This window comes from Gallalistipes aquisgranensis, assembly GCF_014982715.1.
In the GTDB taxonomy this organism is placed as follows: Bacteria; Bacteroidota; Bacteroidia; order Bacteroidales; family Rikenellaceae; genus Gallalistipes; species Gallalistipes aquisgranensis.
Genome location: NZ_JADCJY010000001.1, coordinates 1,211,102 through 1,326,444 on the forward strand (window position 1 = coordinate 1,211,102; position 115,343 = coordinate 1,326,444).

The following is a 115,343-nucleotide window of genomic DNA, read 5'->3' on the forward strand; positions in this document are numbered from 1 at the left end:
TGTTGCGTATGGCCATCGACAGGACAAACGGCTCGGACAGTCCCATCGTCAAGGCCCGGTAATCTTCCGACTCGGAGAAACCGGAAGCCAGCGACATATTGGTCAGTATAACGTAATCGCCAGCCACGATATTATAATGCACATTCTGGAAGCGGAAGCTCATGCTCCCTTTCGTACAAAGGATATGAATCACACATTGGGGATACCGCCTGGCATCGTAGGCCTGAATCGAATCCATGAAGAAAATCCTATTCCATATCGGTTGCTCCATACGCTTTCTGTGATTGCGGAGTGATGAGCCGAATTTAGGTAAAAACCACGAAAAGTGAAAATTTCCCCACCGATTTTGCATCAAGGCTCTCCCCGATAGTCTGTAATTTTGTCACATGATTCAAAAATACGGAAGCAGTATGAAACAAGTAAGATTGAACAACGGAGTGATGATGCCGTCCATCGGTTTCGGCGTCTTCCAGATTCCCGTAAACGAAACGGAGCGTATCGTGACCGATGCATTTGAAGTGGGCTACCGGATGATAGACACAGCCGCCTCTTATTTCAACGAGGAACAGGTGGGCAATGCCTTGCGGCACAGTGGGCTGAAACGAGAGGACGTGTTCATAACCACCAAGTTGTGGGTGCAGGACTACGAGTACGACGACGCCTTGAGAGCCTTCGACCTCTCGATGAAGAAGCTCGGACTGGATTATCTCGACCTTTATCTGCTGCATAAGCCGTATGGCAACTATTATGCAGCGTGGCGGGCAGCGGAACGACTCTATAAGGAAGGATGCATCCGTGCCATCGGGGTGACGAGCTTCAGCAGCGAACGCCTGCAAGACCTCTTCCTGCACAACGAAGTGAAACCTGCCGTCAATCAGCTGGAGACGCATCCCTTCTTTCAGCAACAGGCAGCCAACCACTTCCTCAGCCAAGAGGGCATACAGCACGAAGCGTGGGCACCTTTTGCCGAAGGGCAGAACGACATCTGGAACACCCCACCTTAAAAGCCATTGCTGCCAGACACGGCAAGACGGTGGGCAACGTCATCCTGCGCTGGCTGAACCAGCGGAATGTGGTGGTTATCCCCAAGACCGTGCGCCGTGAACGCATGGCGGAGAATCTTGCCATCTTCGATTTTACCCTTACGGACGAGGAGATGCAAGCCATTGCCGGGCTGGATACCGGACACAGTCCCATCTACGACGATATGGATTTACAGACAGTAAAAGGAATAGGAACTCATAAAATACATGAATAATGAAAACCATTACACTGAATAACGGCATTGAAATGCCCATCATAGGTTACGGCGTATTTCAGATTTCACCCGATGAATGCGAACGTTGCGTGATGGATGCCATCGACACGGGCTACCGCTCTATCGACACGGCACAGGCATATTACAACGAAGAAGGCGTAGGCAATGCTATCCGCCGGAGCGGCATTCCACGCACAGAACTGTTCCTGACCACCAAAGTGTGGATTTCTAATGCAGGCGAAGAGCGGGCGGCACGGAGCATCGACGAATCGCTCCGCAAGCTCCGGACCGATTATATCGACCTGCTACTCGTCCATCAGCCTTTTGGCGACTATTATGGTACCTACCGCGCTATGCAGAAGGCTTGCAAAACAGGGAAAGTCCGTGCCATCGGATTGAGCAACTTCTACGATGCCCGTTTTATCGACCTGGCCGAGAATATGGAAGTAAAACCTGCCGTTGTACAATTGGAAACACACGTGTTCTGCCAGCAGGCAAAGATGCGCAAACTGGTGAATCCCTACGGTACGCGCATCATGGCATGGGGGCCTTTGGCTCAGGGAGCAAACGGATTCTTTACCAATGAAACGCTGCGTGCCGTCGGTGCAAAACACGGTAAAGACAATGCGCAGGTTGCCTTGAAGTACCTGACGGACGAAGGCATCATCGCCATCCCCAAGACCACGCATAAGGAGCGTATGGCCAGCAACCTCGCCCTCGACGACTTTGAACTGACGGACGAAGAACGTGATGCCATTCGCAAGTTGGACGACGGCAAACCGCTGACGGCAGATTTTAACGACCCTGCATTAGCGAAGTATTTGCTGGGCTACGACCGGCAGTTCAATCCCGATAAACAGTAAGGCTTGTGTGATTTCTTAAAACCAACTATACACTACTTGTATTTTCAAGATTCCCGTAACGATGTTTCCCTCGTTGCGGGAATTTTCCTATCCTTACGACAATATACCCTACAAACAAATCGACCTTTTCAACAATGATATTTGAGCCTCACAGAATCATGCTATGGGGCTTTTCGTTTACCTTTGTATTTATAAACAAAAACAAGTCGAATGTTCATTCAAGAGGCAAATAATGAATAACGTATTGATTATCACCTCCAGTCTGCGCCATGTCAGTAATTCGGACGCACTTGCCGAAGCCTTTACAAAAGGAGCGGCCGAGAACGAATCCTACGTTCCGGAGCGTACCATAGCCGGATTAGGTGGCTGGATAGACGGCCATGAGCTCGCACGTCTGCCGGTTCGGTCTTTGCAGGAGGAGTGAATGACCCCGAAGAAATCAAGGGACACACGGCATTGGTCCGCGCATACGAGATGGGAAAAACTGTTTGATAACATTTCAAAAACGATCCGTATGGAAAGAAAGTTATTGTTCCTTACGATGCTGTGCTGCATGGCATTTTCGGCGAACGCCTGCGGCACGGACAGAGCACATCAGCCAACGGCAGGAAACGGGACTACCGGCGGCAACGATGAAAACAAGGACGCTACGGTCACAGTCAATGACGGTATGTTCGACCTGAGTAAAGGCGAAAGCGGGAAGCCGCCCGTCATCACGCTCAGCAGCGGATATACCATGCCCGTACTCGGATTGGGAACGTACAGCCTGCACGGCAACGAATGCATCGACGCCATCCTCTCTGCCATAAAGTTAGGTTACCGCAAGTTCGACACCGCCACTTTCTACGGTAACGAGAAAGAAGTGGGTGAAGCCATCCGCCGCTCGGGCGTGCCCCGCGAGGAGTTTTTCATCTGCACCAAACTCTATCCCAACGAGTTCGGTCGTGCTGAAGAAGCCATCGAAGCATCCCTCTCAAGGCTCAATATCGGCTATGTGGACCTGATGTTGCTGCACCATCCGGGCGACAACGATGTGGAAGCCTACAAGGCGATGGAGCGTGCCGTGGCCGAAGGCAAGATTCGCTCGCTCGGCGTGTCCAACTATTATATAAAGGAGATGACGGAGTTCCTGCCGAAAGTGAGCATCAAGCCCGTAATGACGCAGAACGAAATTCATCCTTATTATCAGGAGAAAGAGGTCCGGGAATATATGCACCGCAACGGCATCGTCATCGAGGGATGGTATCCATTCGGCGGACGCGGCTATACGAAAGCGATATTCAGCAACAAGACTATCAAGGAAATAGCCGAGGCGCACGGCAAATCCCCTGCACAGATCATTTTGCGCTGGGACTTGCAGCACGGCGTGGCGGTCATCCCCGGGTCAAGCAATCCTGCTCATCAGAAAGAGAACATCTCCGTGTTCGACTTCGAGCTGACCCCGGAAGAAATGGCACGTATCGACGCGCTCGACCGAAATGAGAAACATGACTGGTATTAAATAAAGAATAACGATGAAAGTATTACTGATTAACGGAAGTCCGAGGGGCAAAGGAAACACTTACATTGCCCTGTCGGAAGTGGCGAAAGCCCTTGAAGCGAATAGCATAGAAACAGAGATCGTCTCCATCGGCACCAAAGCGGTACAGGGATGCATCGCCTGCTACCGTTGTGCGGAATCGGGCAGATGCGTGTTCGGCGATGTGCTGTACACCACGGTCCGTGAGAAACTGGAAACGGCAGACGGCATCGTCATCGGTTCGCCCGTCTATTATGCGGGCCCCAACGGCTCACTCTGCGCCCTGCTCGACAGGCTGTTCTATTCCGCGTCGTCGCTGCTGCGCTACAAACCGGCTGCTGCCGTAGCCGTCTGCCGGCGCGGAGGGGCAAGCGCCACGTTCGACCGGCTGAACAAGTATTTCACGATAAACGACATGCCCGTCGTAAGTTCCCAGTACTGGAACAGCGTGCATGGCCGTCTGCCGGGCGAAGCCTCGCAGGACGCCGAGGGATTGCAGACGATGCGCACCTTGGGCAATAACATGGCATGGGTGCTGAAAAGCCTGAAAAACGGCGGAGAGCCGATACCCGAAAGGGAACCGGGAATCATGACGAACTTTATCCGGTAACTTCCAACATTTGGAAATAGTATGAGACATTCATTCAAGACATCGGCCGTGGCCTTGTTCGCCTGCCTTTGCGGCATGGGCAGCCTCACGGCACAGGAAAATCGCCTTAATACAAACAGCATCATGGAAGAAAAACTGAATCTTACGCAGGAATGGGACAAGACGTTCCCCCAGAGCGACAAAGTGAACCACAGCAAAATCACGTTCCATAACCGCTACGGCATCACGCTTGCCGCCGACCTCTATATGCCCAAGAATGCCACGGGCAAGCTACCCGCTATCGCCGTCAGCGGCCCGTTCGGGGCTGTCAAGGAACAGGCATCGGGACTGTATGCGCAGGAATTGGCAAAACGCGGTTTCCTCACCATTGCCTTCGACCCCTCGTTTACCGGCGAGAGCGGTGGTCAGCCCCGCTATGTAGCTTCACCCGACATCAATACCGAGGACTTCTCGGCGGCGGTGGACTACCTTTCCACCCGTGACGATGTGAACCCGGAACAGATCGGCATCCTCGGCATCTGCGGCTGGGGCGGTTTGGCAATCAATGCGGCGGCCATCGACACCCGTATCAAGGCGACGGTAGCCGCTACGATGTACGACATCAGCCGTTGCACCGCCAACGGATACTTCGATGCGGCGGACAATGCGGACACCCGTTACGGGATGCGCCAGATGCTCAATGCACAGCGCACGGAAGATTACAAGAACGGGACGTATGCCCTTGCCGGAGGAGTGGTCGATCCGTTGCCTGCCGACGCGCCGCAGTTCGTGAAAGATTATCACGCCTATTACAAGACGAAGCGCGGCTACCACAAGCGTTCGCTCAACTCCAACGGCGGCTGGAACAAGACCTCGAATCTGGCTTTTCTCAATGCGCCCATCCTGGCATACAGCGATGAGATCCGTTCGGCAGTGCTGGTGGTTCACGGCGAGAAAGCCCACTCGCGCTATATGGGCGAGGACGCATTCAAGAAGCTGAAAGGCGGCAACAAGGAGTTGCTGATCGTTCCCGGTGCCTGCCATACCGACCTTTACGACAACTTCGACAAGATTCCGTTCGACCGCATCGAAGCATTCTACAAGGAATATCTGAAGTGACAGGCAGGATGGACAGACACATCACTTTCCCCGACGGGCGGCAGGTCTGCCCGCTCGGACAGGGGACGTACCAAATGGGGCGCCGGCGCAGCGAGGAGATACAAGCTCTGCGCCGGGGTATCGACTTAGGTTTGACATTGATAGACACTGCCGAGATGTACGGCACGGAGGAGCTCGTAGGCGAAGCCGTAAGGGAGTGCCGTAACAAGGCTTTCATAGTCAGCAAAGTTCTTCCGGGCAATGCCAGCTACGAGGGCACGAAACGGGCCTGCGAACGGAGTCTGCAACGGCTCGGCACGGAATACATCGACCTTTACCTGCTGCATTGGATCGGGCATTACCCGTTCTCCGAGACCGTCCGTGCTTTGGCGGAGTTGCAGCAGGAAGGGAAAATCCGGCAATGGGGCATGAGCAACCTCGACGTGGCGGACATGGAGCATATCCTTTCCCTGCCGCACGGCAAGGAGTGTGCCGCCGATCAGGTACTCTACAACCTGCGCGAGAGGGGCATCGAGTACGACCTTATCCCGTGGTGCGGACGGCACGGCATACCCGTGATGGCCTATACGCCGCTCGGTGAAGGACGGTTGCGCAACCACAAGACGCTGGTGGAGATAGCCCGCAGGCACGATGCCACGCCCACACAGATCATGTTGGCATGGGTGATGCGCACACAGAACGTCATCGCCATCCCCAAGGCAAGCAGCATCGCCCATGTGGAGGAGAACGCCCGCAGCCTCGCTATAATCCTGACGGAAGAGGACCTGTGCGATATCGACAAGGCGTTTCCCGCACCGACGCGGAAAATAGCGTTGGCCGGATGGTAAACAAGATTACACCATGCACATCGCCATTACCACCTTGCCGGGATATACGCCGGAGGAAAAGAAACGGCTGGCAAGAGCATTGAAGGAAATGGCTGCATCGGTGGGTGTCGCTTCCTTCACGGTCTCTGTTTCCGTGAAAGATTTGCCTATGGAAAAATGGACCGAGTTTATCCACGAATTACCGGACGAGAAAATTATTATTCCGGAAGCCGACAAAAGCAGTAAAAGGTGTTGACAGGAAAAGAGTTGATTCGGTACGATGAGTTCCCCAAAAAAACGTTACGAGTACACTTCGTTGAGAATATCTTGATGTGGCGAATAGAAAAATATTTATTGTTTCGAAGGATAGTTATGCGGATCGAAAAACTCTGCAAGGGTAATACCGTAGAATTTGCAAATAATCGCAATAGTCGTGACCGAAGGGAAATTTCTACCGGATTCGAGATTAGCCACGTCAACACCTGTGCTCTCTTTCAATTTCTCCTGCGAGTGCCCGTAAATATTACACAGTTCCTTAGCCCGCAGTATAATTTTATCCTTTAAGAATACGTCGCATCTTTGTTTTTTTCTCTCCATTGCCACAAATGAAAGACAGACACGGAATTTTTGCGCTTATACTCGTCCAAATAGAAAGAGGATTACTGTTTCGGCGGGTAATTTATCCCGTCGAAAAAATCTTCAAGAGTGATGTTATATAGTTTGCACATTAATTTTATCTTTGCTTATAGAAATTATCCGGCCAAACTAAAACCATGCAACGCTTCCGAGACATAAATTGCAAGCAACCGGAGCGGCAGTCAGCCACTCGGAACGGAGTGTGCGGTTATCGGAAAAAGAAGATGCAATTGCCATTCTTTCTCTCGTTCTCCGTCAAATATTCCCCCACTTCCGCAGATCATTCCATACCGCGGACCTTTCGCACATTCCCCGGACAGACGCTGTTATTCCGGTGGATTTGTTTACCTTTGGCGTAGTTCCCAATCCGAAATTATATCTATGCGCAAAACCTCCGAGAAACCTGCTTCCGGAAATCCGAGAGAATACACCGTAAAAAACCCGTCTACCCTGCTACCCTTTCTTCTTTCGATCCTGCCGGACAGAAGCCGCACCACGGTCAAATCCTTCCTGACCCACCGCCAGGTATCGGTCAACGATCGGGTCTCCACCCGTCACGACACCCTGCTACGGCCCGGCGACCGAGTCAATATCCTTTCCGGCCGGGGGTTTGCCCCTCTCTCCCACCCGATGCTGCGTATCGTCTTCGAAGACGAGCACCTGATCGTCATCGACAAACGCCAGGGCCTCCTGTCAATGGGCACCGACAGGGAAAAGGAACGGACGGCCTACCATATCCTCAGTTGCCATGTGAAACGGAACGATCCCGGCGCCATGGTCTTCATCGTCCACCGCCTCGACCGCGAGACTTCCGGACTGATGCTCTTCGCCAAAAGCGAAGCGGTTCAGGAAACGCTTCAGAAAAACTGGAAGCGCATCGTCCGCAAACGCACCTACATGGCCGTTGCGGAGGGCCGAATGCCCGGACAGGAAGGATGTATCGAAGCTCCGCTCAGGGAAAACAGCCGGTTCAAGGTGTACGTGCCGTCCGACGGCGAAGGCACCGCGGCGGTCACCCGCTACCGGGTCGTGAAGCAGGGGCCCCGCTACTCTCTCGTGGAACTCGAACTGGAAACCGGACGTAAAAACCAGATCCGCGCCCACATGGAACACATCGGACATCCGATCGCCGGCGACAGGAAATACGGAGCTCCGTCCTCTGAGGCCGGACGGGTCTGTCTCCACGCCAGCTCGCTCTGTTTCGAACATCCCGTCACGGGCCGTATGTTGAACTTCTCCACCGGCACACCACGTCTTTTCGAAGCACTGGTCGGGGAAAACGGACAAAAGATTTCCATTTCCCCGAAAAAACATTAGGTGAATGAATTTTTTTTACTTATCTTTGCACCCGAAAATCCGAAAGGGACAACGATTCGGGGTGTAGCGCAGCCCGGTTAGCGCGCCAGCTTCGGGAGTTGGAGGTCCCGGGTTCGAATCCCGGTACCCCGACGAATGAAAGTTCATTCGGACAGAAAACCACCCTTTATCAGGGTGGTTTCTTTTATTTCCGCAATCGCCTCCGAAGTCTCCGGCATCCGTTCGCCCGCCTTGCCGAATTTTCCTTCGCCCCACGGACAGCTCGGCCGATCCACCAGCTGTATACAAAGCCCACATGCAGAATCAACCGTCCCTATTCCGTCCCGATACAAGCACCCGGCAGAAAAGGCATGGGTCCAACTGTTCCGTCCGATTCGGGGTATCCGCAGCCGTTCCCGGTCCGTGTCAGAGTTTCAGCAAATAGACATTGGTCTCCCTCTGCACGAAACCCATCGACCGGTACAGCCGGTTGGCGGCCACCCGTACGGGAGCGGAAGAGAGCGAAATGCTCTGTACCCCGAGCCGCCGTGCGAATCCGATCGCGAATGTCACCAGCTCTTTTCCGTATCCCTTTCCCCGGCAGGCTTCATCCACCACCACATCCTCGATCCACGCCTTCAACCCGCCCGAGAGCGTGGGATAGAGGGCCACGACCAACATACCGGCCACCCGGCCGTCATCTTCCCTCAACACCAGCAAATGAGAGCGGTCGGAGGCCAGCAACTCACCGAATTCTTCACGGCCGAACCCGGCCTCCCGTCCCGTCAACTGGGGTAACATGCGTTTCACAGCCTGGAAAACCTCTTCCTCGTATACCGTCAGTTCCTCTACTTTCATCTTTTTTTCTACAAAGATAACGATTTGCCCCTCTTCTCCTCACATGCATCCAGAATCCGCAAGGCATTGCCGTGATAAAGCTTTCGCAATACGTCGTCCGGCAGGGATATACCATAGATAGCCCAGCGCCCCTGCATGTGATGTCCGGCTCCCGGATCTATGTACTCATCGTCCGTTTCCAGAAATCTGTAATAGACTCTGTATGCCTCCGCATTGGGTTCCGTGTCGGTGCCGAACAGAATACGGTCCTGATAACGGATAAGGAACTTCCGGGCTGTATAAGGCTGTCGTCCCAACTCGCTGATGCGGGCGCTGATGTCCACCACGATATTCGAATAGGTGTCGAGCCACATGCCTACCCGACCGAGATCTTCGGGCAGATTGGCCATGTGGGGACAGATATAGGTTGTCTCCGGATGACGGGCGATCATCCTGTTGCGCTGACCGAGCAATGCCTCCTTCGAAGGGAAACGTCTGCGGTCGGCAAAACTCCACTCCGGATGGGCGGCCAGTTCGTCGTAACGTTCATTGTAGCGATCTACCGGTGTGAAAAAAGCCTCCGGATCACCCGTATGAATCAATACGGGGATTCCCAACTCCCCGCACTTGGTCCAGATAGGATCGAGACGCGGATCGTCGATGGCGATCAAAGCCCCCGATGCATCCCGATATTCGAGCCCCAGTTGCTTGAACACTTTTACCCCTCTGCATCCTGAACCGACAGCTTCCTCCAGCCGGGCCGCCTCCCTATGGCCGAAGTCGGGTTCGTCAATCCGAAGAAAGTCCGGATGAAAGAAAACCGTAAACCGCTCCGGCGAACAGCCCCGGGATACCTCCAGATGTTTCCTGTAAAAATCATCCTTCGAATGACCGTCCAGACTGACACAACGCCATACTCCGGCTTCATCCATCTCATCCAGATATTTTCCCATATCAACGAGCCGTCCCAGATGATTGTGCATGTCGATCACAGGGAAACGGGGTTTCATCACCTTCGTCTCCTTCACTTTCAGCTGGCTCACCGGACGCCAGTCCACCAATTTCAAATCGGCTCCGCCCGCCCCTTCGGGCGCGGACAGACCGCACGAAACATTATCGTCCATATATTTTCTCATTTTATTCGGATTCACTTTTCAGATCAGTCGCACGCCGACACCGTCACAACGGCTCTTTGCCCGGATTCCAACACGATGTCGATCCCGTCGATCAGTTCTTCGCCGCGGCAATGTTTTCTCACGCCGTCCACACAGAGCGCATACTCCCGGTCCCGCTCTACCGTAAACCATTGAGGAAACTGATTGATACGAGGCCAGTCGGCCGGCAGATGCAGATTCTCCCGGTATCGGGGTGCATCGAAAAACAGCTTTCCTCTCCACGGCATCCCTGCCGTCAGCACAAGCACAGTCTTTCCCTCCTCATCGGCCGCTCCCCACTGCACATCCTCCCGCCAAGGTGCCAGACGTGTTCCCCGGGTTTTCCACAAGGCATACATCACGGCTGTCCGGGCGAAATTCCCATCGCCGTGCCACCCTTCCAATATTCCGTCCGGACGCTGGAAAGAGTACATGACATTAATTTCGCTGTCGATCCAGTCGGCGGCCTCCTGCGAACGTTCCCGGTTGTAAAGATTCAGGGCGCTTTCGATCGCATCGGCATATCCGTCCATGTTGTTCTCCCAATTATGGCTGCGATAGTGGGCGTTCAGATTGGAAAATACTTTCAGCACGGCATCCCGATAGGCCTCGACTCCGTCCAGCTGGTAGACGATGTAATAGCCGTCCAGCGTATAGCCCCAAGTATCGGCCAGCCGTGTTTCCAAAATCTCCCCGGTCGAAGGGTTCACCTCATCGTAAAAGAGCCCGTGCCCGTTACGGCCCACCTCCAACACCCTGTCGAGCAGACGGTGCAGCGGCCCGCGGTACTGCTCCTGTTTCTGCGGCCGGGCATAATGCACCGTCGCATACAGTTCACACAGCCCCAGCATGATCTCGCAACCGTGGTCACGCAGTCTCAACCGCTCGGAATCGGCTGGATGACGATCCCCCAACAGATAATAGTCCCCTATACGGATCGCCCATTCGAGATACTCTTCCCGACCCGTCATCCAATAGAGCCGGGAAAGTACCTGCAACAAGTCACCGTTCACCTCGATCACCTGCGAATTGCCGAAATAGTCACCTCGTATCTCCGTCACGATCTCCACCAACCCGTGCAGGCTGTCCAGAATGGAGATCATCCGTTCCGACCAGGGTGAAACTCCCAGCAATTCGGTGATCGGCAGCAGTCCGTCCTTCATGTACTCCGCTGAACCGAAAATCACATTTCCCGTATCGACCGGATTGTTTTGCAGACGGTGGGTCCGCAGGTCATAGGTTGCAGGACAGGCGCCCAAGCAGGAAGTCAGTTCCGTCTCCGTCCGCAGCATATCGAGCATCCTGCCCCGGAAAAGCCCTTCGTCCGTAAAAAAAGAGGTAATCACCATGAAAGGATAGTTGTCTGCCGCAGCATCCTGTGCATTCCAGAAATAGTCTCCCTGCAAATTTTTCGGTATCAGCCCCGTTACCGTATCGGCCACCGCCAGCCACCCCTCCACGAAACGGTGGCTGCGAGCGAATGCCTCGCCGGCAAGCCGTCCGTTGACGATGGCCCGTTCGATCGTCTCCCGCCGGGGCGCATCTCCGCATGCCGCAAGCAGAATCACAGGCAGGAGCAACCATCCGCCGCTTATCGTCCGTATCCGATTCATTTTCATCTTGCCGGTCATTTTTGCGAGAACTGAGCCACATAAGGATATCCGGCATTCTTGCCGTGCCCCCACACATTCTGATTTTTTGCGAAGTCGGAACCGTAAGCCCGATCCACGAACTCCAGAATCCAGAGATCGTCGCCGGCAAACGCCCAAGAGGGGCCGCAACGTTCCGTCAGGTAGACCTGTAAGGCGTAGACCGCACGATAGAGCGCCCGGTCGCCCTCCTCCCAGATCGGCATCCCCTGACGTTCCAGAATACGGGCCGCCATGATCCACCCCTGGAGAGCCTCGAACGGATATCCCGTGGCGGCAATATCCCGGGCGGAGAAAGGAGCCCCCCGACGCATCTCCTCGGGTTGCAGTCCGTCGAGCGAAAGGCCCTCCTTAGCGGTCCCCGCCGGATTGATAATCATCGGGCGGGAGGGATCGGCCTGCCAGGAGAGATCGTCCCCGTATTTGAATCCCTCCGCACTGGGCCCGTTGAGCGTCGTCATCCAGATGTCGCGGATAGTGCGCAAAGCATTCCGATCTCCCAAATAGGCATAAATAGCACACATCGTTCCCAACCCCATCGATCCCCAGTTGTTGGGACGCGTAAGGGTCATCTCGTGCAGGGTCTGGTGACGGGCCGAACATATCCATCCGTCGGCAACCTCTTTCAGATAACGTTCGAAAGCCTCCGTCCGGTATCCGACCAGATCGGCAGCCATGGCATACGCACCGATCTCGCGCCCCCAGGCCAACGTACGTGACCCCTCGGGCTGTCCGTCCCGCACGATCCTCTCGACGGCATCCACCACCTTTTTCCGGTATGCCGCAGCCTCGTCCGAACTACCGGCAGCGGCCAGGCGCTCCGAAACGATGGCGGCTGCCAGAACGTAGCAGTTCGTATTGTCGTCCTGATTGCCCACGTCCGGATGCGAAGTATCTTTCGATGCATCCATCAACACTTCGCGCCACCCGGGACCGGTCATCGGCAAGAGGGCGAGTTCGGCACGGGAGCTCCATATTCCGGAGATTTCCGCCGGAGGATCGGGCAACGGCCAGCGTCCGTTTCCCGTCTCGCCGTCCGCGGCGGTACGGTTCCCGCATGCGAACAGCAGAAATATTCCGACCCATACGGGCCACATTTTTCTTTCCATCATTTTCTTCATTTTACAATTTGGATCGAATCGAACAAATAGGGAGCTACCACGTAGCGCTCCGGATCGTTCCCATCGCACCGGAATGACCACGTTTCGAGCGTAAGCGCCCGCGGGGTGACATCTACCAGCGTAAAACTCTGTTCGCGCAACGAGCGGTCGTAACCGGCCGAAGTCTTGTCCGCGAATTCATAACCGGATGAAACGCGCGTCAGCGCCGAAGCATCGTACAGGATCTTATGGTACCATTTCGAAATGCCTCCCGTACCGTTCACGACATAGAGAGGAGCGGAAGGCGACCGGAATACCTGGCGGCCATTCTCCCCCAAAAAGGGAACCCGGGCATTACGCCCGTTCCGCACGAAACTGCGGGTAAAGCTGTGATCATGCCCCATCAGCACGGCATCAATTCCCCACTCTTCGAACCGGGGAGCCAGTTTTCCACGCAAAAAGTCGATATCCTCGTCATCCACGTGATCTGTGGCCGCATAGAGCGCTTTATGCAGCAGAACGATGTTCCATCTCCTGCGTTTTTCCGCCAAATCGCGCTCCATCCATGCAATCTGACGGTCAAGGCACGTCCCCTCCCAATATTGCGTGTTGAGTACGATGAAATGGACACAACCGTAATCGAACGAATAGACGAACGGCATGCCCTCTACGGACGAAACCGCAGGAAAATGGTTGGCCAGGTCACCGTCGCTGTCATGGTTTCCCTGCACGGGCACCACAAAACAATTCCTCAGCAAGGTATCCCCCGCCTCGAAAAAACGGTCCCACTGGGTGTAGTTGTATCCGTTTTCCGTCATATCGCCGGCCAGATAGAGAAACGCAGGCTCCGGCATCCGTTCCAGAATGTTTCCGTACGTACGACGGACCGCCTGTACAGACAACGGATTATCCACCTGCAGATCGGCTACGTAAACGAACCCGAATCCCTCCTCCCGGGAGGCCGGAGCCGTCGTAACACTGTGAACCGGACTCACGATCCCACTCTCGGCATCACCCACCCGATACAGATAACGGGTACCGGGGACCAATCCTCCGACCGTCGCCCGGTGAAAGGTCCGGGCACCGTCGTACAACCGTTTGTTGACCGTTCCCCTGACGGCTTCCGTACGACCCGTTCCCCGCCGTTGAAGACAATCCGGCAAACGGACGGAATCCCGCTCCGGAACGATCCATACAGTACTCGCTGTAAGCGTTGTATCGTACGTCGTCCAACCGAACGAAAGCGACACGGAAGGGTCGGAAGTGGTTACAGCCGCCACGTTTCGGGGTGTCTTGTCGGTCGATACCCGGTAACGGGTATTGACCGTAATCCGATACCAACGGCTCTCACGTCCGGTCCGGTCCTTCACCTTATAGCAGAACGGATAGGCCGTAGCCGGTTCCAGTCCGTCGAAACGCGCTTCCGGTTCCGCACTCCACACCGCCAGGGCAGGAAGCCCCCGGTCGGCCCGCATCACGCAATAGGCGATACCCGACTCCTCAGAACCGGATTCCAGCCGCAAGGTAACGCAGGAAGTATCCGATCGTGTCCGTACATGCACGGGAATCTGCGGCTCGCCCCATGAAAAATCGTAACCAAAGGGAAACCGGGCAAACCCGGCCAGTACCGGATACCCCTTCCCGAAAGCGGTTTCCCGCCAACTCCACAGACCGCCGAAATGCCAACCGAAATTTTCATAAAATCCCCGTTCGGCAAAAGAGGCGGACGAAACGGCCGTCGCTCCGTCGGACACCGTTTTTCCACGGGGTCCGGAAGCCTCCCAAACGGCCGTCCGACAAATTTCCGCACCGGGTTCGGCCTGTCCCACGGCTCCGCCGACCGACCGGCTGTCCGGAGCGGCCTCCAAAGAACGGTTGACGGCCATACAACAGCGCACATGTCCCGTCCGGGACACCTGCCCCACCAAACCTCCCGTTTTGTTCCGCCCGACCACCTCGCCCGAACTTATGCAGCGCTCGATCACTCCGTTGTCTGAGAGCAACCGACCGCTCAGTCCGCCCTGACTGTCGGCCTCCCCCTCACAGATCACGGCGGCCGAAGAGAAACAGTCTCGCATCAGAGGCGTCACACGCTGTCCGGCGATCTCGGGAAGGCGCCCCACGATTCCGCCCGCGCAATGCATCAAGGCATGCACCTCCCCGCTGACGTAACAATTCCGAACCGTGCCGTAAAGCGCTCCGGCGATCGCCCCTACCGTATTGCGGCCCAACACGTAAACATCCACAAGCGCCAGATTCTCCACCACAGCCTGCGTGACGGCATTCCCCACATTGCCGAACAGTCCCACTGTCGCCATATCCGGCTGCAGGATCGTCAGATTACGGATCGCATGAAACCGTCCGTCGAACCGACCGAGAAAATTGCCCCGTATCGGGGTGAAATTCTCAGTTCCGGAAAGGTCGATGTCGGCCGTCAGCGCATAATGTCCGTCGGCAGGACACTCCGCCGAGCCGAAATGCCGGCTCAGATAGACCAGCTGCCTGCCGTCCGCGATCTCATAAACTCCTGCGGCATTACGCACCGGAGCCTCGTTTCCGGATGCATGTGCGAGGAGACCCGACAGGAAAAGCACACACGTAAACATGCATGCCAGCCCTGTCTTATGCTCCCTTTTTCCCATCGCGCAGTTTCTATTTCCAGTCCGAAAGCGGAACGATATCGGCCGCCGTCACTTCGCCCTCCTCCCACGCAGGAGAGAAAAGGACACAAATCCGCTGCTCCGTTTGTCCTTCCAGACGAATCGCCAAACGGTTGATTCCGATATTTTCGGCCTGGGGCGGCTCCTGACGGGCCGACTCCACGACGAACGCCGCCCCCGCAGGCGAAAGTATCCGGGCGGTCATCTTCCTGCCGCCGAGCGAAAATCGGGCCGTAGCTCCTTCCACTTCCAGCCCGGCATCCGTCATCACTCCCCAATTCACCCGTCCGGGAGCCTTCATTGCGAATTCGTCCTGTACGAGTACGGCCTTTCTTCCCCCGACCATACGGATACCCCGCGAAACGAAGGAACACTGATCCCGATAAGCATCGCTCAGATTCATCACCACGAAAGGCGCATCCGTGTCGAGAGACACCCTGCTGAAATTCGCCTTCGAATCCAGACATTGCTCCTTGCCGTTGAACACAGGGAGGTTATGGCTGCGCGTCACGCAGCGGTAGTAATCCCAGCGCTGTTTTTTGAAATCGAAAAATCCGGGCAGTTCGTATTTGTCGGACCCCAGGTCGAGCAACCACCGCTCACCCAGCGCATCCAGTTCGAAATTACCCATATCCAGATGCACATGGCTCACACCGGTCGTCCCGGCCTTCATTCCCACGAACAGGGCATCCCGGTTCCAACCGCTGCGCATACAGGCCACCTCCACCTTGCTCCGCAGGTATCTGTCCAGCGGAGATTTCACCCGCCAGCCCTCCACCCGGGGCGTATAATACATCACATGGAACACCTGCGCCGGCATATTCTGCAACAGGTCGTGTTCCGACTCCGAAAAATCGGGATTTCCATACCGCTCGGCCAGCCAGAACATAGGCGGCAGATAGGAACGCCGCACCTTCATGTGACAGTCGCTGAACGCAAGCATGTATCCGGCGGGCCCGGTCATCGTGATCGGAAAATAACCGGTCTTACGAAACCCCTCGAACCGTTCGCTCATACCGAAATCGGTCCCCAAAGCCGAGCGCATGGAGGCAAAGCCGTAAGCGCAATAGCGTACGGCATAATGCCAGTAGGAAGGTCCCTCCACGCAGACCCCGTCCGGATCGAACGCCACCATCGCCCGGGGCATCGACTCCAGCGCCAGCGGAATAATCTGACGGGCATAGTCAGGATCTGTGTCTGCCACGGACAACGCACCGATAATCAATCCGTTGTTGCACACCTGATTCCAGTTATTGACCCGTTTGTCGAATCCGCCCTTCGAATGATAAACCTTAAGACCCTCTTCCAACCCTTTTTCAATGATGGAAGTACGCAGCACCTCTTTCGTGCCGTCATCCAGCCAGTCATAAAGCCAGTCGTAACCGATGGCTACGGCATGGGTCATTTCGGCCACATCGAGAAAGTGATGCGGGTCCCAATCGACGAAACCGCATACGGCCAACAGATTCGTTTTGGCCGCTTCGGCATACTTTTCATCGCCCGTCCAACGCCATGCAAAAGCCAGATTATAGACCCGGGTCAAGGCATTCCGGCTCACGCGAAGCATGTCGCGCGTAGTCATGATACGCTCGAGAGGCTTCTTTCCCAGAATCGTATCGTCCGTCGCTTTCAGCACGTCCCTCACGTAACGCTGCAACAGGGTGTCGGTTTCATACCGGTGACGCAGCTCCTCCATACGGCCGTCGGTCAGAATCAGACGCGGATGTCCCTCCGCCAACGTTCCCTTTTCGCCGCCGATCGTCAGAGTCAAAGGACGACGCTCCGCCCGGCAGGCTGACAGCGACAATACGACCGCAAACAAAAATATCAATACTTTTTTCATACATCGGGCTTTTACCAAACCGGGGGAACGGACCCGCCGAATACGAATCGGGCCCCTTCCCCCGGCAGAATTGAATTACTTATAGCTGGGATGCTGGCTCAGTTTCGGATTATCGTCGCAGATGGACTGAGGAATCGGATAGAGTTCCGTCTTGTTCGCCTGAAAATCGCGGGCATAGGTGGTCATAATATCGGCATTGCTGCTCATTTTGTTGGTGTAATTGGTCTGCACCCAACCTTCCGCCGTGGGATAAGCGGGGTCTTTGTCGATATTGCTGTACGCCTTCTCCGGATACCCTTTCGTGGGATCGTCGCACGGTTTGTAATAACAGAACTTGGGATAGTCGGCCGTGTTGGACGCAATCGCAATCTGGGCATCCTTCGTTTTCTGAATCATTTCGCCGAGTTTGTTCCAGCGAATCAGGTCGAACTTGCGGAGCGCTTCGGCCCCCAGTTCCCAGGCCCGCTCCTGAATCAGTACATCAAGGAATTGTTCTTCGCTCATATCGCCGTACTCCTCGTTCTCTATCTCCTCCTCGTTTCCCTTATAGGCGCGTTTGCGCACCTCCTTCAACGCCTTGATCGCCGCATCCGTGGGGCCGTGATGGATATAGTTCTCCGCTTCGGCGAACATCAGCAGCACATCGGCATAACGCATGTAGATCCAGTTGATGTTGGTATAGTCGTTCATGTAGGTCGGACACCACCACGCCCGCCACTTGCCGGGATTGTACTCCCAGAGTCGGTTCGTGATGATTCCCTTGCTGTTCTTGTCCACTTCCATATCCGCCACGACCGTTTCAAACCGCGTGTCGTGCTCCTTGAAGGAAAGGATATACGGAGCGGTCAGACGCACCTCCGTACCGGTCATCCCGTATTTCGACTCCTTGTTGCAGTTAGCACCGATCTTATTGCCTATCTGACCGTTGTAGGAACTTTCCCCCACTTCGGGATTGTACATTCCGATCTCGAACATGCTCTCACCGAACTCCGTGTCGAACTTCTGTGCACACACGTTTTTCCAGATATTCTGGTAGACGGGATTCAGCCGGTGATTCGCATTGGGGTCGTCGATGACGTCGGCGCACTGCTGGCGGGCCAGTTCGTAATATTCCTCTATCTTCGCCGCATCGGGACGTTTGCGCATTCCCATGTTGCCTCCGGTAGCCAGATCCCAGCGCAGCGAGTACCCGGCCGCATGCAGGCACACCCGAGCCAGCAGACCCTTCACAGCCCCTTTGGTGAAACGCGCCTGGGCAGCGACCTCCTTACGCCAGGGAGTCAGTTCGACCGCCGTTTTCAGATCGCTGATAATTTGGTCGTAAATCACATCCCGGGAAGTGCGGTCCACGTAGAACACCTCACCGGCCTTCGAGGGAGTGAACCGGGCGGGAACATCCCCCCAGCGGACGATCAGATCGAGATAACACAAAGCACGCAGTGCCAGCATCTCTCCATGGATACGTTTGAGTTCGGCCTGTTCCTGTGCCGTGCCTCCGGAGTAAAGAGCCATCTGAGGAACCCGTTCGATGCAGATATTGCACCGCTCGATACAGGAATACCATTTGTTCCACAGACTGTTCAACTCGGTGTCGACGCTGGCGGGCGTCGAGGAATAACGGGAAAAATTCCGCCGTCCGACAGTCTCCCAGCCCCCCGAAGTCCTCATGATGTCGCAGTCCGTCGTGGTCATCGTCACCACTTTGCGGCCATACATGGGATGCGCCATTACCACATAGGCTCCGTAGGCGGCCATACGGGCTTGAACCACCGTCTGGAAAAGGTTCTCCGAATCGTAATTCGATTCCGAAGGTACCGTCAGGAAATCGTCGCAGGAAGTCAACGAAGCGACAAGGAGGACGGAAAACAATCCGGCTTTTATCTTAACAAACAAATTTCGAGTTTTCATGGGTCGTTCCGATTAGAAAGTGATATTGATACCGAAAATCATGGAGAAACTCTTCGGATAGGCCGAGTAGTCCACTCCGGGAGTCAGCGGGTTACTGCGCAGGGAACTTACTTCCGGATCGAAACCCGAGTAATTGGTCCAGGTATAGATGTTATAAGCGGTCGCATAGATACGCAGATTTTGCAGCCGGCATTTCTTGGCGATCTTCTGAGGTACCGTATAACCCAAAGTAATGTTGTTGATCCGCAGGAACGAAGCGTCTTCCACAGCCCAGGAGTGGGCGAAACGCGGCAGTTCGCCCGATTTCACCCGCCATATCTTCGCATCCTTGTTGAGTTCGGCCAGTTCGTTGAGATCGGTCACGAACACACCCTCGTCGTTGATCAGACGGAAACGGTCGCGCATCACACCCAGGAAATTCCGATAGGAGCTGTACGTATTGGTATAGGCCAGCTTATTGGCATTGAGCACTTTGTTTCCATAGCTGAAGTTCAGGAATATACCCAGGTCGAAGTTATGGAACGAGAAGGTGTTGTTCAGGCCGCCGATGAATTTCGGATTGGTATTACCGATAATCGTACGGTCATTGTCGGGAGTGATAACCGGGTTTCCCCGCTCATCCTTCTGTCCGCCGATCCACTTGAACTTGATGTCGCCCGGAGTGATTTTCGTATCGCCCTTGATATAGGGGACTCCGTCTTTGAGTTTCCATGTATTGGTCGAAGCGTCGTAACTTTCGAAATCGGCTGCCGTATAGAATCCGTCCGTGATATAACCGTAAATCATGCCCACAGGCTGCCCCACCTGCACGATATAATCGTAGATGGTTTTGGCCCAACCGGAATTCTCCAGATACGATTGCTGGGCTCCCAGTTCGTCCCGGTTCAGCCCCAGGATTTTTCCACGGTTGAACGAGATGTTGAAATCGGTCGTCCACTGGAACTTCTTATGATTGATGTTCATCGAATTGATCGTGATTTCATATCCTTTGTTGCGCGTGCTTCCCACATTCTTGTACTGGGTCGTATAGCCTGAAGTTCCAGGAATTCTTGCCTTGAGCAACAGATCTTCGGTCTTATTGTAATAGTAGTCGAACACCACATTGATCTTTCCGCCGAGGAAACCCAGATCGGCTCCTATATCGAACGCTTTGGTCGTCTCCCATTTCAGAGAGGGAGACGCGATGGTCGTAGGCTGCACGCCCGTGCTGACGGAACCGGCATCGGCCGCATATCCGGTGGTCGAGAAGGTGGAAGCAAACAGGTTGTTGCCGATCCGGTTATTCCCCGAGAGACCGTAGCTGGCCCTCAGTTTCAGATTCGAGAAGACATTCAGCCGTTTCACCCACGGCTCCTCCATGATGCGCCATGCAGCGGAAACCGAAGGGAAATATCCCCAATGGTTCTCTTTGGCGAACTTCGACGAACCGTCCGCACGGAGATTGGCGGTAAACAGATACTTATCCCGGAAACCGTACATAACCCGGCCGAAGAAAGAGGACAGCCGCTCCTCGCTGATTTTGGAACTGGGCTTCGACGCGATAGCGCCCTGTCCCAGATCGGCCAAACCGATATCCGAATTCGGGAACTGCATGGCTCCGGCCAGCAGGTATTTGCTTTTATAGGTGACGATCTCCTGTCCGACCATCATCGAAAAACTGTGTATCTTGTTGAATGTCGTCGCATAGGTCAGATAAGCCGATTCGGTCAGTTTCATCGTCTCGGTCGGTTCGATGGTGCCGTACGGGCCGCCTTTCTCCACACGTACATCGTGCAGCCTCTCGTCGAAGAACTCTTCCACCCGGTTGTTTCCCGCAGACATACCTCCCGTGACGGAAAACGTGAGGTCTTTCAGAATCTTATACTCCAGACTTCCGTTGAAAAATGCAGTCCGGTAGGTCTTTTTCTTGTACTGGGCCTCCGCTCTCACGATGGGATTGGTAAGGAAATCCCCGCCCGAATCATCCTCCGTCTCGCTGATGAGCGCGTCATCGTTATCGTTGGGACCGAGCACGGGCCGGTAGCTGATCGTGTTGCCGAGCATGGCATTGTCGAGCGAACCGGACACGGAACTGCCCAGCACCTCCCGCGAGGTATAGTTTCCGTTAACGGAAAGCCTCAACCGGTCGGAAACCTTTTGGTCGAAGCTGATCTTGATATAATCCCTCTTGGCACTCGACGCGATCATCACGCCCTCTTCCGAATAATGTCCGTATTTGACCATGTACTTCGAATTCTGCGTACCGCCGCTGATCGAGATGTTATGATTGTGCGTCAAGGCATTGCGTCCGAACACCTCTCGCTGCCAATCGACACCCGACCGGTTCTTGTAGATTCCGAGCTCCTCGAAAGGTCCGTAGCGTTTCGTGAAATTTTCCGCAGCGGAAGCGGCTGCATCGGGCATATTCGCTATTTCGTACTGGGCCATGACATATTCGTAGGGGCTCAGCACATCCAGAAAACGGTTCAGTTTCTTGAACCCCACATAACCGTCGTACGAAACTTTCGATTTGCCGACAGACCCTTTCTTGGTCGTGATCACGATGACGCCGTTGGCACCCCGTGCCCCGTATATAGCCGTCGAGGAAGCGTCCTTCAGGACGTCGATCGACTCGATGTCCGCGGGATTTACGGAAGTAAGGCCGTCATCGCTCGGGAAGCCGTCCACGATATAGAGCGGTGAATTGTCCTGTGAGATGGAACCGCCGCCCCGGACCCGTATCTGGATATCGGCATCGGGATTTCCCTCGGTCGTCGTAACCTGCACGCCGGCCAGCCGGCCGGCAATGGCCTCGGCAGCCGTAGCCACGGGCACCTTCACCAATTCTTTGCCGCTGATGGAGGAAACCGAGCCGGTGAGGTCTTTCTTTTTCACCGTTCCGTAACCGATCACCACCACATCCTCCATTTTCTGTACGTCACCCTGCATCGAAACATTGACCGAAGTTCCTCCGGCCACCTGTTTCTCGACAGGTATACATCCGATAAAGGAGAACACAAGCACAGGGCTTTTCACCAAAGAGACCCTGATCGAATAGTGACCGCCGGCATCCGTCGTGGTTCCCGACTGGGTCCCTTTCACCACGACGGTCACACCCGCCAGCGGTTTTCCCGCCTCGTCCGTCACCGTACCGCTCACCGAAGAGGCATCCTTCACGTTGAAAGGAGTGATAACGATGGCATCATTCTCCATCACCTTATAGGTGAGATTACTGCCTTTGAGCAGTTTTTCCAGAATCGTCTTCACGGAGGCGTCCGCATATTCGGCACTCACCCTCGTGTTGAAGAAAGAGAGATCGTCGCTGTAAAAGAAACGATAGGAGGAGGCGGACTCGATCTTTTTGAGGACCTCTTTGACTGTGCCGTTCCTGACGGACAGGGAGACTTTCGCATCCTGTGCACCGGCTCCCAACGGCAAAAGGAGCAGCAACAGTCCCGCCAACGGCATCAGATGCCGGGACAGGATGGCCGAATGACCAAATTTTTTCATAAGCAAGGTTTTTAAATCAGGAATTAAGTATTGTGGTTAGGTTCTATCTCGTTTCCGCCCGAAACGCAGGAAGGTTGTAGCCTGAGACACAGACCGCCGGCAGGCGCCCCCCCGCATCCGACGAGTCGCAGTCGATCAGCACGGTTTTCCGTTCGCCCGGCAACATCCAGAAATAGTTGTCGGTATAGAGTGCGGGTAAAATACGTTCGTCCGTACCGGCGTCCCGCAGGGAGAGACGGATCATCGCTCCGACGACACGTCCCCGGTTGGTCAGCTCCACCCGCCAATAACTCCGGCCGTCGCGTTCGTACCGGTCGGCCACGGCCTCGATACGCGCATCGCCGATCTCGTTGAGCAGACGCATGTCTTCCGGTTTGTCGTACCGCCAGTAGAAATTTTCCGAAAGAAGCTCCCCGCGCCGCCCGCGCATCTCGAGACGGACGAAGTGCAGAGGAGGCAGCCCGGGAGCGAAATCGACCGCAAAAGCGGGGACCATATCCGACGCGGGTATATCCAGCGTCATACGCTGCGTTTTTCCGTATTGTTTCCCGCTCACGTCATAGACCGCAGCGGTTACGGTCACCCCTTTCAGAGGTCTCGCCGTGTGATTGACGGCATCCACCTTCCAGTCGGGGAGCGAAGCCTGTACATGGTGGCTTTCACATCCCTTCTTGGCTCCGGCCCAGGTCCCGTTCACCTCGAAATCGTAATCGTAAGTCTGCCACACGGTCGAATACCATGCCGGGTGGGTCATCCACAGCAATACGCCGGAACAGTCCTTCCAGAGTTTATGGTTCCACGCCTCGAACATGGCCCGGATATTGTCGTAGTTGATGAACTGGGCCTTGAGGCAATAATCCTCCATCGAGGCGACAGGCCCCAGTCTCGAAGTGAACGCATCGATGTAACGGCTGATCGCCTGTCCGCTTTTGGCACTGTAATCATGATAGTACCAGGTCTCGCCGATAGGCCACGCCTGATCCTGTCCGCACATACGGAGCATCGTCTCGTAGACGGGCACCGTAGGCAAACCGATCTCCGACTTGAAACCGTGCGCCATTCTGTAATACTCCTCGGGTGGCAGCCAGAAATAAGGTCCTTCCCCGCCCCATACGATATCGTCCGCCGAATGGGACATATACAGCCTCGTGCTGTCGCATTCCCGCACGGCCTTCCGGATACTCCGGTCGATCACGATCGCCGGATAGGTCTCGTTACTGGCGCACCACAGGGCGATCGAAGGATGGTTGCGGAAACGAAGGATATTCTCACGGACGATCTCACAATAGCGCACCTTGTCGTCGGGATGTCCGCCCCACAGATCGGAAAAGACCAGCACTCCGTATTCATCGCAGCAGTCGAAAAAATCGGGATTCAGAAAATTACCCATCCATGCACGGATCATATTCATCTTCGAATCGCGGTGAAAACGCAGAGCCGTCTCCATCCGTTCGCGCGGCATCCGCAAGGCCAGCTCCTCCAGTCCCCAGTTACCTCCCTTGCAGAAAATCCGCACGCCGTTGACCGACACCACCAGATGGGGTGTCGGAGACTCCGTACACTCCCTGACGGTCCGCCACGAACGCTTGTCGTCCGAAACCTGTATTTTGTACCGGGCCGCCAGGCCGTCCGAATCCCAACCGGCAATCACCCAGTCGAAACTTCTCCGCTCGCCCAGATCGACCAAAGCCCATTCGTCACGGTCTCCCGCAGAGAACCATTTCGAGACACCCCGCACATCAGTCAGATTCGAAGCAGGATATTTCGGGGCACGGACGGAGGAGACCTCCGTTTTTTTCCATGCGGCCAAATCGTTTTCCACATCCCGGCTGTCATAAACCGAAAGGTCGAACATCCCGAACCGGTCAACGCACGACTCCTCCATCAGAATCCGGACATACCGGGCTTCGGTACGTTCGATCCGGTAAGAGCCCCGCCGTTCCTTGCTCAGGGGGGTATTATAGGTAATCTTCCGCACGCCGAAACGGCATCGGTAGGTGTCGCTGGTCTTTCCGTCCACCGATGCGGTCACAGTCAGATCATAAAGGTTCTGGGGTCCGTAGCCGTTCGGCCACCACAGCTTCGGCCGACTCATCTTCAGCTGCTTATGGGTATCCGGACCGAATTTTACCTCGAGCGTCTCTCCCGGAGCGACCGTCACCGTCCGCTCGACCGCCACCCGGTCGAAAGCGGCCCGTACGGTCACCTGCCGGCCGCTGCCGGACCCGTTCCTCACGGGTACGTTCAACCATACGAAAGCACGGGTGGTGTCGGGCAGATCCAGATCGGTCTGCACATGGGGGTGCTCGATCGTAACGTCACCCACGGTTCTCAACCTGACTTCCTCGAGAATGCCGATCCCCCTGTCCCGCATGGCTGGCATCCAATCCCAGCCTGAAGAACAGATATAGGTAGGCGAAGAACGGCTGATCACACGGGAATTGACCCAGGCATTGCCGGCGGCACCTTTGTCGCCCGGGACACCGACCTTCTCCATCGGGCATATCCGCACGGCAACCACGTTCTCTCCTTCCGGGTCGAGATAACGGGTCACGTCGAACGCTCCCTGCACGAAACAACGGTCGATCTCTCCCACCCGGTGTCCGTTCACCCAGAAATCGGCATGGTGATTTACCTTGTCGGCTTCGAGCAGTACACGGCGCCCACGTACATCGAAGCCTTCAGGCAAACGGAACGCCCTGCGGTACCACCAGTTCCGACGACAGAGTACCTCGGGTATCTTCAGATTGTTGAGCCCCGCCACAGGATCGGGAAACACCTCCTGTTCCACCAGAGTGGCCACCACCGTTCCCGGCACCGTGGCGTCGTACCACGAAGCGGTCGGAAATCCCGGCCGGGATATTTTCTCCCCTTCATCGGCCCCGTTCCATCCCTCGCAGGTCATCTCCCATCCCTCCGTAACGGGCAGCACCGAGGACGACCGGAGGCGTAATTCCCTGGCAAACGCCGTTTTGGGTTTGCGGCGTTCTTTCCACCCGTTCGTAGATGGCCGTTGTACTCCGCATGTGCCGTATATCTCGAGCTCATTGATCCCCACGGGCAGATTCGAAGAGACTTCCTCGATCAGCACACGGACGAACCGCCAGCTTCCCGCAGGAAGCGCCGTCTCCATCCATCCGCCCCTGCCATCGGAAACCCGGGCCAGCACGGTCCACTTCTCCCCCGTATCCGATCCTTCGATCCGGTAACGGACAGGATAACTCGAATAAACTTCATGTCCCAACGTAAAACGCCGGTCCTCCACGTAAACGGGTGTAGACGCATCCGCCTCGCAGAAAATCCGTACCGAAGAGAGAGAGCATTTCGCCTGCAAATCGACCGCAATCCACTGGGGCAATGTTCGGACAGGCATCGTACCTTTGTCATAATCGACGAAAAAACGGGCCCGCCAGCCTGTCTGCGTCTCTCCGTCCACGGCAAACTCTCCCTGTGCGGGAGCATGATCGGTGGAGGAGACGGAAACGGGACGGTTCAACGCCAGATTTTCCACGGCCGGCCGGGCCGTTCCGCAGAGCATCGTGCAGAAAATCAAAACAGGGACAGAAATTCGGTAAAAGTTCGGAATCATCGCCTATCGGGTTTGGGGTTCATTCGCAGGTTTCATCGCAGGAGTCAGGGCCGGCCGTTTCGTATCGCCGCACTGTTAAAGGTTTTCTGAAGATTCTTGTCGGAAAAGAGCAGTACGGTGCCCTTGTCTATCTTATAGTCGACGGGCATGGCCCGGTGTATGATCTTCATCACTTCGTCGATCGTTTCCCCCTCGAAAGAGCCGTTGAAACGGTAGTCTTTGATCTCCTCCCCCGTAAAATAGACGGAAACGTTGTAGCGACGTTCGATCTTGTGCATCAGCGACTCCAACCGCTCTCCCTCGATCACCCAACGGTCCTCTTTCCACGAAGTGTATATCTCGGGATTGTTCTCCACCTTCACGGCAGGCACGCGTGCGATCACCGATATATTCCGTGCAACCGGAGTCAGGCTCGACTCCTCCAGCGACCGGGCCATCTTGGCCCGGGCATCTTCCCCGCTGAAGTACTCGACCGTCTGGTTCGGAGCGACCCGTATCGGTTCCGGAATATGATCGCCGTTGATCGTGACGGAACCGTGCACGAGCGTCGTCGTAACGGAATTATCCTCCTCATAGGCCGAAACGTTGAAAGCCGTTCCGGTCGCTACGATCGAAATATCCCGGACCTTCACGACGAAAGGTTTGCGGGGATCGGTCGTCACATCGAAATAGGCCTCACCCTCCAACCGTATCTCCCGCTCCTTTTCATTGTAATCGGGAGCGTAGCTGATCCGGCTGCCGGCATTGACCCATATCCGGCTGCCGTCCGGCAACGAAGTCGAAGCCCGCGAACCGAACGACACGGAAAATTCGATCCGGTCCGCCCTTCCTCCGGCGGAGGAAACCGATTCAGGAAAAGTTCCCCGGAACTTATAAAGCAATACCCCGCAACCGAAAGCCGCAACGACGATCACGGCGGCATAACGCAACAGAGAAACCGAAAACCGGCGTTTATGAAGCACCCCGGATCGGGGAACCACCCGCCGCCGCAGGAACAGACTCCACTGCATCTCCGCAGACAGACGTGTATCCCGGCAAAGGGTAAGCGAAGCCAGATGGACGTTCCTCAGACCGATAAAATAAGTACGGTTCTCATCCGAACGCCGTATCCATTCCAGCAGAAAACGGTTCTCGTCCGGCACGGTTTCCCGACAGAAAAAGCGTACGATCAGATCGTCTATATCAATAGGTATGGAAAAAGTTCCGGACATAGGTTTGCGGAAAAGAATTGTCGTTTTTTACGTTCGTTCGATAGTATGACGCAGGAAGCGGAGTAGCGGTCTAAAGGAGAGTGAAATTTTCATTAAGAAGGAAAGAAATATGATATTTGTACTATTTTATTATTTATATTTGTGTAGGCGAATCCCACGACAGGACCGCTTCTCAACCCGAACCGATGAACGAAACCTCTGCCGTACCGTTTTCCATAGCTATATGCGACGACTCGTTCGATGCGATCTTTCATTCGCATTACAGATTGCTGTATGCCTATGCGCTGGGAATCGTACACCATAGGGAAATGGCCCGGGACATCGTACAGGAAGTGTTTCTCAAATTATGGAGAAACCGGCAGCGGATCGAGATCAACACGAGCCTGAAGGCCTACCTGATCCGCATGACACGCAACCAGTGTCTGGACACGCTGCGCGAGGGAAAATACGCCGACCGAAACATCAATATAGAAGATACGCTCTGCCGTATCGAAATCATGGGGCTCGACGAAGCCGACCCCGTGTTCGACCGGCTCTACTCCGAAGAGTTGCAGGCCCGCTTCAGGGAAGCTGTGGAATCGCTTCCCGAACAGTGCAGAAAAATATTCCTACTGAACCGGCAGAACGGGCTTTCCTACCTGGAGATCGCCGCGGCGCTCGGGATTTCTCACAGCACCGTAAAAAACCAAATGGTGATCGCCATGCGTAAACTGCACGATGCATTAAAACCGTTTTTTTAACTACCTTTGTGGTACTCATGCAGAGCGAATTCGACATAGACGATCTCCTGTTCCGTTTCTTCCGGGGAGAGACCTCTCCGGAAGAGAATCGTTTCCTTCTGGCCTGGAAACGGGAAAACGAAGAAAACCGTATCCGGTTCGAGGCTCTGCGCGATCTGTGGATGGTCTCTGCGACCGCTTCCTGCGAAGGCTTCCCCGACCCGGCCGAAGAACTGTCCCGGCTAAGGAAAACGATTGCCCGCGAGGAAAATCCCCCCGCCACGTCGGGTTCACGCTCCGGCCGTACGGACCACCGGGGACCGCGGTCCGCAACACTCCGGAATATCGTGCTGAAAGGTGTAGCAGCGGCTGTCCTGTTCATCGCGGCGATGGGATGCGGAGCCCTGCTCTACCGCCAGGTCCTCCCTCCCCGTCAGGCCGCCATTCCCTCAGCCGAAATTCCGATTCCCGATACGATGCTTTTCACAGCCAGCCGGGGATCGCTGGCATCGGCTACGCTGCCCGACGGCACCGTCGTCCGCCTCAACGCAGGCAGTTCTCTCACCTATACGACCGACTACGGCCGCACGGAACGTCCCGTCACCCTGGTCGGAGAAGCGTTTTTCCAGGTATGCACCGATCCGGGGAAACCATTCGTCGTACACGCAGGGAATCTTTCCATCGTCGCCACAGGCACGACATTCAACGTAAAAGCGTATCCCGAGGAACGTTTCGTGACCACCACGTTGGAAACGGGTGCCGTGCATGTCCGGGGTCTCTCCCGCCGGAGCGATCCCTTCTCCATCGAACTGAAACCCCGGCAAACTTTCATGTATTACAACGAATGCGACACCGTCCTCCGCAGCGAAGTGTTCAATCCAGAGGAATCGGCGCTCGCCGAACAGGTACGGACGAGGGACATTCCGGCCGTCCGCATGTCGAACGTGAAAACCCAGCTCTATACCTCGTGGAAAGACCCGCGCTGGATCGTCGAACACGAAACGCTGGCCTCCCTGGCCGAGAAACTCGGGCGCCGCTACAACGTCTCGATCCGTTTCCGCCAACCGGAAGCCGGAGAGTACAGGTTTTCCGGGTCGTTCGAAAACGAGACCATCGAAGAGATCATGCAGCTGCTGCGCCATGCCACACCGATCCGCTATACGATCGACCGGGGAAAAATCACCGTATCGGTCGACTCCTCCCGACGCAAGGCTTTCGAAAACGCGGCGGGCTGACCCGACTTTCTCCTGAATTTAGACCGTAACGGCAAAAAAACGTCATATCCATAAAGTGCGCTCTATGCGAGCGTACGAACATGAACCTTTAAATGCTTTAAGAGATGAAAAAAACAGGTACCGCCTGCCTAGTCGCATGCCTTACGCTGATCCTGCACCTGCCGTCGCTTCCGCAGCCGTTCATGACCAACGTGGAGGGACGGAACGCCCGGCCGCTCGACGGACGCTGGGAAGCCATCGTAGACATGTTCTCCTGCGGAGAACAGATGGAAGTTTACAAAAACCAGACGGCCGAAGAGAAAGGCCGTTTCGTGGAATACTGTTTCGATGCCGGCATCCGGCTCGACGTGCCGGGCGACTGGAACTCCCAGCGCCCAGAACTGAAATATTACGAAAGTACCGTATGGTACAAACGGGATTTCGACTGCACGCCCTCGCCCGACAAACGACTGTTCCTCTATTTCGGAGCTTCTAACTACCGGACCGATGTCTACCTAAACGGGGAAAAACTCGGTTCGCACGAAGGAGGATTCACGCCGTTCCAGTTCGAAATCAGCGACAAGGTACGTCCCGGACGCAATTTCATCGTGGTCGGCGTAGATAACCGCCGCAGCTCTCTGACGATCCCGGCCCTCAAATACGACTGGTGGAACTACGGAGGCATCACCCGCAGCGTCTTTCTGATCGAAACCCCGCGCAAATTCATCGAAGATTATACGGTACGGCTCGACCGGAACATTCCCGACAGGCTGTACGCCCACGTCAAAATCCAGGGAGCCGCTCCGGACGAAAAGGTGAACCTTTCCATTCCGGAAGCGGGATTCTCCGCCACACTCCATACAGGGAAAAACGGAGAGGCGGAACTGTCCGCCCCTGTCCGCCTCACACTTTGGTCGCCCGAAAACCCGAAACTCTATACAGTGGAGATTCGCAGTCCCTACGACACGATCCGCGAACAGATCGGTTTCCGTACCGTCACCACAGAAGACGGTAAAATCCTGCTCAACGGGAAACAGATTTTCCTCAAAGGGATCAACTGCCACGACGAGATTCCCCAGCGGATGGGCCGGGCCTTCTCCGAAGCCGATGCCCGAATGCTGCTGGGCGAGGTGAAGGCACTTGGATGCAATTTCTTGCGTCTGACCCACTATCCCGCCAGCGAAGAGATGGTACGGATGGCCGAACGAATGGGAATCATGCTTTGGGAGGAGGTTCCTTTGTGGCAGAAGATCGCCTTTTCCGACCCGGGCACACTGCCCAAGGCCAACCGCATGGTCACGGAGATGATCGCCAGAGACAAAAACCGCTGTGCAGTCATCATGTGGAGCGTATCGAACGAGACAGCCCCCGGCCCCGACCGCAACCGAGTACTGGAAGAGATGATCCGCCACTGCCGCACGCTCGATCCCTCGCGCCTGATAACCACAGCTTTCTCACACACGACCGATACCCCCACCTCGCTTACCGTGGACGATCCGGTAGCCGGACTGGTCGATGTGATCGGCATCAACAAATATTACGGCTGGTATATCCCGTGGCGGTGCGAACCGAAGGACTTCGTCTGGAACGTCCGGTTCGCCAAACCGGTGATCTTCTCCGAATTCGGATCGGAAGCCCTTTACGGAAAACACGGCGATCCGAACGACCCCACCCAGTGGAACGAAGAGTACCAGGCCCACAACTATCGGGACAATATCGCCATGCTGCCCAACATTCCTAATCTGGCCGGTACCACCCCCTGGGTACTGTTCGATTTCCGCTCCCCCTACCGCATGAACGGCAAGTATCAGGAGGAGTGGAACCGAAAAGGGCTCATCTCCGACAAGGGACACCGCAAAATGGCATGGTACGTACTGAAAGCGTATTACGATTCGATTCCATAAAACCCAATAAACAAAAAAACGCATGAAAAACAGCATTCCGGCCCTGTGCCTCGCCCTTCTTCTCGGTTCCTGCTGCGGAGAGAAAAAAGCGGACATCGTCCGACAGAACTTCGACTCGGCCGCTCCTCAGCTCCGGCTGGCAATCCGCACCGCAGACAGTATCACCGCCGCCCGTCCCGATTCGCTCGTGACCGCCCAGGGCGACTATCCCCGAGTCTTTCCCCGCAGTATCCGCAAGGACGGTTCGCTCTTCCTGATCCCGTCGAAAGACTGGACCAGCGGATTTTTCCCCGGATCGCTCTGGTATATGTACGAATATACGGGAGACACGCTCTGGAAAAAACAGGCCGAACGATTCACTGACTTGCTCCAACGCGAACAGTTCAACCGAAATACCCACGACATCGGCTTCATCATCAACGACAGTTACGGCAACGGATACCGCCTGACGGGAAATCCCGCCTACAAGAATGTGATCGTGCAGGCGGCCCGTACGCTCTCGACCCGTTTCAACCCGAACGTAGGCTGTATTCTCTCGTGGAATCCCCGTAAAGGATGGCAGTTTCCCGTCATCATCGACAACATGATGAACCTTGAACTGCTGATGAACGCCACACGGATCACGGGCGACAGCACCTTCTACCGTATTGCCGTCTCCCATGCCGACACCACCATGAAGAACCATTACCGTCCAGATTACAGCTCCTACCACGTGATCGACTACGACTCCCTCAGCGGCAAGGTTCTCCACCGCAACACCCACCAGGGTTACGCCGATGCCTCCTCCTGGGCTCGGGGACAGGCATGGGGACTTTACGGATACACGGCCATGTACCGGGAAACGGGTGATCCCCGCTACCTGGAACAGGCGGAAAAGATCGCCGGTCGCATCTACACCTTCCCCAACATGCCCGAGGACATGATTCCCTATTGGGATTTCGACGCCCCGGACATTCCCGACGCACCACGCGACGTGTCGGCCGCCACGATCATGGCCTCGGCCCTGTACGAACTTTCCACCCTGGCGACGGAACAGGGACCGCGCTACAAAGCATGGGCAGACCGTATCATCGACAACCTTTCCGCCTCCTACCTTGCCCCGCAAGGTTCCAACCACGGATTCCTCCTGCTGCACAGCGTCGGAAACCTGCCCGGAGGATCGGAAATAGACACTCCGCTCAACTATGCGGACTATTACTTTCTCGAAGCACTTCTCCGGAAACGGAAATGCGAAATAAACGACTAACCCATCATCGAATCCTGCGATGAAAACGATTTGCAAATTTCTGCTGCTCGTTCTGCTGGCGTCCGTCACGGGCCAGCGGACCGAAGCCCGTAAACCGGCCGAACCCCGGGTAAAAAATGTGATCTTCATGATCGGCGACGGCATGGGACTGGCCGATATCACCGCAACAGCCATCAACCGGGGTTGCGTACCGCTCCAGATCGAACGGGCCCACTACGTAGGGCTGGCCCGTACCTATTCGGCCAACAACCGGGTGACCGATTCGGCCGCCGCAGGCACGGCACTCGCCACCGGGCACAAGACCAACAACGGTCATATCGGCGTCGATCCCGACAAAAAACCGCTGAAGTCGATCCTCGAAAAGGCGGAGGAGAACGGATTGGCCACGGGGCTCGTGGCGACCCATTCGGTCACCAATGCCACACCGGCCGCCTTCATCGCCCATCAGCCCAGCCGCAAAATGGAGGAAGAGATCGCCGCAGACTATCTGAAGACGGACATAGACCTTTTCATCGGCGGCGGCAGGAAGATGTTCACCCGACGTGAGGACGGGCGGGACCTGACCAGAGAACTGCAGGAAAAAGGTTACACGATCGCCTACACGATGGATGAAGTGAAGGCTTTCGAAAGAGGCAAACTGGGCGGACTGCTTTACGACACCTCCGTACCCACCATGGCACAGGGGCGTGGCGACTACCTGCCCCAGGCGACGGCCAAAGCACTGGAAATCCTCGGAAGGAACTCTCCGAAAGGTTTTTTCATCATGGTCGAAGGCTCCCAGATCGACAAAGGCGGTCACGGGAACGACATCCGGACGATCATCGACGAGACCACAGACTTCGACAACGCCGTGAAAGTAGCTTACGACTATGCCGACCGGCATCCAGGAACGCTGGTGGTGGTGACCGCCGACCATGAAACGGGCGGTGTGACCCTTCCCTCCGGCAAGCCCGACTTCACCCTGCCGGACCAAGGTGTGAAATACACTTTCTCCACCAAAAGTCACACGGCGACCTACGTCCCCGTGTATGCTTACGGAACAGGAGCCATGCATTTCAGCCGCGTACTCGAAAATACGGAGATCCCGCAAATCATGGAGCAACTGCTCCGACTCAGAAAATAACCTCATTCCGACGAACGGGCCCGCGTACCGAAGGGCCGCTAAAATCAAGGGCTGACTAACGCATGAGTTAGTCAGCCCTTTTGTCTCTCAGGTAATTCACTGCGTATCTATGGCTAAATCTTTAAATTCCATGAATGTCATCGAACGCAAAAAAGGACTTTGTCTGTTCTCCTCCCGGATCGTAAAGGTTACGTACTGTTTTAGTTTTTGTTCCAGGAGATATAACTTTTCCGGTTTGATCGCAAGTAATTTGGGATGTTTCAGCATCCTGATTGTCACCTCGTATGCTTTCCCGGAGGGATTTACTGTATAATATATCCTAATTTTTTCCTCCGACGATTTAAAGTCATTGATCTCCGCTTCCGTAAATGTCTCCCGAAAAGCCCTTTCCACACTTCCGTCCTTGACGGGCCAAACCAGGTAATAGGCCTGGAAGGCATTGGGATTCATCGGATTTCCCTGTGAATCCAATACGGGGACAAACACATCCCTCGTATTTTTGCTGTTGTAGATCAGCAAAATATAATCCTTATTTATAATGCGATAAGTTTGTCCGTTCACTGCGAACGTTTGCCTGCCTGTATAATAGTCGGTTTGAGCGACTGCAAGGCCCGCCATAATAGACATGCAAATTGCAAATAACGTTTTCATGGAATATCGTCTTCGATCATGTCAATAGATTGCAATACTGTTCTTTTTGTTGTCTAAATCAATGGACCAACGATTTTTTACTCGTTTAAAATGATAACTAATACTAATATACCCTTTCTTGGACGGAGGGGCATAAGACTGAATATTTATTACAGCTTTCCTTCGACTTAAAAAACAAACATTCCGAATGATAAAAACGAATTCATTCCAATTTACAGACAAGGAATCAATAACACACAAACTATCGAATGCAACATCTTTCACATATGCATTGTCAACGACATAAATCTTATTACCCTGTGAAAGCGTTTGTAAACAAACACGTACCACTTCACTCGTATTCAAAACCGGCTCTCTGGCATACACTCCTGCCGCGAAATGTACGAGTCCCATACTCAGCAATAACAGTATTTTTATTCTCATGACTAATATCACGCGCATGGATATCAAGAGAGAAGACCCCTCAGCCCACAAATGTAAAAAACGCGATAAAAACAATCACACAAAATCATACTCACCGCATTATCAGCAAAAACTATCTATTTGTAAACATACGAAATAATGTCTTTCCGTGCAAGACTTCGACGCCTTTTTGCCATTCCCCGAAGGAGTAACGATATTTTTCCTACCTTTGATTCCATGAAATGTGCCGTGCTCATACAGGCCCACCGCGGACCGGAACAGGTGGCCCGCCTCTGCCGGGCGCTCAGCCATCCGGTATTCGACCTCTACATCGGCGTCGACCGGAAGACGGAGATCGCACCGTTCCGACTGGCCGTCCCTTCCGGCGTACGCTTCATCCGTCGGCGTATCGACGTCCGCTGGGGAGCCTTTTCCCAAGTGGAAGCTACCTTATACGGACTGGAAGAGATACTGAAGGAATCCCCCCTCTACGATTTCATCCTGTTCATCAGCGGCCAGGACTATCCGCTCCTGCCTCCGGCCCGGATCGCCGAAGAACTCGCCCGTCATCCGGGTGCCCAGTTCATGTGCCGCACCCGGGTGGAAGAGGGCACCCCCGCCTGTGACCGCTACCGCTATCCGCACGTGCATTTCGGAAACAGAACGCTCACCCGGGGCGTCAACCGTCTGCTGCGTCTGGTCTCACCGGGCCGTCGGAAATTTCCGCTGCCCGCCGCCTACAAAGGCTCTTCGTGGTGGACGTTGAGCGGCTCCTGCGCCGAATACATCACCCGGTACGCCCGCACCCATCCCCGGGTAGTGCGCTTTTTCCGCCGGGCCCACTGTCCGGACGAGTTCTTTTTCCAGAGCATCGTACTCGATTCGCCTTTCGCCGCGAGCGTCATTCCCGATAACTTCCGGTATGTGGACTGGTCGGACGGCCGGCCCAACCCGCGCACACTGACCGAAGCGGATTACGACCGTCTCGCGGCTTCCGGATGCTGGTTCGCCCGAAAGTTCGATGCCGAGCAGGACAGCCGTATTCTCGACCGTCTGGACAGACGCCTCGCCCTGCTGTCGGAAGAGGCTACACGTACCGAATGAATACCTGCTTCCCGTAGCGGGATTCCATCAGTGCCGCCAGCCGCCGGAGCATGTTGCGCCGCAGTTCGAATTCGTCGGGCAGACCGCCCGCATTCACGTTCCGTTTGGTACCGATCAGGAAGGTGATTTCGTCATGCCGCAGCAACAGACGGCAAAAGCGGTGCACCGCATCATTCCCCTCGGAAAGAGTTCCCGGCCGCTCCAACAGCTCCAACATGCGGTTCAACGTCACGATCCCCTCGGTCACCAGTTCGAACGAAGGAATCCTCCACACGGGGGGAACCGACGGATCGGACGAAAATTCGTCCCGTTCCACAGGCAGCCCGAGCTGGGCGGCGAGCACCTCGGCCACGGGATAACCGCACACGGCCTTCGTTCCCCGGAACTCCGACACCAACGTCGCCAATGCCGGATACTCCTCAGGAAAGGCCGGAGGGCAGGAGGCCATCAACAACCGGCGCGGTTCCCGAAAATGGATCACCACGGCACTCATGTCGTCGCTCGGCCGGCCGTCGTCGTTCAGACTCGCCTTCGAAAGAATCTGGGCCGCCAGGTCGGCCGACGTGATATCGCGGTTGAAAACGGTCAGGTAGCAGACGGTCTGGCAGAGATTGTCCGCTCCCCACCCGAACCGGTACCGCCCGGCCCGCTGACCGCTCTGGGTGACCCCGTCGCTCACGAGCACCAACCGGTCGCCCCGCCGGGCCGTGAACCGGCTGCGCAGGAATTTCTGCGTGCGTCCCTCCCCGTTACGGAAGACGATCTCCTCTCCCTCGAGCGCCACCGGCCCGTCGTCCCGTAGCAGCATCATCCGGGGATTGTCGTACTCCACGGCCTGCACCTCACCCGTACGATTGTCTATGTCGAGCATCGTGAACGTGGAATAACTGATCTTACGCACGCTGCACACGGGCAGCGTCTTCAGAATCAATTCCGCGATCCGCGTAATGTCTTCGTACCGGGATACGAATCCCGCCAGCATGGTCGAAGTCAGCGTCGAAAGGATATTGGCCTTCACTCCGTGCCCCATGCCGTCCGAGAGCACCACGATCGTCCGCGCACCGCCCGACACCCGCCGGCACAGGAAACTGTCGCCGCATATACGCTCACCCGCACAGTCGATCTGCCGGCAGGCCACCTCCACGAAGAAACTATTTTCCATCGCAGCCTTCTTTCTCGTCCGTCACAGGAAGGTCCGCCGCCTCGAGAGCACGGATCACCGCCGAAAGGTCGTTCACCACCGCGGACACCTCTTCGCCCAGCAGGAAACCGATCTTCTGCACCACGGACAACTGCCGGTCGATCGTTCCGCGCAAACGCTGTACGACCTCTTCGCCCAGTACGACCGGATCGCGCAAATCACGCAGGATACCCAGCCAGGCACCCTGTCCCAGGGAGGTGTAACTGAACGACAGCTCCCGTTTCCCGATCCTGGCCGCATACCCCGGCTCCCCCCCGTCCCCTGCCGCCGTCTTCAGCAGGCGCACCACTTCGTCCGGAAAAACCTCCTTCAGCGAACTTCCGACCAAGGTTTCCCGTCTCTCCCCCGTTCCGGGGAGTGCTTCGGCAGCCAGTTCGCACAACGCAGCATTGGCCGCCACGATCCGCTCCTCCTTGTCCGCCACGAAAGCGGCTACCGGCAGACGGGCAATCACCCGCCGCAGCACCTCCTCGAGCGAACGGACGTGCTGTTTAAGGGCGGTCAGCTCGTTTTCCAACCGCTGGATGCGGGCCTTGTACAACTCCGTATTCTCGATCTCCCGGGCCATACGCTCGACCGTCTCCACGGTGACGGCCCCGGCACTGCACACACGGATACAACTACCGCAGGAGGTGCATTTGTCATAATTTATGTACCTCGCCTCGCCCGCCACGTAGACCGCTCCCGTAGGACACGAATCGGAACAGCGGCCGCAGTCGGTACACAAACGGTTGTTTATATAAAAAAACTTCATCCGATGCCTGATTAGGAAAATGAGCGATAAAAATAGAAAATATTTTCCATTTCGTATTGTTTTACAAAAACTTTTGCTTTTCTTTGCTGATACCAATTTTTTAATTCAAATTTCTATGAAAGGTTCAGTAAAGTGGTTTGATTCTGCCAAAGGTTATGGCTTTATCACAACCGAAGCCGGAAGTGACATCTTCGTTCACTACACGGGCATCAACAAAGAAGGTTTCCGCGGTCTGGAAGAGGGCCAGAACGTCGAGTTCGAGGTCAGCGAAGGCAAGAAGGGGGAACAGGCCGTCAACGTAAACGTAATAGGATAATTTTGGTATAATCCAATATACTGAGTTTCTCTATTAAAAGCAAAAGGGAGGGGTTTCGGTTCCTCCTTTTTGCTTTTTCCTTTTTTCCTGCCGGCACCGTCCGGATTCCAGATCCCCGTTTTGAAAACGCCTTATAGGATTAATCGGATATTCCGCGGCAATGGTGCGGCATGAAACGAAATAGGCTTACCTTTCGGTAAGCCTATCCTTTACTCAGAGCCTGATTCTCAGGTGAGCCGCAACCCGGACTTGAACCGGGGACCCTTTCATTACGAATGAAATGCTCTACCAACTGAGCCATTGCGGCATTGCTCTCTAAGCGAGTGCAAATATCGTAATTTAAATTTATTTCGCAAAAAAATCACGTAAAAAAGCGCATCATTTCTTTCTGCGGACATGAAAAACCCCTTCAGAAAGCGTTCCGAAGGGGTTCTTCGTTCGGCAAGTAGAATGCGGTCCTACTCCACGAGGGGCAGCTCCGCGGCTACCTGCAATCCGGTATCGGCCGCACACTGTTGCTGGAAAGCGGCAATCTGCTGCGAAGTCACCGTCGAATCGGCCACGATGGCATTCAGCACGAACTCGTCCAGCGAACCGTAGGCACGGTTGATCTTCTTGGCCATGCACGAGTAGAAGACATCCTGCTGCGCTTCGGTCAACCCGTCGGGCAGGATGCTTTGCGCCACCAGTTCCCGGTAGGGAAACATGTACCGCATGTTCCGGTAGTTGGCTGCCAGGTCGTCCGTAATCACTGAAACCACCACCCAGGTCACCGTATCCTGCACGGCGGGCATCGCCACGAACGCCTGATAATCCGGGTAATCCTCCTCCACTTCGCCCACGACCACCTCGCTGAAGCGGTCGAAAGCCGGATCGTCCATATTCTTCAGATAATTGCGGTCACGGAACTGACGCAGTTCCTTGCGCATCTCACGGCGCTGTTCGTCGCTCCAGCGGCGTTCCTGCGAACAGGAGGCAACGATCCCGGCCAGCAGGCCCAACAGTAGAATTTTCCTCACCATAACAAACTGTTTTTAATTGAACATCTTTTGCCCGGACCTCTGCAAGGAACGTACCACGAGCGGAAGTTTTCGTATCTTTGTTGAGCAAAGTTACTACAAAAAAGTGAAATGCGGAAAGATATAGTGATAGAATTGAGTTACAAGGGTTTTGGTTGAAGTGGCGATAATCCGTGAAGCCATTACAATCCCTGCCGAAGCCAAATCCTGACGCCGCTACGTTACTTGTTCGTAACCATGCCCGAAAATGCGACAAACGGGTACGAATAGCGAAACAAGGCTCTAAGGAATAGTGAGTTATCCATAACTCATGCGAAAAATCAGGTTACGGAAAAAGATTGCGCCGTTCCTCCCCGTTTTGCGTACCAACACCGGACTCTTCACCAACTAATTTTGAAACCCAAAAATTAAGGACAATGAAGAGTACATTTTCAGTAATCTACTACCTCAAGCGTCAGGTAGTGAAAAAGGACGGGACAGTTCCCGTCATGGGACGCATCACGGTGGACGGCAGCCAGACACAGTTCAGCTGCAAACTGACTGTCGATCCGAAACTGTGGGACACCAAAGGTGGACGTGTCACGGGCAGAAGCACGGCGGCACTCGAAACGAACCGTATGCTTGACAAGATGCGGGTACGCATCAACAGGCATTATCAGGAAATCATGGAGCGTGACAACTTCGTCACGGCGGAGAAGGTGAAGAACGCCTTTCTCGGACTGGAACACCGCTACCACACGCTGATGCAGGTGTTCCGCCAGCACAACGAGGACTACGAGAAGCAGGTGGAGGCAGGCATGAAAGCCAAAGGCACGCTGCTGAAGTACCGCACCGTTTACAAGCACATGCAAGAGTTCCTCGACATCCGCTACCATGTGAAGGACATCGCCCTAAAAGAGCTTACCCCGGCTTTCATTTCCGACTTCGAGATGTTCCTGCGCACGGACAAGCACTGCTGCACCAATACCGTGTGGCTGTACGTCTGCCCGTTACGGACGATGGTATTCATCGCCATCAACAACGAGTGGCTGACGCGCGACCCGTTCCGCGAGTATGAAATCAAGAAGGAGGAAACAACACGCAGTTTCCTGACCAAAGATGAGATCCGCCTGCTGATGGAGGGGAAACTGAAAAACGCCAAACAGGAATTGTACCGCGACCTCTACCTGTTCTGCGCCTTCACGGGGCTGTCGTTCGCGGATATGCGCAACCTTACGGAAGAGAATATCCGCACCTACTTCGACGAACACGAGTGGATAAACATCAACCGCCAGAAAACGGGCGTGGTGTCCAACATCCGCCTGCTCGACATCGCCAACCGCATAATCGGCAAATACCGGGGACTGTGCGGGGACGGCAGGATATTTCCCGTTCCGCATTATAACACGTGCCTTGCCGGTATCCGTGCCGTCGCCAAGCGTTGCGGCATCACCAAGCATATCACGTGGCATCAGAGCCGCCACACGGCAGCCACGACGATATTCCTCTCCAACGGTGTTCCCATCGAAACGGTCAGCTCCATGCTCGGACACAAGAGCATAAAGACGACGCAGATTTACGCAAAGATAACCAAAGAGAAGCTCAATCAGGACATGGAGAACCTTGCCGCAAGATTGAACGGCGTCGAGGAATTTGCAGGTTGCACCATCTAAAAAGAAAAGCCATGAAACGTGACACAATCATCATCGAGGACAAGGCAGTCAGCGTAACCGGTAACGACGTGTGGATGACCGCCACCGAAATAGCCGGATTGTTCCATACGACCGTCCCGGCAGTGAACGCCGCCATCAGAGCCGTCCGCAAGTCGGACGTGCTGAACGACTACGAGGTGTGCCGCTACATGCAGCTTGAAAACGGGCTGCACGCGGACGTGTACGCCCTTGAAATCATCATCCCGGTCGCTTTCAGGGTGAATACCTACAACACCCACCTGTTCCGCACATGGCTGGTGGGAAAGGCACTCTCACAAGAGAAACGGCAGACATACGTGATGTTCATACAGAACGGAAAAGCCGGGTATTGCTGATTGCACATACCCCATAAGACAAGTAAACGGGTAGCACCACAAAAGGTGTCACCCGTTTACTTTTTCATGAAACCGCCTCACTCCAGCGGCTTGCGGTAGTTCGCTTCCAGTACCCCGCGCAGCCCCGTTTCCGGGTAAAGCACCTTCCCTCCCAAAAGTATGAAGGGCAACACGCGGTTGTTGCGGTATTCCTGCAAGGTGCGCCGGCTCACACGGAGCAGTTCCGACACCTCGCCGTCCGTCAGGTAACGTTCCCCGTCCAGCGGAGGACGGTAGCTTTCCAGAAATGCGGACAGCCATTTCGAGCCTTTGCGCATATCCTGCACCACAGAGGCTATCGGCTCGTCTTCCATCGTAAAAACATCGTTGTTCTCGTTCATCATAACTTCGGATTCAGTGGGTGAATAAATCAAATCATCTGCCGTGCGGATAGAGCGTGCCGACAAGCGGTATCAGCCGCTTCACCTCCTCTGGCTTGTAATAGAACCTGCGGTTTATCTGCGAGTAGCCGATAAGCCGCCTGTCACGCAGCGTCTGCAACGTGCGCGGGCTTATTCTCAACTGCCCGCAGACCTCCTCGCCCGTGAGCCATCTTTCCATGCGCCCCGTGTCGCTTTTGCGCCTCAGGGCGGCGACCTTCTCCGAGAGTGCGCCGAATGCCGCCACCATCATCTCGAAAGTCTTTTTCTCGATAGATACTATTTCCATATTCATGTCATTTAGAGTTTGCCGCAAAGGTAACGAAACGGCATACAAGACGTATCGTTTTCCGCTGAAAGGCTGCCTGTTGCGCCGTTTGACCGGGTTACGGAGCCATCTTCCGCAAAAATCTTACGTGAGTCACGTAGTGAGTTGTTAAAGCCCCTTTTGTTTATTGCCGAATTTTGTCGCAGAAACAAAAAGAAAGGACTGAACATGAAAGTGATAACAATGGAAAGTTCCGCCTACAAGGAGATGATGGCGCAGATTGCGAACATCGCAGGGTACATCCGCGAGGCAAGGGACGAGAAGAAACGGAAGCGGGAAACCGAAGACAAGCTGCTTGACACGGCACAGGCGGCGAAGATGCTCAACGTGAGCAAGCGCACCATGCAGCGTATGCGCACCGACCACCGTATCGAGTATGTGGTGGTACGCGGAAGCTGCCGCTACCGCCTTTCCGAGATACTGCGGCTATTGGAGGACAACACAGTAAGGAACGAGGAAGGGACAATAGACACCCTGTTCCACAACCACACGCTGCGCACGGGCGGCAAACCAAAAGGAAGGAGGACATAGGTCATGGAACTGCTCACACGAAACAACTTCGAGGGCTGGATGCAGAAGCTGATGGAACGGCTCGACCGTCAGGACGAACTGCTGCTGGCGATGAAGGCTGAGGGGAAACAGCCCACTATCACGGAAAGCATCCGCCTTTTCGACAATCAGGATTTGTGCATGTTGCTCCAGATAAGCAAACGCACCCTCCAACGCTACCGCAGCGTAGGCGCATTGCCCTACAAGACGCTGGGCAAGAAGACCTATTACAGCGAGGAGGACGTGCTGACATTCCTTTCCAACCATATCAAGGACTTCAAAAAGGAAGATATAGCCTTCTACAAGGCTCGTATCCATAATTTCTTTCATAAATAACCCATTAAAACATTTTTCAGATGGCAAAGAAAAAAGACGAAAAGGACGTGCTGGTAGTCCGTGACGAGAAGACAGGCGAGATCAGCGTGGTAGCCGGGCTGAACGCGGACGGCACACCCAAGCGCACCCCCGCAAAAGCGGAGAACGCGCAGAGTTTCCTGCAATTCGACCGACATGGCGACGTGCTGGACAACTTCTTCAAGAACTTCTTCCGGCAGTGCAAGGAACCCAGCCGCTTCGGTTTCTACCGCATTGCGGCAGACCAAGCTGAAAATCTCTTAGAGGTGATGAAGCAACTGCTGAAAGACCCCGAAGCGAACAAGGAGCTGCTCGCCCCTCACAAGGTGGACACCTCCGACTATGAGAAGAAGGTGCAGGAAGAGATGGCAGCACAACAGACAGAGAAACAAGAACCTCAAAAACAGGAGAACATGGAACAACGGAAAGAACAGCAACAGGACAAATCCGAACAGATGCAGGGCAAACGTGGCTACCAGCCCATCGACGAGAGTAAAATCAACTGGCAGGAGCTGGAGGACAGATGGGGCGTAAAGCGGGACAACCTTGAAAAGTCCGGCGACCTTACGAAGATGCTCAACTATGGCAAGTCCGACTTGGTAAAGGTCAAACCGACCTTCGGCGGCGAATCATTCGAGCTGGACGCCCGCCTCTCCTTCAAGAAGGACGGTGAGGGAAACATCAGCCTCGTGCCGCACTTCATCCGCAAGGAGCAGAAGCTGGATGAGTACAAGGAACACAAATTCTCCGACAATGACCGGAAGAACCTCCGCGAAACGGGCAATCTCGGTAGGGTCGTGGACATTGTGGACAGGGAAACGGGCGAGATCATCCCCTCCTACATCAGCATCGACCGCAAGACGAATGAAATCACGGACATTCCGGCAAGCAGGGTGCGCATCCCGGAGCGCATCGGCAAGACGGAAATCACCACGCAGGAGCGGGACATGCTCCGCGCCGGACTGCCCGTACGCGACAAGCTCATCGAGCGCAACGACGGCAGAAAGTTCGTCACCACCCTGCAAGTGAACGTGGAGCAGCGCGGCGTGGAGTTCGTGCCGGGAACCGGCAAGTCGCCCCGTACCGCACAGACACAGGAAACCAAAGGCGACACATCGAAAAGTCAGGCGCAGGGCGGGGAAAATGCCGCACAGACCAAGAAGGAGCAACGCCGCAACACGTGGACGAACGAGGACGGCAGCATCCGCCCCATCAGCAAATGGAGCGGCGTGAGCTTCACCGACCAGCAGAAAGCCGACTATGTGGCGGGTAAAGCCGTGAAGCTGGAGAACGTGACCGACAAGCAGGGCTTCCATGCCACGATGTATATCAAGTTCAACCCGGAGAAGGGACGCCCGTACCGCTACGACACGAACCCTGACAATGCACAGCAGGTTGCTCCGTCCAACGAGAGCCGCACGCAGGTGGCGGTGAACAACGATGGCAAGACCAACGAGGCTACAAAGAATCTGAGAGAGCCGTTGCAGAAAGGTCAGACCAACCCGAAGGACGCCCGCCAGCAACAGCAGCAGGAGAAGCCGCAGAAGAAAACGGGCAAGGGCATGAAAATGTAATCCCGTGTCCGCCACTGAATCCAAAATAAAATCCAAAGTATCAACAAAAAAGAAGAAGACATGAAGACAATCATTGCAGAAAAGCCCTCCGTGGCACGTGAAATCGCCCGCATCGTGGGCGCGACAAAGAGAGAGGAAGGATATTTCGAGGGAGGCGGTTATGCCGTGACATGGGCATTCGGACACCTCGTTCAGCTTGCCATGCCCGACGGCTACGGCGTGCGCGGATTTGTCCGTGACAACCTCCCGATTATTCCCGACACATTCACGCTCGTCCCCCGTCAGGTCAGGACGGAGAAAGGTTACAAGCCCGACAGCGGCGTGGTGTCGCAGATAAAAGTCATCAAAAGACTGTTCGACACAAGCGAACATATCATCGTGGCGACCGATGCCGGACGCGAGGGAGAGCTTATCTTCCGCTACCTCTACCACTATACGGGTTGCACCACTCCTTTCGTGCGCCTGTGGATCAGCTCTCTCACCGACAAAGCTATCCGCGAGGGACTGCGGAAACTCGAAGACGGCAGCAAATACGACAACCTCTACCTCGCCGCCAAAGCGCGGAGCGAATCCGACTGGCTCGTGGGCATCAACGGCACACAGGCGTTATCCATCGCCGCCGGACACGGCACGTATTCCGTGGGGCGGGTGCAGACACCAACGTTGGCTATGGTATGTGAACGCTACTGGGAGAACCGCCGCTTTACGTCCGAAGCATTCTGGCAGCTCCATATCGCAACGGACGGTTGCGACGGCGAAGTCGTGAAATTCTCATCCTCCGAGAAATGGAAAGAGAAAGAACCGGCGATGGAACTATATAATAAGGTAAAGGCGGCAGGTTGCGCCACTGTCACGAAAGCCGAGCGCAAGGAGAAGACGGAGGAAACTCCCTTGCTCTACGACCTGACCACGCTCCAGAAAGAAGCCAACGCCAAGCACGGCTTCACGGCGGAACAGACGCTTGAAATCGCGCAGAAACTCTACGAAAAGAAGTTGATAACCTATCCGAGAACGGGAAGCCGCTACATCCCCGAAGACGTGTTTGCCGAAATTCCCAAACTGCTCGCTTTCATCGGCACACAGCCCGAATGGAAAGACAAGGTGCGGGCAAAAGCCGCCCCGACACGCCGCAGCGTGGACGACGGCAAGGTGACAGACCACCATGCCCTGCTCGTCACGGGTGAGAAACCGCTCTTCCTCTCCAAAGAGGACAATACCATCTATCAGATGATTGCCGGGCGCATGGTCGAGGCATTCTCTGAGAAATGCGTCAAGGATGTGACCACTGTCACGGCGGAATGTGCCGGAGTGGAGTTTACCGTAAAAGGCAGCGTCGTGAAGCAAACCGGATGGCGTGCCGTCTATGGCGAGGAAAAAGAGGAAATTACCATCCCCGGCTGGCAGGAAGGCGACACGCTGACACCGAAAGGCTCGTCCATTACCGAAGGAAAGACCAAACCCAAGCCGCTGCATACCGAAGCCACCCTGCTCTCGGCAATGGAAACGGCGGGCAAGGAAATTGAGGACGACGCACTGCGGCAGGCGATGAAGGACTGTGGCATCGGTACTCCCGCCACACGCGCCTCCATCATCGAAACGCTTTTCAAGCGCGGTTACATGGAACGCTGCAAGAAGTCGCTTGTTCCCACCGAAAAAGGACTTGCCCTCAATTCCGTCGTCAAGACGATGCGCATCGCCGATGTTGCCATGACGGGCGAATGGGAAAAGGAGCTGGCGCGTATCGAGCGCGGGGAACTGTCCGACGACACCTTCCGCAAGGAGATAGAGGCGTACACACGTGAGATAACCTCCGAACTGATCTCGTGCGACAAGCTCTTCGGCAGCCGTGACTCCGGCTGCGCGTGTCCCAAGTGTGGCACGGGCAGGATGCGGTTCTACGGCAAGGTGGTACGCTGCGACAACACGGAGTGCGGACTGCCCGTGTTCCGGCTGAAAGCGGGACGCACCCTGTCCGACGATGAAATCAAAGACCTGCTCACCGAAGGGCATACCAAGCTGCTCAAAGGGTTCAAGAGCAAACAGGGCAAGAGTTTCGATGCTGTTGTCGCCTTTGACGGGGAATATAACACGACTTTTGTGTTCCCGGAGGCTAAAAAGGACAAGAAATTTTCAGGACGGAAGAAATAGTATTAACTTTGCCACTTGTTCAGAGTAATGAATTGTTCTTCGATACCGGATTACACTCATACTTTGGATTTAGTGGTGGCACTCGGAGGGATACCGAGTGCCTTTTTCTTCCTTTTTCCAACCGATTATCCCGTTAATTATCAATCCGCTAAATCCAAAGTAATGAACAACAAGAAGAAAAACGAGGGTCAGACCGACTTTTCCTATTACGGTCTGTACCTGCTGGACTATCTCCGCACGAACAAGTTTGAACAGGCTGACGACACCGCTTTCATACGGGAACGGGCCGACCGTGCCGCCGAAACGTATGAGAGGGCACGGCTTGAAGGCTATCCCGCCGATGGTGCGCAGGAACTGGCGATGGACACGCTGCTGCGCGGGCTGCATTATTCCCGTTACGCCATCCTCCGCGAAGTCGTGGAAAACGAGTTTGCCGATGAAGTGCCGGAAGAGAAGCGTGAAGCCTTTGTCCTGAAACTGCTGCCGCTTGTCGGCAACGTGTTCTCCGTCTATGACCTCTCGGATGACAATTTCGCCCTGTCTTCCGATTACGACCTGCTCTACACGGAGCTGACGGGAGCAACCGTCCTTTACTTAGACGAATATGGCGTTTAACCGCAAACAGAAACTGCGGGACAACATCGAGGCGATACGGACGGCATTCATCCTTGACAGGGAAAATAGGACAGCGACAACCGAAGAGCGTGCCATACTTCAAAGGTACTGCGGTTTCGGCGGTCTGAAATGTATCCTCAACCCTGCAAAGGAACTGACGGATGCCGTCCGGTGGGCGAAATCCGACCTCGAACTGTTCGCCCCGACGGTGGAGCTGCACAGGCTTATCCGTGAGAACAGCAAGGACGAAACAGAGTACAAGCGGTTTGTGGATTCGCTGAAAGCGTCCGTGCTGACCGCTTTCTACACCCCCAAAGAGATAACCGACACCATCGCGGACGTGCTGGCAGATTACAGCGTCCGCCCCGCCCGTATGCTCGAACCGTCGGCAGGTGTCGGCGTGTTCGTGGATTCCATGCTGCGGCACAGCCCCAATGCGGATGTGATGGCTTTCGAGAAGGATCTGCTCACGGGTACAATCTTGAGGCATCTCTATCCCGACCAGAAAATGCGCACCTGCGGTTTTGAGAAAATCGAAAGACCGTTCAACAATTATTTCGACTTGGCGGTGTCCAACATTCCGTTCGGTGACATTGCCGTGTTCGACGCGGAGTTTCAGCGGAGCGACTCTTTCGGCAGACGCTCCGCCCAGAAAACCATCCACAACTATTTCTTTCTCAAAGGACTGGATGCCGTGCGTGACGGCGGTATCGTGGCGTTCATCACCTCGCAAGGGGTATTGAATAGCACCAAGACCTCCGTGCGTAACGAGCTGTTCAGTCAGGCCAATCTGGTATCCGCGATACGCCTGCCCAACAACCTGTTCACGGACAACGCGGGCACGGAGGTGGGCAGTGACCTGATTGTCCTGCAAAAGAACCTCAGCAAGAAGGAAATGTCGCAGGACGAGCGGCTGATGACCGTGATACAGACGGACACGAAAACCGCCCTGACCGACAACGCCTATTTCATCCACCACCCGGAACGCATCGTGCATACGATGGCGAAACTTGACACAGACCCCTACGGGAAGCCCGCTATGGTTTATCTGCACGAGGGCAAGGCAGCAGGCATCGCCGGGGATTTGCGCCGTATGCTCGACGAGGATTTCCATTACAGGCTTGCCATGCGCTTGTATTCGGGTTCAATCCGGCAGGCAGGAACGGAAGAAAAAGTTGCCGTTCAAAATAAAGTAGAGCGTCCTGCCATAAAATTGGAAACAGTATCCTCGGCGCAGACGGTGGAAACTCCGACAGAAAAGCCGCAACCCGCAGATGAAAAGCCGGAGATAGAACCGCGCCCGCAATATTCCGCAGGCGTGCAGCTCACCCTGCTTGACCTCTGGGGGATGACGGAAGAGGTCAGCCAACCGAAAACCTCCAAAAAGAAAAAGACGGTGAAAAAGGCAGTTACGGCAAAGTCCACTCCGCCCAAACCGAAAGTCACGGTTACACCGACAGCTCCAACTGCAAAACCCGCAATGGAGAATAAGGAGGTGAAAGCGGAGAACACCGCCAAGCCTGCCGACCCGGACGACATCTATGCCACACTGGACTGGGATACCAATCCTCCCATCAACGGTTTCTATGAAATGATGATGGGTTTGACGCCGGAGCGTAGGAAAGAACTTCGGGAACTGGCAAGGCAGCATAACGAGAAACAAGTGGCGGAAAAGACGGAAGTGAAAGCCGTGCCGGAAACTTCCCGTGAGCAGCCACGACAGGAGGAAACACAGCCGGAGGCAGTCGCCGCACCTGCCGTTACAGATACCCCATCGGAAGCGGTGGGGACTTTCCTTTTCCCCGACATCGAAGCGGAAAAGCCGAAGGAGGAAGTCGTGGACCTTTCTCCGCGTGCCTACCACCGCACGCCGGAGATGCACCTGCGCGAAGGGTCGCTGGTGGCTGACCGGGGGCGTCATAACATCGGCTACCTGAAAGACATCACGCCATACGGGGCGACATTCCAGCCGCTCGACCTGAAAGGATACCAGAAGGAAAAGGCGTTGTTGTATGTGTCGCTGCGTGACGCCTACGAGCGTCTGTACCGTTATGAATCGCTCCGGCGCGAGGCAAATGTTCCGTGGCGAGAGCATCTGAATACCTGTTACGATGAGTTTGTCATGCGCTACGGCAACCTCAACGCCAAGCAGAACGTGAAGTTAGTGATGATGGATGCGGGCGGGCGCGACATCCTTTCGCTGGAACGGATGGAAAACGGAAAGTTCGTCAAGGCGGACATCTTCGAGCATCCTGTTTCCTTCGCGGTGGAGAGCCATGCCAACGTAGGCTCTCCCGAAGAAGCCCTGTCTGCGTCGCTCAACAAATATGGTACGGTCAATCTCGACTATATGCGGGAGATAACCGACAGCACGGCGGAGGATTTGCTCACTGCCCTGCAAGGGCGCATCTACTACAATCCGCTCGTGACCGGTTACGAAATCAAAGACCGTTTCATCGCCGGAAATGTCATAGAGAAAGCGGAACGCATAGAGGCATGGATGGGTGACAATCCCGAAAATGAGCGTATGCCGGAGGTGAAGCAGGCGTTGGAGGCTCTGAAAGATGCCGAGCCGCAGCGCATCGCCTTCGAGGATCTGGACTTCAATTTCGGGGAACGCTGGATTCCGACGGGTGTCTATGCCGCCTACATGAGCCGGCTGTTCGACACGGAGGTGAAAATCGCCTATTCCGCAAGCATGGACGAGTTTTCGGTGGTGTGCGGCTACCGCACCATGAAAATCACGGACGAGTTTCTGGTGAAGGGGTATTACCGGAACTATGACGGTATGCACCTCCTAAAACACGCCCTGCACAACACCTGCCCTGACATGATGAAGTCCATCGGCAAGGACGAGCATGGCAACGACATCAAGATGCGCGACAGCGAGGGAATACAACTCGCCAACGCCAAGATTGACGAGATACGAAACGGCTTCTCCGAATGGCTCGAAGAGCAGTCGCCGCAGTTCAAGGAGCGGCTTGTGACGATGTATAACCGCAAGTTCAACTGTTTCGTGCGCCCGCGCTACGACGGCTCCCATCAGACCTTTCCCGACCTCAACCTGAAAGGGCTGGCAAGCCGGGGTATCAAGAGCGTCTATCCCTCACAGATGGATTGCGTCTGGATGTTGAAACAGAACGGCGGCGGAATTTGCGACCACGAGGTGGGAACCGGTAAGACGCTGATAATGTGCATCGCCGCGCATGAGATGAAGCGTCTGAATTTGGCACACAAGCCGATGATTATCGGGCTGAAAGCCAACGTTGCGGAGATTGCAGCCACCTATCAGGCGGCATATCCCAACGCACGTATTCTGTACGCTTCGGAGAAGGACTTTTCGACCGCCAACCGTGTGCGCTTCTTCAATAATATAAAGAACAACGACTACGATTGCGTCATCATGTCGCACGACCAGTTCGGCAAGATACCGCAGTCGCCGGAATTGCAGCAGCGCATCCTGCAAGCAGAGCTTGACACGGTGGAGGAAAACCTCGAAGTGCTACGGCAGCAGGGAAAGAACGTGTCGCGGGCGATGCTGAAAGGATTGGAGAAGCGCAAGCACAACCTTGAAGCGAAGCTGGAGAAGGTGGAACACGCCATAAAGTCACGCACGGACGACGTGGTGGATTTCAAGCAGATGGGCATCGACCACATCTTCATAGATGAGAGCCACCAGTTCAAGAATCTGACTTTCAACACGCGCCACGACCGTGTGGCGGGATTGGGAAACAGCGAGGGAAGCCAGAAGGCACTTAACATGCTCTTTGCCATACGCACCATACAGGAGCGCACAGGAAAAGACTTGGGTGCGACCTTCCTCTCCGGCACGACTATCAGCAACTCACTGACTGAATTGTACCTGCTGTTCAAGTACCTGCGCCCGAAGGAGCTGGAACGGCAGGACATAAGGTGTTTCGACGCTTGGGCGGCGATATTTGCCAAGAAGACGACGGATTTTGAATTTAACGTGACGAACAATGTGGTCCAGAAGGAGCGTTTCCGCTACTTCATCAAAGTGCCGGAGCTTGCCGCCTTCTATAATGAAATCACGGACTACCGCACGGCGGAGGATGTGGGCGTTGACCGTCCTGCCAAGAACGAGATACTGCACCATATACCGCCCACGCCGGAACAGGAGGACTTCATACAGAAACTGATGCAGTTCGCCAAGACGGGCGATGCCACCTTGTTGGGCAGGCTGCCGCTTTCGGAAACGGAAGAAAAGGCGAAGATGCTCATCGCCACGGACTATGCCCGGAAAATGGCACTCGACATGCGCATGATAGACCCGAATTACGAAGATCATCCCGACAACAAAGCGAGTCACTGTGCCAAGATGATCGCGGAGTATTATCAAAAATACGACGCCCAGAAAGGCACGCAGTTCGTTTTCTCTGATTTGGGGACATACCAGCCGGGCGACGGGTGGAACGTCTATTCGGAAATCAAGCGCAAACTGACGGAGGACTACGGTATACCGCCAAGCGAGGTGCGCTTCATTCAGGAGTGCAAGACCGACAAGGCGCGGAAGGCGGTGATAGACGCCATGAACGCCGGGACGGTGCGTGTGCTGTTCGGCTCTACCTCTATGCTCGGAACGGGTGTGAACGCCCAGAAACGGTGTGTGGCTATCCATCATCTCGATACGCCGTGGCGACCGTCCGACTTGCAACAGCGTGACGGACGCGGAGTTAGGGCAGGTAATGAGATTGCCAAACATTTCGCCGGGAACAACGTGGATGTAATCATCTACGCGGTGGAGAAGTCACTGGACAGCTACAAGTTCAACCTCCTGCACTGCAAGCAGACTTTCATAAGCCAGCTCAAAAGCGGTGCGATGGGTGCGCGTACCATCGACGAGGGGGCAATGGACGAAAAATCGGGCATGAATTTCTCGGAATACATGGCGTTGCTCTCCGGCAATACCGACCTGTTGGACAAGGCGAAACTGGAAAAGCGGATCGCATCGCTCGAAGGGGAACGCAAGTCGTTCAACAAGGGCAAGCGTGATTCGGAGTTCAAGCTGGAGTCAAAGACCGGCGAGTTGCGCAACAACACGGCTTTCATAGATGCCATGACGGAGGACTGGAACCGCTTCCTGTCGGTGGTGCAGACCGACAAGGAGGGCAACCGCCTTAATATAATAAAGGTGGACGGAGTGGATTCCGCCGATGAGAAGGTCATCGGAAAGCGTTTGCAGGAGATAGCCAAGAATGCCACGACCGGAGGGTTGTACACGCAGGTCGGTGAACTTTACGGTTTTCCGATAAAGGTGGTGAGCGAAAGGATACTCAAAGAGGGATTGGAGTTCACCGACAACCGCTTCGTGGTCGAGGGGAACTACAAGTACACCTACAACAACGGGCATCTGGCGATGGCTGACCCGTTGGCCGCCGCCCGCAACTTCCTCAACGCGATGGAGAGGATACCCTCCATCATCGACCAGTACAAGGCGAAGAACGAGGTGCTGGAGATGGAGATACCGCAGTTACAGGAGATAGCGGGTAAGGTGTGGAAGAAGGAGGACGAGCTGAAGCAGTTGAAGTCCGAACTTGCCGCCCTTGACCGAAAAATTCAGCTGGAGCTTGCGCCACCCACGCCCGAAGTCGCAGAAAAGGAGAATGAAGGGCAACAGCTCAAGCCGGAAGCGGAAGATGTGAGGAACAGGCAGGCGCAATATCCCGAAAATGCACCGCCGCAGATACGCAGTCCGGCGGATAGTATCGTTGCCAACCATGTCATAATCGGGCGTCCGGGACTGTATGCCAAGGAGGAAACCCGGTCCAAAGGATTGAAAATATAACCTAAGGAATTTTATCTGAAGTATTAATAAGGGCTATCCCAAAAGGTCTAAAAGTAAATTTTATCCTTTCTGCAAGTATCTATAGGATGGCAACTGCATTTTTTTCTTTTTGGGCAGCCCTTATTAAAATTTATTCTTATTTTAGGTTATATACATTCATGTCCATTTATGTAAAAAATTCCTGCTGACCTTGTTTATGTCTTGTCAGTCACCATTTGCAAAACCATATTTGACCCTCAAAGAGGCTGAATTTGATAAGTAACTTGCTACATACTCATAATAAGGAGCTAAATAGAACACGAATGGGAAATACACAAATGCTAAACTAAAGAAGATATTGGCCAAAATAAACGCTATACCGAGAGAGAAACTTGATTTTTCAACTTCCTAAAACGGTGTTGTTCAAACATTTCTACTTATTTGTACTTGCCAGTTGAACCTACGCTTCCCTAATAAAATGTCTATGGTAAAAAGTTAAAAAATCCTCCCACTTTTGTTAGATATATTTTTTTGTGTAATTTTGTAATCGTTATGCGGCAGTAATAATATACATATTAATACGAGTTAGTAATCCTGTAGTTCTCATATGCTACGAGGAGGTATTAAAAGGTGCGTTTCGACAATGCATCTACTGTAGTATATTATTGCTTAATCCAAATGAATATTATAAATTTAGGAATTCTTGCTCACATTGATGCAGGAAAAACTTCCGTAACCGAGAATCTGCTGTTTGCCAGTGGAGCAACGGAAAAGTGCGGCCGTGTGGATAATGGTGACACCATAACGGACTCTATGGATATAGAGAAACGTAGAGGAATTACTGTCCGGGCTTCTACGACATCTATTATCTGGAATGGAGTGAAATGCAATATCATTGACACTCCGGGACACATGGATTTTATTGCGGAAGTGGAGCGGACATTCAAAATGCTTGATGGAGCAGTCCTCATCTTATCCGCAAAGGAAGGCATACAAGCGCAGACAAAGTTGCTGTTCAGTACTTTACAAAAGCTGCAAATCCCGACAATTATATTTATCAATAAGATTGACCGTGCCGGTGTGAATTTGGAGCGTTTGTATATGGATATAAAAACAAATCTGTCGCAAGATGTCCTGTTTATGCAAACTGTTGTCGATGGATCGGTTTATCCGGTTTGCTCCCAAACATATATAAAGGAAGAATACAAAGAATTTGTATGCAACCATGACGACGATATATTAGAACGATATTTGGCGGATAGCGAAATTTCACCGGCTGATTATTGGAATACGATAATCGCTCTTGTGGCAAAAGCCAAAGTCTATCCGGTGCTACATGGATCAGCAATGTTCAATATCGGTATCAATGAGTTGTTGGACGCCATTTCTTCTTTTATACTTCCTCCGGCATCAGTCTCAAACAGACTTTCAGCTTATCTCTATAAGATAGAGCATGACCCCAAAGGGCATAAAAGAAGTTTTCTTAAAATAATTGACGGAAGTCTGAGACTTCGAGACGTTGTAAGAATCAACGATTCGGAAAAATTCATCAAGATTAAAAATCTAAAGACTATTTATCAGGGCAGAGAGATAAATGTTGATGAAGTGGGTGCCAATGATATCGCGATTGTAGAAGATATAGAAGATTTTCGAATCGGAGATTATTTAGGTGCTAAACCTTGTTTGATTCAAGGATTATCTCATCAGCATCCCGCTCTCAAATCCTCCGTCCGGCCAAATAAGCCCGAAGAGAGAAGCAAGGTGATATCCGCTCTGAATACATTGTGGATTGAAGACCCGTCTTTGTCCTTTTCCATAAACTCATATAGTGATGAATTGGAAATCTCGTTATATGGTTTGACCCAAAAGGAAATCATACAGACATTGCTGGAAGAACGATTTTCCGTAAAGGTCCATTTTGATGAGATCAAGACTATCTACAAAGAACGACCTATAAAAAAGGTCAATAAGATTATTCAGATCGAAGTACCACCCAACCCTTACTGGGCCACAATAGGGCTGACTCTTGAACCCTTACCGTTAGGGGCAGGGTTGCAAATCGAAAGTGACATCTCCTATGGTTATCTGAACCATTCTTTTCAAAATGCCGTTTTTGAAGGGATTCGTATGTCTTGCCAATCTGGTTTACATGGATGGGAAGTGACAGATCTGAAAGTAACTTTTACTCAAGCCGAGTATTATAGCCCGGTAAGTACACCTGCTGATTTCAGACAGCTGACCCCTTATGTCTTCAGGCTGGCTTTGCAACAGTCAGGTGTGGACATTCTCGAACCGATGCTCTGTTTTGAGTTGCAGATACCCCAAGTAGCGAGTTCCAAAGCTATTACAGATTTGCAAAAACTGATGTCTGAGATTGAAGACATCAGTTGTAATAATGAGTGGTGTCATATTAAAGGGAAAGTTCCATTAAATACAAGTAAAGACTATGCCTCAGAAGTAAGTTCGTACACTAAGGGCTTAGGCATTTTTATGGTTAAGCCATGTGGGTATCAAATAACAAAAGACGGTTATTCTGATAATATCCGCATGAACGAAAAAGATAAACTTTTATTCATGTTCCAAAAATCAATGTCATTAAAATAATGGAGCGGTCAGGAAATTTCTATAAGGCAATACGGTTGGGATATATACTTATCTCCATTCTTATCGGATGTATGGCATATAATAGCCTCTATGAATGGCAGGAGATAGAAGCATTAGAACTTGGCAATAAAAAAATAGACGAGCTCCGAAAAGAAATAAACAATATCAATATTCAAATGATAAAATTTTCTCTATTGGGTGAAACAATACTGGAATGGAACGATAAAGATATCGAGCATTACCATGCACGGCGTATGGCAATGGACAGTATGCTCTGCCGTTTCAAGGCCACCTATCCAGCAGAGCGCATCGATAGTGTGCGCAGTCTTTTAGAGGATAAGGAACGACAGATGTTCCAGATAGTCCGGTTAATGGATGAACAACAATCTATTAACAAGAAGATAGCCAATCAAATTCCGGTTATTGTACAGAAAAGTGTGCAGGAACAGTCCAAAAAGCCAAAACGAAAAGGTTTCTTAGGCATATTCGGCAAAAAAAAGGAAGTAACTCCAGCAGTATCAACCACTATCCTTCATTCGGTCAATAGAAACGTAATCAGCGAACAGAAAGTGCAGGATCGCCAATTGTCGGAACAAGCCGACAGCCTTGCAGCTCGTAATGCAGAACTTAACAGACAACTGCAAGAATTGATTTGCCAAATAGAAGAAAAGGTACAAACCGAACTGCAAAGCCGGGAAAACGAAATAGTTGCCATGCGTGAAAAGTCATTTATGCAAGTAGGCGGTTTAATGGGATTCGTTCTTCTATTGTTGTTAATTTCCTACATCATCATACATCGTGATGCAAAAAGCATTAAACAATACAAGCACAAGACAACTGATTTGATAAGGCAACTGGAACAATCCGTACAACGGAACGAGGCACTGATAACGTCAAGGAAGAAGGCGGTACATACTATCACCCATGAACTGCGCACACCGCTGACAGCAATAACAGGCTATGCCGGACTGATACGGAAAGAACAGTGTGAGGATAAGTCCGGGCAGTATATCCAAAACATACTGCAATCCTCCGACCGTATGCGGGATATGCTTAACACTTTGCTTGACTTCTTCCGCCTGGACAACGGCAAGGAACAGCCCCGTCTGTCACCCTGCCGGATTTCAGCAATCACGCACACACTTGAAACGGAGTTCATGCCTGTTGCCGTGAACAAAGGGCTGTCCTTGTCCGTGAAGACTGGACACGATGCCATTGTATTGACCGACAAAGAGCGAATAATACAAATCGGGAATAACCTGCTGTCAAACGCTGTCAAGTTCACAGAAGAAGGCGGTGTTTCTTTGATTACTGAATATGATAATGGAGTTCTGACACTGGTCGTTGAAGATACAGGTACAGGCATGACAGAAGAGGAACAGAAACAAGCGTTCGGTGCGTTTGAACGTCTATCAAATGCCGCCGCAAAGGAGGGTTTCGGGCTTGGGCTTGCCATAATGCGTAATATTGTGTCGATGCTTGGCGGAACAATCCGTTTAGACAGCAAGAAAGGGAAAGGCAGTCGTTTCACAGTTGAAATTTCTATGCAGGAAGCTGAAGAACAGCTTGGATATACAAGCAATACACCTGTTTATCATAACAATAAATTCCATGATGTTGTCGCCATTGACAATGATGGGTATTACTTCTGATGCTGAAAGAGATGTATTCCCAAGAAGGAATACACTGCGACACTTGCACCGATGCTGCGGCACTGATGGAAATGATACGCCAGAAAGAATACAGCCTGTTGCTGACAGACTTGAATATGCCCGATATAAACGGTTTCGAATTGCTGGAACTGTTGCGTTCGTCCAACGTGGGCAATTCACCAACAATCCCGGTGGTTGTGGCAACCGCTTCGGGCAGTTGTAACAAAGGGGAACTATTGGCAAAAGGCTTTGCCGGATGCCTGTTCAAACCGTTCTCCATATCGGAACTGATGGAGGTTTCCGACAGGTGTGCCATAAAAGCGACACCGGACGGGAAACCGGACTTTTCCGCCTTATTGTCCTATGGCAATGAAGCCGTCATGCTGGAAAAGTTGATAACTGAAACAGAAAAGGAAATGCAGGCGGTACGGGATGCAGCAAAAGAAAAAGACCTGCAAAAGCTGGATTCCCTGATCCACCACCTGCGCAGTTCGTGGGAGGTGCTCCGTGCCGACCAACCGCTGAATGTACTTTACGGATTGCTTCGTGGCGATGCTCTCCCGGATGGTGAAGCGTTAAGCCATGCCGTGACTGCCGTGCTGGATAAGGGAGTGGAAATAATACGGTTGGCAGAAGAGGAAAGGAGAAAATACGAAGATGAATAAGACAAAAATAATTGTGGTGGAAGACAACATCGTGTATTGCGAATATGTCTGCAATATGCTGTCACGGGAGGGCTACCGCAATATGAAGGCTTACCACCTCTCAACCGCGAAGAAACATCTGCAACAGGCAACAGATAATGATATCGTGGTTGCCGACCTGCGTCTGCCTGACGGCAGTGGCATAGACCTTTTGTGCTGGATGCGAAAGGAGGGAAAGATGCAGCCCTTCATCATTATGACCGACTACGCCGAAGTTAATACCGCCGTGGAAAGCATGAAACTCGGCTCGATAGACTATATTCCCAAACAGCTTGTGGAGGATAAACTTGTCCCCCTGATCCGTTCCATACTGAAAGAACGTCAGGCAGGACAACGCCGTATGCCTATATTCGCCCGTGAAGGTTCCGCCTTTCAGAAAATCATGCACCGCATAAGGCTGGTAGCCGCCACCGATATGAGCGTGATGATATTTGGTGAGAACGGCACGGGCAAGGAGCATATTGCCCACCTGTTGCATGACAAGAGCAAACGTGCAGGCAAGCCATTTGTGGCGGTGGACTGCGGTTCACTCTCCAAAGAGCTTGCACCGTCGGCTTTCTTCGGACACGTCAAAGGTGCATTTACAGGTGCGGACAATGCCAAGAAAGGATATTTCCATGAGGCGGAAGGCGGCACGTTGTTTCTGGACGAGGTAGGAAACCTCGCGTTGGAAACCCAACAGATGTTGCTCCGTGCCATACAGGAGAGGCGGTATCGCCCGGTCGGAGACAAGGCAGACCGGAATTTCAATGTCCGCATCATCGCTGCTACCAATGAAGATTTGGAGGTATCGGTGAATGAAAAGCGTTTTCGGCAGGATCTTCTGTACCGCCTGCACGACTTCGGGATAACCGTTCCTCCGTTGCGTGACTGTCAAGAAGACATTATGCCGCTGGCAGAGTTCTTCCGTGATATGGCAAACAGAGAGCTGGAGTGTAGCGTGAGCGGGTTCAGTTCCGAAGCACGTAAAGCGTTGCTGACACACGCATGGCCGGGCAACGTGCGGGAACTTCGGCAGAAAGTTATGGGTGCTGTATTGCAGGCGCAGGAAGGTGTTGTCATGAAAGAGCATCTGGAACTTGCCGTGACGAAACCGACCTCTACTGTCAGCTTCGCCTTGCGCAATGACGCGGAGGATAAGGAGCGGATATTGCGTGCGTTGAAACAGGCAAACGGCAACCGGAGTGTCGCCGCAGAACTGCTCGGCATAGGCAGGACAACACTATACAGCAAACTTGAAGAGTATGGACTTAAATATAAATTCAAGCAATCATAGCCCGTAATTCACTGAATTTGGCTATCTTTGCATAACATTTGAGAAAAACGGCGATTGGCAGGAGCTTTTCGCCGCCAACATATAGGATAAGACCGCAAGGCGTTTCAAGCGAAAATCTGGTAAATTGGAACTACGGAGACGATTGCGTGATGCTTATGCTATGCTTACGCATAGCGTGCATTCACGTACTCTCCGTAAAGGCTTTACCAGAGCCATCGCTTGAAGGTAGTGTGAATTGCACGCTACTTTTTTACCCTTGCCTAACGAAAGGAAACGATTATGGGTAAAGTTCAGATTCTCGCCGTACTGACGATGGACGGATGTCTTTCTTCAGAGTTATATGATAAAGCACATCAGGATTTGTGCCTTGACCGTTGCGGTCTTGATGAAATCAGGAAGAAAGCCTTTTACCGTGTGACACCGGACTATTCCATTTCAATGCTGCACGAATGGAGAAAAGACTGCACAAACATCCGTTACCTCGCGGAAGCCACACCGGACACGGCAGACTATATAAACGGACTGCTGCGGATGCACGCTGTGGATGAAATCATACTATACACCGTTCCTTTCATATCCGGAAGCGGACGACATTTTTTTAAGTCGGCTCTGCCAGAGCAACACTGGACGCTTTCCTCTTTGAAAAGCTATCCCAACGGTGTATGTCGCATTATCTATATCCTTGATAAAAAAGCAAGATAGCCAAAATGTGCGGCAAGCATACATTTCTATTTTCAGGAATAGAATAAATGTTCCGATTACAAACAATTTAAGTCGGAGATAATTTGTCCTTGTGAAAAAATACTGAATTTTATACCTCTGAAATCCAGCACTTTGTAAAATTGAGTGTTGGATTTTTTATTTTCTGCCGCGTTTTTTGCCAATTATATTCATGTGCGCACGCAGAAAACAAAGTGTAATTTTCAAAATTGACAGAACCATGAATTATTTCTTGCTGGCGGAAACCGACTTTTTCCGCCTGATAAACGAAGCCGGCGACTGCAATATGGAAACGGCATACACGGCTTTCGCCACCCAAGTGATCGAACTGTGCAACGGCGGCATGGACATGAACCTTACCGTCATCGCGCTTGCCTACATCGAAATCGAGTTGCAGCACCATCCCGTACGTAATCTGTCAGAAGAAAAAAGAGAGATTGCCGCCTACGTCAGCAAGGCTCTGTCTTTCGTAAGAAAGATGCAGAAATTCCTTGCCACGCCCCAAGTGCCACCACTAATATCCGCCAACAACGCAACAGAAACCACCGCCAGCCTTCTTCAATGGACGGGCAATGCCATCGACCTCGTGGAACTTATCTACGGCATAGACGTGATGGGCTGCATCAACAACGGCAATATGCCGCTCAAACAGCTCGCCCCACTTCTCTATAAGATATTCGGGGTTGATTCTAAAGACTGCTACCGCTTCTACACTGATATCAAACGCCGGAAGAACGAAAGCCGCACCTATTTCATTGACAGGATGCAGGAAAAACTGAACGAGAGAATGTTGCGTGATGAGGAGTTGGAGCGGATGAGAAAATAAAAAAATATCCATTACATATGAGAAGACAGGAATACTCGTATCCTGTCTTTTTATTTTCATTTAATTATATATTAATTAGCACAATATATGTGAGTTTTTCATTCCTATAAGGACAAATTTCAGAAACGTATGTCTGGTAAATTATTGAGTCATCATAGTATGAACATATATCATTACTAAAAACAATGAAACAACTTCCATAAGATTGTGGTTGTAAAAATCGCCATTTAATAGCCCGTTTTTTTTGTAAAATTCGCCAATTAAAAAAATATGATTATCTTTGCATTATATTTTATAAGGTATGGAAACAGTAAATAGAATACTTCAAGAGAAGATTACAGCACGAATCGCGCCCAATAAAGCAGTACTGATTTTTGGTGCTCGCCGTGTTGGTAAAACGGTAATGATGCGTAAAATTGTGGACAACTATTCAGGTAGGACGATGATGCTCAACGGCGAAGACTACGACACATTAGCACTATTGGAGAATCGCTCAATAGCCAATTATCGGCATTTATTGGATGGTATTGATTTGCTGGCTATTGATGAGGCACAGAACATACCACAAATCGGTAGTATTCTGAAGTTGATAGTTGATGAAATACCGGGAATAAGTGTCTTGGCAAGTGGTTCTTCGTCATTCGATTTGCTGAATAAGACTGGTGAACCGTTGGTCGGCCGCAGTACGCAATTTCTCCTTACACCATTCTCGCAACGGGAAATCGCACAGACGGAAACGGCACTTGAAACCCGCCAGAACCTCGAAGCGCGCTTGATTTACGGTTCCTATCCCGAAGTAGTAATGATGGAGAACTATGAACGTAAAACAGACTACCTACGTGATATTGTCGGTGCATACCTGCTTAAAGATATCTTAGCAATTGACGGCTTAAAAAATTCGAGCAAGATGCGCGATCTACTGCGATTGATAGCTTTTCAGTTGGGCAGCGAAGTTTCTTACGAAGAGTTAGGTAAACAACTCGGCATGAGCAAGACGACCGTTGAAAAATACCTCGACCTATTGGAAAAGGTCTTCGTTATCTATCGTCTGGGGGCTTATTCGCGTAACCTACGCAAGGAGGTTACAAAAGCTGGCAAGTGGTACTTCTACGACAACGGCATTCGCAATGCCATTATCGGGGCTTTCTCACCGCTGGCCATTCGGCAGGATGTCGGTGCGCTGTGGGAGAACTACATCATCGGAGAGCGGCGCAAAGCGAACTTCAATGAGGGACTGCACAGGGAGTTCTATTTCTGGCGCACCTACGACAAACAGGAAATCGACCTGATTGAGGAGAGTGCCGACAGTCTTACCGCCTTGGAGTTCAAGTGGGGAAATAAAATGCCGGCCGCACCGAAAGCCTTCCAAGAAGCCTATCCCTATGCCGAGTTTCATGTGGTAAATCGGGAGAATTATTTGGAGTTCGTATAATCAATAAATTACGTATATGGAAACAAAACTACAATCCAAACAGCAATATCCGCGGTTTATCCAAAATAAACCGTGTGGTATTGACAAATTCGATGGAGGTTCGCAAGAAAGGTTGGCAAAAACTATTGCTCGCCATTTTTGTCAGAATGATTCATTGGATGAGGAATGTACTTTACCTCGAATTATCGGCATCGAAGGTATTTGGGGATCTGGAAAATCCAACGTGGTTAAAATGTTGGAACGTGAATTATCAGACGACTATTACTTTTTTGAGTATGACGCATGGGGACATCAAGAGGACTTGCAACGCCGCTCTATATTGGAATTGCTTACAAGCAAACTTATTGATGATGGTATCCTATCTGGAAATGCAACAATAAAAGTCAAAGGTGGAGGTACGAAAACCGTATCATGGTCTGAAAAGCTGAAATATTTATTAGCCCGTAAAACGGAGACCGTAACCGAAAAATATCCCCTTATCAGTAATGGTATGGTTGCGGCATTTTTGGTTGCAGTTTTAACTCCGATATTTACATTTATTGCGTATGCAGTAAAACCTACACCCACAACATGGTGGTTTTCTTTATTGTCTATTATCATAGCTGCACTGCCAGTTCTTATTGCATTGTGCGTTTGGAAATGGGCATATAGCAAAGATCATAAATATGGATGGAGTTATATGTTAGCTATTTATCAAGATAAAGTCGAAAAGGACGTTTGCTATGAGACTTTGAGCGAAGACGAACCAACGGTTTACGAGTTCAAAACATGGATGCAAGACATTTCTGATTTTATCAAGGAAAAAGGACAACGTAAATTAGTCCTTGTTTTTGACAACATGGATCGTCTCCCCGCTGAAAAAGTAAAAGAATTATGGTCTTCTATCCATACGTTCTTCGCCGATAGCGGTTTTGAAAATGTTTGGGCTGTTATTCCTTTCGATGAAACACATTTAGCTTGTGCATTCGGAGATGAGACCGACGAACAAACGAAACAACTGACCAAGTATTTTATCAATAAAACTTTCCCTATTGTTTATCGTGTTGCTCCTCCTGTTATTACCGACTATCGAAGTATATTCAACAAACTGTTTGTTGAAGCATTTGGAGAAACAGAAAATGAAGCGAAAGAAACTATAAATCGGATATTCAGATTGGTAAATCCTAATGCCAATGTTAGGGAAATTATATCATATATCAATGAGATGGTCGCTCTTAAACAAGAGTGGTGTAACGAAATTTTGATGATAAACATAGCATTGTTCTGTTTGAAGAAGACGGATATTCTGGCAAATCCAGTAGAACAAATATTGTCCGGCGACTATCTGAATGGCATTCAAACAATAATTAACAATGATCTGCAAACACAACGCGAAATTGCAGCTTTGGTATATGGTGTCGATGTTGAAGATGCTCGACAAATTCCATTGAAAAAATATATTGAAGGCTGCATCAACGGAGAAGAAGACCACGACATAAATCAATATGCAGAGACTAATAAACAATTTGACACTGTATTAGAAGAAGTTATACAATGTATGGACAATGCGCTTATCGATAAGATTATACATTGTTTGCATAAATTAACTCGAAAGAGCGATGTTATTCTGCGTGTATGGCAAAGAATAGCACAATTGAAATTAAAAGAATCCATAGAGAAGCAGGTGTTCCCTGTCGAATACCAAGAACTGCTGTTGCATTTAGACACGGAAAGCCAAAACCATGTGATTGCTCAATTATATAAGAAGATAGTTCGGTTCAATGACTTCAATGGCGGCGACTATTTCAAAACGTTAGATGCAATAGACAGGTTTATTGCGCAAAATAAGTTGGCGTGCGATTTTACGTCATTGATTGAAGCAAAAACAGTCAAGCCAAATACATTTATCGATTATATTCAAGCTGCAAATGCAACAGATGCTGCCTATCGGGATAACGCGACAACTAAAGCATATAAATATTATCAAGTAGCAACAAATTCGGAGGCGCTCGATAATTATTTGGCAAACTTACTACCCGATAATTTCGACCATGCAGATATTGTAAAAACGTTAAAAGATAATTCTACCTATACGTTTCCAACGCTTTTGCAAGCGATCACGAATTGCATTGATGAACAGAATGTAAATAAAGATAATATAGGGGCTATATTTACAACCTATCGTTTATTGGCATCTGACGAAGAAAGACCTTTACCTGTAACGTTAGATTCAACCTACATAAATCAGTTGCATTCTGAATTAGAAACTGATGGCCGAAACATTAAAGAGTCTGGATATTACGATTTAGTCGCCATGCAATTGGCACATGGTCATTCCGTTTCCTTAATAGAGGGTGGAGATATAAAATATGTTGCAGAACTCATGGACTATTATGTGGATCATGGAGACTTATTAGTAAATAGTGTGGGATGGAATATACCGCTATTAAATGAAACACTACAATACATGGTAAATCATAAACTTGGCTATAAATTATTGCTCTCAGACATATTGCCCCAATTTGAAGATATTAAGAACAGAATAGGTGTAACGGATGAGGTATTTATCGAGCATTTAGCAGAGTGGAATACCGATTTGGATAAGTATATCACTAAGAACAATATTAAAGATGTAATTCCTGACGCATCTTTTTACGATTTGACCACTAAAATAAGCAATGTCCTGACCGATCATATCAATAAAATAGCGTTCGAAGCGTTGTCTGAAATAAGTGTTGATACATTATACGCCCAAAGAACAGCACATACATCATATTATTGGTTTGTCGCAATAAAACATTTACTGGCTAAAATCAAATCCTTGCCAGATAACTTGACTGAATTTGGCAAAAAGATTCTGATGGATATTGCTTCTGGAACTCAAAGTTTGAATCCTTTCCCTAATTGTTTCAAGAATATAGTTGAAAGATTGGATAAACGAAAAATTAAATCGACAGTTACCGATATAAGAAATGATTTCTGCATCGGTAAAAAGACTATCAATGCAATAAAGTTTCAATTTTTCGAAACATGGCTTAGATCGCATGGTAATTTGAAAAGTCAAGCTGGAGACGTTATTGATAAAATAGTGAAACCTGTAATTTCCGATGGGGCATGCCGTTCATTGATTCTGCAAAACAAAGATTTTTATATGGATTTAATAAATACAGCAGGGGATGATGCTTATGAATTGAAAAAGAGTCTCCGAAACCTCATACAAAAAGATTCAGATCCGCAATTGGTTAAATTTGTCAATTCGATAGATTCAGTACCTGAGGTTGAAACCGCGTAAGTATTTGTCTAACAAGTCCGAATTTTACGATTTTACCCGTCAGAACTGAAGTGCCCCCCAAAAAAATTGTATCCAACTTTTGGGGGTCACTTCAAACTTCGATAGGGATAATTTTCAATTTTGGGGACTTGTTAGACAGTCTCATTATCTGGTAGCAGTTTACACAGCACCGGATCGTTTTTGATACGCTCCAGTTCCTCCTGCACAATCTGCTTCACCTCTTCCTTGATGCGCCGGTAGTTCGCCTGCACCGTTTCCTTCATGCGGTCGTTGCCGTCCTCGTCCGTGAAGTTTGTAATGACGGGAATTTTCTTGTAGGCACTTTCTTCCCGTTTCACCTTTTCGGCATCCACCACAATCTCGCAATGAAAAATCTTCTGCTCGATACGCTCGTTGAAGTTGTCGGATACAGAACCGACAAACATTCCCTGCGTAAGCCCGGAAATCTTACTCGGTGGAATGAGCGCGTCCATCTGCGTGTTGATGGAGGTGGAAACATCCTGCCGGTTGATGGAGATGGACTGCCGTTTCTGCAACACCTTACCGAACCGCTCGGAGAGCGTCTTGGCTGTTTCCCCCACCACCTGACCGGAGAAAATATTGCCGACAGTGTTCATCACCACTTTCGCCTCTTTGTCCCCGTAGTCACGCACTAACTGGCTGAAATCCTGAAAGCCCAGACACACGGCAACCTTGTTGCTTCGGGCGGTAGCTATAAGATTGTCCAACCCTTTGAAGTATATTGTGGGCAACTCGTCGATGATGACCGATGACTTCAGCATCCCCTTCTTGTTGATGAGCTTCACGATACGGGAATTATACAGACCGAGTGCCGCACCGTAGATATTCTGACGGTCGGGATTGTTACCCACGCAGAGGATTTTCGGCTCTTCGGGATTGTTGATGTCCAGCGTAAACTCGCTGTCTGACATCACCCAGTAGAGCTGCGGTGAAATCATCCTCGAAAGCGGGATTTTTGCCGACGCTATCTGACCCATGAGCTGCTCCGCAGCCCCTCCAAGCCACGCATCCATGAACGGCGAAAGGTAGTTCTCCAGCTCCGGATAAGAGGTCAGTATCGGAAATATATCCTCGTAACGGCGGTTCAGAAACTCGATAGCATGGGGAAACGTGCAAAACTTCCCGTTCTGATAGATTTTGAGATACCAGATAATACTGGCAAACAGAATGATAGGTGACTCCACGAAGAAGTCGCCCTGCTTTTGCACCCACGTTTTATTGAGGTTGAGATGACATCGGCAGGAACGACGGCTCACATATGGAAACGGGACACGCCGGACGGGTGGAACTGCCGACCCCGGCGGAAACAGGCAATCACTTAACACCTTATTTATATGGAACAGACAAAGAATGAACCGACGAAAGAGAACAAAGCTGCTCCCGAAACGGGGAAACCGAAAAAGGAGCGCGAACCGCTGACAGAGGCGCAACGGCTGAAACGGCAGAAGATGATCGTGCTGCCCGCTATGGTGTTGGTGTTCATCGGGGCGATGTGGCTGATATTCGCCCCGTCCTCCGGCAAGGAGCAACCGCCGGGAACGGACGGATACAACACCGAGATGCCCGACGCTGACAAGGCGAACCGGCAGATTATCGGCGACAAGCTGAAAGCCTACGAGCATGGGGAGATGGAAGAGCGTCAGGAGAGCCGCAACCGTGCCATCGGGCAGCTGGGCGACATGTTCGACCGCGAGATAGCGGGAACGGAGAACGGAGTGGACTTCGACCTCGCCAATCCGGGCGGCAAGGAAGAAAGGGCAAAGCCAGCCACGCCGCAGACCATCCAGTCCTCCGCAGCCGCCTACCGTGACCTGAACGCCACGCTCGGAAACTTCTACGACCAGCCGAAAAACGACAATGCGGAGATGGACGAATTGTTGGAGCGCATCGCATCGCTGGAGTCGGAACTGGAAAGCGAGAGGGGCAAGGCTTCCTCTATGGACGAGCAGGTGGCTCTTATGGAGAAGTCCTACGAGCTGGCGGCAAAGTACATGGGCGGTCAGAACGGAGGACAGCCATCGGCGGAACAGAGGGCAGAGCCAACTACCGTGCAGAAAGGGAAGAAGAACAAGGCAATGCCTATCAGACAGGTGGAGCATCAAGTAGTTTCTTCACTCTCACAGCCTATGAGTAACGCGGAGTTTGTCGCCGCCTTATCGCAGGAACGCAACCGGGGTTTCAACACGGCTGTCGGCACGGCGGAGGTATTGGACAGGAACACCATACCGGCGTGCGTGCATGGGGCGCAGAGCGTGACGGACGGGCAGACGGTAAGGCTGCGCCTGCTGGAGCCTATGGCGGTGGCAGGCAGGACAATACCCCGGGGTGCGGTGGTGGTCGGCACGGGCAAGATACAGGGTGAGCGGCTCGACATCGAGATTACCTCGCTGGAATACGACGGCACGATTATCCCCGTGGAGCTTGCGGTCTATGACACGGACGGACAGCCCGGCATCTTCATCCCGAACTCGATGGAGATGAACGCCGTCCGGGAGGTCGCCGCCAACATGGGCGGCTCGCTGGGAAGCAGCATCAACATCTCCACCAATGCCGGGGCGCAGCTCGCCTCCGACTTGGGCAAGGGGCTGATACAAGGCACGAGCCAGTACATCGCCAAAAAGATGCGAACCGTCAAGGTGCATCTGAAAGCCGGGTACAGGGTCATGCTTTACCAAGAAAAATATTGAAAACAATAAAAATTACCACTAAAATCCAAAAGTAATGAGAAAAGTAATCATCATGTTTGCCCTCGCTATGGGCATCATAACTGCCAACGCGCAGGAGAATGTAACCGTTGAAACGACCAACGGAAGTGAACAACCGACCTTGACGAAGGAGGTCTATCCGCAGAAGGAGGCGGACGGCGACCTATATCACGGGCTGTCACGCAAGCTGACCTTCGACCGCATGATACCGCCGCACGGTCTGGAAGTGACCTACGACAAGACCGTCCACGTCATTTTTCCGGCGGAGGTGCGCTATGTCGATTTAGGCTCGCCCGACCTGATTGCCGGGAAAGCCGACGGAGCGGAGAACATCATCCGTGTGAAGGCTACCGTAAGGAATTTTCCCAACGAAACGAATATGTCCGTCATCACGGAGGACGGCAGTTTCTACACCTTCAACGTGAAGTACGCCGCCGAACCGCTGTTGCTCAACGTGGAGATGTGCGACTTCATCCATGACGGCAGCACGGTGAACCGCCCGAACAACGCGCAGGAAATCTATCTGAAAGAGCTGGGCAGCGAAAGCCCGATGCTGGTGCGCCTTATCATGAAGTCCATCCACAAACAGAACAAGCGCGAGGTGAAGCATATCGGCTGCAAGCGTTTCGGCATCCAATACCTGTTGAAAGGCATCTACACGCACAACGGCTTGCTTTATTTCCACACGGAGATAAAGAACCAGAGCAACGTGCCTTTCGATGTGGACTACATCACTTGGAAAATCGTGGACAAGAAGGTTGCGAAGCGTACTGCCGTGCAGGAGCAGATTATTCTGCCGCTCCGCGCGCAGAACTACGCCACCCTCGTGCCGGGCAAAAAGAGCGAGCGCACGGTCTTCACGATGGCGAAGTTCACCATCCCCGATGACAAGTGCCTCGTGGTGGAATTGAACGAGAAGAACGGCGGCCGTCACCAGTCCTTCGTGATTGAGAACGAGGATTTGGTACGCGCGGGTACCATCAACGAACTTCAAGTACGCTGACCATGAGAAAGTACATCGCAATAATCATCGCGTCGCTTGCCCTTTTTACAGGGCAGGCGCACGCCCAGCGGTGTCTGCCGAAGATGCAGGGCATCGAGGTGAGGGCGGACATGGCGGACGGCTTCAATCTCGGCGGCAAGGACGGCGGGTACAGCTTCGGGGCGGCTCTCTCCACCTACACGAAGAAGGGGAACAAGTGGGTGTTCGGTGGCGAATACCTGTTGAAGAACAATCCCTACAAGGACACCAAGATACCCGTGGCGCAGTTCACGGCGGAGGGCGGCTATTACTTCAAGATACTGTCGGACGCCCGAAAGATTGTTTTCGTCTATGCCGGGGCTTCGGCTCTCGCCGGATATGAGGCGGTAAATTGGGGGAAGAAGGTGCTGCATGACGGCTCCACGCTGCACGACCGGGACGCCTTCATCTACGGCGGTGCGCTGACGCTCGATGTGGAGTGTTACGTGGCAGACCGTATCGCCCTGCTTGCCAACCTGCGGGAGCGTTGCCTTTGGGGTGGCGACACACGGAAGTTCCACACGCAGTTCGGGGTCGGTATCAAGTTCATCATCAACTGACACGGGCATGGAAAGGACGGAAATAGATGCTGTCAGAAGGATGCCGCTTGCGGATTTTCTCGCACGGCTGGGGCATGAGCCTGTCAGAAGGAGCGGTAACGAGCTGTGGTATCTTGCCCCGTACAGGGGCGAGCGCACATCCTCTTTCCGTGTGAACGTGGCGAAACAGCTCTGGTACGACTTCGGTTTGGGCAAGGGCGGCGACATCTTCACGCTTGCCGGGGAGTTTCTGCAAAGCGATGACTTCATGAAGCAAGCGAAGTTCATAGCGGAAGCCGCCAATATGACGGTTGCCGGATGGGAAAAGCCCGTCTATCTCTCGAAGCCGACCGAATCCGTTTTTGAGGATGTGGAGGTCGCTCCGCTGCTCCGCTCACTGCTGACGGAGTATTTAGAGGAACGGGGCATCCCTTACGCCATCGCATCCCGTCACTGCTGCCGCTTGAACTACGGTGTGCGTGGGAAACGGTATTTTGCCGTTGGCTTTCCGAACATGGCAGGTGGCTATGAAGTCAGAAGCCGATATTTCAAGGGTTGCATACCTCCGAAGTCTGTATCACTGGTAAAGGCGAATGACATCCCGGCTGACGAGTGCCTCGTGTTCGAGGGCTTCATGGACTTTCTCTCTGCCGTGACGCTTGGTGTAACCGGTAACGCTGACTGTCTTGTGCTGAACTCAGTCGCCAACGTGGAGAAGGCGGCGGGATTGCTGGACGGATACGGGCGCATCGGCTGCTTCCTCGACCGTGACGAAGCCGGACGGCGGACGCTTGCCGCACTTACCATGCGATACGGGGAACGTGTCACCGACCGTTCCTCCCTCTATGACGGTTGCAAGGACTTGAACGAGTACCTGCAACTGACAACGAAAAAACAGAAAAACAACCATCTAAAAATCGAAGAACAATGAACATACTGAACAACAGAAACAAGAGAACATCAATATTCAAGGCAGTGGCGTTATGCCTGATAGCCGCCATGTCATTCACCCTCGTGTCATGTGACGATGACATGGACATCCAGCAGTCCTATCCCTTCACGGTGGAGGTCATGCCCGTGCCGAACAAGGTAGTAAAGGGGCAGACAGTGGAAATCCGCTGTGAACTGAAAAAGGAGGGCGACTTTTCGGGTACGCTCTATACCATCCGCTATTTCCAGTTCGAGGGGGAAGGCTCGCTCAAAATGGATAACGGCATCACCTTCCTGCCTAACGACCGCTACCTGCTGGAGAACGAAAAATTCCGCCTGTACTACACGGCGGCGGGTGATGAGGCGCATAATTTCATCGTGGTGGTGGAGGATAACTTTAGCAACTCCTACGAACTGGAATTTGACTTCAACAACAGGAATGTAAAGGACGACGATCTTACCATCGTTCCCATCGGCAACTTCAGCCCCTTGTTGAAATGATGCGTGTATTCATGACAATGCTCTGTTCACTTCTGACGGTCTGTTCTGTGTCCGCGCAGATCAGCCGCCAAGAGGGAACGGACGGGCAGGCGGCAATCTACCGACTGCCGCTTATGGAACGTGCTTTTTTATGCTGCCGCTACTTTGAAGGCTGGCACTCAGAAAAACACTACCCATACGTCGGTTGGGGTCACAAACTTTTGCCAAACGAGAAGTATTCGGCACGAACCATGACAAAACGGGATGCGGATGAACTTTTGCGGAAAGACCTGCGCAAATTTGTCGCCATGTTCCGTAAATTCGGGGTTGATTCGATTTTGCTTGGCACGTTAGCTTACAATGTGGGACCGGCGAAGCTGTTAGGCAGCAAAACAATCCCCAAAAGCACCTTAATCAAGAAGCTGGAAGCTGGTGACAGGAACATCTACCGTGAGTATATAGCCTTCTGCAACTACAAAGGAAAACGCCACGCCATGCTGCTCAAACGGAGAAAGGCGGAGTTTGCGCTGTTGTATATCCCATAAAAGGACTGACAAAACTGGCAAAAGACGTGCCATATTTAACTTGGCACGTCTTTTGCTCTATCACTTGATAGATTATCGTAGGATTTTCTCGTTAATTGACATCGTTGAGCCATTTTTGCCTATCGGTTTCCAAATAACACTTCAAGTTGTAAGTGTTGTGAGAGCAATACAAAACATAGTTATTAACCATAAAAAGTATAGCGAAATTATGAAGAAAGTATTTAGGAAAATTCAGAAAGGAACAACAAAAATGATTGAACGTATCAAATCGTTGGGGGAAATGGAGACGAAGCAGAAATGTGTAGTTCAACGGTTCGAGATTATCATTCCCCTCCACCAAAAAATAACGACCCAATATATAGCCTCCGCAAGTTTTACTTGCGGATTTTTTAGTTATCGCAGATTGGACAAAGGTTTCTTTGCTACTTTCTTTGTCCGCCATCATGCTCACTGAAAGAAAGTAGGGCGGCTCTCGCCGCCCCGCCACTCAAAAGCGTGTGTAAAGTCCCGTCACCATCGTGAACATTTCCTCCAGCATATCAAAATAGATACCCTCGTGTACGGCAATGTCCTTTGTCTTGCACTCAAAGGTCTTTTTGCTGAACGTCCTGCGGTAGAAGCGCATATTGTAGAGGTCTGCCCCTTCGTCATAGATGATGTCAAGGCGGTTGGCACTTGTTTTGTTCCTTGCAAGGCTCATCCGTAAGCCGTTGCCCATATCTATGAAATCACGGCTACCTGTCATGGCGGTGAAGCGTTTTCCGCCTATCTGCTGTAATATCGTCTTGGCTATCATATCTTTTGTTTTTAGGGTTTTAAGTATTGGCGGTGCGGACACCGCCATCCCGTTCAAAATTCTCGCATTTCGGAAATGGGGGTCTGCCGTTGTAGCCACTCTTTCACACATTCCATATTGTACTCGCTCGTGATGACTGCCGTATGGCTGTCGGTGGCGGTGAAACGTGTGCTTTCGTAATCATCTATCCACCCCTTGAGGGTGTCCGTTCCCCACGCTCCGGTATCGTCAAAGATACCGTCCAATGCCGTGATAGGTTCGCTGAACTTGACTATCAGCGTTTGATAGGTCGTGTTCATAGTCTGTCCTCCTTTCCCTTCTTTGCGTTCAGCCACTTGTCCCGTGCGGCTCGGCACTCGTCCAACGTGGGTTTGACACAAGAGAACAATTCTCTGTCTATGGGGTGGCGGTAGTCGTACTGCACAAGTGTCCGCCTGCGTCTTCCGATACCCGATTGGAAACGCTCGTATTTCTCCGTACCTGCTTCCGCGCAGGTGCTTACTCCGTTGATGGTCATTCGTGTTGTCATAATGTTGCTTTTTAGATGGTTAAAAATGTACTGACAGAACTCTGTTCTTCATCACCATTTCGGGGTTGCTTGTGTAGCGTTGGTGCAGGTAGAAATGGTGTGAGCCGAAGCCGTAAAGGAAAAACTTGTCAAGTTCGTGCTTCTCGGCAAACTCCTTTACGCTCTTTCTCAATTCCCCCTCACTCGTTGTGAGAGTGAGGAGGTTCACAAATTCAAGGAACATCGTGGGGATTGCATCATCCCACACACAAATCATACTTTCAATTCTTACTTCCATATCAATGTTGTTTTAGGGGTTATGCTATGCCGCTTTCATCCGCTCACGGATAAGGTTGGCGTTCTTGTTCACAAGGTCTATGATGCGCTCGTGATATTCGGTGTCCTGGTTGTGCTTGCCGTGGCACTGCACCACTTCGAGGGTTCGCAAGTCCACCTCTACGGTTTCAATAATCTCATCGCCAATCCTTGCCGATAGTATGAGGGTGTCGGCTTTCTTGTAGTATCCACTGCCAAACACGCAGATGCCCTGCGTCTTGCCCTCGTTGTAATACTCGTCTATGCTTTCAAGCACCTTGACGATTATTTCCTCGTCCGTGATTACCAAGCCGAAGAATTTGGATTTGTTGGCGATGAAATCCTCCGCATCTTTCTTTCGTTGGAGTTGTCGCTGTTGCTCACGCTCACGCCTTTCAATCTCCCAACGGCGTTGCTCTGCGGCTCTTTCCTTCTCGTGTATGGCTTCAATTTTTCGGGTTGCGTTGTCGTGTGCCGCCATGAAATCTTCGGGACAGATGTTCTTCGGGTTACGGAGGTCTTGACCGAGTTTTTTGAGCATACGCAGATAGTCGCACCACATTGAGAGGTTGTCTATCTGATACTTGTGACGCTTGGCAATCAGATATGATGCCCAACATTCATCGGCAGTACGGGTATTGAAAAGAAAGTGTTTCATGACCTCAATCTCACCGCCTTTCATAAGGGTTTCAATTCTTGGGTCTGAAAGCAAGGCTTTGAAAAGACGCACGGGGGAGATGCCGTGGAAATCGCCCTTGAAGCCGTTACGTCTGAGTTGGGGCAATATCCTCATCTTTGGATATGCACAGCTTCTTGCCACCACATCATCGTATAGGCTGTTGTGCGGTCTTACCTCCATATCGCTGCCTAATGCCCACACATCGCAATAGCAGAAAAGGAAGCCACGGAGCAACGCCATGTCCGTAACCTTGCCGTCGGGTGAAATCCAACGCTGCACGACCTCGTGGCAGTAGAAACGCATCGGTTCGCCTTTCCTGCTCTCGCATCTGACCTGCGCCACGCGGATTACCTGATACCCTTTGCAGGTGGTTATCACGCTGAAATTCTGCGTTTCCTTGTAGATGCGTCTGCGTGTGTCCTGCACTTTGAGTTCGGCATGGCATTTGGGGCAGGTGCAGCCTTCAAGGGTGTCGCATAGTCCGCTGTCGCTGTGCCACTCGTGACCGCAGTCGGAACAGGTGATGTTCCCTTTCTTGGTGCGGTAGCCGATATGCTCAACGCAGTGGCGGTATGCCCAATCTATTTGTGTCGCTGATATGGGGCGAAGGTTGGCGGAAAGTCTTGCCACCTCTTTCTGTATCTTGGTCTTCGGTTTCATAAGCCTAAATCAAATAATGAGGGTTGGGGTTGGTTTTCTTTTCTCGCTGACGGTCTGTGGCGGTTCTGCAACTTGCGGAGTTCCTCCTCTTGGTATTTGCGGACAGCGTTCTGACGTGCCTCCGCCTTTTCCTCTGCCGTGAGTTTCACAACGTGGTTCACAACCACTTGGCAGTCCATCGGTTTGCCCACCTCTATCTCGTTTTCCTCATAGTAGTGGATGGCTTGCCCGAATATCTCTCCGTCCGTGAAACCGTTGCAACCGCTTTTCTGCACATAGTTCAGAATGTGGGTCACGCACTCGTCCATGTTCTTGGCAGGGTTGCGGTACTTCTTTGCAAATAGCGCATCTTCCTCCGCACGCTGTTCCAAGTACATATATATCGTTCTCTTGAAATGGTCTGTTCCTTTCATATCGCTGTCATTTTTAGATTATCTGTTTCAGTATCTCTCTCCAATAGGTCGGCTCTACCTCGCTGAGAAGGAAGTCCATGAAATCCCTCCGTGCGTCCTTGTTCAGTTCGTGGTACAATCTTCGGAAAGTTTCAAAATTGCCGTTGATGTACGTTTCCACCATATACACGAAGATGTTGTCCACCTCGTAATATCTGCACTGCTGCGCTGCCGTCTTGCTGTTTCTTTTTGCCATGTCGGTAAGGGTTAAAGGGTGAATAACCAAAGGATGAAGCCAAAGAAGGCAATGGTGGAAAGGATAGCCACGATTACACCTATCGCCACTCGGAACACTCCGTTTACAATCTCTCTGATGATGCCCCAAAGGATGCCGAACACCCCGAAGGCGGTGCGCATCATCAAGCCGCATATCGCCAACCCGATGTGTTGCGCCATTTGTCTGAAATTTGCCGTTGCCGTCATATCTTCGCTGTTTTTGATTTTTTTGTTTTTAATGCGGATTCAAGAGCTGAGGGAGTTGAGTTTCAAACTATCTTATCTGCCTCTCGTTTATCCGACATTTTTTTTATGCGTCTTTCTGTCGCATCGGTCGTTTTCGTTTCGGGTGCTTGAAAAGGTAGGGATTAGGGAATGCAAGGTTTTTCGGTCAAAATACTACCCGCAGGGCTGGAGATTTTTACCGAAAACAGGAGGCTTGACCTTGCTTTCCCGTCCAATCCCGGAATTACCTTTGCGCCCAGAACGAAAATGACTGACTGATGCGGCTTACTGAAAGGCGCAAAATGGAGGTAAACGAAAACAGAGGCAGATTGTGTAGAAAAAAACTTCAGGGGAAAATCCGTAAAAAAAAGAATCACCAAAAGGAAAAAGACATCACCGGAAGCGTGAAAAGGGCAAACCACAACAAAGGAAGTATGATTGTTTCCGATCCGACGGAACTTGTTCAGCCGGGTGGCAACAATCATTCTTCCCGGTTTGTCCGGCTGTGTGTGGGCGCCTGTTTCATTCATGGGGCAGGCTGACACACTCTGCATTCACTTTCCGCTTCCGGCAAAAGAGACAGCGAAAAAAGAAAAATCATTTGAAAACCCGTAAAAGCACCTCTTGGCATAGGCGCAAAAGAAAGGGGCATTGCTTCATCTGTCTAAACATCGTTTAGGCGTGAGGCAATGCCCTTTTCTCCAGCTATGCGGTAGTCGGCACACGTTTGTTCCAAACTCGTTTTGGGCAATGGTGTGCCGACGGACAATACCGCTTTTACGGAAAATTCTTATGAATGAGGGGATAAAAAACGGGAGTTTATATCAAAATCTCGAATTAAATAGCTACTTTTGCATACGAAGAGTTCTTTGAAGGTTACGCAACGCGCAGAAGGATAATGCAGTAGATAACTAACTAAATCGTAACCTATTACTATCAAGAGCAATTAACCTACGCTCATTTCCAATAAATTACACTCTTTTCGTAACTTCACATCGCAAACAAATCCCGTTTCCCCATGGACATCATCGAACTGCGCGACTTCTGTCTCTCCCTTCCCCACGCCGAGGAGGCCACCCCATTCGACGAGACGACGCTGGTTTACAAGATCGGCGGCCGCATATTCGCTCTCACCGACATGGAAGACTCCGGCCGCATCAATCTCAAATGCGATCCCGACCGGGCCATCGAACTGCGGGAACGCCACCCGGAGATCGTTCCCGGATGGCACATGAACAAACGCCACTGGAATACGGTGACAACCGACGGGGACCTCCCGGACGAAATGGTGCGGGAGATGATCCGCGACTCCTACCGGCTCGTATTCCGCTCCCTGCCCCGGACCGTACAGCGGGAACTGGCCGCTCCGGAAAACGGAGAGACTCCCTGGAACGGATAAGGTTCCGGACGGGCATCCGTCCCTCCCCGCCTTCCGTGACGTCCTTTCCGTATCTTCGGGCAGGCTTTCGCATCCCGTGTTCGGGAAAAGACCCGATAAAGCGACAAAAAGGACATAATAATCTGGAAAGTTTGCCTACTTTTGGCCCATTGCAAAGAAACGATGGTCTTCCCGCCTTCCATACGGCCCCTGGCGGTCGTCCTGCTCCTGCTTCTGAGCTGGAACGGCACGGCCCAAAATACCCGTGTGCGCGGACGCGTGACGGACGCCTCCACCGGAGCCCCCATCCCCTTCGTCAGCGTCCTGTTCACGGGTACGGCCACAGGCATTCCGACCGATACGGAAGGCGTCTACTCGCTCGAAACCCGCGAGGCGGTGGACAGCGTCACGGCCACGCTGGTCGGCTACCGCATCCAGACCAAACCCGTCGTGCGGGGAGCCTACAACGAGGTGAATTTCTCGCTGGAACCCCTCTCCGTCGACATCGGAACAGTCACCGTCACTCCGGGTGAAAACCCCGCCCACCGGCTGCTCGACAGCGTCAGCCGCCACAAGGAGAGGAACGACCCCGGTCGTATCGAACGCTACACCTGCGACACTTATACAAAGATGGAGCTGGCCCTCTCCGGCCTCAAGCCACGCTTCAAGAACAAACGGCTCCAGCGCGAATTCGGGTTCGTCTTCCGCCACATGGACACTTCGGCCGTCACAGGCAAAACCTACCTGCCCGCCATGATCTCCGAGACGATGGCCCGCAAATACCACCGCCGTTCACCCGCCCTCACCCGCGAAGTGATCTCCGCCTCGCGCATGTCGGGCTTCAGCGATGACCAGATACTGGCCCAGTTTTCCGGGCAGATGATGATCGACGCCAATTTCTACGAAAACACCATCGGCCTGTTCGACATCCGCTTCACCGGTCCTCTGTCCGAATCGGGCCGACTCTTCTACCGCTACTTTCTGGTGGACAGCACCGCCGTCGAAGGACGAAAAACCTACAAGATTCGTTTCCACCCGCGCAGTCTGGCCACTCCCGTACTCGACGGGGAGATCAACATCGACTCGGCCACCTATGCCCTGCGATCGGCCCACGTCCGCATGCCCCGGGGAGTCAACGTCAACTGGATCAAACACCTGGTTCTCGACATGGAGAACACCCGGATCAACGACACGCTCTGGTTCCGCAAAACCGACCGCATGACCGCCGAATTCTCCGTCGCCCTGCGCGACTCCTCGAAACTCGCCTCGTTCATCGGCCGCAGGGAGGTGAACTACCTGAACCCCGATTTCGTCTCCGACATCCCTCCCGAAGTGACCGGTCTGCGGCAGAGCGTGGCCGTCGAGGAGTTCGACTACGACCGCACTCGCTGGGATTCGCTCCGTCCCTACGCCCTCAGCGAACGGGAAAAGGCGATCTACTCGATGGTCGATTCCGTGCAGAACGTTCCGCTCTACCACAACATCTACACGCTGATAAAGACCGTCGTGGGCGGTTACTACGAAACGCGGTACGTGGGTTTCGGCCCTTACTACAAGATACTCAGCTTCAACGATCTGGAAGGAGTACGCTTCCAGTTGGGCGCACGCACCACCTCCGATTTCAGCCGCAGGATACGCCTTACGGGCCATGTGGCCTACGGCACGGACGACGAACGCGTCAAGGGGGGAGGCTCCGTGGAACTCGCCTTCCGCCGGGGCCTCACCCGTAAGCTCACGCTCGGCTACAAACACGATGTGGTGCAGCTGGGTGCCGGGACCAATGCCCTCACCGAGAGCAACATTCTCAGTTCGGTATTCTCCCGGGGCGACGAACGGCTCTCGATGGTCGACCACGCCCGCATCGGCTACGAGCATGAATGGTTCCACGGCTTCTTCACCTCGCTCGAAGCCGACACCCGCCACATTTGCGGCAACCGGTTCGTTCCCATGTTCTCGCCCGAAGGGACCCCGATCCGGGCGGTCAACAGCTTCTCGGTCGGAGCGGGTATCCGCTTTTCCTGGGACGAAAAGATCGTACGACGGCCGTTCGACAACTACTTTCTCGGGACGAAATACCCGATTCTCGCCCTGCGCTTCACGGCAGGCATTCCCGGAGTCATGCCCGACGATTACGAATACTACCGGATCGAGGGCGGTCTCCAGTATCGGCTCAACCTTCCTCCGCTGGGCTTCTCACGCCTGCGAGTGGAAGCGGGCCGCCTGTTCGGCACCGTACCTTACCCCCTGCTCAAACTCCACGAGGGCAACGGCACCTACTTTTACGACCCCTACGCCTTTTCCTGCATGAACTTCTACGAATTCGCCTCGGACAAATGGGTTTCGTTCTTCTACGAACATCACTTCAACGGCATCCTGCTGGGCCGCCTGCCCCTGCTGAAAAAACTGCACTGGCGCGAAGTGCTGATCTGCAAGGGTGTCTGGGGCAGCCTCGATTCAGATCGTCACAAGTCCGCATCCGCCAGCCAGAACCTCATGCGCTTTCCGGAAGGCATGGGATCGGTGGACAAACCCTATCTGGAACTGGGCACTGGCATCGAAAACATTTTCCGGGTCGTCCGCCTCGACTTTATCTGGCGTCTCACGCACCGCCACCCCACCCCCGGCCAGAAAATCCAGAAATTCGCCGTCAACGTAAGCTTCGGGCTCTCGTTCTGACGCGTCCCCCTACGGAAACGATGCGGGGCGTTCCATCGGTATCCGGAACGCCCCGCGAAAAACACTCGCTCAGCCCTATCTTACCATGCGAAAAGCGGATAGTCGGCCATCAGTTTCTGTACCTCGCCCCTGACTTGGGCCACCACGGCTTCGTTATCGGGATCGGAAAGCACGCGGTCGATCATGTCCACGATCACCTCCATCTGGGCCTCTTTCAGGCCGCGGGTGGTGATGGCAGGCGTGCCGACCCGGATACCCGACGTCTGGAACGGCGAACGCGTATCGAACGGCACCATATTCTTGTTGGTCGTGATATCGGCCTGCACCAGCACCTGCTCGGCCTTCTTGCCGGTCAGTTCGGGGAATTTCGTACGCAGGTCGATCAGCATCAGGTGATTGTCCGTTCCGCCCGATACGATCTTATAACCGCGTTTTACGAAAGCGGCGGCCATGGCTGCTGCATTTTTCTGCACCTGTTTCTGATACTCCTTGTAGGAGGGTTCCAGCGCCTCGCCGAAGGCCACTGCCTTGGCGGCGATCACGTGCTCCAGCGGTCCGCCCTGAATACCGGGGAACACGGCCGAATTGAGCAACTGCGACATCTTCTTCACCTCACCCTTCGGCGTGGTGTATCCCCACGGATTGGGGAAATCCTTGCCCAGCAGGATCACGCCTCCGCGCGGCCCGCGCAGGGTCTTGTGCGTGGTCGAAGTGACGATATGGGCGTACTTCACCGGATTGTCCAGCAATCCGGCTGCGATCAGCCCGGCCGTATGGGCCATGTCGATCATCAGCAGGGCCCCCACCTTGTCGGCGATCTCGCGCATCCGTTTGTAGTTCCATTCGCGGCTGTACGCAGAGGCGCCGCCGATAATCATCTTGGGTTTGTGCACTTCGGCCAGACGCTCCATCTCGTCGTAATCCACCAGCCCGGTCTCTTCGTTCACCTTGTATCCAACGGCCTTGTAGAGCATACCCGAGGTGTTGACGGGCGAACCGTGCGAGAGGTGGCCTCCGTGCGCCAGATCCAGCCCGAGAAACGTGTCTCCGGGCTTCAGCACCGCCGTAAAGACGGCCATATTGGCCTGGGCACCCGAATGAGGCTGCACGTTGGCATATTCGGCACCGTATATCTCCTTGAGCCGGTCGATAGCCAGCTGCTCCACCTGGTCCACCACCTGGCATCCCCCGTAGTAGCGGGCACCGGGATACCCCTCGGCATATTTGTTGGTCAGTACGGAACCCATGGCCTGCATCACCTGGTCGCTCACGAAGTTCTCCGAAGCGATCAACTCGATCCCGTGGAGCTGGCGCTGACGCTCCTGCTCGATCAGGTCGAAGATTTTGGTATCTTTCGTCATATTCGAAAATGTGTTATGTATATAAATTGTCGGATTAGAGTAGCCTTTCGGCGGGTAAAGGTACGAAAAAAAGCGGCAAAAGAGGAAGCGGGACATCCCTTTTCCGGCAGATTTTGAAAAAAGTACCGCATTTGTCGGGGAGTTCTCCCGAAAAATGCTAATTTTGCGATACTTTAAACTTTCATTAAACCTCTGAAACATGAAATTACTCGAAGGAAAAGTTGCGGTCGTCACAGGAGCCGCCCGCGGAATCGGCAAGGCCATCGCCCTGAAATTCGCCTCGGAAGGGGCCAGCGTCGCCTTCACCGACCTCAATATCGACGATAACGCCAAAGCCACCGAACAGGAGATCGCCGCCTTCGGCGTGAAGGCCAAAGGCTACGCCTCCAACGCAGCCAATTTCGAAGATACGGCCAAAGTGGTCGCCGAAATCGTGAAGGATTTCGGACGCATCGACATTCTGGTCAACAATGCCGGCATCACCCGCGACGGACTGATGCTCCGCATGAGCGAACAGCAGTGGGACATGGTCATCAACGTCAACCTCAAATCGGCATTCAATTTCATCCACGCCGTCGCTCCCGTCATGGTGAAGCAGCGCGGCGGCAGCATCATCAACATGTCGAGCGTGGTGGGCGTATCGGGCAACGCCGGACAATGCAATTACTCCGCCTCGAAGGCAGGCATGATCGGTCTGGCCAAGTCGATCGCCAAGGAGCTCGGCCCGCGCGGCGTCCGTGCCAACGCCATCGCTCCCGGATTCATCATCACCGAGATGACCAATGCCCTGCCCGATGAGGTGAAGGAGGGGTGGTACAAGCAGATTCCCCTGCGCCGGGGTGGTACGCCCGAGGATGTGGCCGGTGTAGCCACGTTCCTGGCCAGCGACCTGTCGGCTTACGTGAGCGGCCAGGTCATCCACTGCTGCGGAGCCATGAATTGCTAAACATTTCCGTAACAGAAAAACGAAGGTGCCTGATTTTCGATCAGGCACCTTCGTTTTCTTTGAGGCGAACGGACGGTTCACGGAAAACGGACCGTCTTACCCTTGCCAAAACGAAAGGCAACGTTCTACGGCCTCACCCTCCGACACCGGATCGGGAACGGCCTCCCCGAAAAAAGAGGTTCCTATCCGCAGCCTCCCTCCTTTTACCTCCCGGGTCCAGTTTCCGGCCACCCGACCGCCGACGAGCACCACCGGCCGGAAAATTCCCCACGCGTTGAAAGCCCGCGCCCGGTAACAATCGTCCAGCACGTCGCTCCGGTCCTTATACCCGATCAGATACTGGTCGTAGGCCGGAAGCAGGAGCACCCCACCTCCGGAAAGTCCGCCACCGCGGCAGGAGTCATGTACCAGCCATTCCCGCCCTGCGGAGCGTTCACGGACCAGGCTATCTCCCAGAAGAGCCACCGCTTCGCGGGCTTCGGTCAGGGAAAGTCCCGACCACCAGAGGAAATCGGCCAGCGAAGCCGGTGCATGACTGCGGAAATAAACTTCGGCCAGACGGGCCAGCGCCTCTTCCCGGGAAAGCAGCGGCATGCGGGGCACCCGTTCATCCAGCAGAGCGTACGTGGACTTCCCGTCCCGGTCCGGTCCGCTGCATACGACTCCGTCCGTCTCGGCCCGCATCAGATAATAGGTCACATGCAACGGTGTGGCCGCTATTCCGGCCCGTCCCAGCTCTTCCGCGATCTCCGCCTTCGTCCGGTGACGGCCTCCCTCGAGTGTCCGGGCGATCAGATCGTTGCAACGGGCAAACATCCGCCCCGAAATATCCTGACGATGGCTGCGGACCAGCGAATCCACTGCCGAGCGAATACGCCGGGCAGACAGCGCCGCCATCCAACGCACGTCTTCCGCAGCCACATAATGCCAGGTCGGACGCAGCATATGCATCCGGATGATCTTTCCCTCGTCCGCAGCACGCCGTACGCCGTTCAGCGTCCCGTCCTGCAGGCGCATTCCCACGGCCCACCGGGCCATGTCGCGGTCCTGTGCCTGCACGGCCCCCATCCACGCGACCAACTCTTCGGGTCGCACGCACGGGGAATCCGCAAGCCGTTGGGCCCGCATCCGCATACCGATTATCGTTTCCCGTTCCATATCTCCCCTCCGCGGACTTCCGACCGCCGATCTCTGATTTTCTGATTTCCAATGCCGTTTTCCAAAAAAGAAGCGAGGCCGGATTCTGTCCGGCCTCCGCGTTCTTTCGGATATTTTTCGCCTCCTGCGGACCGGTTATGCCTTGCCGGCGCTGCCCAGTACACTCTCGCACTTATGCATGTAGAGCTTTTTGAGCCAGTCGCGGGCGGGACCCAGGTATTTGCGCGGGTCGAACTCGGCCGGCTTCGTGGCGAACACCTCGCGCACGGCAGCGGTCATGGCCAGACGACCGTCGCTGTCGATGTTGATCTTGCAGACGGCCGACTTGGCAGCCTCGCGCAGCTGCTCCTCGGGAATACCCACGGCATCCTTCACGGCACCGCCGTATTTGTTGATAATAGCCACCATATCCTGCGGTACGGAACTCGATCCGTGCAGCACGATGGGGAACCCGGGCAGACGCTTCTCGATCTCTTTCAGAATGTCGAAACGCAGGGGGGGCGGAACCAGAATACCGTCGGCGTTACGGGTGCACTGTTCGGGCTTGAATTTGTTGGCCCCGTGCGAAGTGCCGATCGAGATGGCCAGCGAATCGACACCCGTGCGCGACACGAAATCCACCACCTGGTCGGGCTCCGTGTAAGTGTGATGCTCGGCTTTCACGTCATCTTCGATACCGGCCAGCACGCCCAGTTCGCCCTCCACGGTCACATCGTACTGATGCGCATAGTCCACGACTTTCTTGGTCAGGGCGACATTCTCCTCGTAAGGCAGATGGCTGCCGTCGATCATCACCGACGAGAACCCCATTTCGATACACGACTTGCACAACTCAAAGCTGTCGCCGTGATCGAGGTGCAGCACGATGGGAATGTTCTTGCCCAGCTCCTTGGCATACTCCACGGCACCCTGGGCCATGTAGCGCAGGATGGTCTGATTGGCATACTTGCGGGCTCCGCTCGACACCTGCAGGATCACCGGCGAAGAGGTCTCCACACAGGCCTGGATGATGGCCTGCATCTGCTCCATGTTGTTGAAATTGAAAGCCGGGATCGCATACCCGCCCTTGATCGCCTTGGCGAACATGTCCCGAGTGTTCACCAAACCTAATTCCTTGTAAGATACCATAATTTATGTCCGTTAAAGGTTTTTTAAATTTTTTACAAAAATAATCATTTTATTCATTCACGGAAATCCGCCGGACGTTTTTTTATCAAATAACCGGAATCAGGTCACTTCCCATCCGCACGGTCTTTTCCGACCGCCGCACCTCCGTCCATAACGGACACCGGCAGGACGCTCCGATGCGGCCGGCGAAACATCGCCCCCCTTTCCGCACAAATCCCAGAAAAACGGAATCCCGCCACTTCCGAAACACACGGAATTCGTTTATCTTTGCATACACATCAAAACAAACGTCCGATGAATCCTATCGAAACAGAAAGGCTGATACTGCGACCGTTTACCGAGCAGGACGCAAAAGCCCTGCTCGCCATTCTCGGAGACGAGAAAGCGAACACATTCCTGCCCATGTTTCCCCTCCGGAACATGCAGGAAGCACGGGCCTACCTCCGGAACAAACACCGGGCGATCGACTCGGGACAAACACTCCTGTATCACGCCGTCTGCCGGAAAGACGACAACATTCCCGTGGGCTATATCCAGGTAAGCGGCGACGAGAGTTACGACCTGGGATACGGACTGAGAAGAGACCTCTGGCGCAACGGAATATGTTCGGAGGCATGCCGGGCAGTAATCGACGGGCTGAAACGAACCGGCCACCCGTACCTCACAGCCACGCATGACGTAAACAATCCGGGGAGCGGGAAAGTCATGCAATCCGTCGGCATGACATACCGGTACTCCTACGAAGAACTGTGGCAACCCAAGAATTTCCCTGTCACGTTCCGGATGTACCAAATCAATCTGGACGGGCAGGAGAACAGGGTTTTTCGAAAATACTGGGACAAATATCCCGTCCATTTCATAGAACGGGACATCCCCGGAACGATGAATCCGGAGTGATCCTATTTGAACCGGTTTCATTTGTACGTTCGGAGAATTATCGTACCTTTGTATTCTGAAAGAACTGACCGACGGAATAGTACCGCAATCGCCGGAAAGCGAACGGTAGTGAAATGTCGTTTCCGATCTTTCGAAACCCGGTCACGACCGATAAAAGCCGATTTTTCAACCGGCCGCTCCGACCGGAAAAATCCGAGATAACAAAACTATAAAGGACTAAACCGTAACTACCATGTCGGAATTCAAGTATCAGGAGCCGTTTCCGCTGGGCGAAGACACCACCCAGTACCGCCTGCTCACCAAAGAGTACGTGAAAGTGGTCGAATGCGACGGCCGCAAAATCCTCCAAGTCGATCCCGAAGGACTGGCGCTTCTCTCCCGCGAGGCTTACGCCGACGTATCGTTCTACCTGCGTGCCGCCCACCTGCAGAAACTGGCCGACATTCTCAAGGACCCCGAGGCATCGGACAACGACCGATTCGTGGCCTACACCATGCTCATCAACCAGGTCGTGGCCGCCGAGGGCGAGCTTCCCACCTGCCAGGACACCGGTACGGCCATCTGCATCGGCAAGAAGGGCGAAGACGTCTACACCGGGGCAAACGATGCAGAATACATCACCCGCGGAGTGTACGAGACCTATCGTGACCGCAACCTGCGCTACTCGCAGGTCGTGCCTTTCTCTATGACCGACGAGAAGAACAGCGGCAACAATCTGCCCGCACAGATCGACCTGTACGCCACGCCCGGCCGCCAGTACAGTTTTCTGTTCATCACCAAGGGCGGCGGATCAGCCAACAAGACGTTCCTCTACCAGCAGACCAAAGCGCTGCTGAACGAAGAGTCGCTCACCAAATTTTTCAAGGAGAAGATCAAGGACCTCGGCACCTCGGCCTGCCCGCCCTATCATCTGGCCGTCGTGATCGGAGGCACTTCCGCCGAGGCCAACCTCGCCGCCGTGAAAAAGGCGTCGGCGGGTTACCTCGACCACCTGCCCACCAGCGGCAACGAGGGGGGGCGCGCGTTCCGCGACCTGGAATGGGAGGCCAAGCTCCTGAAGATATGCCAGGAAAGCGGTATCGGCGCCCAGTTCGGCGGCAAATATCTGGTTCACGACGTACGCGTGATCCGCATGCCCCGCCACGCGGCCTCCTGCCCCGTGGGAATCGGGGTAAGCTGCAGCGCCGACCGCAACATCAAGGCGAAAATCACCGAAGACGGCATTTTCCTCGAACAGCTCGAAAAAAATCCGGCCCGCTTCCTGCCCGCCACGGCTCCCGGCATGAAACCTGCCGTGGAGATCGACCTGGACGAGGGCATGGACAAAGTGCGCGAAATCCTCTCGAAATACCCGATCAAAACGCGCCTCAATCTGAAAGGCACCCTGATCGTAGCCCGCGACATCGCCCACGCCCGCATCAAGAAGATGCTCGACGAAGGAAAACCGATGCCCGAGTACATGAAGAAGCACCCCGTCTATTACGCCGGACCGGCCAAGACACCGGCAGGCATGCCCTCGGGCAGTTTCGGCCCCACCACGGCCGGCCGCATGGACCCCTACGTGGACCTGTTCCAAAGCCACGGCGGGTCGATGGTGATGGTCGCCAAGGGTAACCGCTCGCAGGAAGTGACCGATGCCTGCAGGAAACACGGGGGATTCTACCTCGGCTCGATCGGAGGTCCGGCGGCGATTCTCGCCAAGGACAGCATCAAGTCGGTCAAGGTGGTCGACTTCCCGGAGTTGGGTATGGAAGCCGTCCGCAAAATCTACGTGGAGAACTTCCCCGCCTTCATCATCGTGGACGACAAAGGCAACGACTTCTTCGCCGATTTCAAGCATTAGAAAACCCGGAAGAAAACCTTCCGTCCGAAAAAGAGACGCCCCACGAAAATTTTCGTGGGGCGTCTCTTTTCCGATTCCGGCACAATGCCGTCAGCACCCTCTCGGGCCGCAGCATCCGCCTCTCCTGTGGTGTTTCCGACCGTGATGGCCGTAATCGCAACAATGCCCGTCGTGGTCGCAATCGCGGCACTCACGGCATGCCTCGTTCGCCTTGCAGCCGCGGCAGTCGGAACAGTCCGTGTTGCAGGTGCACTTTTCACAGTCGCACTCCTCGCAGCAGCACTCCACTTTCGCTTTGCCATCCTCTCCTTTCTCTCCGTCCTGAGCCATGAAGGCAGTAAGGGAGAGCGCTCCGACAAGGAACAGGCATCCAAAAATGAACTTTTTCATAACACGTATTCGAAATAAGTGAAACATCTATATTCTCCAAACGTCCGGCTCACCGCCGATATTGCATCCCCTTCAATCTCCCTGCCGCATCCCGTGCAAACATAGCAAAATTCCGCCGGATTCCAAAAATCCGCCCTTCCGCCCGCCGTTTTTCCGCCTGCCGACACGGAAACGGGAAAAAGCGCCCGATTTTTGATATTCACCGAAACGGCCGTGTCAGAAGTATAATAAAACACATTGCCGATTCGTTGATAAGTAACCCTTTGAGTTTCGTCGAAAACTATTAATTTTGCGGAGAATATAGGTTATCAAGATGCGTTTACTGAAAAAAGTTTTCATGATCGTCCCCATGCTGCTTCTGGCGGCATTCGGCGCTTTCGCCCAGAAAGTGACCTTCGAGGTGAACGCCCCCTCGGTGGTGAGCGCCGACGAAGTGTTCCGGCTCGAATTTTCACTCAACGCCAAGCCCGACGGCTTCACGCCCCCGGCCATCACCGGGTTCGACGTTCTGGCCGGCCCGACCACTTCGCAGGGACAGTCCATTTCGATCGTCAACGGAAACATGACCCAGTCGGTGAATTTCACCTATACTTATGTACTCCAGGCCCACGCCCCGGGCAAATACACCATCCCCTCGGCCGAGGTGACGGTGGACGGCAAGAGCTACACGACCCATCCCTACCCGATCGAAGTGGTCAACGAGGGCAACTCCGCCCCGCAGGGAGGAACCGACGGCGACCGGAACCGTCCGGCGGCCCAGCCTTCGGGCAAACTCGCGGCGGACGACATGGTACTGCGTGTGACGGCCGACCGCCGGAGCGTCTACAAGGGGCAGCCCATTCTGGTGACTGCCAAGCTCTACACCCGCGTCATGGCCAGCCTGGAGAGTTTCAAAACCCCCGCTTTCAACGGCTTCTGGTCGCAGGAGCTGAATGTGGAAAACCAGCGTCCCCGGCGAGAGACGCTCAACGGCAAGGTCTACGACGCCATCGTCCTGCGCCAGTTCCTGCTCTATCCCCAACAGGCAGGCACGCTCCACATCGAGCAGTTCGACATGACGCTGATCGCCCAGATCGTCACCCAGTCGCGCCGGCAATCCATTTTCGACGACTTCTTCAACGGCGGCCCGGAAGTGCAGGAGATACGCAAAAAACTGACGGCTACTCCCATACGCATCGAAGTCAAGGAATTTCCCTCGGGAGCCCCGGCCAGTTTCAACGGTGCGGTAGGTAAATTCACTATGGAATCCCAACTGCCCTCCGGCTCCATCACGGCCAATTCGGCAGCCAACTACACTGTCAAAATCTCGGGTACGGGCAATCTTCCGCTGATCCAGGCGCCGAAACTCAATCTGCCCAACTCGTTCGAACAATACAACATCAAGACCACCGAGAGCCTCAATTCGACTACGGCGGGCATTTCGGGATACCGTCAGTTCGAATATCCTTTCATCGCCCGCGCCGAAGGGACCTATCCCGTGGAACCGATCGAATTCTCCTACTTCAACCCCGATCTGGCCCGGTACGTCACCCTCAACAGCAAAACGGCGGAAGTGATCGTCCTGCCCGATTCGACGGGCGGCAGCGTTCCCTCACGGGGTATGGTGAGCGGAATGAACAAGGAGGACATCAAGATTCTCGGACAGGACATCCGGTTCATCAAACTGGGCAAGGCTCAGCTGGTCTCGCGCGACCGCATCTTCATGGCAAGTCCGCTCTATTTCGTGCTGTTGCTGCTCATCGCGGCCGCTTTCGTATTCTCGCTCGTCTGGCTTCAGAAACGTATCCGCGAATCGCGCAATGCGGCTCTCGTGCGCGGCAAACGGGCCAATAAAGTGGCCCTCCAACGTCTGCGTGCCGCCAACGGCTACATGAAGGCCGACGACCGGCGCCGTTTCTTCGAGGAGATGCTCCGCGCCCTGTGGGGATACATGAGCGACAAGCTGAATATTCCCGTGGCCAACCTCACCAAGGAAAACGTCCGCGAAGAGTTGCTCAAACGGGGCGTTTCGGCAGAACTTTCCGCCCGTTTCATCGAAATCATCTCCGAGTGCGAATATGCCCAATACTCCCCGGCCGTGTCGGGTCAGATGAACGATATCTATCAGGGGGCCGTGGAGACCATTTCCAAATTCGAATCCGTCATAAAACGTTAACCATGAAACGACTCACCATACTCGCCGCCGCACTGTTGCTGGGTATCGTCCCTGCCCGCAGCCAGTCGCTCGACCGCCTTTGGGACGAGGCGAACACGGCCTACATCAATGCCGACTACCAGGCGGCCATCGCCACCTACGACTCGATCCTCGCCACGGGCAATGTCAGCTACAAGGTCTACTACAACCTGGGCAACGCCTATTTCAAAGAGGGGAAGATCGGCCCTTCGATCCTTAATTACAACCGGGCGCTGCGGCTGGCTCCCTCCGACGCGGACATCGACTATAACCTGCGAGTGGCCAACAGCTATGTGAAGGACAAGATCGAACATGTTCCCGAATTTTTCCTTGCGACCTGGTTCCGCTCGTTGCGCATGAGCCTCAGCAGCAATGCCTGGGCTTCGGTGAGCCTGGTATTGCTGGCCGCACTCCTGGGCTGCGTGCTGCTCTACCTGCTGTCCACGAAACTCGCGCTGCGCAAGACGGGATTCTATTCCGCTATCGTGCTGTTGCTCCTTTTCATCTTTTCGGTGGTTTCGGCCTCGATCGGACGCAGGGAGTTGACCTGTGCAGAAGAGGCGATCGTGATGAACTCGGCCGCCCCGGTCAAAAGTTCGCCCGACAACGGCAGCAAGGACCTCTTCGTGTTGCACGAAGGAACGAAGGTCAGTGTGCTGAACTCTCTGGAGGAGTGGCGCGAGATCGCCATCGCCGACGGCAACAAGGGATGGATCAGAAGCAGTGCCATCGAACTCATTCAGTAAGGAGAAAACCGGATGTCCAGACTACTCGACGACGCAGTGGGAGAGTTTTCCCGCCTGCCCGGTATCGGACGGCGCACCGCCCTGCGGCTGGCCATGCACCTGTTGCGCATGGAGCCCGAAGAGGTCCGCCAGATGACCGCGGCCATTTCAGCATTCCGCGAGCAGATCAAATACTGCCGCTGCTGCAACAACCTGTCGGACACGGAACTCTGCCCCGTATGCAGCGACCCGAACCGGGACCGCTCCACGGTATGCGTGGTTGAACAGGTTGGCGACGTGCTTTCGATCGAGAACACCCGCCAGTACAACGGACTCTACCACGTGCTGGGCGGCGTCATCTCCCCCATGCAGGGCATCGGCCCTTCCGACCTGAAAATCGACCTGTTGCTGGACCGTATCGCCAAAGGAGAGGTAAAGGAAGTGATCCTGGCCATCAGCACCACGGTCGAAGGAGAAACCACCCTTTTCTACCTCACCCGGCGTCTGGCCCGGTTTCCCGGCCTGAAGGTGACGTCCATCGCCCGGGGCATCGGTTTCGGCGACGAGATCGAATACGCGGACGAACTGACCATCGCCCACGCCATCCACCACCGGGTGCGGATCGGAGACACCGCACTGGAAGAATAGCGAAATAAAAAGCCGGAGGCCCGCCCCCGTTCCCGAGGTTACAGCCACCTTCGACAGCTTATACAGGCGATATTTTCGGATTTTCCGGCACCGCTCCAAGACGATCATGTCCCATGAAAGGCCCCCTCTCCGCAAGGGTTATTCATTCCGCCTGCCGCCCGACAGTTTCCACCGACAAAAAAAGCGGGCAAATCCGTCTCCGGATGCCCGCCTTTCCGCATTTTACTCGCGAAACTATTTTTTCGCCTCGAAAACGGCCTTCATCTCTCCGTTGCTGAAAAGGATCAGCAGCGGACCGTCCATCTGGTAACTGTCCACGGAGCCCAGCATCTGCATGAAACTGTTCTCCTGCGCCTGATCGGGACACATCATTCGGGTGGAAGCCACCTGCGAAATCTTCATCACGCCGTCGTTGTCCGCCGTATAGGAACCCATCAGACGGTTGCAGTCGCCCACCCCGCCCAGACGGTTATCCTTGCCGAACACCACGGTGTATCCATCCTGGGCGTCGAACGTACGGCCATTGAACTGCACCATCTTCCATTCGGTCTCCTGAAGCGGCTTTCCGTACTTTTTCTGATATTTTTTGCAGGGACAGCACCCCGCGGCCACGAATGTCACGAGAGCGGCAGCCATTGTGATCTTCACGATATTCATCTTCCTATCCTCCTCTTTATTTCGTTTCCTCTTTCGTCTGCGGATCGAACAGCAGGGTCATGCCGTTTTCCGTGTCGTTCAGGCTCAGCTTACCGTCCAGCACCGTATAGCTGGTTACCTGTTCGAGCAGGGCCATGAACCGGTCCTCGAACTCGATGTCCGGACACATAGCCATCATACGCCCCTTGGGTTCGATGATGATTTCGCTCTGCCCGATCGTACTGAACGTACCGAAAAAGCCGTTGCACCCGGCAAAGCCGCTCACCGTACTGCTGTCGCTGAAAACTACCGTCACCGGACGCTCCGGCAGGATCGTATAGCTGCTGTCGGCAGCTATGATCTCCTTGAGCTGCCAGCCGTTGGCGACCAGCGCATCGTAATCGGCCTTACCCTGGCCTCCGCACCCGACGGCCAGCATACCCGTCAGGGCCACCGCCGCACACAAAAGATTCGAACGTTTCATCTCTGTCAAAATTTTCACAAAAATAGTCAATTAAACGGAATTGTTTATCTTTGCCCGTAAACAATTCCAATACATTTCCGTATGAAAAAGATCATTCATTCAAATAACGCACCAAAAGCGGTCGGCCCCTATTCTCAGGCCGTGGAAGCCGGCGGTACGCTGTACGTTTCGGGGCAACTTCCGGTCGTCCCGGCCGACGGCTCCGTCCCGGCCACCATCGAGGAACAGACTGCCCGGAGCCTCGAAAACATCCGTGCGATCCTCACCGAAGCCGGCTATGCCCTTCCGGACGTGGTGAAAACCACCGTCCTGCTGGCCGACATGGACGATTTCGCGGCCATGAACGGTGTTTACGCCACCTTTTTCACAGAGCGGATGCCGGCCCGTGTCTGCTATCAGGTGGCCCGGCTGCCGCTGGGAGTCAAGGTCGAAATCGACGTGATCGCCGTCAAAGGATAATTTCCGGCAGCCCCAAGGATACAACTCCCTTCCGGCGGACCTGCATCCACCGAAAGATAAGTGTGTGTCTGTCGGAGGGGAAAAGACAAACAGACCGATACGAATTCCGCAAAAAAAGAAAAAACCGCGAAATATTCCGCGGTTTTTTCACATTATTCTCGGAACGGATTACTCTTCGGCAACCACTTCGAATTTCACGGTAGCCTTCACCTCCTTGTGAAGTTTCACCTCGGCCTCGTAGGCACCCAACTGCTTCACGGTTTCCACGGCAATCGTCTTGCGATCCACGTCGATTCCTTTGGAGGCCAGCGCTTCGGCGATGTTGGCGGCAGTCACCGAACCGAAAATCTTGCCCTCCTCGGCCTTCACGGCGATACGCAGAGCGGTCCCGGCGATCTTGGCTGCCAGAGCCTCGGCATCGGCCTTGATCTTGGCATCCTTGTGGGCGCGCTGTTTCAGGTTCTCGGCCAGCACCTTCTTGGCAGAAGCGGTAGCGGCCTTGGCATATCCCTGGGGAATGAGGTAGTTATTGGCGTAGCCGGGGCGTACTTCCACGATATCGTTGGCGTAACCCAGCTTATCTACGTCTTTGATCAGAATTACTTCCATTGTGTTGTTCCTCCCTGTTAAATTATTTCATCAAGTCCGTTACGAAAGGCAGAATGGCAAGGTGACGGGCACGCTTCACGGCCGTCGAAACCTTCTTCTGGAACTTCTGCGAGGTACCGGTCAGACGGCGGGGAAGCAGTTTTCCCTGCTCGTTGAGGAACTTCTTCAAAAACTCCGCATCCTTGTAGTCCACGTATTTAATACCGGACTTTTTGAAACGGCAATATTTCTTCTTCTTCACCTCTACGGTGACGGGATTCAGGTATCGGATTTCCGACTGATTGTTGTTGGCTGCCATCTTTTACTCCTCCTGTGCTTTAGCGTTGTTCTTGTTTCTGCGTTTGGCCGCATACTCGACGGCGTACTTGTCCTGCTTGAAGGTCAGGAAACGGATCACGCGCTCGTCCCGGCGGTACTGGGTTTCCAGCGCCTCGACGATGTTGCCCTCGCCCGTGAACTCGATGAAGAAGTAAAAACCGGTGGTCTTTTTCTGGATCGGATAGGCAAGCTTGCGCAGGCCCCAGTCCTCCTCGTTTACAATCTGACCGCCGTTTTCGGTGATGACACCGCGGAATTTGCCGAACAGCTCCTGTACCTGTACGTCGGACAGTACGGGCGTGGCAATGAAAACGGTTTCGTAATTGTTCATACTGTTTTTAATATTTGGTTTTGTAAAAGTGAGCACAAAAGTAACGATTATTTCCGGGATTGCAAAAATAATCAGCGTTTTGTGACCGCCTACGGCATTTTTTCCGCCCGCGGCCTATTTCAGCGCGTCGATCTCGGTGCAAAGACGGCCGAAAATCTCCTCGATCGTTCCCACGCCGTCGATGGCCGCATACTTGCCCTGTTTGGCGTAATAGTCCGCCACGACGGCCGTCTGGGCCTTATAGACGTCGATACGGTTCTTGATGACCTCCGCATTGGCGTCATCGGCCCGGCCGCTCTCCTTTCCGCGCAGCAACAGGCGCGAGATGAGCACCTCGTCGGGCACGTCGAGAAAAAGCATGAGGTCGACCGAAAGGCCGTGCCGGCCCATGATCTTGTCGAACTCCTCGGCCTGCACCGTCGTGCGGGGGAAACCGTCGTAGATGTTACCGGCACACTCACGATGCGCCTGCACGTAATCGGCGATCATGTCGATCACCAACCCGTCGGGGGCCAGTTCGCCCCGCGCAATATACTCCTCCACGCTCTTACCCAGCGCGGAACCGTTTCTGATCTCTTCCCGGATCACCTCTCCCGTGGAGATGTGGTTCAGACCGTAACGTTCCTTCAGCAGATCGGCCTGCGTCCCCTTGCCTGCCCCCGGAGGGCCGAACAATACGATGTTCAACATGGCTTTCGTTATTTTTAAATAAATTTAAAATCAACTGTTATCCGGGCGACAAAATTAGGTATTTTTTTTGCCAAACCAAAAGATAACGTACCTTTGTGATAAATTAAACGGATAAGCGGAAGATGTTCGAAATTTCCTCCGCTTTCCCTCGCAAACCGGCCGGAAACCCGATCCGGCAGTACGAATCGAAAAACGACCGAAAATGGGAAACGAAAATAAGGAGAGGAAAGAGACAAGAACGGAGATCGCCCGGCTGGGCGAATTCGGACTGATACGCGAACTGACGGCCCCCTTCACCGTCCGGAATTCCGGCACGGTAATGGGACCGGGCGACGATGCGGCGGTGCTGCTCCCCTGCCCCGCCTGCCCGGAATATACGCTGCTGACCACCGACCTGCTGCTGGAAGGCATCCATTTCGACCTGACCTATTTTCCGCTCAAACACCTGGGGTACAAAACCGTCGTGATAGGCTGCAGCGACATTTACGCCATGAACGGCACGCCACGGCAGATGACCCTTTCGCTGGGCGTATCGGCCAAATTCTCGGTCGAACAGCTGCAAGAGCTCTACGAAGGGGTTCGGGCAGCCTGTGACGATTACGGCATCGACCTGGCGGGAGGCGACACGAGTTCCTCGCTCACGGGGCTGACCCTCGGCATCACGGTCATAGGCAGCGTGGCCAGGGAGAAGATCGTCTACCGAAACGGGGCGAAACTCAACGATCTGATCTGCATCACGGGCGACCTGGGAGCGGCCTATATGGGTCTCCACCTGCTGGAACGCGAAAAACGGGCGCTCGCAGGAGTAAAAGACCCCCAACCCCGGTTTTCCGGTTACGAATACCTGTTGCGCCGCCAGCTCAAACCCTCGGCCCGCAGGGAAGTGATCGAGGAGCTGGATGCCGCGGGCATCGTTCCCACGTCCATGATCGACCTGTCGGACGGTCTGGCATCCGACCTGCTCCACATCTGCAAACAGTCCCGCTGCGGAGCCCGCATCTACCTCGACCGGTTGCCCATCGCCCGGGAGACCTACCGGCTGGCCGAAGAACTGCACGCCGATCCGGTGGTGGCGGCTCTCAACGGGGGGGACGACCACGAACTGCTCTTCACTGTCCCCCTTTCCCTCCAAGAACAGGTGATGCGGCTGGGCGGTATCGACGTCATCGGGCACATCACCGCCGAAGAGACGGGCGTAGCCCTCACCACCCCCGACGGCAGCGACATCCCCGTCACGGCCCAGGGCCATACCGGTGTTCCAAAAGACGAATAAAGCCTTCCATCCTCCACAAAAGACGGCACAACCTGCAGATACCTTTCATATACCTCCCAATGGTGGTTCCGTTCCCGCAGAGGTGCGGAAGAATATCTTCGTACCGACGGCAACGGACCAAACCGTTCAGAAAATGATTCGGCAAGCCGTAAAAACAGATCATCCCCGCCGCACAATGCGGCAGGGATGATCTGTTTTTTCCGGAATCGTGATCCGACAAGTATCCGTCCGTCGGGTCAGGGAGCGGAGACCACTTCAACGTCCTCCGCCGAATTGAGCACCAGCTGTGTGGTCGAGTTATACTTGGTCAGCACGGCCGTCACGTTGACGATCGACCCCTTCGCAGGTACTTTCGAATCGGCGAAACGGGCATAGCCGCTGGTACGGATCACCACCGTACCCGAGCCGCCCGAAAACTGGAGACGCTGTTCCCCGTAAGCGGCTTCGTTCTCGTCGGTGGCGGTATCGTCCGACACAGCCCACGTATCGAGCGTCCCCCCCTGGAAGGTCATGTTTTCGAGACGTACCAACGTGCCGTAGAGATCGGGCGTGATCTGTGACATCGCTGTAATGACCTTCGGAGTCACAGGCTCGCCCCGCTTACCGCGGAAGACGGTCTGGTCGATCCAATACTGCACGTCGATCCACGTATTCTGGTAGTTGCTGGCCTGATCCGCCTCCGAAGGAGGAGCCCCCAGCGACACCATACCGCCGTAGGCCCCCAGACAGAGCCCTTTGGCTTTCACATAAACCGTCATTCCTTCGGGATAATAGTTGTACAGTCCCGTTTTTCCGATTTTGATCTCCATGCCCGACGTCTCGTCTTCCATGTAGAACGAACGGTAGAAATTACCGTTACGGTCGGTACTGATTACCCGGCCGGCAATCACGATGTCGTCCGCGATCTCCAGCGAACTGCTCGTATAGAGCGATTTTAACTGGGCAATGGTCATCGTGGGCGTCATCTCCACCGGTTGGAAACGGGCCGGATCGTCGTACTCCCGTTCGCATCCTCCCAGCAGACCGCCCAGCAGGCATCCGACCAGTCCGCCTGCCAGCAACCGTATATTCTTGAAATTTTTCATCTTATGCCAGTTTTTATGTGATTAGAAACGGAAATAAAGATTCAGGTAGTAGGTCGTACCGAACAGGTAGAAATACTTGGACGGGAACGGCGAATAGTGGTCCACCTCGCCCGTGGCCGGGTCCTCCACCTTCTTCAGACGCATCTGCTCGTAACCGCCGGTCTTGATATTCTGGCGGTTGAGCAGATTCTTCACCTCCAGGCTGAACCCGAGGTTGTATTTACGGTGGATGTACCACGATTTGCCGATATTGGCGTTGAGCAGGAAAGCGCTGGGGAACATCTCCTGATGGGCCATCGCCTGGCTCTGTTCGTTGGTAAGGCCCACGTGGGCGTAGTCGGTGCGGTACAGCGGGTTCATGTCGATGTAGAGGGCATCGTACCACCCCACATCCACACCGAGGAAAAGATTACGGCGCGAACGGTAGTCCAGCCCGGCACTCAGAGCCGTCTGCGGGGTACCGCCCACCTTGTAGTTCTTCCAGTACACCCGCTCGTTCTCCAGGATCACCCGGTTGCTGTTGTCCACCGTCTGGGTCACATACGGATTGGAGGTGTACTTATAATATCCGTAACTGAACGCTCCTTTCAGCGACAGGCCGCCCACCAGAGGAGCCTGCATGCCCACCTCCAGGCCGGCATGCATCTCGTCGATACCCCGCATGGCGAAGTTGGTGTACGAACGGTTCAGGTCGTCGTAGAAGCTGATCAGTTTGTTCTGGTCCTTGATCGTGGTGTAGTAACCGCTCACCCGCATCCGGAATCCGCCCAGGCGCAGCATGTAGTTCAGGTCTACACCGAACGTCTTCTCGGTGGTCAGACCCGGCGCCACACTATTGCGGGTACGGGGCGAAACGAAGGCGTCCTGGAAATAGGGAGCCCGGTGCATGTAGGCGACATTCGCCCACAGGGTATGGCTGCCCGAAATCTTGCCCGTCACACCGGCCTTGGCCGTGTAGGTCCAGAAGTTCTGACGCTCGGAGTTGCCGTAGGAGTCGTTCGGGAAAAGTCCCTTCTTGTAGAGGCCCTCACGGTAAAAGCTGGTGAAACCGCCCTCAGCAGCCACGTAGGCCTCGATATGATTCAGGGCCAGCTCGTAGGTCGCCCAAAGTTTACCACTCTGCAAATGGGCCAGATAATTGTACCCGTACTTGTCGCCTTCGGTCACCAGCCGGTTCGGGGTGAGCAGGTTGTTCTGGATCGCATTGCTGTTGGTCGGGAAATCGCGTTCGGCAAACTGGTCCACGTCGAGCCAATAGTCGCCGCCGAGCAGGTCTTTCAGCTTTTTGAAATAGGCCGTCTTGTTCCAGCGGTATTCCAGCCCGGCATTGAAAGTCGAGTTGTTGTGTACGATCGAGGTGATCTGCACCTTGGCATTGAGGTCCTGCTGGTCGGTACGACGCTCCTCGATCACGTACTTCGAACGGGTGTAACGCTTGGTGATCCCCTCGATACCGCCCGTGAAATCCATATCGAAATAGTTGCCGTAGTTGACGTTATAGAGGGCATCCCAGTTGATCTGCCGGATATTCCAGTCGTTGTGCCAGCCCTCGGTCACCCAGGCCGCCTTCAGCGGATCGTCTTCGAAATAGCTGGGCAGATTGCGGTAATAGTCGGGCCGGGGGTCCTGCGTGTCGTACCAGTCGAGGGCCGAGTAGCCGTTCTTGCCGAAACGGTAGGAAACGGCGGCCTGCAGTTTGAATTTGGTGCTGGGCTCGAAATAGTAGTTGAGCATGACGATCGGCTCGTGGCTGTTCCGCACGCGGGCATTGCGCATGTCGCTCTTGCTGCGGCCGCCCTGGTATCCCCAGTTGGGATTATAGTAGTTGCTGCCGACCAGGTCATAGACCTCCTGCGTCGAAGCGGCCTGCACACCCCGGATGGTAGGGGCGCCGAGCACGGTCAGGGCCAGCGTATTGCAATAGTCGAACTGCTTCTCCACCGAAGCGAAATAGGCCCAGGAATTATAGTACACGCCGTTCACCCAGTCGTTTCCTCCCTGACGGGTCGAAGCGGAAAAGGCATAGGCCCAACCGTTGTCCTTCATTCCGGAAGCATAGGTGGCCATCACACGGAAACGGTACTGGCCGCTGGCATTGACCACACTTCCCCGGAAGCCCTTGCGTATCTGCGAAGCCCGGGCATTGATATTGGTCACGCCGTTGATCGCGCCCACGCCGTAATCCGAAATACCCATGGCTCCGGTCACCTCCTGGTTCCGGGTGGCATCGTTCAGCCCGCTCCACAGCGACCAGGGGGTGTATCCGGTCATAGCGTCGTTGAAATAGACCCCGTTCAGATAGACCCCTGCCGTACCGGTCTCGTATCCCCGGTTACGGAAACGCATCGTACTGAATTTGTATCCGGCGATATTGTCGTAGACGTCTTTCGAGGCGGAAAGCGTCACGGGCATGGCCTGCGCATCGTTGGCCGACTCCATGTCGAACTCCGCGAAATCGGAGTCGTCCAGTCCGCCGATTGCGACGTCGGACACAAGGGATATGAAATTCAGATCCTTCATCTGCTGCTCCACATTCACGGTCAGTTCGACGGCCTGGAAGTCCAGGGCATCCACCAGCACCTTGTAGGCACCGGGCACCAGATTGCGGAACTCGAACACTCCTTCGGAGTCGGTATAGACCACCTTGCTCTGAGGACCGCTCAGCGACACCTTCGCGTCGTCGATAGCCATCCGGCCCGTCCGGGTCACCACCCGGCCTTTGATGCCACCCTCCTGGGCCAGCACCGGCACCGAGATCAGGGCTGCAAGAGCGAATAGTAAGATTTTTATTTTCATAATGCAATCATTATTTGGCTATGTAAAGAAATACCGGAAAGTGGTCGCTGTACCCACCCTGGAAATTATTCCCGACGAACGTGCGCAACGGATAGTTCTTGTACTGGCCGCTCTGCTGACGCAGGAACGGACGGTCGTAGATGTTTCCATAGAAGCGGTTGGTGTCGGGTTTGTAAAGCTTCAGCTTGCCTGAGCCTCCGGTCACCAGATTTCCGTTGACGATCATGTTGTCGAACAGATTCATGGCATCCTGGTAGGCCAGCGTTCCGAACCCTTTGCGGTGCATTTCGTTGAACGGATTGAACAGGTCGGCGGCCCCTTTCGCCTCGGACATCTTTGCCCGGGCACCGAGCGTCACCGCGATACTCCGGTCCGTAGGATCGTCGTTCAGGTCGCCCATGATGACGATCTTGGCGTCGGGACGGGCGGCAACCACCGAATCGACCGCATGACGCACGACCCCGGCTGCCAGCTCCCGCAGATATTCCGACTGCTGCTGTCCGCCCAGCCGCGAAGGCCAGTGATTCACGAAGAAGTAGAAGGGTTCGTCCTCGATCGTTCCCCACACCATCAGCACGTCGCGGGTTTTCCAGTCGGGATTGTCCACCAGCTTCACGGGCAGCGCGGCGCTCCCCTCCAACCGGAACTGCGAAGGACGGTAGAGCAGGGCCACGTCTACCCCCCGTTTGTCGGGCGAATCGTAATGGACGATCTGATAGTTGGCCTTCTGCAGTTTCGGAAGCGCCACGATGTCTTCCAGCACGTTGCGGTTCTCAATCTCCGAAACCCCGATAACGGCGGGATAGGCCCTCGTATCGGCCGAAAGTTTGTAGAAGACCTCCTCGATATTGGACATCTTCTTCCCGTATTTCTGGCTGTTCCAGTTCTTGGCCCCCTCGGGCGTGAACTCCTCGTCGTTCACACCGGGGCTTTTGATCGTATCGAACAGGTTCTCCAGATTGTAGAACGCCACGGTGTAGCGTTTGCCCGGATTCTGGGCTCCGGCGCACAGGACCAGTCCCAGCACCATCACCCCTATGATATGCAAACTTTTTCTCATTGTTCAGACTCTTTAAGATTCGTCGCTAATACCCCCACTCCTGAGGACTGTACTGATCTTCCACACTTTCCTGAATATCGGACGGCAGATTGACGAAAAAGTCGAACCCTGTCCGTCTCTCGATTTCGTTCACGGTCTCGGTTTCGCTGACGGCCGGGGTCGAAGCGTAACCGCTTCGGTTCTCATACCACATGCCGATCGACTTGTAGCCGCCCGAACGCTGCTGCAACAGCACCTTGAAATAGTAGTTGGGAATGGCTATGCTATTTCCATCCTTGTCCTTGGCATATTTCACGGTTTCGTTACCTCCCACAATCTTCAGCACGGCGCCGGTCACCACGTAGAGCGTGTCGCCCTTCGACATCTGCCCGCGGACCTGCTCTTCCAGCCTGCCCCAAACGCTCTGGTTGAACGACACGCCCATCTGGGGCGTCATGTTCGTATAGTAGAACGTCTGTTTGTTGGCCTCGTAATTGGTGAGCCGGTCGGCCGAGGGAATCTGATGGCCCCGGTCGTATCCCGAAGTCCTGTAATCGCTCGACAGGTTGGGCTGTACGCTCGACTTGAAACTCGGATCGTAGCCCCACGCATCCGTCCGCTTGATACCCGAGGTGTAGAACGGTACCAGCGGATAGGCCACCCAGTAGGAGATCTTCTCCTTGCTTGTCGTAATAGAGCGTGTAGTTCCGTATCTGACGCCCCTGATAGGTGAAGAAATGGGAGGCAGCCGTACAGTTGGCCTTGTTCTCGATCTTGGGCAGTTCCAGCCAGCGGGCCCTGACCGGATCGGGGGCAGGATCGGGCTCGGGATCGGTTCCTCCCGGAGAATACCCCTTCTGCGTCAGCGTGGCACGCACGGTCCGCTCTCCTTCGGTGAGAACCACGACCACCGTGCGGTCGGTCTCCTCCCCGTTGGCGGTGTAGGTCAGCACCACGTCGTTTCTGCTTCCAGACCCCGTTTCGGGAGTGGCGATACACCAGTTCTTGTAATCGCCCGGATACTCGAACGAAATCGACCACTGACCGGACGCCTCGACCGTCACGAACTGCGACACGCTCGAAGCCTTCACCTCGGTATAATCCAGTTTGATACTCAGCGGACCGTCATTTTCCCCGCCGTCGTCCTTGTCGCTGCAGCCGACCATCGTAAAAGAGGTCGTCAGCACGACCGCCGCCAGCATATACCGAATGTGATTCCTTATCGTTGACATTGACTTATTCTATAAAATGTGAGGAGAAAACCCGGCAGGGACAGGCAGCCCCTGCCGGGAAAAATCAAGTAATTATTTGGAATAGTTTGTCCACTGAACATCAGCAATACAAACCTGTCCAGACGAATTTCCAACCTGAGCAAACTCTATTTTAACATTTCCCACTTTATTCACGTCTATTGTTACAGTTTTAGAGTCATTAGCTGCCGATGTATCATTATAGGTACCGACAACCGCACCATCCACTGAAATCGTGAAGTTTACTTTCGTACTAAATGCCTGCATATATGTAAATTTCAACTTTCCAATTCCATTAGGAATCGTTGCAGACAAAGTAGAAGAGGGGGTACGTCCTTTCCCTAACATAGCACCAGTAGCATCTCCGACTTTTGTATCCGTTCGTCCCTGCACTAAAGACCAGCTAATCCCAGTAGATCCCGTGATTGTCTTATGCTATATGATCCCGACGATGTCGCTGCACTATTAAACGATTCTTCGATCCATGTATTTCCCGCAACTTCAAACGTCTTCGAACAGGTTATGGCCTCAGTTGAAATGCCGGCCACGGAGAAGTTCACTTCACCCGCCGCGGGAGTGCCCGTCACGGGAATCCGGATCGTGCCTGCACCGGCCGTCACGCTCGCAACGTTATAGTTGATCGTGGCCGGAATCGTACCCATACCGGCACCGGTCACCGTCACCACCACATTGGGATAGGTCTCGCTGCCCGAGGCTCGCGTATAGGGAATTTCGATATAGGCTCCTTCGAGCGCCTCGTTCGCAACTCCCTTGGTGGCGGTAAACTCGGCTGTTCCGAAGGCGATCTCCACCGGAGCGCCGAACCGCTCCTGATTCATACCGGAAAGATCGGCCATCGTGCGGGGCTGGAGCTGCATGGTCCCCTTGTAATTGCCCACGATACCTTCCGCCGTTCCCATCTTCTGCGGAACGAGATCGTCGGCGAAAGCAGCCGAGGATTTGGTGTACATGACGAAACGCTTGCCGCTTTCCGTCTCCATATTGATACTACCGGCCCCCATCTTCTTCGAAAGATCGTCCACCACGACCTGGGCATCGGCAATCGCCACGAACATGGATTCGTAATCGGCCATCTGGTCCACCGTAATGGTTACCGGAGTCACCGTCCCCGTTTCCGTCAGTTTCTCGACATTGGCGCCGGGAACCTTCAACTGGATCAGATCATTGTATATATTATAAGTCACGCCGGTCATCTTGATGTTCAGCATGTCGCCCGGCACATAGGTGTGCGTAGCACCCTGCTCGGCCAGATTGATCATGATACCGCTGTTCGCCTCCGTGCCGTCTTCCACCACGAACTGATAGCTCATCAAATTCTTGCCGCTGGCTTCCGACACGACCATCGCCTTGATATAGCCCGAAGCGACCGCCTCCCCGTTCTGGGCAGCAGCACGGATCGCGGATATTTTCAGCAGGGAGAGCGCCCCGGTCGTGGTGAAGGTCTCCTCACTGCCGTAATAGGTGTCCGATCCGATCTTCACGTATGCCTTGTAGTCATAAGTGGTCCCGCTGGTCAGACCCGTCAGGGCCACGGTAAAGGAAGAGGCCACCGCAGCCGCATCCACTTCGGTGAAGTCGGCGTCGCTGGCTTTCTTGTAGGCCACGCCGACCTTGTCGACCGTCCGGCTGCCCGTGTAGGTGTAGCTTCCGCCCACGGTGGCCGTATTGTCGCCCAGCTCCGTGGCCGGCGTCACGGTCGTCACCTTCGGTGCGGGATCTATATTGACGTTGTCGGTCGTACGCAGGGTGATGTCGTCGATGCTGATGGCCGAATTGACATGGGACGTGAATTTCAGCCAGAGATTCTGCGCGGCGGCAGGCGTCGTAAAGGATACCGACGCGAGCTGCCACTTGCCCTGAATGCCCGAATAGGGAACGGTCAGCTGCGTGTAGGAATCGTCGGTCCCGGTCGTGCTGTAAAATACCTGCAAATCGGCCGCCGTCACCACGTTGTCCGAAGCGGAAGCCCCGTAGACGTATTTGTTGCAGCCGAACGTCAGGCTGAAGTGGGTGGCTCCGCCGGCATTGATGCCGTTCACGAAGAACGAGTTGGGCTGGTTGCTGCCGAAATAGACATAGTTAACGCCCGAAGCTCCGTCGTAATCCTTCGATGCACCGCCAGAAGAAGTGCGCACAGTCACCTTGTCAGCGGCAACACCCGTATAAGTAACTCCGTTGGCCCCGAGACCCTCTTTCAGCCAACCGGCATAGCTGTCTACCGACGGTTTGCTTGAAACATCCTCCGTTCCCATCGACTCCTTGAGCAGCACGGTTCCGGCGGCATCCGAAGTGAAACTCTTCACCTCGCCGTAGTAGGTCTGTCCGTCCACGACGGCATAAGCCCTGTAATCATAGGAAGTGGTCGCGCTCAGGCCGGAAACGGCGGCCGTAAAGGCCACGGAACCCACGCCCTGCACTCTCTGGTAGGCATCGTCGCCCTCGTCCGATTTCTTCCATTCGAAACCGAGTTCGGTAGCGGCGGTTCCGAAATTATAGGTACCGTTCAGAGTGGCCGTCGTCGAAGTCACATCCGAGGCCTGACCGGTTATCACCTGCGGCTCGGTGGGCTCTTCGGCCTCGCGGGCCACGATCGTCACGTCGTCGATGCGGAGCTGTCCGCTCGAAAGGGCGCCTTTGAAGCGCAGGTCGAGGTTGGTCGCACCGACCGGCATCACCACGGAACCCGAACTGAAATACCAGCGGTCGTTCTCCGTCGTGGCCGACGTATAGGTCACGGGCAGCCAGGTCGATCCGCCGTCGGCGCTCGCCTCCACGGTGATGTATTCGGGCTTGAAGACATTGTCCGAACTTCCGTCATAGTAGGCACAGCCGAAGGTGATGTCCATCTGGTTGCCGCCGCTCACGGACACGTTGCTGATCTGGAAATACTTGTCCCATCCGAGGTAGGCGTTCGTACCTCCCGACGCGTCCGTATAGCCCGAGGAGACGGAATTGCCCCGCAGCGTACAGTCGCCCGAGAAGCTGGTGGCGTCGGTCACGCCCTCGCCCGAATCACCCCAGTCCGTATAGTTGGAAGGGGTGGCCCAGCCGCCGTCGGGCTGGGAGGAGGGAGCGGCCGTACCGAAACTCATGTAGAAAAGTTTGGTGGTCGAAATCGTACCGGTCTGGGTGATGCGCAGGGCCTCCCACACGGTGGCGGTCGAGACCTTCAGCGTAGCCTGGCGGTCGACGCCCTCCAGTGCGAGCACCGTCACGGTAAATTTCCCGTTGCCGTCCCCGTGGTCGGGCTGGGCACGCAGCCAGTCGGGCACCACGCCCTGGGCATCCTTCTCCGCGGTGACCTTCCACGGGCGGTTGCTCTCCACGGTAAACTCATAGGAACTCTGCGAGGAATCGAACGTCTTCGACGACTCGCTCAGTTTCAGGTACGGCGTGTCGTAATCGACATCCTCCGTGTTACAACCCGTAAAACTCGACGCCGCAACTATCGCCGCGGCCATCAGCAGGTTTCTCAAGTTAAACTTTCTCATAATGTTTGTCTGCTAATAAGATGTGTAATTCTTGTCGTTTTCCGGCTCCCTGCGGCCTCTCCCGGGCGTGACCGCAATAACCGGGCCCGAGTGCGTCCGAATGGAGTGTTCAAAATTATGCATTTTAATTCTAAATATAAATTAAACATACGCATTAAGACTGAGATTAACAAAAATTTAACCCGTTTTTTTATAAAATCATAATCCGGAGGTTCCGAAACGGCCGTCCGGGGGCATTTGTGTCCGGAATATGGTACAGTAGTTGCGTGATCCACGGAAAGCATTCACGTCCAGCTATGGAGAGCACAAAAAACCGCTATCATGTCGATCTCGTCTTTTCCAACCTGTTTTTCGGGATCAACTTCTCCTATTACGTGTCGCTCATCAAACACTACGTATTTTTTCAGGACCTCTTTTTCCTTCAGATAGCCGCCTCCGCCCTCTTCTTCATCCCGTTCGCCCTCTTTTCCCGCCGTTACCGACGGGTCAGGCTCACCCGCAGCGACGTCTGGCGCATCCTGCTGGTCACCCTGCTGATCGTCTACGGCAACATGTACATGGTGCTTTGGGGCGCCAAATACACCAACCCCATCGACGCTTCGACCATCGCCACCCTCGGCCCGGCCTTCACGCTGGTGGCGGCGGCCCTGCTCGTGCGGCGCCGCGTATCGTGGGTACAGCTGGTCGGGGTGGCCCTCTCCGTCGCGGGAGCCGCCATCCTCATTTTCGACAAAGGCATCCTCATCACCCGGGGCAGCGAGGCGTTCGGCAACGTGCTGGTATTGGTGAGCGTCATCAGCGTGGCTGTCAATACGGTAATCATCAAACCGGTGCTGGTCAAACTGGGCACCCTCACGGTCATGGGGTGGTACTATATCATAGGTCTGGTCATCACGGCCCCCTTCTTCGCCAAAGGGACCTTTTCGAACTACTATTTCGCCCTGCCGCCCAATGCCCTGCTGGAGATCGCCTATATCCTCATCCTGGGAACGATCCTCCCATCCTACCTGCTCTACCGCGGCACGGAGAAACTCACCTCCGTCCACACGGCCCTCTACCGCTATATCCAGCCCGTAGTGGCCACACTGTTGGCCCTGGCCCGGGGGCAGGAACGGATCGACCGTTCGAACATCATCTCCGCCATTCTGATTTTCACGGGCATCATCCTCGTGGTGGCCGCCTATGAAAGCGTACTGCTGCATGTCCGGAACTATTTCCGCGACCGGCGCGGCATCCCCGGACCGGCACCGGAGGCGAATCCCCTCGCGGACGGAGCAACGCCGGCGGTGGAAATACCGGCAGGCACGGCTGTATCCCCGGCCGAATCCTCTCCGGCACCGCCGCACCCCGCAAAAAGGAAACGCCCCGCCCCACCGAACGGCCCCGCAAAATAAAAAAGAGCCCTTGAGGCCCGTTTCCCTGTTACCCGGCACTCCTTCTGCGCCGAAAGGACCGCCTACCGCTGCCTCCCGGCCATTCCCGACTCGATCGCCTCACGCCAGCGGTCGGGCACGGGCACCGACTCCTGCCGGGCGAAATCGAAGGCCACGAGCACCGTACGGCTCTCCGCATTCACCCGTCCCGTGGGAGCATCCACCAGACGCTGCAGAAGCGTAATGCTCTTGTTACCCACCTTTTCGGCCTGCGTCTCCACATAGACGCGGTCGTCGAGCCTCGTCTGGTCGAAATAGGATGTCTGGGTCGAGGCCGTAATCAGCCCCAACCCCTTCCACACCAACCCGATGTGCATGATCCGCCGGAAAAAGTCGCTCTTCCCCACATCGAAAAAGTGCTGAAGATTGACATTGTTGACGTGTCCAAGAATATCCACGTCCGCAAAACGTATCTGAATATCTGTCTTTACCATAGTCTTACTCCCGAATGATTTTCACCTCCCCGCCTTCACCCAGCAGAATGATCGACGAGGCTCGCCCCGTGGCATCGCCCTCGCAGCGGGGATCGACCGCATAGTCCACCCCGTCCCGTATCTCCTGCGAAATGTCCCCGAACGAGGCTGGGGCCGGCTCGCCCGAAAGGTTGGCCGACGTGGAGACCAGCGGACGTCCCAGCCGGCGCAGCAGCCCCTCGCAGAAGGCGTGGCGGGGCACCCGCACCCCGAGCGTTCCCTCCTCGGGAATCAGGTTCGGGGCCACGCCCACAGCCCCCGGCAGGATCAGAGTGAGAGGTTTGTCGGCCACCTCCATCAACTGCCAGGCCACCTCGGGCGCCTTATCGACATACCGGGCCGTCTGGTCGGCCGAGGCCATCAGCACCAGCATTCCCTTCTTGTTCTCCGACCGTTTCAGTTCGTAAATCCGCTGTACGGCCCGTTCGTTCGTGGCGTCGCAGCCGATTCCCCACACCGTGTCCGTGGGATAGAGGATCACTCCGCCCTTGCGGAGCACCTCCAGCGCACGTGCGATCTCTTCTTCCATCATCTAATTGCGAAATGTTGGGCAAAGTAACGAAAATTTTTTATAGCTTTGCAACCTGAAATAACAAAAACAGATCTATGGGAAGAGCTTTTGAATATCGCAAAGCGCGCAAGCTCAAACGCTGGGGCAACATGGCGCGCACGTTCACCAAACTGGGCAAGGAGATCGAAATCGCCGTGAAGGCCGGCGGTCCCGACCCCGCAGGGAACTCCCATCTTCGTCTGCTGATCCAGAACGCCCGGGCCGAAAACATGCCCAAGGAGAACGTCGAACGTGCCATCAAGCGCGCCACGTCCAAAGATACATCGGACTACAAGGAGATGGTCTACGAAGGATATGCCCCCTTCGGCATCGCCATGGTGATCGAAACCGCCACCGACAACCCCACCCGCACCGTAGCCAACGTGCGCAGCTACTTCAACAAGGCCGGCGGTTCGCTCGGCACGACCGGTTCGCTGAGTTTCCTCTTCGACCACAAATGCATCTTCAAGATCAACCTGCCCGAAGGTATGGATGCCGAGGAACTGGAGCTGGAGCTGATCGACTTCGGGGTGGACGAAATGTACACCGACGACGAAGGCAAGGTGATGATATACGGTCCGTTCGAAGCCTACGGAAAAATCCAGGCCTATCTGGAGGAACACAATATCGAGATTCTGAGCGGCGAGTTCGCCCGCCTGCCGACCGACACCAAGGAGGTGACCGAGGAACAGCGTGCCTCGATCGAAAAACTGATCGAAAAGTTCGAGGACGACGACGACGTGGTCAACGTCTTCCACAACATGAAGGAGACCGAAGAGGAGGAGTAACCTCTCCGCTCCCCGTGCGCATCCCCGGTCTTCCCGTAAGGCCGGGGATATTTTGTGCCGCTGCCCCCGTCCCTCCGGTGCAGTGGCACAAAATATGTTTTCTCATGGAGAGGAGCGGCCCCCTGCCGTCTCCGGTAAACCGTTTCTCACCATGCCTCTGCGTACATTCGTCAAAATCGCCCTCTTCGCCTGCACCGTCCTGCTGCTGGTCGCTGCGGCCTACACTTTCACGACCTCGGCGGAGGAACCGCATGCGTTCCGGAACGCCACGCTCGACAACCTGAAGGAATCCAGCCGGGAAAAAAGCCGTTCGGTCCGGCGTTACAACCGCTACGCCCGGCGTGCTGCCGAGGAACACCGGGAGGACGCGGCCCGGCTGTTCCGGGCCATTGCCCTTTCGGACAGCATCCAGCAGGCCAACCTGCACCGGGCGCTCGTCCGGCTCGGAGGAGTGCCGCCCATCATATTCATGGAGGAAGAGGAGGAGAGCTCGGGCTCTACCCGGGAAAACCTGCACCGGAGCCTTGCGGAAAGACACGAACTGGTCCGGAAGCATTATCCCCGCCGTATCGCCGCGGCCCTTTCGGACGGAGCTCACTACGCCGCCCGCATTCTCATCTGGTCGGAAGGGGGTTCCACCAAACAAGCCCTGATGCTGGACCGGATCGCGGAACATCCCGCCGAACCTTCCGTCTACGAAGTTTGCCCCCAATGCGGCAACACTTTCTGCCAGGAGTGCCACGAGACTTACTGCCCCTTCTGCGCCACCCACGAATCGTTTTTCCTCACAGCGGACATCCCGTAGGGCCCGATCCCTACTCCCAAAGCCGGACACTCTTCCCGAGCGCCTGACGGCAGGGATCGCCCACGGCCAGAATCAATCGCACCGGATGGTCGTATGTCACGTAATTCCAGGCCCATCCGACCAGAATATTGAATTTGTTCTTCACGCCCAGCACGAAGGCCACGTGCAGCAGAGCCCAGGCTACCCAGGCCACGAATCCCCCGACACGGCGCCGGCCGAACTCGGCGAAGGCACGGTTCCGCCCCACGGTAGCCATCACCGGATACTCGCGGTAAACGAACGGTTTCATCGGACGCCGGCGCAGCAGGGCGGCGAGATTACGGGAGAGATGATCGGCCTGTTCGATCGCCACGCGGGCCAGCTGGGGAAACCCGTCGGGATGATCGGTATCGCGCTGCATGGCGGCATCGCCCACCACGAAAATATCGTGGTACCCTACCACCCGAGAATAATCGTCCACACCGATCCGTCCCGACCGGGAAACCGTCATAGGGTCGATCCCCTCGATCGGTTCCACCGTCACGCCGCTGGTCCACACCAGATTGCCGGTCAGGATGAAACTGCCGTCGCGGAAACGGACCCGGCCTTCCCCGTAGTCCACCACCGAAGTGCCGAGCATCACCCTGACCCCCATCCTGCGCAACTGCATGCAGGCTTCCGCAGAACTCTTTTCACTCATCGAAGCGAGCAGGCGCGGACCGCCTTCGACCAGATAAATGTTGATATCGTCCACATCCAGATCGGGATAGTCCTCCGGCATGATATAGCGTTTCATCTCCGTCACCGCCCCGGCCAACTCCACTCCGGACGGGCCTCCGCCCACGATCACGACGTTGAGCAGCCCCTGGCGTTCCACGCGGCTGCGTGTGACGGTCGCCCGCTCCAGATTCTCCAGCAGCCGGTTGCGGATCACCAGTGCATCGCGCAGGTTCTTCATCGGCATGGCCGCCTCCCGGATCGACTCCATACCGAAGAAATTGGTCACCGACCCCGTCGCCAACACCAGATAGTCATAGGTGAGCGAACCGGAAGAGGTCTCGATCCGGCGGCGGTCCGGTTCCACGGCCTCCAGTTCCGCCATGCGGAAATGAACGTTCCGTTTTCCACGGAAGAGTTTGCGGAACGGGAAGGAGATATCTTCGGGCGAGAGCCCCGAAGTGGCCACCTGATAAAGCAAGGGTTGGAACTGGTGATAGTTGTTACGGTCGATCAGCACGACCTGGCAGTCGAGACGGGCCAGACGGCGCACGAGTTTCAGTCCGGCGAAACCGCCGCCGACCACCACCACGCGCCGCTGTCCGGTATGAGGAATATTCAAAGACATAGGGTTATCCGTTTGGAACCCTCCGTTCAAAAAACATACCGCAACGGAACCTCTTGCGTCCGGCCCCGGCTCATACCCGCTTTCCCGGCCTGTCACAGACCGGGAGCAGCATCATAAAACCTTTTTGATCCGGGGTCTGCGCGGACGTGAAGAAGCCTTTGCGGAAACTTTCGGCACATCGGCCCCCCCTGCCGCCTCCGGCTCCGGCCGGGACGCAGCCGGTACCGCGGCAGACTCCGGAGCGGGCGCATCGGGACTTTTTTTCAGCCCCATGCCGGCTGCCAGACGCTCCATCAGGGCGTAAGCCTCTCCGAAATCGTTGGCGATCCGACCGTCCAGAATGGCCTCCTTGATCGCCGCCTTGATCTCGCCGATCTCCCGGCAGGGCGGCAGAGCGTAAGTCGCCATGACGAGTTCGCCCGTCACGGGAGGCTGGAAATTACGGATGCGGTCCTTTTCCTCTATATCGCGCATCTTGCGGCGCACCAGTTCGAAATTGGCCAGATAGCGCCGCACCTTCGCGTCGTTGCCCGATGTGATGTCGGCCTCGCAGAGGGTCATCAGCTTCTCCACGTCGTCGCCCGCATCGAAAAGCAGCCGCCGTACGGCCGAATCGGTCACCATGTCTTCCGACAGGATGATGGGCCGCAGGTGCAGCTCCACCATTTTCTGCACGAACTTCATCTTCTCGTTCAGCGGCAGTTTCAGGTTCCTGAAAATACCCGGGATCATCCGCGCTCCCACCACCTCGTGGCCGTGGAACGTCCACCCCGTGCGTGGTTCGTAGGCCTTCGTGGCCGGTTTGGCGATGTCGTGCAACAGGGCCGCCCAGCGCAGCCAGAGATCGTCCGTCTTCAGCGCGATATTGTCCAGCACCTTGAGCGTGTGGACGAAATTGTCCTTATGGGCATGTTTTCCGACCCGCTCCACTCCCTTGAGACGGGAAAGTTCCGGGAAGATCAGCTCCAGCAACCCGGTCAGGTCGAGCAGTTCGAAACCGATCGAGGGACGGGGGGAGGCCACGATCTTGTGCAGTTCGGTGGCGATCCTCTCGCGCGAGACGATACGGATGCGCTCCCGGTTGCGCACGATGGCGTCGAACGTCTCCGGCCAGATGTCGAACCCGAGCTGCGAAGCGAACCGCACGGCCCGGATCATACGCAGCGGATCGTCGGAAAAAGTGGTATCGGGATCGCAGGGCGTGCGGATAATGCAGCGCTCCAGATCGTCCATGCCGCCGAAAGGATCGACCAGCGTGCCGAAATCCTCCCTGCCGAGCGACCAGGCCAGCGCATTGATCGTGAAATCGCGCCGCCGCTGGTCGTCCTCGATCGTGCCGTCCTCCACCACGGGTTTGCGCGAATCGGCCCGGTACGACTCCTTGCGGGCTCCCACGAATTCCACTTCCACTCCCCCGGCCCGGAGCATGGCCGTACCGAAATTTCTGAAAACGGAAACCTTCGTCCGGAGCCTGCGGCCCAGTTCCTCGGCCACGCCGATCCCGCTGCCGGCCACCACCACGTCGATGTCCGTGGACGGACGGTGCAGGTACCAGTCGCGCACGTACCCCCCGATCACGAAGGCCTGCACGCCCCGCTGCGAGGCGATGTCCGAAATGAGTCTGAAAACGGGAAGCGAAAGATATTCCGGCGTCATCGTGTCGGTCTTATTTCACGTAAGGTTCGATCTGTGCCTTCCACACCAGATAACCTTCGCCCAGCAGGTGCAGGCCGTCGTTGGTGTAGCGTTCGTCGAGCTTGCCCTCGCTGTCCTTCAGGGCGGAGTGAAGATCCACGTAAGTCAGGCCCAACTCCCCGCACAGGAGACGGAGCCCCTCGTTTATCTTCAGTATTTCAGCCCCTTTGGAGGCGTGGCGTTTCGCATAGTTGGGGAAATTGTCGTTCACGGGCAGCACGCTCTGAATGTACAGCTCCGTTCTGGGACTATCGCGCAGGAAACGGTCCGCAATCTGGCGGATGCGGAGGACGACAGCCTCAGGCGTCTCCCCGGTGGGCAGGTCGTTGATTCCGATCATCAGAAACACCTTCCGGGGATGGCCCTTCACGATCGGGTCGAGCCGCTCGAGCACGTTCCAGGTCTTGTCGGCACTGATTCCCCTGTTTTTGATCCGGGGATTGCCGAAGAGTTCTGCCCACTCGCAGCCGTCGGTGATACTGTTGCCCAGGAAGACGATGTCTTTCGAGGTGACGGGAAGGATTTCGAAGAGGCTGGCCTTCTGATAATGGTAGGCCGAGGCTTTCGGCCGCTGCTGGCCGCACACCGCGGCGCAAACCAGCAGCGCGGCACAGAGAATGAGATTTCTTTTCATCATCGGTTTCGGGTCGGATATTTCGTTCCGGGAAGCCTATGCCTCCCCTTTCAGTTCGCGCAGATAGAGCTGGATCGTGTTCTCCATTCCCAGATAAATGGCATCGGAAATCAGCGCATGGCCGATCGAGACCTCCAGCAGACCGGGAATCGTCCGGGCGAAATATCGCAGGTTCTCCAGATTGAGATCGTGTCCTCCGTTGACGCCCAGCCCCAGCCGCACCGCCTCGCGGGCCGCTTCCGCATAAGGCCGGATAGCCCGTTCGCGGTCGGCCGCATACCCTGATGCATAAGCCTCGGTGTAGAGCTCGATGCGGTCGGTACCGCACTCCGCCGCATAGCGCACCATCTCCACGTCGGGATCGAGAAAGATCGAGGTCCGGATACCTTTGGCCTTGAAAGCGGACACCACTTCCCGAAGGAAAGCCTGGTGGGTCCGGGTGTCCCAGCCGCTGTTGGAGGTGATGGCATCGTGGGCGTCGGGCACCAGCGTCACCTGGGCCGGCACCACATCCAGCACCAGTTCCGTAAACCGCTCGATGGGATTTCCCTCGATGTTCAGTTCCGTTTTGATCGCCCTCTTCAGATCGTAGACATCGCTGTAACGGATGTGACGCTCGTCCGGCCTCGGGTGTACGGTGATTCCCTCCGCCCCGAAACGCTCGGCATTGAGAGCCGCCTCCAGCACGTTGGGCAGGTCGCCGCCGCGCGAATTGCGCAGAGTGGCAATCTTATTTATGTTTACGCTTAATTTTGTCATAATAAACCGTTATTTTTGTGGTGGTAAAGTTAAGTCAATCCTGGCTTTTTTGCAATTTAATATTGTATTTTTGAGGCGGCCGGCGCCACCGGACGCACCGCTCACCGGCCTCCCTAATTTTCGAACGATGGAAATACTCCTCTACTCCCGGCCCCGGGCCACGCACGACGGCGGAGAACTCGGGCGCCTGTTGGAAGCCCTCGACCGGCACGGGTTCCGGGTGTGCATGAACCGCGAACTGGCCGAAGCGACCGCCGCCCTGACGGGCATCCGCATACCCGAAAGCAAACAGTATGCCTCGCTCAAAGAGGCCTGTCCCGATGCACGGATGCTGATCTGCTACGGCGGCGACGGCACATTTCTGGACGGAGTGCGGATGCTGGACGACCGCTCCATTCCCGTACTGGGCATCAACTCCGGACGGCTCGGCTTCCTGGCCAACGTACCCCGCGAAGGAATCGACCGGGCACTGGAAGACATACGCGAGGGACATTACTCCATCGAATCGCGTCCGCTGCTGCGGGCCGAAGGGGACTTTCCGGAAGGAGCGGCCCCGGCCCATGCCTTCAACGAATTTTCCCTGCAACGCAGCGGTGCCAGCATGATCGCGGTGGAAGCCTACGTGAACGACGAAATGGTGGCCACCTACTGGGGAGACGGCGTGCTGCTGTCCACCCCGTCGGGCTCGACGGCCTATTCGCTGAGCGTGGGCGGCCCGGTGGTGGCCCCCGGCTGCGACTGCCTCGTGCTCTCGCCCATCGCCCCCCATAACCTGACCATGCGTCCGGTGGTGGTGCCCGGCGGCAGTCTCCTCACCTTCAGGGTGTCGACCCGAGAAGAACGGGCGCTGGCCACGCTCGACAACCGCAACTATCCCGTGAGGAACGGGGCAACATTCAGAGTATCAAAATCGAAAAATTCCGTTTTTTTGGTCCGCCTGCAAAATATATCCTTTTACGACACGTTAAGGAATAAGATGATGTGGGGTTTCGACCGGCGCGACGAGACAAAATAATTTCGAAAAGTGTCGGTTTATAGAGTTAGAAGTGTTATATTTGCGCATTTAACGGCGTATTCTTTCAAGGCATGGAGACATCCATAGGCAACATACCGCGTCACGTGGCCATCATCATGGACGGCAACGGGCGATGGGCAGAAGAGCACGGTAAAGAGCGGATTTTCGGCCACATGAACGGGGTGGAGAGTGTCCGCAACGCAGTGCGTGCCTCCGTGCGCAACGGAGTGCGCTATCTGACGCTTTACGCCTTCTCCACGGAGAACTGGGGACGTCCGGTTCAGGAGGTGGAAGCGCTCATGGAACTGTTGTGCAAGAGCATCGTGAACGAAGGCCGGGAACTGTGCGAACAGGGCGTGCGCGTGGAGATTCTCGGGGATCGTTCCCGCATGTCGGAGAAGGTGCAGGAGCACCTTTCTTTGATTGAACGGGAAACCTCGGCAGGCGACAGGCTGACCTTGATTCTGGCCCTCAATTACAGTTCGCGGTGGGAGATCACCCGCATGGC

99 protein-coding genes, 2 tRNA genes and 5 pseudogenes (2 of these 106 running past the window's edge) are annotated in these 115,343 nt (G+C 54.3%); 55 read left to right on the forward strand and 51 right to left on the reverse strand.

What is annotated here, in order from left to right; translation table 11 throughout:
• Positions 1-271, reverse strand: partial view of a helix-turn-helix domain-containing protein gene (locus INF32_RS04745; protein WP_226387255.1) — the start only. The gene continues 560 nt to the left of window position 1, outside the view; 271 of the gene's 831 nt are visible here — the first part of the coding sequence; the start codon lies at positions 269-271; its stop codon lies off the left edge, out of view.
• Positions 272-410: 139 nt separating this feature from the next.
• Between INF32_RS04745 and INF32_RS04750 the strand changes: the two are divergent.
• From INF32_RS04750 to INF32_RS04795, 10 genes and pseudogenes are all read left to right on the forward strand, one after another.
• Positions 411-1,258 (forward strand): annotated as a pseudogene (locus tag INF32_RS04750) (aldo/keto reductase).
• Positions 1,258-2,121 carry an aldo/keto reductase gene (locus INF32_RS04755; protein ID WP_226387256.1) on the forward strand — a complete coding sequence of 288 codons (864 nt, stop codon included), beginning with the start codon at positions 1,258-1,260 and terminating at the stop codon, positions 2,119-2,121. The pseudogene INF32_RS04750 and the gene INF32_RS04755 overlap by 1 nt, the downstream one beginning before the upstream one ends.
• Before the next feature lie 232 nt (positions 2,122-2,353).
• A complete protein-coding gene (locus tag INF32_RS04760) occupies positions 2,354-2,545 on the forward strand; it encodes a hypothetical protein (protein ID WP_226387257.1) in 192 nt (63 codons plus the stop codon).
• Between the two features lie 90 nt (positions 2,546-2,635).
• On the forward strand, positions 2,636-3,622 hold the full coding sequence (locus INF32_RS04765) for an aldo/keto reductase (protein ID WP_226387258.1): 987 nt from the start codon (positions 2,636-2,638) through the stop codon (positions 3,620-3,622).
• Between the two features lie 13 nt (positions 3,623-3,635).
• Complete coding sequence (locus tag INF32_RS04770) at positions 3,636-4,250, forward strand: flavodoxin family protein (RefSeq protein ID WP_226387259.1); 615 nt, start codon at positions 3,636-3,638, stop codon at positions 4,248-4,250.
• Between the two features lie 21 nt (positions 4,251-4,271).
• Positions 4,272-5,348 carry an alpha/beta hydrolase gene (locus tag INF32_RS04775; protein WP_226387260.1) on the forward strand — a complete coding sequence of 359 codons (1,077 nt, stop codon included), beginning with the start codon at positions 4,272-4,274 and terminating at the stop codon, positions 5,346-5,348.
• 8 nt (positions 5,349-5,356) lie between these two features.
• Entirely contained in the window at positions 5,357-6,175 is an 819-nt protein-coding gene (locus tag INF32_RS04780) for an aldo/keto reductase (protein ID WP_226387261.1), read from the forward strand.
• A 13-nt stretch (positions 6,176-6,188) separates the two neighbouring features.
• On the forward strand, positions 6,189-6,410 hold the full coding sequence (locus INF32_RS04785; RefSeq protein ID WP_226387262.1) for a tautomerase family protein: 222 nt from the start codon (positions 6,189-6,191) through the stop codon (positions 6,408-6,410).
• A 761-nt stretch (positions 6,411-7,171) separates the two neighbouring features.
• Positions 7,172-8,107 carry an RluA family pseudouridine synthase gene (locus INF32_RS04790; protein WP_226387263.1) on the forward strand — a complete coding sequence of 312 codons (936 nt, stop codon included), beginning with the start codon at positions 7,172-7,174 and terminating at the stop codon, positions 8,105-8,107.
• Positions 8,108-8,164: 57 nt separating this feature from the next.
• A tRNA-Pro gene (locus tag INF32_RS04795) sits at positions 8,165-8,239 on the forward strand.
• A gap of 273 nt (positions 8,240-8,512) precedes the next feature.
• On the opposite strand, the gene INF32_RS04800 is transcribed toward INF32_RS04795, so the two are convergent.
• From INF32_RS04800 to INF32_RS04845, 10 genes are all read right to left on the reverse strand, one after another.
• Positions 8,513-8,944 (reverse strand): GNAT family N-acetyltransferase, encoded by a 432-nt coding sequence (locus INF32_RS04800; RefSeq protein WP_226387264.1) that lies wholly within the window; start codon positions 8,942-8,944, stop codon positions 8,513-8,515.
• 8 nt (positions 8,945-8,952) lie between these two features.
• Positions 8,953-10,047, reverse strand: coding sequence for an amidohydrolase family protein (locus INF32_RS04805; RefSeq protein ID WP_226387265.1), 1,095 nt, complete (start codon positions 10,045-10,047; stop codon positions 8,953-8,955).
• A 35-nt stretch (positions 10,048-10,082) separates the two neighbouring features.
• A complete protein-coding gene (locus INF32_RS04810) occupies positions 10,083-11,696 on the reverse strand; it encodes a hypothetical protein (protein WP_226387266.1) in 1,614 nt (537 codons plus the stop codon).
• 8 nt (positions 11,697-11,704) lie between these two features.
• A complete protein-coding gene (locus tag INF32_RS04815) occupies positions 11,705-12,838 on the reverse strand; it encodes an alginate lyase family protein (protein WP_226387267.1) in 1,134 nt (377 codons plus the stop codon).
• Between the two features lie 5 nt (positions 12,839-12,843).
• The gene (locus INF32_RS04820; RefSeq protein WP_226387268.1) at positions 12,844-15,468 is read right to left on the reverse strand and encodes a fibronectin type III domain-containing protein; all 2,625 of its coding nucleotides are present in this window, start codon (positions 15,466-15,468) and stop codon (positions 12,844-12,846) included.
• A 10-nt stretch (positions 15,469-15,478) separates the two neighbouring features.
• On the reverse strand, positions 15,479-17,329 hold the full coding sequence (locus INF32_RS04825; RefSeq protein ID WP_226387269.1) for a heparinase II/III domain-containing protein: 1,851 nt from the start codon (positions 17,327-17,329) through the stop codon (positions 15,479-15,481).
• 75 nt (positions 17,330-17,404) lie between these two features.
• Positions 17,405-19,237, reverse strand: a complete 1,833-nt coding sequence (locus tag INF32_RS04830) for a RagB/SusD family nutrient uptake outer membrane protein (protein WP_226387270.1) — start codon at positions 19,235-19,237, stop codon at positions 17,405-17,407.
• A 12-nt stretch (positions 19,238-19,249) separates the two neighbouring features.
• Positions 19,250-22,726 (reverse strand): SusC/RagA family TonB-linked outer membrane protein, encoded by a 3,477-nt coding sequence (locus INF32_RS04835; RefSeq protein WP_226387271.1) that lies wholly within the window; start codon positions 22,724-22,726, stop codon positions 19,250-19,252.
• A gap of 43 nt (positions 22,727-22,769) precedes the next feature.
• Complete coding sequence (locus INF32_RS04840; protein WP_226387272.1) at positions 22,770-26,315, reverse strand: glycosyl hydrolase 2 galactose-binding domain-containing protein; 3,546 nt, start codon at positions 26,313-26,315, stop codon at positions 22,770-22,772.
• A gap of 44 nt (positions 26,316-26,359) precedes the next feature.
• Positions 26,360-27,526, reverse strand: a complete 1,167-nt coding sequence (locus INF32_RS04845; protein WP_226387273.1) for a FecR family protein — start codon at positions 27,524-27,526, stop codon at positions 26,360-26,362.
• Positions 27,527-27,711: 185 nt separating this feature from the next.
• Here INF32_RS04845 and INF32_RS04850 point away from each other — a divergent pair, with 185 nt between their 5' ends.
• From INF32_RS04850 to INF32_RS04870, 5 genes are all read left to right on the forward strand, one after another.
• A complete protein-coding gene (locus tag INF32_RS04850) occupies positions 27,712-28,266 on the forward strand; it encodes an RNA polymerase sigma-70 factor (RefSeq protein ID WP_226387274.1) in 555 nt (184 codons plus the stop codon).
• Positions 28,267-28,283: 17 nt separating this feature from the next.
• Positions 28,284-29,480 (forward strand): FecR family protein, encoded by a 1,197-nt coding sequence (locus INF32_RS04855; RefSeq protein WP_226388105.1) that lies wholly within the window; start codon positions 28,284-28,286, stop codon positions 29,478-29,480.
• 104 nt (positions 29,481-29,584) lie between these two features.
• A complete protein-coding gene (locus tag INF32_RS04860) occupies positions 29,585-31,363 on the forward strand; it encodes a glycoside hydrolase family 2 protein (RefSeq protein ID WP_226387275.1) in 1,779 nt (592 codons plus the stop codon).
• 22 nt (positions 31,364-31,385) lie between these two features.
• Positions 31,386-32,609, forward strand: a complete 1,224-nt coding sequence (locus INF32_RS04865; RefSeq protein WP_226387276.1) for a glycoside hydrolase family 88 protein — start codon at positions 31,386-31,388, stop codon at positions 32,607-32,609.
• 19 nt (positions 32,610-32,628) lie between these two features.
• Complete coding sequence (locus INF32_RS04870) at positions 32,629-33,732, forward strand: alkaline phosphatase (RefSeq protein ID WP_226387277.1); 1,104 nt, start codon at positions 32,629-32,631, stop codon at positions 33,730-33,732.
• Between the two features lie 96 nt (positions 33,733-33,828).
• On the opposite strand, the gene INF32_RS04875 is transcribed toward INF32_RS04870, so the two are convergent.
• Positions 33,829-34,383, reverse strand: a complete 555-nt coding sequence (locus tag INF32_RS04875; protein WP_226387278.1) for a hypothetical protein — start codon at positions 34,381-34,383, stop codon at positions 33,829-33,831.
• Positions 34,384-35,022: 639 nt separating this feature from the next.
• On the opposite strand from INF32_RS04875, the gene INF32_RS04880 reads away from it, so the two are divergent.
• The gene (locus INF32_RS04880) at positions 35,023-35,889 is read left to right on the forward strand and encodes a beta-1,6-N-acetylglucosaminyltransferase (RefSeq protein ID WP_226387279.1); all 867 of its coding nucleotides are present in this window, start codon (positions 35,023-35,025) and stop codon (positions 35,887-35,889) included.
• Here INF32_RS04880 and INF32_RS04885 read toward each other — a convergent pair.
• Together INF32_RS04885 and INF32_RS04890 are read right to left on the reverse strand one after the other, a co-directional pair.
• Positions 35,873-37,051: a PP2C family protein-serine/threonine phosphatase gene (locus tag INF32_RS04885; protein ID WP_226387280.1), complete on the reverse strand. Its 1,179-nt coding sequence runs from the start codon at positions 37,049-37,051 to the stop codon at positions 35,873-35,875. The genes INF32_RS04880 and INF32_RS04885 overlap by 17 nt on opposite strands.
• Complete coding sequence (locus INF32_RS04890) at positions 37,041-37,844, reverse strand: 4Fe-4S binding protein (protein WP_226387281.1); 804 nt, start codon at positions 37,842-37,844, stop codon at positions 37,041-37,043. Before INF32_RS04890 ends, INF32_RS04885 begins: the two co-directional genes overlap by 11 nt.
• 115 nt (positions 37,845-37,959) lie before the next feature.
• On the opposite strand from INF32_RS04890, the gene INF32_RS04895 reads away from it, so the two are divergent.
• Positions 37,960-38,160 (forward strand): cold-shock protein, encoded by a 201-nt coding sequence (locus INF32_RS04895; protein WP_226387282.1) that lies wholly within the window; start codon positions 37,960-37,962, stop codon positions 38,158-38,160.
• Positions 38,161-38,394: 234 nt separating this feature from the next.
• Here the strand turns inward: INF32_RS04895 and INF32_RS04900 are convergent.
• Together INF32_RS04900 and INF32_RS04905 are read right to left on the reverse strand one after the other, a co-directional pair.
• A tRNA-Thr gene (locus tag INF32_RS04900) sits at positions 38,395-38,467 on the reverse strand.
• A 151-nt stretch (positions 38,468-38,618) separates the two neighbouring features.
• Positions 38,619-39,182, reverse strand: coding sequence for a hypothetical protein (locus INF32_RS04905; RefSeq protein ID WP_226387283.1), 564 nt, complete (start codon positions 39,180-39,182; stop codon positions 38,619-38,621).
• A gap of 413 nt (positions 39,183-39,595) precedes the next feature.
• Between INF32_RS04905 and INF32_RS04910 the strand changes: the two genes are divergently transcribed.
• The gene (locus INF32_RS04910; RefSeq protein ID WP_004291422.1) at positions 39,596-40,831 is read left to right on the forward strand and encodes a site-specific integrase; all 1,236 of its coding nucleotides are present in this window, start codon (positions 39,596-39,598) and stop codon (positions 40,829-40,831) included.
• An 11-nt stretch (positions 40,832-40,842) separates the two neighbouring features.
• Positions 40,843-41,205 (forward strand): hypothetical protein, encoded by a 363-nt coding sequence (locus INF32_RS04915; RefSeq protein ID WP_004291423.1) that lies wholly within the window; start codon positions 40,843-40,845, stop codon positions 41,203-41,205.
• A 77-nt stretch (positions 41,206-41,282) separates the two neighbouring features.
• On the opposite strand, the gene INF32_RS04920 is transcribed toward INF32_RS04915, so the two are convergent.
• Together INF32_RS04920 and INF32_RS04925 are read right to left on the reverse strand one after the other, a co-directional pair.
• A complete protein-coding gene (locus tag INF32_RS04920) occupies positions 41,283-41,588 on the reverse strand; it encodes a helix-turn-helix domain-containing protein (protein ID WP_004291424.1) in 306 nt (101 codons plus the stop codon).
• Positions 41,589-41,619: 31 nt separating this feature from the next.
• A complete protein-coding gene (locus tag INF32_RS04925) occupies positions 41,620-41,919 on the reverse strand; it encodes a helix-turn-helix domain-containing protein (protein ID WP_004291426.1) in 300 nt (99 codons plus the stop codon).
• Between the two features lie 138 nt (positions 41,920-42,057).
• Here INF32_RS04925 and INF32_RS04930 point away from each other — a divergent pair, with 138 nt between their 5' ends.
• From INF32_RS04930 to INF32_RS04990, 13 genes and pseudogenes are all read left to right on the forward strand, one after another.
• Positions 42,058-42,483: a helix-turn-helix domain-containing protein gene (locus INF32_RS04930; protein WP_004291432.1), complete on the forward strand. Its 426-nt coding sequence runs from the start codon at positions 42,058-42,060 to the stop codon at positions 42,481-42,483.
• A 3-nt stretch (positions 42,484-42,486) separates the two neighbouring features.
• Positions 42,487-42,837, forward strand: a complete 351-nt coding sequence (locus INF32_RS04935; RefSeq protein ID WP_004291454.1) for a helix-turn-helix domain-containing protein — start codon at positions 42,487-42,489, stop codon at positions 42,835-42,837.
• A gap of 20 nt (positions 42,838-42,857) precedes the next feature.
• On the forward strand, positions 42,858-44,429 hold the full coding sequence (locus INF32_RS04940) for a DUF3945 domain-containing protein (protein ID WP_004291455.1): 1,572 nt from the start codon (positions 42,858-42,860) through the stop codon (positions 44,427-44,429).
• A 60-nt stretch (positions 44,430-44,489) separates the two neighbouring features.
• Complete coding sequence (gene topB, locus INF32_RS04945; RefSeq protein WP_004291456.1) at positions 44,490-46,577, forward strand: type IA DNA topoisomerase; 2,088 nt, start codon at positions 44,490-44,492, stop codon at positions 46,575-46,577.
• A gap of 162 nt (positions 46,578-46,739) precedes the next feature.
• Positions 46,740-47,192 (forward strand): DUF1896 domain-containing protein, encoded by a 453-nt coding sequence (locus INF32_RS04950; protein ID WP_004304266.1) that lies wholly within the window; start codon positions 46,740-46,742, stop codon positions 47,190-47,192.
• Complete coding sequence (locus INF32_RS04955; RefSeq protein WP_004291462.1) at positions 47,182-52,998, forward strand: N-6 DNA methylase; 5,817 nt, start codon at positions 47,182-47,184, stop codon at positions 52,996-52,998. The genes INF32_RS04950 and INF32_RS04955 overlap by 11 nt, the downstream gene beginning before the upstream one ends.
• Before the next feature lie 657 nt (positions 52,999-53,655).
• Positions 53,656-55,581, forward strand: coding sequence for a tetracycline resistance ribosomal protection protein Tet(Q) (gene tet(Q) / locus INF32_RS04960; RefSeq protein WP_004291466.1), 1,926 nt, complete (start codon positions 53,656-53,658; stop codon positions 55,579-55,581).
• Positions 55,581-57,898, forward strand: a pseudogene (locus INF32_RS04965) (hybrid sensor histidine kinase/response regulator). Before tet(Q) ends, INF32_RS04965 begins: the two are co-directional and overlap by 1 nt.
• Complete coding sequence (locus INF32_RS04970) at positions 57,891-59,213, forward strand: sigma-54-dependent transcriptional regulator (RefSeq protein WP_004291471.1); 1,323 nt, start codon at positions 57,891-57,893, stop codon at positions 59,211-59,213. The pseudogene INF32_RS04965 and the gene INF32_RS04970 overlap by 8 nt, the downstream one beginning before the upstream one ends.
• A 279-nt stretch (positions 59,214-59,492) precedes the next feature.
• Positions 59,493-59,915 carry a dihydrofolate reductase family protein gene (locus tag INF32_RS04975; RefSeq protein ID WP_004291474.1) on the forward strand — a complete coding sequence of 141 codons (423 nt, stop codon included), beginning with the start codon at positions 59,493-59,495 and terminating at the stop codon, positions 59,913-59,915.
• 238 nt (positions 59,916-60,153) lie between these two features.
• Positions 60,154-60,759: an RteC domain-containing protein gene (locus INF32_RS04980; RefSeq protein WP_004304269.1), complete on the forward strand. Its 606-nt coding sequence runs from the start codon at positions 60,154-60,156 to the stop codon at positions 60,757-60,759.
• Positions 60,760-61,060: 301 nt separating this feature from the next.
• Positions 61,061-62,191 carry an ATP-binding protein gene (locus tag INF32_RS04985; RefSeq protein WP_004291480.1) on the forward strand — a complete coding sequence of 377 codons (1,131 nt, stop codon included), beginning with the start codon at positions 61,061-61,063 and terminating at the stop codon, positions 62,189-62,191.
• Between the two features lie 16 nt (positions 62,192-62,207).
• On the forward strand, positions 62,208-65,462 hold the full coding sequence (locus tag INF32_RS04990) for a P-loop NTPase fold protein (protein WP_004291481.1): 3,255 nt from the start codon (positions 62,208-62,210) through the stop codon (positions 65,460-65,462).
• Positions 65,463-65,593: 131 nt separating this feature from the next.
• Here INF32_RS04990 and INF32_RS04995 read toward each other — a convergent pair.
• Positions 65,594-66,712 (reverse strand): annotated as a pseudogene (locus tag INF32_RS04995) (TraM recognition domain-containing protein); the annotation flags it as partial.
• A gap of 2 nt (positions 66,713-66,714) precedes the next feature.
• Between INF32_RS04995 and INF32_RS05000 the strand changes: the two are divergent.
• The 8 genes and pseudogenes from INF32_RS05000 to INF32_RS12100 form a co-directional block, all read left to right on the forward strand.
• Positions 66,715-66,837: pseudogene (locus INF32_RS05000) on the forward strand (TraL conjugative transposon family protein); the annotation flags it as partial.
• Positions 66,818-68,170 (forward strand): conjugative transposon protein TraM, encoded by a 1,353-nt coding sequence (traM, locus tag INF32_RS05005; protein ID WP_004291521.1) that lies wholly within the window; start codon positions 66,818-66,820, stop codon positions 68,168-68,170. The pseudogene INF32_RS05000 and the gene traM, both read left to right, overlap by 20 nt.
• A 34-nt stretch (positions 68,171-68,204) precedes the next feature.
• Complete coding sequence (gene traN / locus INF32_RS05010) at positions 68,205-69,191, forward strand: conjugative transposon protein TraN (protein ID WP_004291522.1); 987 nt, start codon at positions 68,205-68,207, stop codon at positions 69,189-69,191.
• 2 nt (positions 69,192-69,193) lie between these two features.
• On the forward strand, positions 69,194-69,769 hold the full coding sequence (locus INF32_RS05015) for a conjugal transfer protein TraO (protein WP_004291523.1): 576 nt from the start codon (positions 69,194-69,196) through the stop codon (positions 69,767-69,769).
• Between the two features lie 7 nt (positions 69,770-69,776).
• Positions 69,777-70,679, forward strand: a complete 903-nt coding sequence (locus INF32_RS05020; RefSeq protein ID WP_004291524.1) for a toprim domain-containing protein — start codon at positions 69,777-69,779, stop codon at positions 70,677-70,679.
• Positions 70,676-71,179, forward strand: a complete 504-nt coding sequence (locus INF32_RS05025) for a DUF3872 domain-containing protein (RefSeq protein ID WP_004291525.1) — start codon at positions 70,676-70,678, stop codon at positions 71,177-71,179. The genes INF32_RS05020 and INF32_RS05025 overlap by 4 nt, the downstream gene beginning before the upstream one ends.
• Complete coding sequence (locus INF32_RS05030; RefSeq protein WP_004291526.1) at positions 71,176-71,703, forward strand: glycoside hydrolase family protein; 528 nt, start codon at positions 71,176-71,178, stop codon at positions 71,701-71,703. Before INF32_RS05025 ends, INF32_RS05030 begins: the two co-directional genes overlap by 4 nt.
• Positions 71,704-71,767: 64 nt before the next feature.
• A complete protein-coding gene (locus INF32_RS12100) occupies positions 71,768-72,157 on the forward strand; it encodes a hypothetical protein (RefSeq protein WP_004291527.1) in 390 nt (129 codons plus the stop codon).
• A gap of 33 nt (positions 72,158-72,190) precedes the next feature.
• Here the strand turns inward: INF32_RS12100 and INF32_RS05035 are convergent, their stop codons facing one another.
• The 9 genes from INF32_RS05035 to INF32_RS05075 all read right to left on the reverse strand — a co-directional run bounded on the left by INF32_RS05035 (position 72,191) and on the right by INF32_RS05075 (position 76,084).
• The gene (locus INF32_RS05035) at positions 72,191-72,499 is read right to left on the reverse strand and encodes a hypothetical protein (protein ID WP_004304290.1); all 309 of its coding nucleotides are present in this window, start codon (positions 72,497-72,499) and stop codon (positions 72,191-72,193) included.
• Between the two features lie 53 nt (positions 72,500-72,552).
• Complete coding sequence (locus INF32_RS05040; RefSeq protein WP_004291529.1) at positions 72,553-72,798, reverse strand: DUF6956 domain-containing protein; 246 nt, start codon at positions 72,796-72,798, stop codon at positions 72,553-72,555.
• The gene (locus INF32_RS05045) at positions 72,795-73,028 is read right to left on the reverse strand and encodes a DUF3873 domain-containing protein (protein ID WP_004304291.1); all 234 of its coding nucleotides are present in this window, start codon (positions 73,026-73,028) and stop codon (positions 72,795-72,797) included. Before INF32_RS05045 ends, INF32_RS05040 begins: the two co-directional genes overlap by 4 nt.
• 19 nt (positions 73,029-73,047) lie before the next feature.
• Positions 73,048-73,305 carry a hypothetical protein gene (locus INF32_RS05050; protein WP_004291531.1) on the reverse strand — a complete coding sequence of 86 codons (258 nt, stop codon included), beginning with the start codon at positions 73,303-73,305 and terminating at the stop codon, positions 73,048-73,050.
• A gap of 24 nt (positions 73,306-73,329) precedes the next feature.
• The gene (locus INF32_RS05055; RefSeq protein ID WP_004291532.1) at positions 73,330-74,661 is read right to left on the reverse strand and encodes a PcfJ domain-containing protein; all 1,332 of its coding nucleotides are present in this window, start codon (positions 74,659-74,661) and stop codon (positions 73,330-73,332) included.
• Positions 74,658-75,074 carry a PcfK-like family protein gene (locus INF32_RS05060; protein ID WP_004291533.1) on the reverse strand — a complete coding sequence of 139 codons (417 nt, stop codon included), beginning with the start codon at positions 75,072-75,074 and terminating at the stop codon, positions 74,658-74,660. Before INF32_RS05060 ends, INF32_RS05055 begins: the two co-directional genes overlap by 4 nt.
• A 13-nt stretch (positions 75,075-75,087) precedes the next feature.
• Positions 75,088-75,309 carry a hypothetical protein gene (locus tag INF32_RS05065; protein ID WP_004291534.1) on the reverse strand — a complete coding sequence of 74 codons (222 nt, stop codon included), beginning with the start codon at positions 75,307-75,309 and terminating at the stop codon, positions 75,088-75,090.
• A gap of 11 nt (positions 75,310-75,320) precedes the next feature.
• Positions 75,321-75,536, reverse strand: coding sequence for a hypothetical protein (locus INF32_RS05070; RefSeq protein WP_004291535.1), 216 nt, complete (start codon positions 75,534-75,536; stop codon positions 75,321-75,323).
• Positions 75,537-75,697: 161 nt separating this feature from the next.
• The gene (locus INF32_RS05075; protein WP_009126113.1) at positions 75,698-76,084 is read right to left on the reverse strand and encodes a hypothetical protein; all 387 of its coding nucleotides are present in this window, start codon (positions 76,082-76,084) and stop codon (positions 75,698-75,700) included.
• Positions 76,085-76,572: 488 nt separating this feature from the next.
• Here INF32_RS05075 and INF32_RS05080 point away from each other — a divergent pair, with 488 nt between their 5' ends.
• Together INF32_RS05080 and INF32_RS05085 are read left to right on the forward strand one after the other, a co-directional pair.
• Positions 76,573-76,953, forward strand: a complete 381-nt coding sequence (locus tag INF32_RS05080) for an MmcQ/YjbR family DNA-binding protein (protein WP_226387284.1) — start codon at positions 76,573-76,575, stop codon at positions 76,951-76,953.
• 162 nt (positions 76,954-77,115) lie between these two features.
• Positions 77,116-79,608 carry a DUF5686 family protein gene (locus tag INF32_RS05085; RefSeq protein ID WP_226387285.1) on the forward strand — a complete coding sequence of 831 codons (2,493 nt, stop codon included), beginning with the start codon at positions 77,116-77,118 and terminating at the stop codon, positions 79,606-79,608.
• Between the two features lie 80 nt (positions 79,609-79,688).
• On the opposite strand, the gene glyA is transcribed toward INF32_RS05085, so the two are convergent.
• A complete protein-coding gene (gene glyA, locus INF32_RS05090; protein WP_226387286.1) occupies positions 79,689-80,969 on the reverse strand; it encodes a serine hydroxymethyltransferase in 1,281 nt (426 codons plus the stop codon).
• 199 nt (positions 80,970-81,168) lie between these two features.
• On the opposite strand from glyA, the gene fabG reads away from it, so the two are divergent.
• Entirely contained in the window at positions 81,169-81,915 is a 747-nt protein-coding gene (gene fabG / locus INF32_RS05095; RefSeq protein WP_226387287.1) for a 3-oxoacyl-[acyl-carrier-protein] reductase, read from the forward strand.
• Positions 81,916-82,011: 96 nt separating this feature from the next.
• Here fabG and INF32_RS05100 read toward each other — a convergent pair whose 3' ends face one another.
• Both INF32_RS05100 and INF32_RS05105 read right to left on the reverse strand, forming a co-directional pair.
• Positions 82,012-83,073, reverse strand: a complete 1,062-nt coding sequence (locus INF32_RS05100; RefSeq protein WP_226387288.1) for a winged helix DNA-binding domain-containing protein — start codon at positions 83,071-83,073, stop codon at positions 82,012-82,014.
• Positions 83,074-83,208: 135 nt separating this feature from the next.
• Positions 83,209-84,201 (reverse strand): class II fructose-bisphosphate aldolase, encoded by a 993-nt coding sequence (locus INF32_RS05105; RefSeq protein WP_226387289.1) that lies wholly within the window; start codon positions 84,199-84,201, stop codon positions 83,209-83,211.
• A gap of 294 nt (positions 84,202-84,495) precedes the next feature.
• On the opposite strand from INF32_RS05105, the gene INF32_RS05110 reads away from it, so the two are divergent.
• Positions 84,496-85,098: a GNAT family N-acetyltransferase gene (locus INF32_RS05110; RefSeq protein ID WP_226387290.1), complete on the forward strand. Its 603-nt coding sequence runs from the start codon at positions 84,496-84,498 to the stop codon at positions 85,096-85,098.
• A 232-nt stretch (positions 85,099-85,330) separates the two neighbouring features.
• Complete coding sequence (locus tag INF32_RS05115; RefSeq protein WP_226387291.1) at positions 85,331-86,941, forward strand: fumarate hydratase; 1,611 nt, start codon at positions 85,331-85,333, stop codon at positions 86,939-86,941.
• Between the two features lie 90 nt (positions 86,942-87,031).
• Here the strand turns inward: INF32_RS05115 and INF32_RS05120 are convergent, their stop codons facing one another.
• The gene (locus INF32_RS05120) at positions 87,032-87,331 is read right to left on the reverse strand and encodes a hypothetical protein (protein ID WP_226387292.1); all 300 of its coding nucleotides are present in this window, start codon (positions 87,329-87,331) and stop codon (positions 87,032-87,034) included.
• Positions 87,332-87,644: 313 nt separating this feature from the next.
• Here INF32_RS05120 and INF32_RS05125 point away from each other — a divergent pair, with 313 nt between their 5' ends.
• Genes INF32_RS05125 through recR form a run of 3 tightly spaced genes read left to right on the forward strand, consistent with a single transcriptional unit; the run spans position 87,645 to position 90,877 of the window.
• Entirely contained in the window at positions 87,645-89,486 is a 1,842-nt protein-coding gene (locus INF32_RS05125) for a BatD family protein (RefSeq protein ID WP_226387293.1), read from the forward strand.
• A 2-nt stretch (positions 89,487-89,488) separates the two neighbouring features.
• The gene (locus INF32_RS05130; protein WP_226387294.1) at positions 89,489-90,250 is read left to right on the forward strand and encodes a tetratricopeptide repeat protein; all 762 of its coding nucleotides are present in this window, start codon (positions 89,489-89,491) and stop codon (positions 90,248-90,250) included.
• Between the two features lie 12 nt (positions 90,251-90,262).
• Complete coding sequence (recR, locus tag INF32_RS05135) at positions 90,263-90,877, forward strand: recombination mediator RecR (protein ID WP_226387295.1); 615 nt, start codon at positions 90,263-90,265, stop codon at positions 90,875-90,877.
• A gap of 234 nt (positions 90,878-91,111) precedes the next feature.
• Here recR and INF32_RS05140 read toward each other — a convergent pair whose 3' ends face one another.
• Positions 91,112-91,534, reverse strand: coding sequence for an META domain-containing protein (locus INF32_RS05140; protein WP_226387296.1), 423 nt, complete (start codon positions 91,532-91,534; stop codon positions 91,112-91,114).
• Between the two features lie 16 nt (positions 91,535-91,550).
• A complete protein-coding gene (locus tag INF32_RS05145) occupies positions 91,551-91,997 on the reverse strand; it encodes an META domain-containing protein (RefSeq protein WP_226387297.1) in 447 nt (148 codons plus the stop codon).
• Between the two features lie 81 nt (positions 91,998-92,078).
• On the opposite strand from INF32_RS05145, the gene INF32_RS05150 reads away from it, so the two are divergent.
• Positions 92,079-92,456, forward strand: coding sequence for a RidA family protein (locus tag INF32_RS05150; protein WP_226387298.1), 378 nt, complete (start codon positions 92,079-92,081; stop codon positions 92,454-92,456).
• A 168-nt stretch (positions 92,457-92,624) separates the two neighbouring features.
• On the opposite strand, the gene rplI is transcribed toward INF32_RS05150, so the two are convergent.
• From rplI to INF32_RS05170, 4 genes are all read right to left on the reverse strand, one after another.
• Positions 92,625-93,065, reverse strand: coding sequence for a 50S ribosomal protein L9 (rplI, locus tag INF32_RS05155; RefSeq protein WP_226387299.1), 441 nt, complete (start codon positions 93,063-93,065; stop codon positions 92,625-92,627).
• Between the two features lie 22 nt (positions 93,066-93,087).
• Positions 93,088-93,363 carry a 30S ribosomal protein S18 gene (gene rpsR, locus INF32_RS05160; protein ID WP_226387300.1) on the reverse strand — a complete coding sequence of 92 codons (276 nt, stop codon included), beginning with the start codon at positions 93,361-93,363 and terminating at the stop codon, positions 93,088-93,090.
• Between the two features lie 3 nt (positions 93,364-93,366).
• A complete protein-coding gene (rpsF, locus tag INF32_RS05165; RefSeq protein ID WP_226387301.1) occupies positions 93,367-93,714 on the reverse strand; it encodes a 30S ribosomal protein S6 in 348 nt (115 codons plus the stop codon).
• Between the two features lie 114 nt (positions 93,715-93,828).
• A complete protein-coding gene (locus INF32_RS05170; RefSeq protein WP_226387302.1) occupies positions 93,829-94,404 on the reverse strand; it encodes an adenylate kinase in 576 nt (191 codons plus the stop codon).
• Between the two features lie 202 nt (positions 94,405-94,606).
• Between INF32_RS05170 and thiL the strand changes: the two genes are divergently transcribed.
• Complete coding sequence (gene thiL / locus INF32_RS05175) at positions 94,607-95,677, forward strand: thiamine-phosphate kinase (protein WP_226387303.1); 1,071 nt, start codon at positions 94,607-94,609, stop codon at positions 95,675-95,677.
• Between the two features lie 236 nt (positions 95,678-95,913).
• On the opposite strand, the gene INF32_RS05180 is transcribed toward thiL, so the two are convergent.
• The 7 genes and pseudogenes from INF32_RS05180 to INF32_RS05215 form a co-directional block, all read right to left on the reverse strand.
• A complete protein-coding gene (locus tag INF32_RS05180; protein ID WP_226387304.1) occupies positions 95,914-96,762 on the reverse strand; it encodes a DUF5689 domain-containing protein in 849 nt (282 codons plus the stop codon).
• A gap of 21 nt (positions 96,763-96,783) precedes the next feature.
• Positions 96,784-99,558 carry a carboxypeptidase regulatory-like domain-containing protein gene (locus INF32_RS05185; RefSeq protein ID WP_226387305.1) on the reverse strand — a complete coding sequence of 925 codons (2,775 nt, stop codon included), beginning with the start codon at positions 99,556-99,558 and terminating at the stop codon, positions 96,784-96,786.
• A gap of 10 nt (positions 99,559-99,568) precedes the next feature.
• A complete protein-coding gene (locus INF32_RS05190; RefSeq protein WP_226387306.1) occupies positions 99,569-100,618 on the reverse strand; it encodes an endonuclease/exonuclease/phosphatase family protein in 1,050 nt (349 codons plus the stop codon).
• Between the two features lie 25 nt (positions 100,619-100,643).
• Positions 100,644-101,447, reverse strand: a complete 804-nt coding sequence (locus INF32_RS05195) for a DNA/RNA non-specific endonuclease (RefSeq protein WP_394368329.1) — start codon at positions 101,445-101,447, stop codon at positions 100,644-100,646.
• A 61-nt stretch (positions 101,448-101,508) separates the two neighbouring features.
• A pseudogene (locus INF32_RS12125) lies at positions 101,509-101,829 on the reverse strand (BACON domain-containing protein); the annotation flags it as partial.
• A 72-nt stretch (positions 101,830-101,901) separates the two neighbouring features.
• Positions 101,902-102,195 (reverse strand): hypothetical protein, encoded by a 294-nt coding sequence (locus tag INF32_RS05210; RefSeq protein WP_226387307.1) that lies wholly within the window; start codon positions 102,193-102,195, stop codon positions 101,902-101,904.
• A gap of 44 nt (positions 102,196-102,239) precedes the next feature.
• Positions 102,240-105,359, reverse strand: coding sequence for a DUF5689 domain-containing protein (locus INF32_RS05215; protein WP_226387308.1), 3,120 nt, complete (start codon positions 105,357-105,359; stop codon positions 102,240-102,242).
• Positions 105,360-105,655: 296 nt separating this feature from the next.
• On the opposite strand from INF32_RS05215, the gene INF32_RS05220 reads away from it, so the two are divergent.
• On the forward strand, positions 105,656-106,753 hold the full coding sequence (locus tag INF32_RS05220; RefSeq protein ID WP_226387309.1) for a DMT family transporter: 1,098 nt from the start codon (positions 105,656-105,658) through the stop codon (positions 106,751-106,753).
• Positions 106,754-106,815: 62 nt separating this feature from the next.
• Here the strand turns inward: INF32_RS05220 and INF32_RS05225 are convergent, their stop codons facing one another.
• Both INF32_RS05225 and INF32_RS05230 read right to left on the reverse strand, forming a co-directional pair.
• Positions 106,816-107,226 (reverse strand): acyl-CoA thioesterase, encoded by a 411-nt coding sequence (locus INF32_RS05225; protein ID WP_226387310.1) that lies wholly within the window; start codon positions 107,224-107,226, stop codon positions 106,816-106,818.
• A gap of 4 nt (positions 107,227-107,230) precedes the next feature.
• Positions 107,231-107,794 carry an L-threonylcarbamoyladenylate synthase gene (locus INF32_RS05230; RefSeq protein WP_226388107.1) on the reverse strand — a complete coding sequence of 188 codons (564 nt, stop codon included), beginning with the start codon at positions 107,792-107,794 and terminating at the stop codon, positions 107,231-107,233.
• 77 nt (positions 107,795-107,871) lie between these two features.
• On the opposite strand from INF32_RS05230, the gene INF32_RS05235 reads away from it, so the two are divergent.
• Positions 107,872-108,603, forward strand: a complete 732-nt coding sequence (locus INF32_RS05235; protein WP_226387311.1) for a YebC/PmpR family DNA-binding transcriptional regulator — start codon at positions 107,872-107,874, stop codon at positions 108,601-108,603.
• 94 nt (positions 108,604-108,697) lie between these two features.
• A complete protein-coding gene (locus INF32_RS05240) occupies positions 108,698-109,408 on the forward strand; it encodes a hypothetical protein (RefSeq protein ID WP_226387312.1) in 711 nt (236 codons plus the stop codon).
• Positions 109,409-109,418: 10 nt separating this feature from the next.
• Here the strand turns inward: INF32_RS05240 and INF32_RS05245 are convergent, their stop codons facing one another.
• The 4 genes from INF32_RS05245 to INF32_RS05260 all read right to left on the reverse strand — a co-directional run bounded on the left by INF32_RS05245 (position 109,419) and on the right by INF32_RS05260 (position 113,820).
• Positions 109,419-110,732 (reverse strand): NAD(P)/FAD-dependent oxidoreductase, encoded by a 1,314-nt coding sequence (locus INF32_RS05245; protein ID WP_226387313.1) that lies wholly within the window; start codon positions 110,730-110,732, stop codon positions 109,419-109,421.
• A 111-nt stretch (positions 110,733-110,843) separates the two neighbouring features.
• Entirely contained in the window at positions 110,844-112,388 is a 1,545-nt protein-coding gene (locus tag INF32_RS05250) for a CCA tRNA nucleotidyltransferase (RefSeq protein ID WP_226387314.1), read from the reverse strand.
• A gap of 10 nt (positions 112,389-112,398) precedes the next feature.
• Positions 112,399-113,061 carry a GDSL-type esterase/lipase family protein gene (locus INF32_RS05255; RefSeq protein WP_226388108.1) on the reverse strand — a complete coding sequence of 221 codons (663 nt, stop codon included), beginning with the start codon at positions 113,059-113,061 and terminating at the stop codon, positions 112,399-112,401.
• Positions 113,062-113,097: 36 nt separating this feature from the next.
• Complete coding sequence (locus INF32_RS05260) at positions 113,098-113,820, reverse strand: pyridoxine 5'-phosphate synthase (RefSeq protein ID WP_226387315.1); 723 nt, start codon at positions 113,818-113,820, stop codon at positions 113,098-113,100.
• Between the two features lie 127 nt (positions 113,821-113,947).
• Here INF32_RS05260 and INF32_RS05265 point away from each other — a divergent pair, with 127 nt between their 5' ends.
• Together INF32_RS05265 and INF32_RS05270 are read left to right on the forward strand one after the other, a co-directional pair.
• Positions 113,948-114,835, forward strand: coding sequence for an NAD(+)/NADH kinase (locus INF32_RS05265; protein ID WP_226387316.1), 888 nt, complete (start codon positions 113,948-113,950; stop codon positions 114,833-114,835).
• A gap of 71 nt (positions 114,836-114,906) precedes the next feature.
• Positions 114,907-115,343 carry the 5' portion of an isoprenyl transferase gene (locus INF32_RS05270; RefSeq protein WP_226387317.1) on the forward strand. The gene runs 298 nt beyond the window's last position, so the window shows 437 of its 735 coding nt (coding positions 1-437); the start codon lies at positions 114,907-114,909; the stop codon falls past the right edge of the window.

Bases quoted from the DNA above. Each gene is read 5' to 3' on its own strand.
- INF32_RS04855 (WP_226388105.1), top strand. From the start codon at position 28,284: ATGCAGAGCGAATTCGACATAGACGATCTCCTGTTCCGTTTCTTCCGG.
- INF32_RS05100 (WP_226387288.1), bottom strand. From the start codon at position 83,073: ATGGAACGGGAAACGATAATCGGTATGCGGATGCGGGCCCAACGGCTT.
- INF32_RS04770 (WP_226387259.1), top strand. From the start codon at position 3,636: ATGAAAGTATTACTGATTAACGGAAGTCCGAGGGGCAAAGGAAACACT.
- INF32_RS05245 (WP_226387313.1), bottom strand. From the start codon at position 110,732: ATGTCTTTGAATATTCCTCATACCGGACAGCGGCGCGTGGTGGTGGTC.
- INF32_RS05180 (WP_226387304.1), bottom strand. From the start codon at position 96,762: ATGAAAAATTTCAAGAATATACGGTTGCTGGCAGGCGGACTGGTCGGA.
- traN (WP_004291522.1), top strand. From the start codon at position 68,205: ATGAGAAAAGTAATCATCATGTTTGCCCTCGCTATGGGCATCATAACT.
- INF32_RS04785 (WP_226387262.1), top strand. From the start codon at position 6,189: ATGCACATCGCCATTACCACCTTGCCGGGATATACGCCGGAGGAAAAG.
- INF32_RS05235 (WP_226387311.1), top strand. From the start codon at position 107,872: ATGGGAAGAGCTTTTGAATATCGCAAAGCGCGCAAGCTCAAACGCTGG.
- INF32_RS04970 (WP_004291471.1), top strand. From the start codon at position 57,891: ATGAATAAGACAAAAATAATTGTGGTGGAAGACAACATCGTGTATTGC.
- INF32_RS04940 (WP_004291455.1), top strand. From the start codon at position 42,858: ATGGCAAAGAAAAAAGACGAAAAGGACGTGCTGGTAGTCCGTGACGAG.
- INF32_RS04915 (WP_004291423.1), top strand. From the start codon at position 40,843: ATGAAACGTGACACAATCATCATCGAGGACAAGGCAGTCAGCGTAACC.
- INF32_RS04830 (WP_226387270.1), bottom strand. From the start codon at position 19,237: ATGAAAACTCGAAATTTGTTTGTTAAGATAAAAGCCGGATTGTTTTCC.
- INF32_RS04920 (WP_004291424.1), bottom strand. From the start codon at position 41,588: ATGATGAACGAGAACAACGATGTTTTTACGATGGAAGACGAGCCGATA.
- INF32_RS04990 (WP_004291481.1), top strand. From the start codon at position 62,208: ATGGAAACAAAACTACAATCCAAACAGCAATATCCGCGGTTTATCCAA.
- INF32_RS04845 (WP_226387273.1), bottom strand. From the start codon at position 27,526: ATGTCCGGAACTTTTTCCATACCTATTGATATAGACGATCTGATCGTA.
- INF32_RS05220 (WP_226387309.1), top strand. From the start codon at position 105,656: ATGGAGAGCACAAAAAACCGCTATCATGTCGATCTCGTCTTTTCCAAC.
- INF32_RS05225 (WP_226387310.1), bottom strand. From the start codon at position 107,226: ATGGTAAAGACAGATATTCAGATACGTTTTGCGGACGTGGATATTCTT.
- INF32_RS04955 (WP_004291462.1), top strand. From the start codon at position 47,182: ATGGCGTTTAACCGCAAACAGAAACTGCGGGACAACATCGAGGCGATA.
- INF32_RS04765 (WP_226387258.1), top strand. From the start codon at position 2,636: ATGGAAAGAAAGTTATTGTTCCTTACGATGCTGTGCTGCATGGCATTT.
- glyA (WP_226387286.1), bottom strand. From the start codon at position 80,969: ATGACGAAAGATACCAAAATCTTCGACCTGATCGAGCAGGAGCGTCAG.
- INF32_RS04860 (WP_226387275.1), top strand. From the start codon at position 29,585: ATGAAAAAAACAGGTACCGCCTGCCTAGTCGCATGCCTTACGCTGATC.
- INF32_RS05040 (WP_004291529.1), bottom strand. From the start codon at position 72,798: ATGAACACGACCTATCAAACGCTGATAGTCAAGTTCAGCGAACCTATC.
- INF32_RS05210 (WP_226387307.1), bottom strand. From the start codon at position 102,195: ATGTTAGGGAAAGGACGTACCCCCTCTTCTACTTTGTCTGCAACGATT.
- INF32_RS04895 (WP_226387282.1), top strand. From the start codon at position 37,960: ATGAAAGGTTCAGTAAAGTGGTTTGATTCTGCCAAAGGTTATGGCTTT.
- INF32_RS05085 (WP_226387285.1), top strand. From the start codon at position 77,116: ATGGTCTTCCCGCCTTCCATACGGCCCCTGGCGGTCGTCCTGCTCCTG.
- INF32_RS05015 (WP_004291523.1), top strand. From the start codon at position 69,194: ATGAGAAAGTACATCGCAATAATCATCGCGTCGCTTGCCCTTTTTACA.
- INF32_RS05065 (WP_004291534.1), bottom strand. From the start codon at position 75,309: ATGGCAAAAAGAAACAGCAAGACGGCAGCGCAGCAGTGCAGATATTAC.
- thiL (WP_226387303.1), top strand. From the start codon at position 94,607: ATGGGAAACGAAAATAAGGAGAGGAAAGAGACAAGAACGGAGATCGCC.
- INF32_RS05050 (WP_004291531.1), bottom strand. From the start codon at position 73,305: ATGGAAGTAAGAATTGAAAGTATGATTTGTGTGTGGGATGATGCAATC.
- INF32_RS04980 (WP_004304269.1), top strand. From the start codon at position 60,154: ATGAATTATTTCTTGCTGGCGGAAACCGACTTTTTCCGCCTGATAAAC.
- traM (WP_004291521.1), top strand. From the start codon at position 66,818: ATGGAACAGACAAAGAATGAACCGACGAAAGAGAACAAAGCTGCTCCC.
- INF32_RS04880 (WP_226387279.1), top strand. From the start codon at position 35,023: ATGAAATGTGCCGTGCTCATACAGGCCCACCGCGGACCGGAACAGGTG.
- INF32_RS05020 (WP_004291524.1), top strand. From the start codon at position 69,777: ATGGAAAGGACGGAAATAGATGCTGTCAGAAGGATGCCGCTTGCGGAT.
- INF32_RS05055 (WP_004291532.1), bottom strand. From the start codon at position 74,661: ATGAAACCGAAGACCAAGATACAGAAAGAGGTGGCAAGACTTTCCGCC.
- INF32_RS04875 (WP_226387278.1), bottom strand. From the start codon at position 34,383: ATGAAAACGTTATTTGCAATTTGCATGTCTATTATGGCGGGCCTTGCA.
- INF32_RS05060 (WP_004291533.1), bottom strand. From the start codon at position 75,074: ATGAAAGGAACAGACCATTTCAAGAGAACGATATATATGTACTTGGAA.
- INF32_RS05255 (WP_226388108.1), bottom strand. From the start codon at position 113,061: ATGAAAAGAAATCTCATTCTCTGTGCCGCGCTGCTGGTTTGCGCCGCG.
- INF32_RS05145 (WP_226387297.1), bottom strand. From the start codon at position 91,997: ATGAAACGTTCGAATCTTTTGTGTGCGGCGGTGGCCCTGACGGGTATG.
- topB (WP_004291456.1), top strand. From the start codon at position 44,490: ATGAAGACAATCATTGCAGAAAAGCCCTCCGTGGCACGTGAAATCGCC.
- INF32_RS05025 (WP_004291525.1), top strand. From the start codon at position 70,676: ATGAACATACTGAACAACAGAAACAAGAGAACATCAATATTCAAGGCA.
- rplI (WP_226387299.1), bottom strand. From the start codon at position 93,065: ATGGAAGTAATTCTGATCAAAGACGTAGATAAGCTGGGTTACGCCAAC.
- INF32_RS05150 (WP_226387298.1), top strand. From the start codon at position 92,079: ATGAAAAAGATCATTCATTCAAATAACGCACCAAAAGCGGTCGGCCCC.
- INF32_RS05070 (WP_004291535.1), bottom strand. From the start codon at position 75,536: ATGACGGCAACGGCAAATTTCAGACAAATGGCGCAACACATCGGGTTG.
- INF32_RS05140 (WP_226387296.1), bottom strand. From the start codon at position 91,534: ATGAATATCGTGAAGATCACAATGGCTGCCGCTCTCGTGACATTCGTG.
- INF32_RS05035 (WP_004304290.1), bottom strand. From the start codon at position 72,499: ATGATAGCCAAGACGATATTACAGCAGATAGGCGGAAAACGCTTCACC.
- rpsR (WP_226387300.1), bottom strand. From the start codon at position 93,363: ATGGCAGCCAACAACAATCAGTCGGAAATCCGATACCTGAATCCCGTC.
- INF32_RS05125 (WP_226387293.1), top strand. From the start codon at position 87,645: ATGCGTTTACTGAAAAAAGTTTTCATGATCGTCCCCATGCTGCTTCTG.
- INF32_RS05075 (WP_009126113.1), bottom strand. From the start codon at position 76,084: ATGAATGAAACAGGCGCCCACACACAGCCGGACAAACCGGGAAGAATG.
- INF32_RS04905 (WP_226387283.1), bottom strand. From the start codon at position 39,182: ATGGTGAGGAAAATTCTACTGTTGGGCCTGCTGGCCGGGATCGTTGCC.
- INF32_RS04780 (WP_226387261.1), top strand. From the start codon at position 5,357: ATGGACAGACACATCACTTTCCCCGACGGGCGGCAGGTCTGCCCGCTC.
- INF32_RS05185 (WP_226387305.1), bottom strand. From the start codon at position 99,558: ATGAAAATAAAAATCTTACTATTCGCTCTTGCAGCCCTGATCTCGGTG.
- INF32_RS04775 (WP_226387260.1), top strand. From the start codon at position 4,272: ATGAGACATTCATTCAAGACATCGGCCGTGGCCTTGTTCGCCTGCCTT.
- rpsF (WP_226387301.1), bottom strand. From the start codon at position 93,714: ATGAACAATTACGAAACCGTTTTCATTGCCACGCCCGTACTGTCCGAC.
- INF32_RS04790 (WP_226387263.1), top strand. From the start codon at position 7,172: ATGCGCAAAACCTCCGAGAAACCTGCTTCCGGAAATCCGAGAGAATAC.
- INF32_RS04840 (WP_226387272.1), bottom strand. From the start codon at position 26,315: ATGATTCCGAACTTTTACCGAATTTCTGTCCCTGTTTTGATTTTCTGC.
- INF32_RS04810 (WP_226387266.1), bottom strand. From the start codon at position 11,696: ATGAAAATGAATCGGATACGGACGATAAGCGGCGGATGGTTGCTCCTG.
- INF32_RS05130 (WP_226387294.1), top strand. From the start codon at position 89,489: ATGAAACGACTCACCATACTCGCCGCCGCACTGTTGCTGGGTATCGTC.
- INF32_RS04870 (WP_226387277.1), top strand. From the start codon at position 32,629: ATGAAAACGATTTGCAAATTTCTGCTGCTCGTTCTGCTGGCGTCCGTC.
- INF32_RS04890 (WP_226387281.1), bottom strand. From the start codon at position 37,844: ATGAAGTTTTTTTATATAAACAACCGTTTGTGTACCGACTGCGGCCGC.
- INF32_RS05030 (WP_004291526.1), top strand. From the start codon at position 71,176: ATGATGCGTGTATTCATGACAATGCTCTGTTCACTTCTGACGGTCTGT.
- INF32_RS05215 (WP_226387308.1), bottom strand. From the start codon at position 105,359: ATGAGAAAGTTTAACTTGAGAAACCTGCTGATGGCCGCGGCGATAGTT.
- recR (WP_226387295.1), top strand. From the start codon at position 90,263: ATGTCCAGACTACTCGACGACGCAGTGGGAGAGTTTTCCCGCCTGCCC.
- fabG (WP_226387287.1), top strand. From the start codon at position 81,169: ATGAAATTACTCGAAGGAAAAGTTGCGGTCGTCACAGGAGCCGCCCGC.
- INF32_RS05265 (WP_226387316.1), top strand. From the start codon at position 113,948: ATGGAAATACTCCTCTACTCCCGGCCCCGGGCCACGCACGACGGCGGA.
- INF32_RS05230 (WP_226388107.1), bottom strand. From the start codon at position 107,794: ATGGAAGAAGAGATCGCACGTGCGCTGGAGGTGCTCCGCAAGGGCGGA.
- INF32_RS05170 (WP_226387302.1), bottom strand. From the start codon at position 94,404: ATGTTGAACATCGTATTGTTCGGCCCTCCGGGGGCAGGCAAGGGGACG.
- INF32_RS04820 (WP_226387268.1), bottom strand. From the start codon at position 15,468: ATGGGAAAAAGGGAGCATAAGACAGGGCTGGCATGCATGTTTACGTGT.
- INF32_RS04850 (WP_226387274.1), top strand. From the start codon at position 27,712: ATGAACGAAACCTCTGCCGTACCGTTTTCCATAGCTATATGCGACGAC.
- INF32_RS04865 (WP_226387276.1), top strand. From the start codon at position 31,386: ATGAAAAACAGCATTCCGGCCCTGTGCCTCGCCCTTCTTCTCGGTTCC.
- INF32_RS05045 (WP_004304291.1), bottom strand. From the start codon at position 73,028: ATGACAACACGAATGACCATCAACGGAGTAAGCACCTGCGCGGAAGCA.
- INF32_RS05105 (WP_226387289.1), bottom strand. From the start codon at position 84,201: ATGGTATCTTACAAGGAATTAGGTTTGGTGAACACTCGGGACATGTTC.
- INF32_RS04950 (WP_004304266.1), top strand. From the start codon at position 46,740: ATGAACAACAAGAAGAAAAACGAGGGTCAGACCGACTTTTCCTATTAC.
- INF32_RS05115 (WP_226387291.1), top strand. From the start codon at position 85,331: ATGTCGGAATTCAAGTATCAGGAGCCGTTTCCGCTGGGCGAAGACACC.
- INF32_RS04755 (WP_226387256.1), top strand. From the start codon at position 1,258: ATGAAAACCATTACACTGAATAACGGCATTGAAATGCCCATCATAGGT.
- INF32_RS04925 (WP_004291426.1), bottom strand. From the start codon at position 41,919: ATGAATATGGAAATAGTATCTATCGAGAAAAAGACTTTCGAGATGATG.
- INF32_RS04800 (WP_226387264.1), bottom strand. From the start codon at position 8,944: ATGAAAGTAGAGGAACTGACGGTATACGAGGAAGAGGTTTTCCAGGCT.
- INF32_RS05110 (WP_226387290.1), top strand. From the start codon at position 84,496: ATGAATCCTATCGAAACAGAAAGGCTGATACTGCGACCGTTTACCGAG.
- INF32_RS04935 (WP_004291454.1), top strand. From the start codon at position 42,487: ATGGAACTGCTCACACGAAACAACTTCGAGGGCTGGATGCAGAAGCTG.
- INF32_RS04885 (WP_226387280.1), bottom strand. From the start codon at position 37,051: ATGGAAAATAGTTTCTTCGTGGAGGTGGCCTGCCGGCAGATCGACTGT.
- INF32_RS04805 (WP_226387265.1), bottom strand. From the start codon at position 10,047: ATGGACGATAATGTTTCGTGCGGTCTGTCCGCGCCCGAAGGGGCGGGC.
- INF32_RS04910 (WP_004291422.1), top strand. From the start codon at position 39,596: ATGAAGAGTACATTTTCAGTAATCTACTACCTCAAGCGTCAGGTAGTG.
- INF32_RS04760 (WP_226387257.1), top strand. From the start codon at position 2,354: ATGAATAACGTATTGATTATCACCTCCAGTCTGCGCCATGTCAGTAAT.
- INF32_RS05190 (WP_226387306.1), bottom strand. From the start codon at position 100,618: ATGAGAAAAAGTTTGCATATCATAGGGGTGATGGTGCTGGGACTGGTC.
- INF32_RS05260 (WP_226387315.1), bottom strand. From the start codon at position 113,820: ATGACAAAATTAAGCGTAAACATAAATAAGATTGCCACTCTGCGCAAT.
- INF32_RS04975 (WP_004291474.1), top strand. From the start codon at position 59,493: ATGGGTAAAGTTCAGATTCTCGCCGTACTGACGATGGACGGATGTCTT.
- INF32_RS05080 (WP_226387284.1), top strand. From the start codon at position 76,573: ATGGACATCATCGAACTGCGCGACTTCTGTCTCTCCCTTCCCCACGCC.
- INF32_RS04835 (WP_226387271.1), bottom strand. From the start codon at position 22,726: ATGAAAAAATTTGGTCATTCGGCCATCCTGTCCCGGCATCTGATGCCG.
- INF32_RS05240 (WP_226387312.1), top strand. From the start codon at position 108,698: ATGTTTTCTCATGGAGAGGAGCGGCCCCCTGCCGTCTCCGGTAAACCG.
- INF32_RS05120 (WP_226387292.1), bottom strand. From the start codon at position 87,331: ATGAAAAAGTTCATTTTTGGATGCCTGTTCCTTGTCGGAGCGCTCTCC.
- INF32_RS04825 (WP_226387269.1), bottom strand. From the start codon at position 17,329: ATGAAAAAAGTATTGATATTTTTGTTTGCGGTCGTATTGTCGCTGTCA.
- INF32_RS05250 (WP_226387314.1), bottom strand. From the start codon at position 112,388: ATGACGCCGGAATATCTTTCGCTTCCCGTTTTCAGACTCATTTCGGAC.
- INF32_RS04985 (WP_004291480.1), top strand. From the start codon at position 61,061: ATGGAAACAGTAAATAGAATACTTCAAGAGAAGATTACAGCACGAATC.
- INF32_RS04815 (WP_226387267.1), bottom strand. From the start codon at position 12,838: ATGATGGAAAGAAAAATGTGGCCCGTATGGGTCGGAATATTTCTGCTG.